Below are 98,134 nucleotides of genomic sequence, written 5' to 3' on the forward strand. Positions count from 1 at the left end.
ATAGAAACTTATGATTTATGTAAAACATATAAAGATACTGAAGCAGTATCTCATGTAAATATGACAATTTATAAGGGAGATATCTATGGTTTTATTGGGCGAAATGGATCAGGAAAATCAACTACTTTAAAGATGATTACTGGTATAATCTTTCCAAGTAAAGGTGATATCAAATTGTTTGGAGAGTCGAGAAATAAGTTTTCATCTAGACGTATTGGATCGCTTATTGAAAATGCAGGGCTCTATCCAAATCTTTCAGCATATGACAATATGGAAATTAAAGCAATTGCAATGGGTATTAAAGATAAAAAGATGATTGAAGAATTATTAACTCTTGTACATCTTAATTCAAAAAGTAAAAAAGCTGTTAATAAGTTCTCTCTTGGCATGAAACAAAGACTTGGCATTGCAATGGCATTACTTGGTAACCCAGATTTGTTGATTTTAGATGAGCCAATCAATGGACTGGATCCTGAAGGTATTCGTGAGATTAGAGAAGTTATCCAATATCTAAATAAAACAAAGAAAATGACAATTATCATCAGTAGTCATATTTTGGGAGAATTAAGCAAAGTAGCAACAAGATATGGAATTATTCGTGATGGACAGATGATTGAAGAAATATCGGCAAAAGAATTAGATGAAAAGTGTCGAGCTTATCTATCTCTGAAAGTAGATGATGTAACTCGAGCAATTCCAATACTTGAAAATGAGTTATTTATCACAGATTACGCCGTTCATGAAAATAATGAAATTTGGGTATATGATGAAATTGAAAGTGCAAAGGTCAATGAAACATTGTCAAATCATAATATTTCAATTTCACAAATGTTCTATCAAAAAAAGGACTTAGAATCCTATTTCCTAGAAAAGATTGGAGGGAGTGACAATGTTTAACATTATTAAAGCAGATAATACAAGATTATTAAAAAGTAAAAGTTTTTGGATTACATTAGGTTTTTTCGCTATTTTATTCGTTGGTATTATGTATATGCAAAATACAGCAAATAAAGAGTTTATCAACACAACAAACAGTGGGAAGGAAGCAGGTTTTTATATAACTGTTGACTTTGTAATTAAATCTCTTAATTTATTTGTTACAATGTTTGGTTATCCATTTGGTACTCTGTTTTTAGGAATTTACCTTTCTATCTTTGTATGCAATGAATATAGTAGCGGGTACATTAAAAATATTGCAACGCTTGATGAAGGAAGAGTTGGGTTAGTTTTAGCAAAAGCAGCAGTTGCATGTGTAATCACTATTTTGATTTTGGTTATCACTTATGGATTAGGATTTTCATTAGGAAATATAATTATTGATGGTTTTAAAATTGATTCAATTAATGAAATTTTAAAATCTATTGGAATTATGTTCCTATTGTCAATGGCTATGTTTAGTCTAATTATTTTTACCTCTACTCTATTTAAAAGTAAAGTGGCAGGAATTATAGTTGCATTTTTAGTTATTTCAGGAATGTCATCACCATTCATCAACAGTTTCTTTGATTTAATTCGTTTATCTTTCTTGTCAGAATATACATTGTCTCATTTCTCAAATGTATATGTATCAGCACAAGGAGATGTGCTTATTAAAATGATTGTTATGTGTATTATTTATATCTTGGTGTATAATATACTTAGCATAGCTGTATTAAGTAAGCGTGATTTATAAGAACTTGGGGAGGTGTTACAGAATGATTGCAATTTGTATTGGTTTAAGTATTATTACAATTATTTGTGTAGCGCTTCTTTTAACTTTGCACGAGGATATTAGAAAGTTGAATGAACAAATTGACTACAAAAATGAAAGTGGTAGTCATTTTGAAGTCTTTACTCAAAGTGATATTCCTTCTATAAAAGAATTGCAGAAAAAGATTAATAATTTATATCAAGATAACAGTAAAATTGAAGAAAAAGCATTTCGTAAAGAAAAAGAAATGCAAACATTGATGTCGGGAATATCTCATGATATTCGCACTCCTTTAACCAGCATGCAAGGCTATTTAAAGTTGATTAGAGAGACAAATGACGAAATTGAAAAGCACAGGTATTTAGAAATAATTGATTTTCGTTTAGAATCTTTAAAATCAATTTTGGAGGATTTATTCATTCATTCAAAACTAAGTGACGAAGAATATCATGTGGAGATGAAAAATTTTGAAATTTATCCTTTAATTTGCAAGATACTGGCTTCATTTTATTACGACTTTGAAGAGAAAAAAATCGTGCCTGTTATCACTTTTTCAAATGAACATCTAATCATTCATTCGAACAAAGAATTATTGACACGTATGATTCAAAACCTTATTAACAATGCATTGAAACATGGGGATTCTTATTTTGAAATCAAAGAAGAAAATGGGTCGATATATTTTATCAATGGAGTAATGAATGCCAGCAAGATTGAAGTAGATAGATTATTTGATCGATTTTATAAAGCTGATGACTCAAGGCATAGCAGTTCAACTGGCCTTGGATTATCAATTGTAAAAAAGATTGTTGAGATTCATAATTGGAATATTGGAGCAATGATAAAAGAGAATCAATTAGAAATAAAAATATCTATTTATTCATAAAATATTTTAAATGTGTTATATGTATTGGGAGAATCTTTCTCCCTTTTATTTTGGGTTGAGAAAGATAATACTTTGAATTTTTTAATTGTAAAAGCGTATATTCTTATATATACCAGTTTTTTTGTGCTCTTTTAAAAGTAGTTTGTTTTTTCTGTTACTGTGGTTATTGATAAATCAATCTCATGCAGATTGATTTTATAGAAATTTGAAGAAATAATGGACAGATAAAGAATTATAAAATCGTTAGAGAATGTTTAAATCGTCTATATTAAAGATAATTTAGAAATATCTATTATAAATAATCATCTATATCATATTGTCAAATTATAGAAAAGCATGATGAAAGCGCTATCTTTTTTTTAGTGGAATTATTTTTAGAATATGATATAATGTTTGTGTCTAAAATTAATAAAGGGGGAGTGACACATGCTCGATGATTTTTTAATTCACGTATTTCATAAAGGAAATACTCTTGAGGCGTACAAACTTTTTGGTGCCCATTTTGAAACTAATAACCATAAAAAAGGTGTCCGCTTCACCGTATATGCACCTAATGCACGCAGTGTACAAGTTGTAGGTGAGTTTAATGACTGGGATGGAAAAGATCATTATATGGAAAAATATAGTGATGGTGGTATTTGGACTTTATTTATTCCTGGCATTAAAGAATATACATTATATAAGTATCGAATCGAAACACAGAATTTTGCGACTGTAGATCGTGCGGATCCATATGCTTTTTATAGTGAACTTAGACCTGGAACAGCGTCAAGTGTTTACAATATCGAAAATTTTCGATGGTCTGATAAAAGATGGATGAACAAGCGCACTAAGAATTTTGATAAACCAATGAATATTTATGAAGCAAATATTGGTTCATGGAAGATGAAAAAGGATTTTACAGATGAAGAAGATGGTGAATTCTATACTTATGAAGAAATGATTGATTTATTAATACCATACTTAGTAGAAAATCATTATACTCATTTAGAGTTAATGCCATTAACTGAATTTCCTTTTGATGGATCATGGGGATATCAGGCAACAGGATATTTTAGTATTACTAGCCGTTATGGAAAGCCAAAAGGACTTATGGCTTTCATAAATGCTTGCCATAAAGCGGGTATTGGTGTTATTATGGACTTTGTTCCAGCCCACTTTGTAAAAGATGGTCATGGATTATATAAGTTTGATGGTGGTTTTGTCTATGATTATCCTGATATCAATCGTCGATATACAGAATGGGATAGCGTTTATTTTGATGTTGGACGTGAAGAAGTTCGTAGTTTTTTAATGAGTAGCGTAGGTTTTTTAGCAGAATATTTTCATATCGATGGAATTAGATTTGATGCAATTAGTAATTTGATTTATTGGAAAGGAAATAAAGAAGCTGGTATAAATGATGGCGCTCATGAGTTCATGAAGCGTATGAATAATCATATGAAAGGTTATTATCCAGGCGTAATGTTAATTGCAGAAGATTCTAGTGATTTTCCTGGCGTTACAAAATCACCTGATATAGGTGGTCTAGGTTTTGATTATAAATGGGATTTAGGCTGGATGAATGACACTTTGAAATATATGAAGCTAAATCCAGTTTATCGTAAATATGATCATAATTTATTAACTTTTTCAATGGCTTATTTTTATGGCGAAAACTTTATTTTACCATTCTCTCATGATGAAGTAGTTCATAGTAAGGGAACTATTATTGATAAAATATGGGGGAATAATGAACAAAAATTTGCGCAATTGAAAACATTATATACTTACATGATGATTCATCCTGGTAAAAAATTGAATTTCATGGGAAATGAATTAGGTGAGTATAAAGAATGGGATGAAAAGGTTTCTTTAGGATGGAATATCTTAACATATCCAATCCATGATTCATTCCATGAATTTATGATAAAATTAAATGAAGTATACAAAGACCATCTTTGTATGTATCAACAAGATTATGGAATGGATGGCTTTGAATGGCTTGTAGTTGATGATTCTAATCAGAGTGTTTTTGCAATTGAACGTAAAGATACTGATGGTAATTCATTGATTGCTGTGATGAATTTTACAGAAAATAAACATACTGGATATATGATTCCAGTTAATAAGCCAGGAAGCTATAAAGAAATTTTAAATAGTGATAGAGATATTTATACGGGCGGTAATTTTATAAATAAACGCGCTATTAGAGCTAAAAAGGGACAGGTTTTAAACAAAGAATATTACATACCAGTAAATATTGCGCCTTTTGGCAGCATGATCTTTGAATATAAACCAATTAAGAGTAAAACTGATAAATAAGGGGAAGTAAAATGTTTAAGACAAAAGAAGAGTTTAAATATGAGTTTTCAAAAAGAATTATTGAAACATATGGAAGAACAGTAGAAGAATCACATCTTACTGAAAAATTCTTAGTATTAGAATTAATGGTAAGAGACTATGCCTCAGTAAATTGGGCAACTAGTAAAGCTTTAATTCGTAATAATTATCAAAAGCAAATGCATTATTTTTCTATGGAATTTTTAATGGGTCGTCTATTAGTCAATAATATGATGAATCTTGGTATTTACGATATTGCAAAAGATGGACTTGCGGAATATGGAATCAATATCCATGATTTAGAGGAATTAGAATCTGATGCTGGACTAGGAAATGGTGGTTTAGGAAGATTAGCTGCCTGCTTTATGGATTCTCTTGCTTCACTTGCTTATCCTGGTCATGGACATACAATTCGTTATGAATTTGGATTATTTAAACAAAAAATAGAAAACGGATATCAAATTGAATTGCCAGACCAATGGATGCAAACAGGATTTAATTGGGAAGTAAGAAAACCTAAGCATCGTGTTCCGGTAAAATTCTTTGGAAAAATTGTTTATAACGAAACTACTGGAAAATATGAACACGTGGATGCGGAAGAAGTTTATGCGGTTCCTTATGATGTACCAATTATTGGTAATGGAACTACAACAACTAATACTTTGAGATTATGGGAAGCAGAAGCTAGTGATAATATTCCTGCAAATCAAAACTTTAGACAATACATCCAAAATGTACGTGATATTTGTCAAATGCTTTATCCAGATGATTCAACACCAGCTGGGAAGATGTTGCGTTTAAAACAAGAATATTTTTTCACATGTGCAGGATTAAATTCAATTGTAAAAGCTCATTTAAGAGTTTATCCAAATATGAATAATTTCCATGAAAAAAATGTTATTCAATTGAATGATACTCATCCAGTACTTGCAATTCCAGAATTGATGAGAATTCTAATTGATGAAAAAGGCTATGAATGGGATGAGGCTTGGGATATTACAACTCAAACCTTTGCTTATACAAATCATACTATTTTAGCTGAAGCTTTGGAAACATGGCCAATTGATTTAATGCAGTCATTATTACCACGTATTTACCAGATCATTGAAGAAATTCATCGTCGTTTTATTGGTTATGTAAAGATGGTAAGTAATCGTGATGAAGAATTGTTGAATCGTGTTATGATTCTAAGAGATGGTACAGTATATATGGCTCGTCTTGCTATTGTGGGAAGTTTTAGTGTCAATGGGGTAGCTAAGTTACACTCTGATATTTTAGTTCAGCGTGAATTAAAAGATTTTGCAGTTTTATATCCAAATAAATTTAATAATAAAACTAATGGTGTAACACATCGTCGCTGGCTAGCATATTGTAATCCAGAACTTGCTTCATTAATTAATGAATATATTGGTGACGACTGGATCAAAGATCCTGATAAGTTAGAAAATTTAATGGATCATGTTGACGATACAGTTTTACAAGATCGTTTCTTAGAAGTAAAACGTGAAAGAAAACAAATTTTAGCTGATTATATTTTAGAACATAACGGAATTAAAGTTGATGTTGATAGCATTTTTGATATTCAAGTAAAACGTCTTCATGCATATAAACGTCAATTATTAAATGTACTACACATTATTGATTTATATTTTAGAATGAAGGATAATCCAGATTATCGAATTGAACCAAGAACATTCATTTTTGGAGCTAAAGCGGCAAGTGGATATTATTTTGCTAAAAAAGTAATTAAATTAATTAATAGTGTTGGTGAAATTGTAAATAATGATCCAGAAACAAATAAATATTTAAAAGTAGTTTTCTTGGAAAATTATGGGGTAACTTTAGCTGAAAAGATCATGCCAGCTGCTGATGTTTCTGAACAAATCTCTACGGCTGGTAAAGAGGCAAGTGGAACAGGTAATATGAAGTTCATGATGAACGGTGCTATTACGCTTGGTACTTTAGATGGTGCAAACGTTGAAATTTCACAACGTGTTGGTGATGAAAACTGCATTATCTTTGGTATGAAGGATCATGAAGTCAAAGATCTACAAAATAGTGGTACTTATAATGCTTGGGATATTTATAATAATAATCCGCAATTAAAACGTGTTATTGATAGTTTGATGGATGGCACATTTATTGCAAACCGAGAAGAATTTAGAGTTATTTTCGAAGAATTAATGAACAAAAATGATGAATATTTCGTATTAGCTGATTATGATGCATATTGCAATGCACAAGCAAAAGTAAGAGATCTATATCAAGATCGCTCTCACTGGGCAAAAGTTTGTTTAATTAATATTGCTAAGAGTGGGTTCTTCTCTTCTGATCGTACTATTCAAGAATATGTTGATGATATTTGGCATTTAGATAAAGTAAAATTTTAAAAATATAAAAATTTGAGCTGTTGGCTAAGATTTTAGCTGACAGCTTTTTTATAGAATAGGATAAAAAGGATACAATTAAATTAATAAAATGTTATAATTATGATACATGTTAATTGAAAGAAGGGGATAAAATGGAAAGAGCATTTAATTTATCACAAGTTCAAAATGCATTTATGCCAGAACCATTAGAAACTAGGAAAGATATGAATGAATTTTATGTTGATACTTCTTTGGTAAGGTATGGAGTTGCGTATTCAAATGTTGTTGATGAAATATTGATTGAATTAACTGACTGTACTAGCGCTTATATTCATAAATTGTTTATCGGTCATACAGGATCTGGAAAATCTACAGAATTGAGGCGCTTAGAAGAAAGGTTAGAAACGGAAGACTTTTTAGTAACATTTATTGAAGGTGAGAAAGAGATAGATATAAAAGATGCAGTATATACAGATATTTTATTTTTGATTCTTGAAAAAATTTTAAATAAAGTTTCTAAAAATGTTGAAATATCAGATAATATTTATAAAAGAATAAGCAGCTATTGGAATGCGATTTATGAAATTGAAGAGACGGTTACAGAATCTTCACAATTGAGTGTTGAAGCTGAAGCTGGTATTGAAGTTAAGGCAATCGTGTTAAGTTTGTTAAGTAAAATCAAAGGAATTTTAAAAACTTCTGAGGAAACAAAACAAATAATTAGGCAAAAAATAGAACCACGAAGCAGTGAATTGGTTAATCAGATTATTGATGTTGTAAATTGTATTTCTAAACAGCTTACAAATGAAAAAAATATTCCTGTAGTTATATTAGATGGAACTGACAAAATGTCACTTGAAGCAGCTAAAAAAGTTTTTTATGAAAATGGAATGAAGTTTTCAGATTTACCAATACATTTTATTGTAAGTTTTCCAATTGCTTTAAGCTATTCCCCTGAATATAACGATATTCAAGCCTGGTTTCCTTCACCAAGTAAATTACCAATGATCAAACAAAAAAAGTGGACTGGGAAAAAATATGAACCTTTTCCTGAAGGACCTCAAGCGATGAAAGATATCGTTGATAAAAGAATGGATTTAAATTTATTTGAAGCGAATGTACTTGAGAAGTTGATTGAAAAAACAGGTGGTAATATAAGAGACTTATTTAGATGTATTCGTAAAGCAACACTAAGAGCAAGAGTAAAAAAAGCTGATAAAATTTCGATGGATGACGGTCAATATGCTTTAAATGAATTAAAATCAGATATAAATGGTCGTTATACTTCTGAAGATATTCCAGAATTACAAACTATTTATAAAGGTAATAAATCTCGACTCGGTGAACCATCAATAAAGAAATTATTACAAACAGGTGCAGTAATGGAATATAATGCAACAAGATGGTGTGATCTGCATCCTTTGGTTGAAGAATGGTTAATAGAAACAGGAAGAATAGATGAATAATAATATTGAAGAATTAGAAATGCTTTGTCTTGCTTTAAAGGATACAAAGCACGGTTTATTTCTTTTTCGTGCTGAAGCAAAAGAACAGGATAAAATCGTAGATGAAATAAAACAATATTTTGGTTCAAATATTGTTTCATCAAAAAACGCTAGTTTAATTAATTGGGATAATGAAGTTTTTAAAATTAGTTTTTTTAAGAACTGGAAAGAGCAGGCTCCTGATGATAAAATATTTATTTTATATAATTTACAGACTGTTGCTAAAACAGGCCATGAAATTGAGTTTTGCCAGGAACTAAATCATTTAAGAGATGAATTAGTAGATTTGGATTGTATTTTTATATTTGGAATGTCATCGTATTTTGCGGTTTATTTATCACAAAATGCTCCGGATTTATATTCTTTTTTCGGCTATCAAGCAAATTTTAAGTTCGAAAATGACGATAAGCAGGACAATAATTCTAATATATATACAGGAGATATTGTTGTAGCTAGGGAAAGATTATTGGAGATTTATCATGAAATAAAAGCTTTTGGGATAGATAATTATAAATCATCAGTCATTTCATTAAAATATTTAGTAGATTTTTTAGATAGCTGGAATGAAATATATCCGTATTTATCAAATGTGTATCATTTAGATATTATGAAAATTATAAAAAAAGTTCTTAATATCATTGATGAACTAAAAGATTCTTTAAAAGATTTGATTTTTTTAAGTGATGTTTATAATACGCTTGGTGATGTTTATGATGATTTAGGACAATATGATAAATCATTAGAAAACTATCAAAAAGCATTAAAAATAGCTACAAAAATTCTCGGACAGGAGCATCTTACAATTGCCAAAATTTATAATAATTTAGGATGTACATATTCAAAACAAGGAAAATATCAAGAAGCATTAGAAAATTGCCAAAAAGCATTAAAAATGGGTGAAAAGATTCTTGGTCAAGAACATTCTACTATTGCAACAGGCTATAATAATTTAGGATATATATATTCAAAACAGGGAAAATATCAAGAAGCCCTAGTAAATTATCAAAAAGCACTGAAAATAGACGAAAAAATTCCAGGGCAAGAAGATTCAACAATTGCTAGAGATTACAATAATTTAGGATGTGTATATTCAAAACAGGGCAAATATCAAGAAGCTTTGAAAAATTATTTAAAAGCATTAAAAGTAGCTCAAAAGATTCTCGGTCAAGAACATTCTATAACTGCAATGTGTTATAATAATTTAGGATATATATATTCAAAACAGGGAAAAAATCAAGAAGCTTTGGAAAATTATCAAAAAGCATTAAAAATAGCTCAAAAGATTCTCGGTCAAGAACACCCTGATACAATAGCAATAAATAATAATATTAAATTATTGATCAATAATTTAAAAAATAATGCTAATCTCAAAAACTAACTGTTAGTTATTTTGGCTAACAGTTTTTTTATTGTTAAAGATAAAAATGTATAATCTAATTTGAGTAATGGAATAATATTAAAAAAATAAAAAATAACTGACTTTTATTGCATTGCCTTAGTTAAAAAGATAAGCTATAATGAGATAGAAAATGGGGTGAAATTATGGAAAAAAGTGCTGTTAGAATGATTGCACAAATGGTAGCTTTGAAAAAAATTGAAGTTTTACTTTTAAAAAAATACTATGATGGAAATAGCCCACGATTTTATTTACGTGATTTAACTAATAATGATTTAACGGAAATAAAGATTTCCGGTAAGTATGTAGAAAGTCAGTTTACTCATTACTATTTCGATGATGTTGAAATAGATTTTTGTCATGTTTATCAAGTTGTTGATGCATATGGATTAACAGAAACTTTACAGTATACTAAACTTATTAGTGATCACGATTTTTTGAAACAAAATTATTATGATGGTGATGATTTAGGAAGTCATTATCGTTCTGGATATACGACGTTTAAAGTATGGGCGCCAACGGCTTTGCAAATGAAGGTTTCAATTACTAAGTATGATAATACTTATACTTATGAAATGCAAAGAGTAGATAACGGTATTTTTTATGCAAAGGTTACAGGTGATTTTGATAACTGTCAGTATGTGTATTTAGTTAGACATCATGAAAGTTTTTGTCAGGCTTTAGATCCGTATGCATATAGTTCATCTGCCAATGGACGAAGTAGTATAATAATTGATTTAAATAAGATCAATATAGATATAAAGCGTGATTGTTTAACACCGTTAGTTAAAAAGACGGATGCTATTATTTATGAAGCAAGTGTTCGTGATTATACGATGTATGAAAATAGTTTAAGTCTTCATAAGGGGAAATTTAAGGGGATTTGTGAAGAGGGTTTAAAGACAAAATATGGTAATAGTGCGGGATTAGATTATTTAGTTGAATTAGGGATCACGCATTTACAATTAATGCCAATATATGACTTTGCAACGGTTGATGAAAATAATCCTGAATTATTATATAATTGGGGTTATGATCCAGCTCAGTATAATGTTCCTGAAGGAAGTTATTGTAGCGATCCAGATGATGGGTATAGCCGTGTTGTAGAATGTAAAGAAATGATTTCCAAATTACATTCTAGAGGTATAAGAGTCGTCATGGATGTTGTTTATAATCATATGTATGATGTAAATGCTAGTGCTTTTGAAAGATTGGTACCAGGATATTATTTTAGAAAAAATTCTGATGGAACGTTATCTAATGGTTCCTGGTGTGGCAATGATTTAAATAGTCGAGAACATATGGTTAGAAAATATATTCTTGATATGTCAAAGCGTTGGCAGCAGTTTTATGGTGTCGATGGTTTTCGTTTTGATTTGATGGGGATAATCGATATTACTACCATTAATAAAGTGTATGAAACATGTTCAAATTATGATAAATCATTTATTATATATGGTGAAGGCTGGAATATGCCGACAAATTTACCTGATGAAAAGAAAGCAATGCAGGATAATCATGCTAAACTGTTAAATATTAGTTTTTTTAATGATGAATTTAGGGAAACTATCAAAGGTGGTAGTGGTGATTTTGTCTTGGTAAATAAAGGATTTGTTACTGGTAATCTTTATGAAACAGAACATGCTAAAAACGTAATTTCAGGATTAAATCGATATTCAAGACCAGATCAATCAATTAATTATGTAGAGTGTCATGATAATGCGACAGTTTTTGACAAGTTATATATTTCTAATGTTGAAGAAGGGTTAAAGGGTATTTTAAATCGACAAAAAAATTTAACGATTATGACATTATTATCTCAGGGAATTCCATTTATCCATGCTGGTCAGGAGTTTTATCGTACTAAAGATAGGATTTATAACTCGTATAATTCGCCAGATATGATCAATTCTTTAAACTGGGATTTTAGAGATATTTATAAAGATGATATCGATGATATTAAAAAAATTATTAAATTGCGAAAAGATAATGAGTGTTTTCGCTATGATACTAGAGAGAAAATAGAAAAAAATGTTTTAGTTGAAAATATTGATTATAAGATGTTAAAATATACTCTCAAACAAGATAGTGGTGAATATAAAGAATTTAAGATTTATATTAATCCATCTAATTTTACTTTTGATTATCAGGAAAAGGATTATCAATGTCTCTATGGTAACCTTGTAGATGATCAAATTGGGCCTAAAACTATTGTTATTTTAGCAAAGTAAAGGAGAAATAAATGAAGTTGATTGTAGGATTAGGGAACCCTGGTAAAGAGTACGAGGGAACTCGACATAATTGTGGATTTATGGTTATTGATAAATTGGCAGAAAAATTGAATGTAAATATTGATTTGAGTAAATTTAAAGGTTTATACACTAAATTTAAATATCGTGGGGAAGATGTGATCTTATTAAAACCGCAAACATACATGAATCTTTCTGGTGAATCTGTCAATGCGCTAATGCAGTTTTTTAAGATTGAAAAAGATGATTTATTAGTTATATATGATGATTTAGATATGCCGGTGGGAAAATTAAGATTACGAAAAACAGGTAGTGCTGGTGGCCATAATGGGATAAAGAATATTATTGCTCATTTAAATAGTCAGGATTTTAAACGGATTCGTGTTGGAATTGACCGTCATAAATATATGAAAGTAGTTGATTATGTTTTATCACGTTTTACTAAAGAAGAAAATGAAGCAATATCACAGGGAATTGAAAATGCTGCAAATGCTATTATCGACTATCTTGATCATGATTTTGATTATGTGATGAATCGTTATAATTAGAGGAAGTTATGAAACAGTTAGATGATATTTTAAGACAAAATGCAGCTTTTAAGGCTTTATTGAATGGTAAAGGAAACATCGTTGTTAACGATATTAACGATGAGGCACTACTTATATCCAGTGCCTTTTTAACATTAAAAAAAGATATTGTAGTTATAAAGCCAAATCAATATGAAGCTAATATGTTATACCAGCGCATCATGTCAATTAATGATAATGATGTTTTGCTGTTTCCCGTTGATGAATCATATCGAATCGAAGCTTTAGCAGCTTCACCGGAATTATTAGGACAAAGACTTGATACGCTATATCGTTTGACCACAGATAAACCTAAATTAGTAATAACACATGTACAGGCAATAGTTCGCTATTTACCTGATCAACAAATATTCAAAGAAAATTGCTTGGATCTAAAAGTTGGAATGCAAATAGATATTTATGATTTACAGAAATATTTATTAAAAGCTGGTTATCAAAGTGCAATTAGGGTCGATCAGCCTTTCTATTTTTCAAAACGCGGTGGAGTAATCGATGTATTTTCAATTCAATATGAGACACCAGTAAGAATTGAATTTTTTGATGATGAAATTGATAACATTCGTTTTTATAATCAAAATAGTCAAAGAACGATTGAAAATGTTAATGAAATAACAATTATTCCCGCCAGTGATGTTTTGTATGATGACCAGGAAGTACCAGCAGTTATTAGTAAAATTAATGATTTAAGAGATAAACAGGTTGAAACATTAGATGAAGTATATTTAGATGACTATTTAAATAAGATTTCTATTGATCAAGAGAATCTTCGAAATCATGATACTAGTTTTTCAATGTATAATTATTTTAGCTTATTTAAACAAACCGCTAGTATTAAAGACTATTTACAAGATCCATTGATCATTCTTGCTAACAGTCAGGATATTAATTTTGCTTATAAGAATTATCTTGAAGAAAATCATTATTATTATCAAGAGTTAGCAGCTATTGGTAAAAGCGTACAGGGATTAAACTTATCTCGAGATCTTTATGAAGTGATTGATGATGTCACAGTTGATTTTAAATCTTTTGCAACTCATGAAAAAGATATATTATTTAATGCTAGACCAATCATGATCGATAATCAGGATGAAAAATTAATTATTAATCAAATTAGAAGTTATTTAAAGTTATCAAAAGTAGTAATCGCTTTAGATGATGAACATCAATTAAGATTAATGAGTGATTTGTTTGATCGTTATGAATTATTGTATACATTAGTAGGATCTAAAGATGAATTATATCCAGGATTAAATATCACGATAAATAAGATTGGTTTTGGAATTGAGTTGATTGATGAAAATATTGTCATTATTAGTGCTAATGAACTATTTAAGACAAGAAATATCAAAAAGCCAAAATATTTTAAATACAAAAATGCTAAGGTTTTAAAAGATTATCAAGAATTAAATGTCGGTGATTATGTTGTTCATGATAATTATGGGATCGGACAATATCTTGGTATCAAGACTTTAGAAGTACAAGGCTTTCATAAAGATTATTTATATGTAGCTTATGCTGGCGAGGACACATTATATATTCCCGTTGAACAGTTTAAATTAATTCGTAAATATTCTAGTGGTGAAGGAAAAGTACCTAAAATCAATAAATTAGGCAGCTCACAGTGGCAAAAAACCAAAGCTAAAGCTAGAAATAAAGTTGATGATATTGCAGATAAATTAATTGAAATTTATGCTGCAAGAATTAATCAGCCGGGCTATGCTTTTCCAGCCGATAATGAATTGCAAATAGAATTTGAAAAAGCTTTTGGCTATGAACTAACGGCAGATCAAGTACGTTCGGTTGAGGAGATCAAAGCCGATATGGAAAAACCGCAACCAATGGATCGATTGTTATGTGGTGATGTTGGTTTTGGAAAAACGGAAGTAGCTTTACGTGCAGCATTTAAAGCTATTTTAGGTAATAAGCAGGTGGCTTTTTTGTGTCCGACAACAATTTTATCAATGCAGCATTATAAGACAATGATAGCTAGATTTGAAAATTTCCCGGTTAGAATTGCTTTATTAAATCGTTTTACTTCAACAAAACAAAAAAATCAAATTCTTAAAGACCTTAAATTAGGAAATATTGATTTATTAGTTGGGACTCATCGTATTTTATCTAAAGATGTTATTTTTAAAGATATTGGTCTTTTGTGTATTGATGAAGAACAGCGTTTTGGGGTTAAACAAAAAGAAAAAATCAAAGAATACCGAAAGACGATCGATGTCTTAACGCTCACGGCAACTCCGATTCCTAGAACATTACAAATGTCGTTGATGGGAATTAGAGGGTTATCTCAAATTGAAACTCCACCCAAAAATCGTCAGCCAGTACAAACATATGTAATCGAAAAAAATAATGTTTTAATAAAACAGATCATTGAACGTGAATTAGCCCGTGATGGCCAGGTTTTTTATTTGTATAATCGAACCAATCAAATTGCTAATGTGGCTTATAATATTAGCTTGATGGTGCCTGGTGCTAATGTGGCGATTGGTCATGGGCAGATGGATAAAAATGAATTGGAAGATGTAATGCTGCGTTTTGTTAATAAAGAATTTAATGTTCTTGTTTGTACAACGATAATTGAAACGGGAATTGATATTCCTAATGCTAATACAATAATTGTTGAGGATGCTGATAAATTTGGATTAAGTCAGCTATATCAAATAAAAGGTCGTGTCGGACGTAGTAATCGCGGGGCTTATGCATATTTATTATATAATCCTTCACGTATTTTGAATGAAGAAGCAAGTAAACGCTTGAAAGCAATTAAAGAATTTACAGAATTAGGCAGCGGTTATAAAATAGCGATGCGCGATCTTGCGATTCGTGGCTCTGGAGATATTTTAGGGGGAACACAGTCAGGTTTTATTGATTCTATTGGTTTTGAAATGTATATGAAAATTTTACAAGATGCTATTAATGAAAAAATGGGCAAAGAAGAATCATTGGAATCTGAGGTTAAAAGTGTTAATGTTAATGTTGAAGGTTATATTCCTCATGATTATGTTTCTAGTGATATTGAAAAATTAGAATTATATCAGCGTCTAGATAACACTAAAACAATAAATGGGATCGATCATTTAAAAAGTGAGTTTGTTGATTATTATGGAAAATTGCCAAATGAAGTAGCTACTTTGATTGAAAAAAGAAAATTAGATATTTTAGCGGCTACTAAGATTATTGATAATTTAGAAGAAAAGAAAGGTAAAATGGAGATAACGTTTAGTAAGGACTATAGCAAAAATGTAAAAGGAGACCAGTTGTTTGAAATAGTAAATCGATTGTTTACAAGACCGATGTTTAAGCAGCTGGATAATAAAATCATCATTATTTTACCTAAAGGTGATCAATGGTTAGAAAGAATGAATCAGTTGATTACAACGTTAAATCACTAAGAGGCTGAGGCCTCTTTTTTGTTAATCAAACTAACAAAAAATGAACATTGTTCATTGAATCTTTGGTTTTGTTGAGCTATAATAAAAATGAAAAGAGATGATGTAATGGAAAATAAAGCTGATAAACGAAAAAAAGAAATTATTGTTGCAGCAATGCAGTTATTTAGTGAAAAAGGTTATGAGCAAACATCAATGCGTGATATTGCCAAAAGTTTGAAAGTATCATTAGGCTTATGTTATCGTTACTTTGATTCTAAACAAGTTCTATTTAATGAAGCAGTAGATTATTATATCGAGGATTGTTGTAATAATTATTTAAAAATATTACATGATCCTAATATTGAAATCATTGAAAAAATGGATCTTTTATTTACAATGATTGGTAGCGATCATCCTAAAATGCAATACCACGATTTTTTTCATCGTATCGAAAACGCTGATCTTCATGAGCGGTTATCGATTAGGTTGTGTAAATATATGTATCCACATTTATTAAAAGAAATTGAAAAGGCTATCGATGAAGGAAATCTAGCTATAAAAAATCCTGATATTTTAGTAAGTTTCATTACTTATGGGCAAATTGGTTTGCTTTCTAAACATGATACTGATCATCATCAAATCGCTAAGATTTTAAGAGAATATGTTAATAAATTAATGGATCTATAATCCCTGTTGATCAGGGATTATAAAATAGTATGAAAATGAACATTGTTCATTATTGGAGGGAATATGAATAAAAAAGAACAAAGTCGCCAAGCTTTTGATTTACAAGCTGAAAAATATGATACAACATCTTTTAGTAAACATGCCAAAAAATTATATCCGTATATCTTGAATGAAATCACCCATTGTCATGGTAAAACTATTCTGGATCTAGGGTGTGGAACGGGCTTATTAATGGAACAGGTTATTAATTTAGATGAGTCATGTTGTGTTACTGGTTTAGATATTTCTAGTAAAATGATCGAGGTAGCAAAAAAGCGAATTAAAAATAAGGGTATCCTGGTTATTGGAGATAGTGAAGAATTGCCTTTTGCCAACCAAAGTTTTGATATTGTTTATTGTAATGATTCATTTCATCATTATCCTGATCCTAAAAAGGTGCTTGAAGAAGTATGGCGAGTATTAAAGTATGGAGGGGTATTTATTCTTGGTGATATTTATCAGCCGGTCATTGTTCAACAAATCATGAATTTTTTGATTAGATATAGTCATGAAGGTGATGTGAGAATTTATTCAAAGAAAGAAATAGTATCTTTGATGAGTGAATTATTTCATAAAATTGAGTGGACTAAGTTATCAAATAGTGCTTATTTAGTTAAAGGAGTAAAGTAAATGAGTTTAGTTACAGAGAAAAAATATTTAAGAACAATTTATCAATTGTCTTTACAAAAAAAGAAAATAAGACAGATTGATTTGGCTCTAAGTCTTGGTTATGCTCGTTCAAGTATTTCAATTATGGTAAAACATTTAATCAAGGAAGATTTGATTGTTATAGAAGATAGTTTTATTTTTTTAACTGTTAAAGGAATGAAAATAGCTAAGGAAAGTTTACAAGTACATCAAAAAGTTTATGGATGGCTTATGAATCAGGGCTTTTTAGCATTTGAAGCAAGCGAATATGCGACAAAAATTGCTGATAATTTTGATGAAAAATTTATTAAAATGTTAATTGAAAAAAATAATACGATACTATCATATTGATAGTATCGTATTATTAGTTATTGCTGTAATTTTGTAAAATCGTATCAAAATCTAAACCAATTTTAAATCCTAATGTAAAATAATCATCAATGCAATTTTGAAATGCTTCAAAAGTGTATGTATCGATTACTTTTAAAGCGCTTTGATAAACTTTGATCAATTGATCAGTAATATCTTTTGAATCACTGATTTCTTGATAATTTTTTAGATTATCAACATGTAATTCAAAACCAATCGACATTAACATGTGTAAACCATCAATATAACAATCCATAAGTTCCTTACTATCTGTAGAAGAGCTATCCCAAAAACTAAATACTTTAGCTTCTTCTCCCACTTTTCCTAGTTCACAAAGAAAAGCTAATGTTTTGGTTTTAACTTTATCTTTATTTAAAATAGCATGGTTAGGATCAGTGACTAATTTTAGTTCATTAGATACATGTTTTTGATAAATTTTGTTGATTTCGTTCATCTTAATAATCACCTCTTAATAATTATTATACTCATATTTATGACATTTTCATGAATTAAGATAATTCTATATAATCATTTCTAAGATATTCTTTTTTATAAGTATTATTAGTTAAATCCTGAATAATTGAAAAAAATGCTTCATCTTCAAGATAACAGCTATAGCTAACACGTTCAAGATATTCTACATTAATACATTTGATTTTATGAACTTTAAGCAGGTGTTCAAATTTCTTAGTAAAAGAATAATCAATCGTTATTTTGTATAAAGGTACACTAAATTTTTCAACAATGTCAGCCTCTTTTAAAGCATCGGCAACACTTTGACGATAGGCTCTGGTCAATCCGCCAGCTCCTAATTTAATTCCGCCAAAATATCTTGTCACAATAGCAATAATGTTTGTTAGATCATTTTTTTCTAGAACATCAAGCATCGGTAATCCAGCTGTTCCACTAGGTTCATTATCATCATTGGCTCTTTTTTGATTATTAACAATATAAGCAATACAATTATGGGTAGCATCATGGTACTTTTCTCGATATTTACGAATTATTTTTTCTATTTCTTCTTCATCATTGCATGGAATTAGAGTACAAATAAATTCTGATTTTTTAATTGTCCAGCGATAAGTTGTAATTTCACGTACTGATTTCATCAAATCCCTCATTTCTTTATTATCATAACATATATTACTAGAAATATGGTCATAAATTTGATATATTAGTTACATAACTATAGGAGGAAAGAATAACCATGAATAAGATAGCAGTTTTAGCCGACAGTGGATGTCAATTGCCAATTGGAACATTAGAAGATCAGGGTATTTATATTGTTCCCTTAACAATAACTATGAATAATAAAACATATTTAGATTTTGAAGAAATAACTGCTTTAGAAGTTTTTGAAAGAATGAATGAAACAGGTGAAATAGTAAAGACATCACAACCATCGACAGGATCGATTCAGGCAGCGGTTCACAAAATTAAAGCAGCTGGATATGAACATATTATCGCTCTTTCAATTGCAACAGGATTATCTTCAACCTTAAATGGAATGAAATTAGCTTGTGATATGGTAGGAATGCCGGTTACTTTAATTGATACTAAAGGTACTGCTAGTAATCATCGTTATTTAATTAGAGTAGCTAAAACATTGATTGATGAGGGCAAAGATATTAGTGAAATTGAAAGCATTTTAACAAGCATGGTAGAAGAGTCAGGAACTTTGATCATGGCTCCAAATTTAGATCACTTGAAAAAAGGTGGTCGAATTACGCCAGCAGTAGCAATGCTTGGTAATTTATTAAAAATTGTACCTGTTATGAAATTAAATTATGATTTAGGTGGTAAAATCGATACTTTAGATAAAGTTAGAACGGTCAAAAAAGCAAATTTAAAAATCATTGATTATATGGTTGATGTATGTGGAATAAATAATCAGGATTATATTATCGCTATTGAACATGTTTTAGTTGATGAATTAGCACAGTCGATGAAGCAGATTTTAATTGAGCGAATTGGTAAATGTCAAGTTATAGTTAGAGAACTGCCAGCAGTAGTTGGTGCACATATGGGTGTTGGTGGTGTTGGATATCAATTTATAAAGAAATATGGAGGCTTATCGTGGAACGAATAACAAGTTTTAGTGTTGATCATACAAAGTTGACAAAAGGAATATATATTTCAAGAATTGATGATAATTTAATAACTTTTGATATTAGGATGACAACTCCTAATCTTGAACCCGCTCTCGATCCTAAAGCTGCACACACGATTGAACATATTGGAGCAACATTGCTTCGTAATGGTAAGTTTAAAGATAAAATTATTTATTTTGGACCAATGGGATGTCTAACCGGATTTTATTTAATAGTTAAAGAGCTTGATTTGAATCAAGTTATTGAGCTTGTTAAAGAAGTATTTAGTAAAATTGCTTTATGGGATCAGGAAATACCTGGTGCTAAGATAGAAGAATGTGGTAATTATAGTTTTATGGATTTAAATAAAGCTAAAGAAGCAGCTCAATATTTTATCAATAGTCCATGGCAGCATCAATATCATTATTTAAAATAAGTATAATTGAAATTAGAAAATTTTATGTAATAATTTATAAAATTAGATAAAAATGGGATTTGAAACCAGTATCTGGTATATCAAATCCCCTTTTTTAATATTAATTACTTATTTTTTCACTTGTAAGCGATGAAACGATATCATAAACATAACTTTCATCAATTTTATCACACATAATAATAATATTGTCACTAGCTTTTAAATATGTATCACCATGGGGGATAAATTCTTGTCCATCACGACGTAATGAAACAATCAAGCAGTGATTAGGCCAATCAATATCCTTAATTAAATGATTATCTAACTGTGAATCAACATTGATCATAAAATCTAATAGTACTTTTTCTCCAACACCTTTAGGAATAGGCAGGTTACGTTTTTTTAGTAAATTTTCTAATAAACTTTCATAAATTGGTTTTGATTTCATTAAATCAGCAACAATATATGAAACAATAGTTACTGTTGTAATTGAAAGTAGGTGATTTAATGAGCCAGTCATTTCAAAAATTAAGATAATTCCTGTTACCGGCGCTCTAACTATAGCTGTAAAATATCCTGCCATAGCTAATAAGATAAAATTATTGATATAAACTGCATCTAAATTTAAATATTTCACTGCCCCATGTCCAAATAATCCACCAATCAAACAACCGATGACAAGTAGGGGAAAGAATATTCCACCTGGTGCTCCAGAACCAAAACAGGTTATGGCAAATATAAACTTGCCAGCAAGAAGACAAAGAATCATTAAAGCTGTCAATTTACCTTCGGTAAGGAGATCAACTAGAACATCACCGCTTCCTAAGATTTGTGGTACTATAAATCCTAAAATTCCAGAAATTATAAAAGGTATCAATAATTTTTTGAATGTATTTAAATTTTCAAATCGATTATAAAGGCTTTGAACATACAATAAAGCTTTATTATAAAAAGCCCCAGCTAAACCTAAAATCACTCCTAAAACTAAAACCATCCAATAATAATTAGTTGGAAGCGCTTTAGCTACTTTAAAAGAAAAAACAGGATCCATTCCTAATATATTGCTCATTGTATAATCGGCAGCAATTGAAGAAGCCATAACAGAGATTAATAAAGGAGCTGAAAAATGTTTATGAACTTCTTCTAAAGCAAACATTACTCCAGCTAGTGGAGCATGAAAAGCAGCAGCTAACCCCGCACTTGCACCACATGTAAGTAAATAGCGTTCTTCGGTTTTGCCGCGTTTTAGTATTTTTCCAATTCCTTTTCCAACCATGGCACCAAGCTGTATCGAAGGACCTTCGCGTCCTAATGCCAAACCACAAAAGTTAGTTAAAAAGCCCCCTAAAAATTTATTTATTAAGACCCGCCACCATTTAGCATCGATCTTACCAGCCAATTCACCCTCTAATTGTGGTATACCGCTACCAGAAATCAAAGGTTCCGTATTTAGCAGTTTTGAAACAATATAGGCAATAATTATTAAAATAACAAACCAAAGGATGATCGTAAAAACAGATTGTTTGCAGTATATCAAGATCTGCTCTAACCAATTTGCTCCATTACTAAGACAAATTCGATATCCTACAATTACTAATCCCCCTAATATTCCTACTAACACCCCTTCTAATAGTAGAATTAATTTAAATTGTTTTACATTTAAAATATTAATAATATTTTTTCTCATATCCGCCCCTCACTTCGATTGATATTATAAACTATGGATAAAAAAAATCATAGTTGTTTTCAGATAAAAATAAATTTTGTTTTATTTATCAACAAAATATTGTACAATTAAGGAGGTGATGACAATGGATAAACGATCGGATGCAATAGAAACAGTTGTAGATGTTTTTAATGAAGCTATGGCAATTCAAGAATTATATCTTAGAAAGAGTAAGTTTAAAGAATTATCAATGAGTGAGACACACGTGATTGATGCAGTTGATAAAGCTGAATTTCCTTCGATGACTAATGTTGCAAAAATATTAAATGTTACAATGGGAACTCTAACGACAGCAGTAAAAAAGATCATTGAAAAAGGATTTTTGATCAAAGAACGGTCTAAAAAAGATCAACGTGTTTTTTATTTGAAATTAACGGAAAAAGGGCATGAGGCTCTTAAAATTCATGAACAGTTTCATCGTGAATTAGCAGATTTGTATAAAGCTGCTATTCCTGATGATCGTGTTGATTGGGTTTTTGATACATTGAAAAAAATCAAAGTGGATTTAGATAACTACAAAAAAGCATTAGAACAAAAAGAATAACAATCCAGGGCGTCTATAACGCCCTGGATTAGTTTTTAGCTAATGAATCAACAAATTAGAGGTTTATGTGTGAAGTATTTATTTAAATAATTCATTTAGCTGGTTACTTGCCATAACTAGTAATGTTATTGATTTAGGCTGGTAAGATTCAATAATTTTTGCACAAGTCATGATAGTATTACCAGAGGTAATTACGTCATCAAAAATTACGACATCTTGATTGCATAATCTTTCACCATTTTCGATTTTAATAATCTTATTTACAAGAGAACGATCAGTTTGCTGGGTTTGTTTGTAAGCGGTAGTTTTAAACAAACCTGTAAAAATATTATTACTAAAATTTTTTACGAGCATTTCATTTGGACTAAAGCCTCTTTTTAAATTATCCTGTTTACTGCTAGGGACAACTACGATCATATGCTTACGGTATTTATACTTTAACTCTGGAAAAGAGTTAAAAAAGGCATCTTTTAAAGCATGATCCCCTTGTCCCTTATACTGAAATAAAGTTTTTTTAAAGAAGTCATTATAGTAGTATAAAATAGTTATTGGATAATTTTGATAAAAATGGTGTTGATTATAAATAACAAACTTGTTAAGACACTTTAAACATAATGTTGGTTGATAAAAAAGATGAAATAGACTAGGCTGTTTATTTAAATCTTCAAAACAGATCAAGCATTGTCTTTTTTGAGGGTTTTGATGCATTGTTTAATAGCTTTAGTCTTATAGGGGGTAAAAATGCTAATTGAACCTGTAGGGTAATTAACATTTCGTCCTACTCGTCCACAAATTTGAATCAGGGTTGAAGATCCGTATATAGGGTTATTGCCATACAGTATAATTACCTGGGCATTGCTGATTGTTATGCCTCTTTCTAAAATTGTTGTCGTAATAAGGGCATCAAGTTCACCTGTTTTTAGTTTTTTTAAAAAATAATGAATATTTTTACTTTTAGAACTAATGGGATGATTCTTAATACCAAATAAATTAAAATATTTATGGACAGCAGTAGTCAGCTTTATCGTAGGAACAAAAATTAGGACTGGTTTCTTTTCTTTTTTGTATAATAAAGCTTTTTTGATAGCGATAAAATACATTAGTAAAGGACCTGTTATATAGCATTTTGGAATATCTAAAGGATGACCATGATAGCGTTTAGTCATTAATAAGTTGGGATCGTTTGTTAAAGTAGCGGACATATAAATGTAATTTCCTCTAATGCTGTTTTTAAGGATGTTATGTAAAACCTCATTATTAGCGTATGGAAAAGCATCTAATTCATCTAAGATCAACAAGTCAAAATAATGAGGGTATCGATAAAGCTGATGGGTCGTACAAATGATAAAAGAACCATTAGTTACTGCTGTATTGCCACCATAAACAGAAGTTATTGAGATATTTAAAAATTGACTTTGAAATCGTTTTGTCAATTCAATAACCAATTCTTTTCTAGGCGTTGTAAAACAGACATTATGCCCCAGATTTAATGCATATTTGATTACTTCATAAGTTATTTCCGTTTTACCAGCCCCACATACAGCTTTAAGATTAGTATTTAAATGGTTTTGATAACGGAGTAATAATTTATTTGATAATTCTTGTTGGAGAGATGTTAATTGGTAATTTAATTGAAAATCGACTGGTAAACTAGGCTTTGTTTTAATATCTTGAACAGTATCATTAGTTAAGCCGATCTTAATACATTTACGACAATAAGTTATGTTATTAAAAGTATAAAAATATCGTGGATCTTGATTCTTGCATCGTGGACAGATCATCTTTTATCACCCATCTATATTGTAACTCATATTAGCTCTATTTTTGTCTCAAATTGGTGATATATTTTTCTTATTAAAATCTCAACTTTGTTTATTTAAAAAACGCTAAAAAAAGTCTTGATAATCAAGGGATTTACAAATTATTACAAAAGCTTTGATAAATTTTGACATGAATTTTAAGAAGGCAAAATTTGTCGAGTGAAAAAAATTTATATTTAAAAAAAGATATAATATACTAGCATTGACCATTGTTAAAGGGGTGAATTAAATGCAAGGAAAAGTAAAATGGTTTAACGCAGAAAAAGGTTTTGGATTCATTGATCGTGGTGAAGGCAAAGATGTTTTTGTTCATTATAGTCAAATTGAACAAGATGGATATAAGACTTTAAATGAAGGTGAATTAGTTGAATTTGATCTTTATCAAAGTGAACGTGGAATGCAGGCTAAACATGTTGTTAAAATCTAGAAACAGAGAAATTCCTCTGTTTTTTTAGTTATGATCGATTATTTATTTAAAAGCTGATTTTGAATGAAAATATGATTGATTGAATTAGTAACTACAAGCATAAAAAGGTCATATTTAAGCAATATTTTTAGAATGATTAAAAAAAGTGAAAATGAAAGTGAAACTCAAATAATTTATGCTTTTAAATATAGCTATAAAATGTTATAATACTGTAGACTAAAGCTATAAAAGAGGAGCGTATTTCATGGCAAGTAGAAAAGAAGAAATTAGAAAAGAAATAAAAAAGAAAAATGAAAAGGAAGGTCTTAATCCTGAAGCAGTAAATAATATTGTTGATTTACAAGACCAGACTGGTGAAGATATTATAGTTGAAGATTTTAAAGGTATTTATAATGGTGATGTTATTCCATTTAGTACTACACCACATTCAACTAAAAAGAGCTTGGTTGGACGTATTAAAGGAATCTTTGATGATGAAAATAAACAACTAAAAAAATTAAGTAAGATAGCTGATGAAATCATAGCATTAGAATCAAAATATCAAGCTATGTCAGATGAAGAACTAGCAAATAAAACAAATGAATTTAAAGAAGCTTTAGCTAATGGAAAAACTTTGGATGATATTATTGTTGATGCTTTTGCTACAGTAAGAGAAGCTGCATATCGTAAATTAGGATTAAAAGCATTTAAGGTTCAGTTGATGGGTGGAATTACTTTACATGAAGGTGATATCGCCGAAATGAAAACTGGTGAAGGTAAAACCTTAACATCAATTTTCCCTGTTTATTTAAATGCTTTAACAGGTAATGGGGTGCATGTTGTTACTGTAAATGATTATCTAGCTGGTCGTGATGCTGAAAATAATGGGCAAGTTTTTAACTTTTTAGGACTTACAGTTGGTTTAAATAAGCGTGAGCTTACACCTGCCCAAAAACAAGAAGCCCATGGCTGTGATGTTACTTATACAACTAATGCTGAATTAGGATTTGATTATCTAAGAGATAATATGGTGACTAAATTAGAAGATAAAGTATTAGTTAAAGGATTAAATTATGCTTTGATCGATGAGGTCGATTCTATTTTAATTGACGAATCAAGAACACCGTTGATTATTTCTGGAGGACGTAAAAATACAGCGGCTTTATATATGCAGGCAGACCGTTTTGTTAAATCTTTAAAAGCTGATGTTGATTATGAAGTCGATATTGAAAGTAAAACAGTTGCTTTAACGGCTGACGGTATTGCTAAAGCTGAAAGAGGATTTAAGATTGCAAATTTATATGATCCACAGCATACATCATTAGTTCATCATATCAATCAGGCTTTAAAAGCCAATTATACGATGACTCGTGATGTTGAATATATGATTGCAACAGAAGATGGTAGTCGTGATATTAGAAATGCAAAAATTATGATCATCGATCAATTTACTGGTCGTGTTATGCCTGGACGTGCTTATTCTGATGGTTTACATCAAGCAATTGAAGCTAAAGAAGGGGTACCAATCAAAGAAGAAACAGAAACTCGAGCTACTATTACTTATCAAAATTTCTTTAGATTATTTAATAAGTTATCAGGAATGACAGGTACTGCTAAAACTGAAGAAGAAGAATTTAGATTGATTTATAATATGCGAGTAATTGAGATTCCAACAAATAGACCTGTAATTCGTGATGACCGTAATGATAAGATCTATTCGACAAGAGTTAATAAATTTAAAGCTTTATGTGATGAAGTTGTTGCTCGTAATTCTTATGGTCAGCCGATCTTAATTGGTACGGTATCTGTAGAAACATCAGAAGTATTATCTAAAATGTTAGATCGCCGTAAAATTAGACATAATGTTTTGAATGCTAAAAATCATGCTAAAGAAGCTGAAATCATTGAAAGAGCTGGGCAACGTGGGGCAGTTACGATCGCAACCAACATGGCTGGACGTGGTACTGACATTAAGTTAGGCGAAGGTGTTGCTGAGATTGGTGGTTTAGCAGTTATTGGTTCTGAACGTCATGAATCTAGACGTATTGATAATCAGTTAAGAGGTCGTTCTGGGCGTCAAGGAGATCCTGGATATTCTGTTTTCTATGTTTCTTTTGAAGATGATTTAATGGAACGTTTTGCTGGTGAAAGATTGAAATCATTTACAGAATATTTAGAAGATGATCAAGCCATTGAAAATAAAGTTGTTACTAAAGCAATTGAAGGAGCTCAAAAGCGGGTTGAAGGACAAAACTTTGATTCTCGTAAACATATTTTGGAATATGATGATGTAATGCGTCAACAACGTGAAATCATGTATAAAGAACGTGATGATATTATGTCAGAAGAAAAACTGGATGATATTATTAAAGGAATGTTTAACCAGGCCATTGAAATGACAGTAAAACAGTTTACTAAAAACGATGGTAAACATGATGTGATCGATGTTGAAGGTGTTGTAGAATTTGTTGCTAAAAACTATATGTTATTAGTAGAAGTGCAGGCAAATAATTGTGAAGCATTGGTGCATGAACCACAAAAATTAATTGATACTCTTACTGATTTAGTATTTAATCAATATAATAGTCGTTACAATAAAGAATTAGAACCTGAAAAAAGATTACGTTATGAAAGAAGTATCCTTTTAGGTGTAATTGATTATACTTGGATCAATCATATTGATGCAATGACAAAATTACGTAATGGTATTTATCTACGTGCTTATGCTCAAAAAGATCCATTAGCTGAATATACAGAAGAAGCATTCTATATGTTTGAACAAATGACTGCTAGCATTGCTGACACTATTTCTCGTAATATTGTTCATATGGGTGTTCGTCCTGGTAGCGAAGTAGAACAAGCTATTCCACATTTAAAAATGGAACTTACTTTTAAATAATGGAATTATATGAAATTAAAAATGGGCTTTCTAAAGCCCATTTATTAATAGATGAATTTTATCATTCAATTAATATTGAAAGCTACCGTAGAGAAATAGAAGGACTTACAGTTATTACCGAACAAGAGGGATTCTGGGATGATGCTAATAAAGCTAAGATTACGTATGATAAGTTAAATCAAATGAAAAAAATTGTTGATCAATATGACACATTAAATGCAATGTTAAAAAATCTTGATGAAACTTATGAATTAGTAAAGAGTACTGAAGATTTAGAATTTAAAGAAATTCTTGAAAGTGATTATTTGTTATTTGAAAAAGATTTAGACGAATTTGAAAAAATGCTGTTATTATCTGGAGAACATGATAATTTAAATGCAATTGTCGAAATTCACCCTGGTGCTGGAGGAACAGAGAGTCAAGATTGGGCAGAAATGTTGTTTAGAATGTATCAGCGTTATGCTCAAACAAAAGATTGGAAGGTCGAAGTGCTTGACTATCTTGATGGTGACGTAGCCGGAATTAAATCGGTTACAATGTTAATAAAAGGGAATAATGTTTATGGACACTTAAAGGCTGAAAAGGGTGTGCATCGTTTAGTACGTTTATCTCCTTTTGACTCTGCCAAACGTCGCCATACATCATTTGCATCAGTTGATGTTATTCCTGAATTTAATAATGAGATTGAAATTAATATAAGAAATGAAGATTTAAAAATAGATACTTACCGTGCAAGCGGTGCTGGAGGACAGCATATAAATAAGACGGATTCAGCAGTTAGAATTACTCATCTTCCTACAAATACGATCGTTACTTGTCAAAGTCAGCGCAGTCAGCTGCAAAATCGTGAACAGGCTATGATCATGCTTAAAAGCAAACTTTATCAATTGATGTTAGAAAAACAAGCTAGTGAATTACAAGAGATAAAAGGAGAACAAAAGGAGATAGCCTGGGGCTCACAAATACGTTCTTATATTTTACATCCTTATTCTTTAGTGAAAGATAATCGCAGTAATTATGAATCAAATAATCCTAAGGTAGTTTTAGATGGTGATCTTGATGGATTTATTTATGCCTATTTAAAGAGTACTATAGGAGGATAAGATGAAAAAAAGTATTTATGAGACAATAATAATTATTATTGGTAATTTTATTTTAGCGTTAGGAATTTGTGCCTTTATCACTCCGGCTGGTTTGATTACCGGTGGTGCTTCAGGAATAGGAATTGCGATAAAATCATTGACCGGTATTAATATTTCCTATACTGTTTATGTAATAAATATCATAATGTTTATTATTGGTTATATATATTTAGGTAAAAAATTTGCATTAGGAACTTTATTAAGTACTATTTTATACCCAACTTTTTTAGCGATATTAGAAAAAGTTTCTGAATTAGCTAGTATTACTAATGATGCTTTACTTTCAACTTTATATGCTGGTCTTTGTATTGGTCTTGGCTTAGGATTAGTTTTAAGAGTTGGTGCCAGCACTGGTGGAATGGATATTCCGCCACTGATCGTTAATAAAAAAACGGGAGTTTCGATAGCCTGGTTGATAAATATTTTTGATTGTGTTATTTTGTTACTTCAAGTTATTTTTTGTCCTATCTCAATTGAGCAGGTTTTATATGGAATTACAGTTGTTATTATTACAACGATCGTAATGGATAAAGTAATCATGCTTGGTGAAACAAAGGTTCAAGTAACAGTGATTTCTCCAAAATGGCAAGAGATTCGTAAAGTTGTATTTGATGATATAAATCGGGGCTGTACATTATTAAAGATCACGACAGGATATTATCAAAAAAATCAATATGCAGTCATGTCTGTCGTTTCTAAACGAGAATTGCATCTTTTAAATAAGATGGTTTTAGATATTGATCCAACTGCTTTTATTATTAGTAATGAAACACATAGTGTTAAAGGACGTGGTTTTACTTTACCACCAGTTGAATTGTAATTTTTATTTGGTATGAAAATAAAGGATATTGTTTTAAGTCACTTTTTAGTGACTTTTTTATAAAAATTTTATCAATTAAATAGTCTTTCGTGTATATGATAATAAAAAATTGGGATCAGAGTAGATCCCATTTTATCTGATAATCATTATGATTTTATGTTATCTTAGATTATCATTTTTACATAAAAATTTTTAGTCATAATATTTATTTGCAAACTTCTATACTTCTGCTAGTTAAAAATTATTTATTTAAATCAATATAAAATTCCACATGTCCACAATTAGAGCAGTAACGACATTTAAGCTCATAATTTTTTTTCTTTAAATTATCATTTTTTATAATTAATTCTAAATAGCTTAAAGCTGCGGTACCATTATCTTTTACATAGCAGTTTGTATTTAATTCAGTTTGACAAATAGGACACTTTTTTTTCATACTGTCACCTCTTTAATTTCTATTGTACCATAAAATTATCGAGATAATAATACTAATTGTCCCCTTATTCGTCAAAATGTGCTATAATGAGTCTCGAAGTATAAGATACTTCAAAACAGATCATAGAAAGAAAGGAGACAGTCGAAAAAAACGGCAAAATATATGATAAAACTTACTAATGTAACAAAAATATATAAGACTGGTGTAAGAGCATTAAATAATATGAATCTTACGATTGAACCAGGTGAATTTGTGTATGTTATCGGAACTACTGGTGCTGGAAAATCAACTTTTATTAAATTGTTGTATCGTGAAGAAAAAGCAACATCTGGTAAAGTAGAAGTTGTAGGGCGTGATGTTTCAAAGATAAAGAATCGCAAGGTACCGTATTTTCGTCGTAATATTGGAGTTGTATTCCAAAATTTTAGATTATTGCCTAAAAAGACAGTTTTTGAAAACGTTGCTTTCGCTTTAGAGGTGATTGATACACCTCGAGTTGAAATTCGTCGTCGTGTTAGAGCTACTTTAGAGTTAGTTGGACTTGAAGATAAGGTCAATGCTTTTCCTCATGAATTATCAGGAGGACAGCAGCAACGGGTAGCAATTGCTAGAGCGATCGTTAATAAACCGAAAGTATTGATTGCAGATGAACCGACTGGTAATCTTGATCCGGAAACTTCAAAAGAGATTATTAATTTATTAGAAAGAATCAATGAACAGCAGCACACTACGGTTTTAGTAGTTACTCATGATAGTAAAATCGTTCAGGAACACAAAAAAAGAACTATTTTAATTGAAGATGGGTGTGTCAATGCTGATACTAGTTTAGGAGGTTATGAAATCTAATGAATGAATTAATTAGTTGTATTAGAAACCTCCCTAAGCATTTTAAAACAGCTTTGCAAAATATTTGGCGAAATGGTGTAATGTCATTTTCATCAATATTTGCAGTTACAATTACTTTAGTATTAATTGGGGTAATTGGAGTACTGGCTTTAAATATTCAAGATATGAGTTTGAATATTGAAGAGGGAGTAAGAATTTATGTTAAATTAGACCGTGATATTGATAGTACTGCTGAACAGGCGGTAGGTGAGGAAATAAAGGCTATTAAAGATGTTAAATCAGTCACTTTTTTTACTAAAGATCAAGAATTAGATAAATTGATTGAAAAACAAGGTGAAGATGGAGCACAGTTATTTGAATCATTTAGAGAAGATAACCCGCTTGGTTCAGCTTATGAAGTTGAAGCTAAAGATGCTTCAAAATTAGCTAGTATTTCTAAAAAAATTAGAGATATTTCTGGAGTCAGCACAGTTAATTATGGTGGTGAATCGACACAGGATATGGTAAAAACATTACAAACGATTCAAACAGGGGGAACGATTTTTATTGTTGCCTTAGCAATAGTAGCATTATTTATGATTGCTAATACGATCAAAATTACGATTACAGCTCGTCAAACAGAAATCAGTATCATGCGAATGGTTGGGGCTAGTAACTGGTATATTCGAATTCCATTTATGTTAGAAGGAATGTTGATTGGTTTGTTTGGATCGATTATTCCGATCATCGTTTTAGTGTATGGTTATGGAATGATTTATGATTATACTGGTGGAATGTTTATGTCAGCGATGTTAGCGTTGAAAGCGCCAATGCCGTTTATCCGTGATTTCTCATTAGTTTTAGCACTTTTAGGCGCTGGAGTTGGATTGGTTGGAAGTTTTGTTTCAATCAGACGATTCTTAAAATTTTAGCAGGTATTGACCTGCTTTTTTGAAAAGAAAGTTAAATGAAAAGAGAAATTCTAAAATTTTTAAATCAAGATTATCTTAATAATCTTGATTTAATTTATGCTATTGATCACGGTGCTAAGATCATTTATTTTGGTAATGAAGGGATAATGTTAAAATTTGGTGATATGTATATGCTATCACTTAAGGATTCTGATTTAGGATGTCAATTATTGAATGACCTTGATAATTGTAATATGCTGGCTGTTCATAATGATCATTACCACGATCTTATCAAAGAAAAATTTGATCTTGATCAAAAAATTGTGGCATATCAGTATGGGTATTTAAAAAATGATGTTGAAATTGTTAAAGTTCCACAAATAGAAATAAGAAAAATTGGGATGGAGTATTATGATTTTATTAGGCAAAATTATTCAACTTTAGTCGATGAAAAATATTTACAAAGCCGCATTCAGACAAATGTTTTTATCGGTGCTTTTGATCAGGATAAAATTGTTGGATTTGCTGGAATTCATGACGAAGGATCGATTGGTTTTGTTGAAGTGATAGCGAAATATCGCCGTAAGGGAATTGCAAGAATGTTAGAAACATATATGATTAATGAAGCGTTAAAGAAAAATGAACTAATCTATTTGCAAGTTGAGCTTGAAAATACAGTTTCGATGAGATTTCATGAAAAGTTAGGATTTAAACGAGCTGATGATATAATTACCTGGTATATGTAAAGGAGAAAACTATGGAAAAGTATGAATTTAATGATTTAAAATATTTACAGATCCCTTTGCCAGAAGAGTTATTAAAATTAAAGTGGCATGGCAGTTTTAAACAGATGAATAAAGTTATTGAAGCAAAACTTGCTAAAGATATTCCTTTAGCATTGAAAAAAAGACTGCTTCATGAAAAAGAAATAATTAAAAGAATGCCTAAGGAATATCCTTTGGCTTATCAAGATGCTTTAAAAATATGTCATGATAATTTTATTGATTTTAAAGATGCCGAGTTAGAACAGCTACAGGATGAAAATGCGGTAGAGTGGATCTTTGTTGAAGGGAAGGCACAGTTTAGAGATGATTTTTTTGATAATATAATTAAAACGCGTAATGATTATGTAAAAAGATTAAAAGATCCTAGTAAGATAAAAAGTCGTGAAACTAATTTTGCGTTATTAAATAATGCAATAAAGGAAATAAAAGAAAAAGGTAAATTAGCTTATCATTTTCATTTGAAGACGGGAATGAAGATCAAGACTAGGGATACTGATAAAATGATTAGAGTTCATCTACCTGTACCATTAGAAAATTGTCAAATAAGTAATTTTAAATTATTAAAAACAACACCCCAATATCGTTCTTTAAATGAAAAAGATCATCCTCAAAGAACGGTTTATTTTGAAGAAAACATTGATGATATTAAAGAATTTTATGTTGAATATGAATATGATAATATGATTGAATATCAGGAGCTTGATTATCAAAAAGTTTTAAATGATCAACCAAAATTTTATTTACATGAGCAAGCTCCACATATTGTTTTTACACCATATTTAAAATCATTAGCAAAAGAGATCATTAAAAATGAAACCAATAATTTAATTAAAGCTAAATTGATTTATGAATATATTACTACCCATATTACATATTCATTTGTTCGCAACTATTATACAATTCCTAATATTCCCGAATATGCTGCTTTAGGCGGTAAAGGTGATTGTGGCGTTCAGGCTCTATTATTTATCACTTTATGCCGCTATGTTGGTGTTCCGGCGATGTGGCAGGCAGGTCTTTATGTAACTCCATACGATATTGGTAATCATGATTGGGCTCGATTCTATGTAGCTCCATATGGCTGGCTGTATGCTGATTGTTCGTTTGGTGGAGCGGCTTATCGTAACGGTGATAAAGAAAGATGGCAGTATTATTTTGGTCATTTAGATCCATTTAGAATGGTTGCCAATAGTGAATATCAATATGATTTATATCCTGCCAAAAATTTTATTCGTCAGGATCCTTATGATAATCAAACCGGTGAAGCTGAATATGAAGATCGAGGGTTATATTTAAATGATTATGATTTGCATTTAGAAGTGATGGATATTAAAAAATTATAATTAATAAGGGAAGCCGCAGGCTTCCCTTTGAAATATTTAATTTTGACTTTTCTCTTGTTTTTCTAATAATTCTAACCAGCGTTCATTTTTGGCTTCTAATTGTTCTGTTAAATGATCACGTTGATTAGATAGCTCAGTTAGTTTTTTAAAATCATTTTGATACTCATTCATTTGTTCGTTAAATATTTCAATTTGTTCTTCTAAGTCTAAAATAATACTTTCCATTGATTCTAGTTCCTGTTTTTCTTTAGAAGATAAACGTACTTGATTTTGTTTTTGTAATCTTTTTTGCTCTTTATACTTAAGGGCACCATCCCCCTTAGCTTTAGATGATTTATCATCAATATTAACATAACTGCTATAACCGCCATTACAATAAGTTATTTGTTTGTTTTTAAAAATAAATAAAGCATCACAAATACGATCCAAAAAATAACGATCATGAGAAACCGTGATCACAATACCATTAAAACTATCTAAATAATCTTCTAAGATTGCTAACGTTGTAATATCTAAATCATTAGTTGGTTCATCAAATAATAAAACATTAGGTGCCTGCATTAATATATTTAATAAATACAAACGTCTTTTTTCACCACCAGATAATCTAGAAATATACGTATGTTGTAAACTTGAGTCAAATAAAAAACGTTCACACATTTGTTTAGCGCTGAAAGTTCCTTCTAAAGTTTTTAAATCATTACTCGTTTGTTTAATATAATCAATAACTCGCATATTTTCATCAAGGTCATCGCTCATTTGTTTAAAATAACCGATTTTGATCGTATCACCATAAATAACTTCACCATTACTTGGATTTAATTCTTTTGCGATAATCTTTAGTAAAGTACTTTTACCACAACCATTAACTCCTAAAATTCCAATTCTGTCAGTTCGTTTAAATAAATAAGAAAAATTATTAAATAAAGTTAAATTATCATAATGCATACTAATATTTTTAAGCTCGATCGTTTTTTTACCAAGTCTTGAAGCAGTATTGATCATTTCAACTTGATTTATCGTTTGGATATCTGCAATACTATTTAATTGCTCAAAGCGTTGTAATCTTTCTTTACTTTTAGTTGTTCTAGCCTGAACTCCAGCTCGCACCCATTCAAGTTCTTTCTTTAAAAACAATTTTCTTTTCCGTTCACTAGCTAAGGCTTCTTCTTCACGTTTTGCTTTTAAATCTAAGAATTTAGAATAGTTAGCTTCATATTCATATATCTTGCTACGATCAATTTCCATGATTTTATTTGTAACTCTTTCTAAAAAATAACGATCATGAGTAACCATAAAAATAGCTTTGTTAGACTTGATCAAATATTTTTCTAAATACTCGATCATTTCATTATCTAAATGGTTAGTTGGTTCATCAAGAATTAATAAGTCACAGGGTTTTAATAAAGTAATTGCTAGAGCAACACGTTTTTGTTGTCCACCTGATAATTCTTTAATTAATTGATCATGATTAGTGATACCTAATTTATTTAAAATTGCTTTAACTTCATATTCATTGACTTTATTTTGGTCGATCATCTCATAGACTTGTTTAATGATGGTATTATGGGAATTAAAATCAGGATTTTGTGGTAGATAAGATATTTGTAGATCTTTTTTTTGAATAATGTCACCTTGATAAGTTTCAATGCCGGCAATGATCTTTAATAAAGTACTTTTACCAGTACCATTAATACCAATCAAAGCAATTTTATCAGTTTCTTCTATTGAAAATGAGACACGATCAACAATATTTTTAATTCCATTTGTTTTAGATAAATTATTTACACTTATTAACATACGATTCTCCTTAAATTAACTATATTCTATCATGTAATCAATATTTGTAAATGAGTAATTAAAAGTGATTTTATATGTTGATAACTAAAACGGTTATTATTTTGACTAGATAGTATGGCTAGCTAACATCTTGTAAGATATAAGCAGTTATTGCTGTATAGAGTATATTAATATACAAGATATAGGTTCAAATAAAAAATTTATTATTGATTAAAATGAAAAAAGTGTAAAAAAAGATTAAAGATGAAAATCTTTAACCTTTTTTAGTTACTATTACTTTTTTGAAATAATATGATCTATTTTTATGATGATATAGATAAACAAATATTATAATCTTGATTACTGAAAAACTTTATTCTTGATATAATCTTTTTGGTGATATAAATGAAACGTTATACAATTGGTAAAATGGCAAAATTAAATAATGTAAGTGAACAAACATTAAGGTTATATGATAAGATCGGGTTATTTAAACCTGCTTATGTTGACGAAAAAAATGGTTATCGGCTTTATGATATTGGACAATCAGCAAGACTCGATATTATACAATATTTAAAAAATTTAGGAATGACTCTAAAAGAAATAAAAGAGGTTTTTGATTATAGAGATTTATCGTTATTGCAAGAGAAACTAGAAGAAAGCAAAGGACAAATTGATCTACAAATTAAACATTTAAGGGAACAAAAAGAAGCAATTCAAAGAACGATCGATTCATTTGAGCTGTTTAAAGCAGCTCCTAAAGCCGGTATGATAACTTTAGAATTTATTAATAAACGAACGATGCTTTACGTAGATAAAAAAATTAATATTTATGATTATGATTTAGATGTTTATGAAAGTTTGTTAAGAGAGTTTAAAGATGATTTAATTAAACAAAATTTACCACCAACTATTTTCTTTAATCCGGGAACGATTTTAAGAAAAGAACATGTTGAAAAAAGAGAATTTATTTCAAGTGAGATTTTTGTTTTTATTAATGATAAAAATAAAGTAGTTTTAAAAAAAGAAACAATTCCTGCAAGTATGTATTTATGTATATATTGTGATGATTTCACTAATGAAAAAGAATATGCTTGTAAATTATTTGATGAAATAGAAGCTAAAAATTATACAATAATCGGGGATTATTTATGCGAAAGCTTAAATGATATCTTGATATTTAACGATAAAAAACGAAATATGTATTTAAGACTGCAGGTTCCCGTTAAAATTTAAAAATAGAATTACAAATACTTGACTTTATGGTAACCATAAAGTTTATACTAAAAGTATCGGAGGTAATTAATATGAACAAAGAAAAAGTTAGAGTAGTTCAGTATGGATGCGGAAAAATGGCAAAATATATTATTCGTTATCTATACGAAAAAGGTGCTGAAATCGTAGGTGCGATCGATGTCAATCCTGAAGTTGTCGGTAAAGATGTTGGTGAGTTTGCCCAGCTTGGATTTAATCTTGGTGTCACTATCAGTGATGATGCTGATAAGGTTTTGGATGAGTGTGATCCAGATATTGCAGTAGTTACATTATTTAGTTTTGTTGAAGATTGTTATCCACATTTTGAAAAATGTGTAAGTCGGGGAATTAACGTTATTACTACATGTGAAGAAGCAATTTATCCATGGACGACCGCTAGTAAACTTACTAATAAATTGGATGAACTTGCTAAAGAAAATGGATGTACTATCGTTGGTTCGGGAATGCAGGATATGTATTGGATCAATATGATCGGTGCAGTAGCTGGTGGTGTTCATAAGATCAAAAAAATTGAAGGAGCTGTTTCTTATAATGTCGAAGATTATGGTTTAGCTCTTGCAAAAGCTCATGGGGCTGGTTTTACATCAGAACAGTTTGAAAAAGAATTAGCTCATCCTGAAACTTTGGAGCCTTCTTATGTATGGAATTCAAATGAAGCATTATGTAATAAAATGGGCTGGACAATAAAATCACAGACCCAAAAATGTGTGCCTTATTTTTATGATCGTGATTTGTATTCAGAAACTTTGCAGGAAACTATTCCTCAAGGCAATTGTATTGGAATGTCAGCAGTAGTAACAACAGAAACCTTCCAAGGACCAATAATAGAAACACAATGTATTGGAAAAGTGTATGGACCTGATGATGGTGATATGTGTGATTGGAAAATCATTGGCGAACCAGATGTCACTTTTTATGTTGAAAAACCAGCTACTGTAGAACATACATGTGCAACGATCGTTAATCGTATTCCTTCAGTTTTATTAGCTCCAGCAGGATATATAACAGTTGAAAAATTAGATGAATTAGAATATTTGTCATATCCAATGCATTTGTATTGTGATGAATAATAGTTTTTAAAAATTTAGACTCAAAAAACTAACAGATAATATATTTACTGTTAGTTTTTTAGTAAAATGCTTTTAAGAGAATGTAAAGCGATTACCGCAAAGAATTTTGAATAATTAAAAAACGGCTATCAAGCCGTTTGTTTATATCCTGGCAGAGGTAGTAGGAGTCGAACCCACATCAACGGTTTTGGAGACCGGTATTCTACCATTGAACTATACCTCTATTTCAACTGCTCTATTATAATAACATATCTTTATAAACTTGTAAATAAAAAAATTAAATGTTTTAAAAAATAGGTATTTGTCTAATTGAAGAATATTATAAAAATCTTAAGAAAATCATAAGATTTTTATTATTGAATGAGTATAAAACATGGTTTATAATAAGCAACGTATGTTTTATAACTAAGGGAGTGTAATCATGGATGAAAAACTATCTATAGTGATAAATAAATTGGGACATTGTTTAGGAACTATTTTGTTGATGAGTGTAATTATGACAATTACGATCTATTTTGAAATCGGTGGTGTCTATTTTAGTTCTTATAATTTGGATAATAAATATAATATGCTTATTGTTCCCATAGTGATTATCTTAGTTTTTGTTTTAATGTATTTTTTGTATAAAAAGATAAAACAGATCGATTTAGAGAATAAAAAGAGATATTATTTGATTTTATCTATTATTGCGATTGTAATTGTAGGACTACAATTATATAGTATTTATGCTATTAAGGTTGAACCGAGCTGGGATTTTGGTGTAGTTCACCGTGAAGCTATTCGTTTAGCGACGAGTAAAAGTCAAATTACTAATATATCTTATTTTAGTACTTATACAAATAATAATTTAATGTTATTAATGTTGACAGGGATATATAAGATTTTAGGCTGCTTTCATATTAGTGATTATGTAACGGCGAGCTGTTTTGTTAATATGTTGATGATCGATATCCCACTAGTAATTAATTATTTTAGTGTAAAAAGATTATTCAGTCGTAATATGGTTGTTATGTATATGATTTTAACGATGTTTTGTTTACCAATCTATACTTACGTGCTGATCTTTTATACTGACACATATCCAATGATTTGGGGCTCATTAATTGTTTTATTATATATAAAAATGAATCAAACGATGAATCTCAAAGAAAAATATTTGGAAGCGGTTTTGATTGGGATTTGTGCATTGATTGGTTTTGAATTAAAAGCAACGATCTTGATCTTGCTGGCTGCTGTTATTCTGCACTATCTATTTACAAATAAAGGAATAAAAAAGCTTGTTATTATTGCATTAGTAGTAGTTTCATTTATTACTTCGATGACAGCATATAATAAGATGATCGATAGTACTAATCTTTTTAATGATTTAGATTATGAAGCAGAGGCTTTGCCGTATGTTCATTGGATAATGATGGCATTAAATAAAACCGGAGGATTTAATCGTAAAGACTATAATTATTCTAAGTCGATCATTGGAAAAGAGGCTAAGCAGGAAGCGGCAATCAAAATGATTGGTGAAAGATTAAATAATTATGGATTTAGTGGTTTAATTGGGCATTTAGGAACTAAAATAAATTACACTTATAATGATGGAACATATTACTCAGTTTCTTTACTGGCTCGTAAACCGCTAAATACAGATTCATTAGGCTATAATTTATTAGCAAAAGATGGAAAATACATAAATAAAACGATATATTTAGCGAATAGTTATAACATTTTTATTTTAGTAATGCTTGTGTTATCAATGGTTAGTGGTTTTAGAAAAGAAAAATTAGATTTATTAAGTTTTCTTAGAATTTTATTATTTGGCTTAATGTTATTTTTACTGATTTGGGAATCTAAACCAAAGTATTTGGTAAATTTTTTACCAGTGTTTAATATTTTGGTTTTAGATGGAATGATATTTTATGAAAAAATAATAAAGAGGGGGAAATTATTATGGATACATTAGCAATCGTGGTACCTTGTTATAATGAACAAGAAGTTCTTGCAACAACGATCAAACAATTAGAACAGTTAATTATATCATTGATTGAAAAAGGAAAAATAGCTAAAGAAAGTTATGTTATTTATGTAAATGATGGTAGTAAAGATAATACCTGGCAGATTATTGAAGATAATTTTAAGCTTTTTAAACATTTACAAGGTTTAAATTTGGCAGGTAATGTTGGGCATCAAAATGCGTTACTTGCAGGATTGCATCACGTAAGTGATAAATGTGATATGGCAATATCAATAGATGCTGATCTTCAAGATGATATTAATGTGATTGAACAAATGATCGATAAATATTATCAAGGCTGTAATATAGTTTATGGTGTTAGAGATGATCGTAGTAGTGATACTGCATTTAAACGAGTTACAGCGCAGTCTTTCTATCGAGTAATGCACTTTTTAGGAGTGAAGTCTGTTTATAATCATGCTGATTTTCGTTTACTAGATAAACGAGCTTTACAGTTTTTGAAAGAATATCCAGAAAGAAATTTATTTTTAAGAGGAATAGTTACATTACTTGGTTTAAATACTGACTGTGTATATTATTCGCGTAAAGAAAGAATGGCAGGAGAATCTAAGTATCCGTTAAAAAAGATGCTTTCATTTGCTTTTGATGGAATTACTTCTTTTAGTATAAAACCAATTACAATGATTTTATTATTAGGACTTATAATTATGTTTTGTTCCATTTTAGCAATCATCTATACATTATTTTCATACATAAATGGTCATAGTGTAGCAGGCTGGGCCTCATTGATGATTTCGATTTGGTTTTTAAGCGGCGTACAGTTGTTTGGAATTGGCTTGATTGGTGAATATGTTGGTAAAGTATATATCGAAGTTAAAAGACGGCCACGTTATCATGTTGCAAACTGGTTAGGTGAAACGAATGATCAATAAATATTATCGAAAATATCGGGAAATGATCTTATATTTAGTTTTTGGTGCTGGAACGACATTTGTCAATATAATCGTATATTATATATGCGGACATGGATTTAAGCTGGCTGTTTCTATAAGTACGATAATTGCTTGGGCTTTATCAGTACTTTTTGCATATGTCACTAATAAGATATGGGTATTTAATTCTAATAGAAATAAACTAAAAGAGATTTTGATTGAATTTACTCGTTTTGTAGGCTGTCGTTTAACGACAGGATTAATTGATTTAATAATTATGGTAGTATTTTGTACCTGGTTAGGTTTCAATGATTTGATAATTAAAATTGCTTCTAATGTTTTAGTGATCATCATGAATTATATTTTTAGTAAGTTAATTATTTTTAAGGGATGATAATAACCCAGGCTAAATCTGATTTTATTCATATGGTAGAGTAGAAGGAGGAATAAAATGAATAAATTGGAATTAGCGATTTCATCGATCAAATATCAAAAGTTTAGAAAAATATATCCGATTATGAAAGCTTTTCATACGGGAACGATCTTTGAAGAATTGGACTTACCATGGGGTGAGCTTCAATAATGAATAACGATGATTTATTAATGCAAATCATGATGCTGGATTTTGCTGTTCAAGAAGCTTCATTATTTTTAGATACTCATCCTTGTGATGAAGAAGCAATGAGATATTTTAATGAAGCTGCAACACGTTTGAAAAATGCTAAAAAAGAATATCGTAAACAGGGAAATGTTTTAACTAATCGTGAACTAGATGCTTACCAAAACGGTTATTTAAAGGCTCCTTGGCCATGGGAAGGTGACAGAAAATGTGGTTGTATGAAAAACGCTTGCAATATCCAGTAAATATTACAAAGCCTGATGCTAAAGCAGCTGCAGTGATCATCGATCAATTGGGTGGTCCTGATGGTGAATTAGCTGCAGCACTTAGATATATCTCACAGCGTTATACGATGCCTTATCCAGAAATACAAGCATTGTTGACGGATATTGGGACTGAAGAACTAGCTCATGTTGAGATCATCAGTGCTATTTTATATCAATTAACTACAGATTTAACAATTGATGAAATCAAGGCTCAAGGATTTGATAAATATTTTGTTGATCATACGTTAGGAATTTATCCTCAAGGTGCCAGCAGTGTACCATTTACAGCTGCATACTTCCAGTCTAAAGGTGATCCGATTACAGATTTAACTGAAGACATGGCAGCTGAACAAAAGGCAAGAACAACTTATGATAACATTTTGGCGCTTGTTGATAATGAAGAAGTTAGAAAACCAATTCGTTTTTTAAGAGAACGGGAAATCGTTCACTATCAAAGATTTGCTGAAGCTTTAGAATTAGTGAAAAAACGTTTAGATTCACAAAATTATTATAAATATAATCCAGCATTTACAAATGGTAAAAAAAGATGTAACTAGATATAAAGTTAGATGTTATATTTTAAAAATATGACATCTTTTACATATATTAAATTTTATTGATCAGGTTTAGTGCACTTATTTGCTTAAAATTAAGTGAAATAATAAATTATATTGATTTAATCATGACTTTATGACATAATAATATGACTTTAATAAAAAGGAGTTATGATAATGATATCTACACAAAATGTATCTTTAAGATATGGCGATAGAGCTTTATTTGAAAATGTTAGTGTTAAATTTACAGAAGGAAACTGTTATGGAATCATTGGGGCTAATGGTGCTGGTAAAAGTACTTTTTTAAAAATATTAGCAGGTGAAATTGAACCCAATAAAGGTGAGGTTATTTTAGAACCACATAAACGTTTATCCGTTTTAAAACAAGATCACTTTGCATATGATGAAAAAGGTGTCGTAGAAACTGTAATTATGGGTAATAAGCATCTTTATGAAATCATGCAAGAAAAAGAAAAGTTATATGCAAAACCTGATTTTAATGATGAAGATGGAATTAGATTAGGTGAGCTTGAAGGTGAATTCGCAGAAATGGATGGTTGGAATGCGGAAGTCGATGCAGAAATTCTATTAAATGGTTTAGGAATCACAAATGAATTACATGAATTGAAAATGAAAGAATTAGATGGTAATCAAAAAGTTAAAGTATTACTTGCTCAAGCTTTGTTTGGTAATCCAGACGTTCTTTTATTAGACGAACCGACTAACCATTTAGATTTAGATAGTATTCGCTGGTTAGAAAACTTTTTGATGAATTTTAAAAATACTGTTATCGTTGTTAGCCATGACCGTTATTTTTTAAATAAAGTTTGTACTCATATCGCTGACATTGATTATTCAAGAATCCAATTATATGTTGGTAACTATGATTTTTGGTATGAATATAGCCAATTGCAATTACAGCAGGCTAAAGATCAAAATAAAAAAGCTGAAGCTAAGAAAAAAGAATTAGAAGAATTTATTGCTCGTTTCAGTGCTAATGCTTCTAAAGCTAAGCAGGCGACATCGAGAAAAAAATTATTAGATAATTTAGAAATGGTGGATATAAAACCATCACTTCGCCGTTATCCTTTCATTGCCTTTAAACCGGGACGTGAAGTTGGAAATATTGTTTTAAAAGTAGAAGGTTTATCTAAAACAGTTGATAGTGTGAAATTGTTGAACAATGTTAGTTTTTCAATTAATCCTAAAGACAAAGTGGCATTTGTTGGTGATGTAAAAGCAACAGAAGTATTTTTTAAAATCATTATGGGAGAAATTGAACCTGACGAAGGAACATTCCAATGGGGTGTAACGACTTCACAATCATATTTTCCTAAAGATAATTCAAAGTTTTTTAATGACTGTGATCTATCTTTGGTAGACTGGCTCCGGCAATTTTCAGTTAAAGATGAATATGAACAAGATTTACGGGGCTGGCTGGGAAGAATGTTATTCTCTGGTGAAGAAGCACTAAAAAAAGCTTCTGTCTTATCTGGAGGTGAAAAGGTTAGATGTATGCTAGCTAAAATGATGATGGCTGAAGCTAATGTTTTAGTTCTTGATGAACCAACAAACCATCTTGATTTGGAATCGATTCAGGCTTTAAATCAAGGATTGATCAATTTTAAAGAAAATATTTTATTTACTAGTCATGATCATCAGTTTGTACAGACGATTGCTAATCGAATCATTGAATTTAATGAAAATGGTATTTTAGACCGTTTATCAACTTATGATGAATATCTAGAATATAAAGAAAAAAACAAGTAGATCATTGTACTACTTGTTTTTTCTTGTATAATATTTACAAGGAGGAGCAGTATGAATAGTACAGTTAAAGAATTATTTGAACGAAAATCGGTTAGAGTTTATAAAGACAAAGAAATTGAACCAGAAAAAAAACAATTAATATTAGAGTCAGCTATTCAGGCACCAACAGCCGGAAATATGACTTTATATTCAATTATTGATATTCAAGATCAAGAAATTAAAGATAAACTGGCTAAATCTTGTGATAATCAGCCATTTATTGCAAAAGCACCACTAGTATTGATTTTTGTTGCCGATTATCAAAAATGGTATGATGCTTTTAAATATTATCATGATAATGAAAAAGTCAGAGAACCATCTTATGGCGATTTTTTATTGGCTTATAGTGATGCGCTGATTGCAGCACAAAATGCTGTTGTTGCTGGCGAAAGTATGGGAATTGGCAGCTGTTTTATTGGTGACATCATCGAACAGTATGAATATCATCGGGAGTTATTAAATTTACCACAATATTGTGCACCTGTTGCCATGCTGGTGATGGGATATCCTACTGATCAACAAAAAAGAAGACCAAAACCAGTACGCTTTGATTCTAAATATATTGTAAGTACTGATAAATATGAAAGATTTTCATCAGAAAAATTAGTTGCAATGTTTGATGATCGCGCAATTAAAGCTAATAAAACAAGCGGTGGCAAGGGATATGTTGACGATATTTATAACCGTAAATGGACTAATCCGTTTATTGAGGAGATGACCCGCTCATCTAAACTATGGTTTGAACAATGGGGAAAAGAGGATGAAGAATCTTAGGATTCTTTTTCTTTATTTAAGGGTTGACATTTAATTTATTATGAATATAATATATAGCATGCTATCTATTTAAGGAGGTATACAATGCCTAATAAAAAGACTGGATTTTTAATTAAACAAGTTCATATTCTTCAAGAGCAGCGTCTAAATAGAAAATTTGAACATTTTGGTTTAACGGCTGCACAAACTTTTACACTAGTTAGTTTGTTTAAAGCTCGAGAAAAAAATGAGAAATTAAATCAAAAAGATCTTGAAAGAATATTGGATATTTCAAATCCTACAGTAACTGGAATCTTAAATCGTTTAGAAGCAAAAGATTTAATTAGGCGAGTTACTTGTAAACATGATGCAAGAATTAGATATATTGAAGTTACTAAAAAAGCTATTGAATTAGATAAAGAAATTCGAAAAACTTTTAAAGAAGCGGAAGAACAGTTAGTTAGTTCTTTGACTCCAGAAGAAATAGATAGATTAAACGAATATCTAATCAGAATATTAAGAAGTGCTTCTTAATATTTATTTTAAACTAATTCATAGCACGCTATATATTTAGGAGGTATGTAAATGTTAAAAACACTTATAGCTCAGATTAAAGAGTACAAAACAGCTACTATTTTAACACCATTATTAGTTATTATAGAGGTTGTTTTAGAAGTTATAATTCCGTTTTTAATGGCAATGATCATCGATCAGGGAATATCTGTAAAAGATATGGATATGGTCGTTAAATTAGGAATTATTACGTTATTAGCATCTTTTGTTTCTTTAGCAGCAGGAGGCCTAGCAGGAAAGTATGCAGCTAAAGCTTCAACAGGATTTGCTAAAAATTTAAGAAAGGCAATGTATTACAATATTCAAAATTTCTCTTTTGCAAATATTGATAAATACTCAACGGCTGGTTTAGTTACTCGTATGATGACCGATGTAACAAACGTTCAAAATGCTTTTCAAATGATTATTAGAGCATGTATTAGAGCACCATTAATGATGATCTCTGCGATGGTCATGGCTTTTACGATCAATGTTAAAATTGCCTTTGTATTTGTGATCGCAATTATCTTTTTAGGAATTGTCTTGACATTTTTTATGACACGGGCTCATCCTTATTTTAGAAAAGTATTTAATACTTATGATGATTTAAATGCTTCAGTTCAGGAAAATGTCAATGGAATTAGAGTTGTTAAGGCTTATGTTCGTGGTGATTACGAAGATGAAAAATTTAAAAAGACATCATCTTTAATATATAAACTATTTGTAAAAGCTGAAAATTATTTAGTTTTCAATCAACCATTAATGCAATTGACAGTATATGCATGTATTATTGGAATTTCTTGGTTTGGAGCACATTTAATTGTTGGTGGCAGCTTAACTACCGGTGAGCTTACTAGTTTATTTACTTATGTGATGATGATTTTAATGAGTTTGATGATGTTTTCTATGGTTTTTGTCATGGTAGTTATGTCAGTTGCTTCAGCACAGCGTATTTGTGAAGTAATAAATGAAGAATCAACTTTGCATAATCCAGAAAATCCTGATTATGAAATCAAAGATGGATCAATTGATTTTAATAATGTAAGTTTTTCATACTATGATGATCAAGAAGAAATCAGTTTAAGTAATGTAGATGTGCATATTAAATCTGGACAGACCATTGGTATTATTGGCGGAACTGGTAGTGCTAAGTCAACTTTTGTCCAATTGATTCCAAGATTGTATGATACGACTTGTGGCGAAGTACTTGTAGGTGGTAAAAATGTTCGTGATTACGATTTAGAGACATTACGAAATGAAGTTGCCATGGTATTACAAAAGAACGTCTTATTTTCTGGAACGATCAAAGAAAATCTTCGCTGGGGTAATAAAAATGCTACTGATGAAGAAATCATGGAAGCTTGTAAGTTAGCTCAGGCTGATGAATTTATTCAACGTTTCCCAGATAAATATGACACATATATTGAACAAGGCGGGACAAATGTATCAGGAGGACAGAAACAAAGATTGTGTATTGCCAGAGCTTTGCTTAAAAAACCAAAAATCTTGATTCTTGATGATTCTACTAGTGCTGTTGATACTAAAACTGATGCTTTGATTCGTAAAGCTTTTAAAGAAGTTATTCCTGGAACTACTAAGTTGATCATCGCACAACGAATTAGTTCGGTTGAAGATGCTGATTTAATTATTGTTTTAGATGATGGAAAAATTAGTGCTATGGGTACTAATGATGAATTATTAAAAACAAGTGATATTTATCGTGAAATTTTTGAAACCCAAAAGAAGGGAGGAACTTTAAGTGAATAATAATCGTGGAAAAACAATGAAAAGATTATTTAATTTTGTTATCTCTAGACACCGTAATACTTGTATAGTGATTCTTTTATTAATTATTATTAGCAGTTTATCTAGTGTTATGGGATCGATCTTTATTAAGAGTTTAATTGATGATTATATTACTCCTTATCTTAATACAGTTAATCCGGATTTTAATCCGTTATTGAATGCCATTTTAAAAATGGTAGCTATATATGCAATTGGTGTTATTGCAACTTATACTTTTAATAAATTGTTGATCAATGTATCTCAAGGCTCATTAAAAGAAATCAGGGATACAATGTTTGAACATATGGAACAATTACCGATTCGTTATTTTGATACCCACAACCATGGTGATATTATGTCTATTTATACTAACGATACGGATACTTTAAGACAAATGATCTCTCAAAGTATTCCTCAAGTAATTGTTTCAGCAACAACGATTATCTGTGTTTTTGTTTCGATGCTGGTTATGAGTATTCCGCTTACGATCATTAGTGTTATTATGGTATGTGTAATGCTTGGAGTTTCTAAGTATGTAACAAATCGAAGTGGTAAATATTTCTTTGCTCAACAAACTAATTTGGGTAAAGTCAATGGTTTTGTTGAAGAAATGATGGAAGGACAAAAGGTTGTCAAAGTCTTTACTCATGAAGAAGAAGCAAAGATTGATTTTGATAAAGTTAATGAAGAATTATTTGAAAGTGCTTATGAAGCTAATAAATACGCTAATATTTTAATGCCTTTGATTGGAAACTTAGGGTATGTAAGTTACGTTTTAGTAGCGGTTGTTGGTGGTGTTTTAGCAATCAATGGTTATATGGATCTAACCGTAGGAACCCTTGCTTCTTTCTTACAACTAAACCGTTCGTTCAATCAGCCAATTAGTCAGATCTCGCAACAAATCAACATGGTTTTAATGGCGTTAGCTGGTGCTGAAAGAATCTTTGCTTTGATGGATGAAGAGATTGAAGTTGATGAGGGTCATGTTACTTTAGTAGATGCTAAAGAAAATGAAGATGGAACTTTATCACCAGTAAATTACCGCACCGGTATCTGGGCTTGGGAACATAAACGTCCTGATGGTTCAATTGAATATGTTCGTTTAGCCGGAGATGTTCGTTTTCATGATGTAACCTTTGGTTATAATGATAATAAGACAATTTTATATGATATGAACTTATTTGCTAAACCTGGTGAAAAGCTTGCTTTCGTTGGGGCTACAGGAGCTGGTAAGACAACGATTACTAATTTGATCAATCGTTTCTATGATATCCAAAAAGGATCGATTACTTATGATGGTATTGATATCAAATTAATTAAAAAAGCTGATTTAAGAAGATCTTTAGGAATCGTATTACAAGATACGCATTTATTTACCGGAACGATCATGGATAACATTCGTTATGGAAAACTAGATGCAACAGATGAAGAATGTATTGCCGCAGCTAAACTTGCTAATGCCCATGAATTTATCATGCATTTAGAGCATGGGTATCAAACAGTTCTTAGCGGTGATGGTTCAAGTTTATCTCAGGGTCAGTGTCAGTTACTAGCAATCGCTAGAGCAGCAGTTGCTAATCCACCAGTATTGATTTTGGATGAAGCAACATCAAGTATTGATACGCGTACTGAAAGTATCGTTCAAAGTGGAATGGATAAATTGATGGAAGGACGTACCGTATTTGTAATTGCGCACCGTTTATCAACGATCAAAAATTCTGATGCAATCATGGTTCTTGATCAAGGAAGAATCATTGAACGTGGTGATCATGATAAATTAATAAAAGAAAAAGGAACTTATTACCAGTTATACACAGGTGGTTTAGAATTAGATTAAGATATGGATAGGTATTAGCCTATCCATTATTGTTAAAGGAATAAATTAATGGTACAGTATAAGTGAATGAAAGGATATGATGTGATGGAATTAACATTTAGATATGCTAATAGTAATGATACAGCATTGATCTTATATTTTATTAAGGAATTAGCAAAATATGAACAGATGCTTGATGAAGTTATTGCTACTGAAGAATTATTGAATGAGTGGTTATTTGTAAAAAAGAAAGCCGAAGTAATTTTTGCTTTAAAAGATGGAAAAGAGATTGGCTTTGCTTTGTTCTTCCATAATTTTTCGACTTTTTTAGGACGCTCAGGGATATATTTGGAAGATTTATATATCAAACCTGAACATCGTGGCAAAGGTTATGGTAAAGCTTTGTTTAAACAGCTGGCTAAAATAGCAGTTGAGCGAAAATGTGGTCGCTTAGAATGGTGGTGCTTAGATTGGAATCAGCCAAGTATTGATTTCTATTTATCATTAGGTGCTAAAGCGATGAAAGATTGGACAGTATATCGAATTACCGGAGAAACGTTAAAAGAATTAGGAAAATAAAAAAACTACTGGATGTAGTTTTTTTATGCATGTTTGACACGATCTTTTTCTTCAGCTGCTTTAGCATCGTTGAAACGATCAAGTGTTCCAACTAAATATCCTGTGATTCTTCTAATTCTTTCAAAGTTTTGAGGCTGGAAAACATAATCTAGATCCACCTCATCACCATCAATTGAAATTGAAAGAGACTTTAATGTTTCATTAGGAAACTTATTTTCCAAATATTTTATATATGCTTGAATTTCCTCTTCATCCATATAACCATTTTTTACTTTTACTTGAACATTGTTAAAATCTTCCATAATATCACCTCAAAAATATTATAGCAGTTTAAAATTTATTTAACATCTAAAATGCATCATTACAGCCAATAACAAATAATCATAAAGATGATCATTGAAAGAATGATCGAAAGAACTTGATTTATTTTTTTAAACATATATTTCATGCTATCACCACTATATTATATGAATGTAATAATGATATTAGTCATAACATTGAACTAAGTGATCTTATTATAAAAAACGAAATCTTTTAAAATAGATTTCGTTTTTTGCCTTTATATAAAATAATAAATACCATCATAAATAAGATAACTATATAGAAGAAAGAAAATTCATTGATAATAAGATTTCCAGAAAATAAACTATTTAAAGATATATAATTTATAAACGAAATATCAATAATTCCGATTCCTAAAGGTAAAACAAAGATACTACAAAGTAATAATAAAGCAAGATAAGTGTTTTTTAGTATTTGAGAAATTATAAAAGTAAATCCTGCTGTGATATAAGCCATAGATAATCTAAGGATATAAAGTAAAATGATTTGAATGATCAGTGGCATAGAAAAGCTTATCTTGGCTAATTCTAGAATTGCATGATTAGAGGTAAATAGATAAGTTAAACCGTAACGTTGTAAGAGGATAAATAATTGTGGAAGATAGGTAATAAAAGTGCATAAGGTCGTAATGATAAAACATATTTTCCATTTTTGTTTAAATACTTCTTTTTGGCTGTTTTTTTGGACGTTGATCAGTTGTATCATGCCTGAGGAATATTCATTTGCAATAAATGGGGCAAATAGAATAATGATAGTTAGAGTTAAAAATAAACTTAAAGTAAAATCTGTTTTATAACCGACATAGCTTTTTCCGAATAATTCTAAGTATCCAGTTTCATAGATAATTGGGTAATTTGGATGTTTTGCTATATGATCAATTCGTTCTAAAACTTTTTGAAAAGCGTGTTCACTGATTAACTGACTGGAAATGTAGTTGGTAATTGCATTTTTTTCGTTTTCTGAGATTTTACCAGACTGAAAATCATTTTCAGCTTGCAGACTTTGTTGATGGAGTTCTTCAAAACGAAGTGTTTCTTTTTCGATGATTTTTTGTTTTTCTTGATCATAGGGACCTTCTAATATCTTCATATAATTTTGATAATAATATTCATCAGTTGTGACATCATAGTTTAGATTGATCGTAAACCATGAAACAGCAATACTAAATATTACTAATATTATAAGTCCTTTTTGGATGATAAATAATTTATAACATTCATGGTAAAAGATACTTACATTTGCTTTAAATCTTTTTTTTCTATTTAAATGAAATGATTTTAAAGTATCGGCAGTTTTATTTTTAGAAAATAAATAGATATTTAAAAAAATAAAAAGTAATAATAAAATGATCGTGATAAACCAAAAGATATTTATGATATTAATAGGATAACCAAGAATATTAAGATTTAAATAATTTTGATAGATGGGATTGACAAGGAGATAAGGAATGATATTGGTATGTTTTAAAAGGCTGAAGTTTGAACTGGCGGGTATTGCTAAATAGAAAGTAAGTGCTAAGCCTAATAAAAGAATAGTTAAAATATATATTTCAATCGTTCTTTTTGATATTAATGTTATGAATAAAAATATCATTGCTAATAATGAGTAAATACATATTTTTGATAAAAAGAATATAAGTAAGTATTGTCCAGATGAAATAGCTAATGTAGAAGTTGTAAAACTGGTAATTGATTGAATGCTTACTGATAAAGGGATAGAACCATATTTTAAGTAATTTATAAAGATATTGCTGCTCCAAAATAAAATAGTAGTTAAAATCGTTGTAAAGAGAATTACAGAAGTTTTAGCACGAATCAAGCCGGTTCGACCTTCTTTAGTGGATTTTAATAAAAAGAAAAGCTGGTGTTCTTTTTCATAGATGAGAAGGGTACTAATAATAAAGAAAATAAAGATCAGTGCTAAAAGATCAGTAGGAATAAAATCGATAATATTTTCAAATGCTTTAACATTAGTAAAGGTCAATTTTACATTATCTAATGACTGATAATCATTTATGGTTTTGCTGGCATCTCTTTTTTGAAAATCACTTTGATTTTTAAAAATAGCTATTTTTGATTCTTGAGCACTTTGTTTTATTGCAATACGCAGTTCAGGATAAGAAGTTAGGGTATTCCATTGATTACGATAGTTATTAAATAGTTCCATCTCTCCCATAAAGCTATTAGTATATTTATAATTATCAATATTATTAGACATCACAGCTTGATAATATTCATCAATATATTCACCTTTTTTGTTATCACTTAAACTACTTATTTTATTGTAGCTTTTTTGATAAGCATCACTACTATAATATTTATTAGGATTAGTTGCTAATAATAGACCGATATTTAATAAAAGGGCAATAATAAGTACCAGGATACATGTTTTATTTTTAAAGATTTTATAGAATTCTTGCAAAAATATTGACATTATATTAGTCCTTCATTTCATCACTGAAATAATATAAATATACATCTTCAAGATTTGCAACAGCTTCAATATATTGATATTGAAGAGGTTTTTGATTCGCTAAAATCCGTACTAATAAACCATTTGCCTGTTGTGAAATATTGCTGATAAGAAATTCACCTTGTACTTTTTTTAATTCCTCTTCCTGAATCGATAACTCAAAGACTTTTCCTTGGATAGTTTTACAAAATTCTAATGGTGAGCGATGGTCTAACAGTTTGCCATTTTTCATAAGAATGACTTCTTTAGCAATATGTTCAATATCAGATACTACATGTGTAGCAAATAAAACGATCTTTTCTCTTGCTATTTTAGAAATAATATTTCTGATTCGAATCCGTTCTTTAGGATCAAGCCCAGCTGTAGGTTCATCTAAAATGATGATTTTGGGTTGATTCATGATTGCCTGGGCAATAAGGATTCTTTGCTTCATCCCGCCTGAATATTGTCCTAAAAGACGATGAGCATCATCTTGTAAATTTACTATTTTTAAAACATTTTCGATTTCCATCTTAGCTGTTTTAGCATCCATTCCCTTTAAAGCAGCCATATAATTTAAAAATCGATAAGCATTAAATTGTTCATATAATTCCTGCTGCTGAGGCATATAACCTAATATAGCACGATAATCTTTCTTTAAATCATTAATATTTTTACCATTATATAAGATCTTGCCTTTATTTGGTTTTAAATTGCCAGTTAATAAATTAATAAGGGTTGACTTACCAGCACCATTAGATCCTAGCAGAGCATAAATTCCTGGGGTCAGAGTGAGATTGATGTCATTTAGAGCTAATAAACTGCCATATGATTTTGTCAGCTGTTGGATTTCTAATTTCATAGTCTACCTCCATATCTAACTAATTTATTTTCACTATAGCATAAAAAAAGGAAAAATTATTAATTTCCCCTTTTAATGGTTAGATATCTAATTAAACGGTATTAAAAGTTTTTTTCATAGAAAGCTTTTAATACTAAACTCTTTTTACGACGACTGATTTCAAACAAACAATTAACACCTTTTAAATAAAGCTGGTTATTAAATATTTTTAAAATCTTCTTTTTATTAATAATCACACTACGATTAATACAAATAAAATCATTTCCCAAAATCCTTAATAAACTTTTTAAAGTTTTATTTTTGATTATTGCTTGTCTATCATCAAATATTACGGCGATATTCATATCGCCTAAATACATACAATATATAATACTATCAGTTTTTATTTCAAGTATTTCACCAGTTATTTTTAAATCAATATAAATCATATTAATAAGATAATTTTTAAAAGTTATGACCGTTCGATTGGATATCGAACCGTTAAATGGGGAAATGAACAATATCTTTATTTATTATGTTATAGTAAAGGTAAGAAAAGCAGCTAAAAGAAATGATAAGAAAGTAATTAAATATGAATTTGAAGTATCAAAAAAATTTCTTTTTTTGCATTATGATCTAATTAATGAAGTTAGATAGAAAAGATGGAAATAAGTATTAGCTGTTTACTCACTAGATGTTCATTGATCATTACTAACACCCCCTATTAATGTTGTTGCAAAGTAGAGTTGTTTTAAAAATGTTAGGAACATCAGGAAAACCCAAGGCACGTTATGAGCTGACTGGTAGATTTATTCAGGATTATATTCCAGGGTGTGAGCCAAGACATTCAGGACCTTGTAATACTGGATATTGGGAATATAAAGTAGTGCCATTATAATATTATTAAAGATGAAGTTAATTAAAGGAGGTTGTGTAAATGAAAAAAAATAATATTTTAAATATATTATTGCTAGTATTCTCCTTTATTTTCATTATCCTTATACGTTATTTATATGAAAATAATGCTATCAATAATTGGCTTGCTTTTATTTTAACGATTGGAATAATTATAATTTTAAATTACTCTTTAATAAAAAGAATAGTTATTAAAATCAAAAATAAAATTAAAATTTAATTTAAAAGTACGAAAAGTATTTAGAATCTTATAAGCTGTAACGATTTGTTTACAGCTTTTTTAACTGAGATTATCTTTTATCAATTAGTGGTAAACGATTATTGCAGCTGATGAAAATAGGATTTATTTAAATTATATTTATTTTGATAAAACAAATTTTAAAGATGTTAATGAAAATTATGGGGATGATATTTAAATCTAAAAAATCACATCAGTATTAGATGATAGAAATATTGAAAAAGGACAACTTGTGAGAGATACATTATTGACAGTTGAAACAAAGTATATAAATGAAAAAAGAAGCAAATAGTGAAAAATTTTTCACAGTTATGTACCAAAAGAAACAGCTTTAACCAAGTAATAATTAATTTTTAATAATGGAAAGTGGATATATCTAGATAATAAAACGCAAGAGATCATTATATAAGTCATTTAAAAGATGAAAAAATGAATATGATCCGCTTTTATTAGTAGTCATACTATGATTAATAAAATAAAATTTTTAATTGTTTCTCATTTAGTATCAAATATTATGCTAGATATCTAATTAGTTTTTATTTTAAGCATTTTATCAGTTATTTTTAAATCAATATAAATCATATTAATAAGATAATTTTTAAAAATTACGACCGTTCGATTGGATATCAAACCATTAAATGGGGAAATGAACAATATCTTTATTTTTTATGTTATAGTAAAGGTAAGAAAAGCAGCTAAAAGAAATGATGCTTCTGTTTATTATGTAAATAAGTTATGGTAACGTTAAATAGTTTTAATTTCATCAGATAGGTAAGGAGGGAAAATAAATTAAAGAAATGATAAGAAAGTAATCAAATATGAATTTGAGGCATCAAAAAAATTTCTTTTTGTTATGTTTTTTACTTATTATTGTAAGTAATGTGTAGTTATTATATTTTGGGACAACGGGAATGAGTGATAGTAAAAAAGAAAATAATTTGAAATTAAAAAAGGGATATTGGTGGTGGTAATAATTGCTGGTTTATTCAAGCAAACAAAACGTGACAAATAGTAAATAGATATGTATTTTTTTAATGACAGATCGTTTATCATGCTTAAAAATAAATCCTTTAGTTAAGGAAGAAAAATGTTTTTATATAATATTAAAGTTAATATGACAATAATAAAATGATGATGAAGTTGACAGATTTTTATTGAATTGAGAAGAATTATCTAGTGAATTAAAAGAATTTTTTGCGAAGTGAGAGTGAAAATAAGATTTGTTATTAACCGAGGGAAACATGAATAATGAATTACTTGGTCATATCATAAATTGAAATGAATGTGTCTAATCAATGAAGATAGACAGAAAAGGAGGAAATTATGAATAGAGAAAATTTTTTAAAGTTTGATAGTTTTTTTTCAAAAATAGCATTTGTTTATATTGTATTGATCCCCTTTTTCTTCCTAGAAAGAAATAGAATAATATTTATTTGTTTCAGTTTACTGTTTTTTATAGAAAGACTAGTACATATGTGGTATATAAAAGATAATTTTTCTAAAACTAAAAAGATAGTTTATGCGTTAATAGCCATGATATATATTGCTTGTTCAATAGGTATAGTTATTGAGTTGTTTAGCTTGATTTGAAATATAAAGGGCTGATCAAAAGTCAGCTCTTTAATATTAATTAAGTTTTTAAAAATAATTTGAAAAAGGGAAATACGATTATGACAAAGAGAAATAGAATGAAGAAAATATTAATATTTTTAAGTTTTGTATTATGTTTTCAAATAATGGGATGTACAAAAAAGACAAATATTGATACTAAAACTGTTGTTTGGAGAATTGCTGCTATTGGTAATTATAAAGAGATGACAGCTGAAATGATTGAAATTTGGGAAAAGCCCCTTAATGAATTATTAAAAGAAAAAGGGGTGCAGTATCAAGTAAAAATTATTCCTTTTAGTAATAAAGGAGAGAATAATCAGATTGTGGAGTTAACAGAACTTAAAAAAAGTAGACAACAAACAGATGTTATAACAATACTTCCAGAAGTAGAAGGAGATAAATTAACAGAATGGAATAATACATATAGATGTGCGGTTGATAATGAATTACTTATGGATTTAGATGATTGGAAAGAGGAAAATGGGAAGGTTTTAGAAAAATTTTTAACTGATTATGATTTTGAATTATCAAAAATAGATAACAAATTATATGGAATCTCAAGTAATGTTCCTTCTACATTTGGCATTATGTATCAAAAAGAGATCTTAGATGAATATGGAATAAATCCCGAAAATATTGAAAGTAATTTATTTGATAATATCGATTTATTGAATAAAGTAAAAAAAGAAACTAACGAAAAACCTGTTAAAGAGATGGGCTTTAGTGTTGGAAAGACAGGATTATGGACAGTTCCTCCAACAAATAATTTAGCATGGAAAAAAGATGAAGGATTTATTTCATTAAGTAAATCAAAAGAGTATAAAGATGTATTGAATCAGTGGCTTTCTTTAAAACAGCAGGATCTAATAAATTTAGACGATGATGAAAGTGTTGTCCCATTTGTTAAGTTACCTGAAAAAAGTATCAGCAGATATGATAAATTTACATATTTATCAGAATCATCAAAAGATTATATCGTAGTGCCAGATGGATCTATACCAGATATGGAATTATATTGGGGCGATAATAAAACAGCAATTGCATCTTGGTCAGAAAATGTTGAAAATGCAAAAGATTTTCTTTTAAAATTATTTACAGATAAAGATATAGCTAATTTAATTCAATATGGAACTGAAGGACAGGATTATGAACTTGATGAAAATAATCGTATTACAGTAACTACATCAAGTCTAGGTTTACGAATATCAGGATATCAGTATACAAATCCAAAAATTACTTATTCTTCTATTTATGAAGAAGATGATAAAGTTGCCTACTCAAATTGGTTTTATTCAACATATGGCGATAATTTTCCTAAAGGTTTTAGGTTTGATGCTGATCCTGTAATTACGGAAATTGCAACAACAAATGATATACTATCAGCATACTTTAATACTTTGACAGATAGTGAATGGACAAATAAAATATATGAGTTAGATATAGATGATTTAGATACTTTTTTAAAAGGTTTAAATGAAGAGCTTGATGATGCCGGAATGCAAAAAATAGTTGATGAAGCCAATCGCCAATATCAAAAATGGTTAAAGGAAGGTAAATAAAATGCTTGATTCGGTTAAAAAAATTACGATTATAATACTTTTATTTGTTTTCTTTATAAGTGGCTGTAGTACAAATACGGAAAATTCAAATGATGATAATGTGCAAGTATATGAACAGTTTGGAACATTAGAATTTTCGACGGATGATGGCTTTTATCATACTAATAATAGTGGATATTTATATTTTTTTGATTATGAAAGTAAAAAAGATGTTCTTGTATGCAGTAAAGCTAATTGTAAAATGGAAACAGAATTAAAAGAAGATTCAGAAGCTTATATTGGCTTAGGTACTGGTTTTGTTTGTAATAATAAATTATATGTGATTATTAAAAATGATGATATAGAAAAAAGATATTCGTTGATTGAATCAAATTTAGATCGAAGTAATCAAAAAGAAATCGTTAAAATAAATAGTACTATGATCTTATCATTTGCAGTGATTAAAGAGATAGCTTATTTTGCGATTGATGAAGTTGTTTTTACCGAATCGGAAAGTGGCGCAATAGTTGAAGAACCAAAACATAATTGTTATCTTTTAGCGATTGATTTAAAAAGTGGTAAAGAGGAAAAATTAACGGAGTCTAAAAATAATTTTAATAATTCCTTAAAAATTATTGCCGCTGATGAAAATAAGATTTATTTAAATTATACTTATTTTGACAACTATTTTGATGGAACAAATTTTAAAGATGTTAATGAAAATAACGAAAACTATGTATATGATCTAAAAACAGGAGAATTAACAGCTGTTTTGAAAGATAAATATATTATTAAAGGACAACTAAATGAAGATATCTTCTTAGCACTAGAAGCTCAAAATTTAATAGCAGATGATTTTAATAGTGAAAAAATCTATACAATTTCAAAATATACTTTACCAGACTATAAAACTGAAATCATAGCAACAACAAAAGAATATCCAATTTTAAGTGAAGATGAATGGATATATCAAGAAGAAGGAACTGATCAATATTATGCACTGGATCTAAAAACAGCAGAATCTAAAAAAATAAGCATGAATAAAATCGAAAATGTAGTCATATTTGGAGATGCGAAGGATTATTATTATATAGCATATTTAGAAGATGATGAAATGAAACATGGCTTTATTTTAAAATCTGATTATATAAAAGGAAATAAAAAGATTATTGGTGCTTATTAGGATAGTTGATGAGTTGTTTATAGTTTTAATGATTTGTGGTAAATAAATGATTTTGATATGGGAATCAATAATTCCCCATATTTTATTTAACTAAAATGTTATCTAAGAATTGAAAAAAAGTCATTGTTTTGATAAAATCTTGTAAATACATGAAAAGGAGGGGAATTATGCAGTTACATTTTACAAAAATGGAAGGCCTTGGTAATGATTACATATATTTTGATGGGATAAACCAGGAAATTCCCATGGACAAAGAATTTATCACTAAGATCAGTGATCGTCATTTTGGAATTGGCAGTGATGGTATGATCGTGATCTTGCCATCAGATAAATATGATTTTAAAATGAGAATGTTTAATCTTGATGGCAGTGAAGCAATGATGTGTGGTAATGGTATCCGCTGTTTTGCGAAATTTATTTATGATCATCAATTAAGTGATAAACGTGTATTGAAAGTGGAAACTAAATCAGGACTAAGAGTGGTAGAATTGTTGTTTAAAGATGATAAATGTGTGGGTGCCAAAGTTGATATGGGTAAACCAATATTGACATGTAAAGATATTCCATGTACTTATGATAGTGAAACAATGATCAATGAGGTAGTAACGATCGGTGATCATGATTACCCTTTAACAACGATTTCCATGGGAAATCCGCATACAGTAACATTTGTAGATGATTTAGAGACGTTGGATTTAAAGAAAATTGGTCCTGTTTTTGAACATCATGAATTATTTCCTGAAAGTGTTAATACTGAATTTGTGAAAGTAGTTAATGATCACTATGTAAAAATGCGTGTTTGGGAACGTGGTTCTGGTGAAACAATGGCCTGTGGTACAGGAGCTTGTGCTGTGATGTATGCTAGTTATTTAAATAACTATACTAAAGATAAAGTTACAGTCGAATTATTAGGCGGTTGTTTAGAAATTGAATATATTAATGGTACGATCATGATGTCAGGACCAGCTGTTAATGTATTTGAAGGAACAATTGAAATATAGAAAAGGAGAGAAAATATGTTGAATAGTGCAGAAGAAATTATTAAATTTATTGGCGATGCTAAAAAGCAAACACCAGTAAAAGTGTATTTGAAAGGTAAAAATTTACCGGAAGCAACAGAGTTTAAAATGTTTGGTGGTAATGAAAGTAAAGTTTGTATTGGTGATTTAGATGCTATTAAAGCTTATATGGAAGCAAATAAAGAAATGATCACAGATTCATATTTAGAACAAGATCGTCGTAATAGTGCAATTCCACTATTAGATATGACAAATATCAATGCGCGTATTGAACCAGGAGCTTTTATTAGAGAACATGTAACGATTGGTGACAATGCCGTTATTATGATGGGAGCAGTAATTAATATTGGTGTTAAAATTGGTGAAGGAACAATGATCGATATGGGTGCCGTTCTTGGTGGCCGAGTTGAAGTTGGAAAGCATTGTCACGTTGGGGCAGGAGCAGTTTTAGCAGGAGTTATTGAACCACCTAGTGCTACTCCAGTAATTTTAGAAGATGATGTTTTAATTGGTGCTAATGCCGTAGTTATTGAAGGGGTTCATATTGGTAAAGGTGCTGTTGTTGGAGCGGGATCGATCGTAACTGAAGATGTTCCTGCTGGTGCTGTTGTGGTAGGAAATCCGGCTAGAATCATTAAAGAGAAAAAAGATGAAAAAACTGAGGGTAAAACTCAATTAATGGATGATTTAAGAAAACTTTAGGAGATAGATATGGACGCTTTAGAACAAATAAAGAAATGGCGTCAGGAATTACATCAGATCCCTGAGCTGGGTTTACAAGAGTATAAAACTTCTAATTATCTTAAAACGGAACTGCTCAAAATGGGTTATCAGCCAATCTCAATATTAGAAACAGGTGTTTTAGTATATATTGATAACGGTTATGATCAGACTTTAGCTTTCCGTAGTGATATTGATGCTTTAAAAATAAAAGAACAAACAAATTGTTGTTTTGCTTCTAAACATGAGGGTTATATGCATGCCTGTGGTCATGATGGACATATGGCGGCCCTTTTAGGACTGGCTAAAAAGTTAAAAGATCAGCCTAGTTCTTTTAACCATAATATCTTATTAATTTTTCAGCCAGCTGAAGAAGCTCCTGGAGGGGCTAAGCTGCTGGTTGAAGAAGGGATATTAGATAAATATCAGGTAAAAGCTATTTTTGGACTTCATTTAATGCCGACGATCGATGAAGGTAAAATTGCTTGTCGTCCAGGACCTTTAATGGCTCAAAATGGTGAACTTGATGTTACAGTTGTTGGTAAAAGTGCTCATGCGGGATTATATCATTTAGGGGTAGATGCAATTGTGATCGCTAGTTCAATTATTTGTCAGTATCAAAATATTATTTCTCGAGTTATTTCACCAGTTGAAAGCTGTGTTATCAATATTGGTGAAATTAATGGCGGGACAGTAAGAAATATTGTCGCTGATAAAACAACATTTAAAGGAACTGTTAGAACCTATAGCGAAGCGGTCTTTAAAAAGATCGTAGATACGATGCAAGCTATCAATCATGGAATGGAAGAAAGTTATGGCTGTAAAATTGAATTTAGCTGTCCACCGATGTATCCACCAGTTTTAAATGATTATGATTTGTATCGACAGTTTGTTGCTCTGGCTGGTAAGAATTATGAAGAATTAAAAGAACCATTGATGCTAGCTGAGGATTTTGCTTTCTACCAAAGGGAAGTTCCGGGAATTTTCTTTTATGTAGGAACTAAAACAGCCAAATATTCAAGTGGTTTGCATACAGAGACATTTAATTTTAATGAAGAAGTCTTGATGCAGGCAGTGGAATTATATTACTGTCTAGCGTCAAAGATTAAATTGGGGGATTAAAAATGAATTATTATGATAGAGCTAATAATGCTTTAATGAAAGCTTATGGCAGATTCGATGTTACTTTTGATCATGGTAAAGGTGTTTATCTTTATGATGTTAATGGGAAAAAATATTTAGATTTTTATTCTGGAATAGGGGTTAATTCATTTGGTTATGATTATCAGCCTTATACTGATGCTTTAGCTAAGCAGGTACATCGTTTGATGCATATTTCTAATTATTTTAATAGTGTAGAAGCAATTGAAGCAGCCGAAGCGGTAATTAAAGCAACTAAATTAGATCAAGTATTTTTTACTAATAGTGGAACAGAAGCGACAGAGGGAGCTTTGAAATTAGCACGTAAATATTATTATGAAAAACATGGCAAAGCCGATAGTGAAATCATCAGTTTGAAACATTCTTTTCACGGTCGTTCTACAGGTTCTGTTACTTTAACAGGAACCCCAGCCTATCAAACAGCTTTTGGACCTTTGATCGAAGGTGTTAAATATGGTGAAATCAATGATTTAGAATCAGTTAAAAAATTAATTACACCACGGACCGCAGCAATCATCTTAGAACCAGTTCAAGGTGAAGGGGGAATTCATGTTTGTTCTCAAGAATTCATGCAGGGAATTAGAAATCTTTGTGATGAGCATGACATTGTCATGATTCTTGATGAAGTTCAATGTGGTATGGGGAGAACAGGAACGATCATGACTTATTTCCAATACGGAATCATGCCGGATGTTGTTTGTTTAGCTAAAGGAATCGGAGCTGGTTTTCCAATGGGAGCCTTTGTTGCCAATGAAAAAGTTGGTTCGGCTTTAAAACCTGGTGATCATGGTTCTACTTATGGTGGTAATCCGATGGCCGGATGTGCTTGTAAAACTGTTTTTAAAATTATTGAAGAGAAAAAAATGTTGGAACATGTCCAGGACATTAGTGAGTATTTGATTGCTAAATTGGATGAACTAGTAGAAAAGTATGATTGTATCAAAGAACGTCGTGGGTTAGGTTTGATGATTGGATTGGAATTTGTTCATCCTATCAAGCCATATATTCAAAAAGCTTTGGATAAAGGTTTGATTTTAATTACGGCAGGTAGTAATGTGATCAGAATGCTGCCACCATTTATTATCGAAGAAAAAGATGTTGATGCAATGATAAAAATCTTTACGGAAGTAATTGAAGAAGTGAATAGTTAAATGAGATTCTTATTTGATAAGAATCTTTTTTTGATATCAAAATTTAAATGATATCTTAAAATAAAAATTGTTGATTTTAAAATTTCAAAAATTATACTGTATGCAATAATCATTTACACAGCCTGTTATATTACTGCCTTTGAATGGTTAAAATATAAAATAAGAAGGGAGTAGTATTTGTGGAGATAGATTATAAAGCAATTGGACGAAGGGTGAAAAGTGCAAGAATCAAAATGGGGATGACTCAGGAATTTCTTTCATATCTAATTGATGTGACCCCTGCGCATATGAGTAATATTGAAACAGGAAAAACAAAAGTTAGCTTGCCAACATTGATTGCAATTGCAAATGCGCTTTCTATTTCTGTAGATACACTTTTATGTGATAATGTATTGAATACAAAAATAATATTTGAAGGCGAAGCAAAAGAAATATTTAGAGATTGTGATGAATATGAGATTAGATTGTTAGTGGAGATATTAAAGGCCGCCAAGGAAGCTATGCGTCGTGAAAAAATAATAAGAAATAGATTTAAGATGTAGAATATTATATCTTTTATTAACATTTTCAAGCTAAAAAGAAGTAATTTATCTTTTTTAGTAGTAAATGATAATAGGAGGTTTTAATATGCGTAGATATCCAATATATAGACAAGATAATAATTATAGCTGTGGAGCATATTGTATTAAAATGATTTTAAAATATTATCATTATGATATAAAGACAAAGGAAATAAAAGAGCGCTGTCGTTTAACGAGTGAAGGAATTAGTGTATATGGACTAATATGTTGTTTGAAGTCGTATCATTTTGATGCTAAAGCGTATGAATGTGATTTGAAAACATTATTAAGTGAAGCTAAGTTGCCTTGTATAATACATATTATTAATGAAAATATGACACATTTTGTAGTTTTGTATCAAATAACTAAAAAATATCTTTTAATTGGAGACCCGGCTCAAGGATTAGTTAAATTAACTGAAAAAGAAGTTGAAAAAGTATTTACTGGAGTTTGCATTTGTATTGAACATGTAGGAAGATATATTATTAAGAAAAATCAAAAAGAAGTAGGATTTAAAGAATTTATAATCAAGCATTTAAAGGATAGTTATTATAATATTATTAAGTTATTAATGAAAGCAGTAGTGATATCACTTTGTAGTATAATTGGTTCATTTTATTTTCAAGGATTGATCAATATGCTTGATGAAGTGGATTTTTATTTTATTATGGGCTTTAGTGCAGTTTTTATATTTGTAGCTGGAATTAGGATCATCATGTGTTATCAGCGTAAAAATTTGGAGATTGAGATCCAAAAGAAACTGAATTATGAGTATGTAAATAAAACGGTTATTAATATGCTGGAACTGCCTTTTAAGTATTTTAATTGTAATCAAGAGGGAGTATTGTTAACTAAAGTTCAAAACTTGTATTCTTTAAGTGATTTTTTTATTCATCTTTATCTTACGATATTTATGGATCTGGTTTTAATGAGTGGGGTTATTATTGCAATACTACTTTTTTCTTTACAGATTGGATCAGTGGTAATAATTGTTTTAATTATGATTGCAATCGTTATAACAAAAGGAATGAAAAGATTAAATAGATTAAATAAGAAAATTGTTACTAGTCAAGAGCAGATGAATCAAGGATATTTAGAATATTTAAAAAATTTTTATAACAGTCATCAGTTTTTTTTAAAACAATTTACTAAAGAAAAGATAAATTACTTATTTGATGAGTATAATTATAATGTTTATTGGCGAGATAAAAGTTTAAATGATCTAAATATCATTAGTGAGTTATTGATTCAAGGATTAGCTTTTTTAGTTGTTATGATAGCTGCTTACTATTATAAAAACGGGTATATTAATATTGGTGATATTGTCTTTTTCTATATGTTGACAACATATTTGATCGAGCCATTATTCAATGTAATTGCATTCATTATTGAAAAAGATGAAATTATGATCTTATATGAGCGTTATAAAGAAATTGTACCAGATAAAAAGGAACGAAAGTTGAAAATAAAAGGTAAGATAAAGGAAATTAAGTTTGATCATATTACATATAGCTATGGCTATAGTAAACCGATCATTGATCATTTGGATCTAGTTATAAAAGATTCGATATGGTTAAAAGGCAACACTGGTGCTGGTAAGTCGACATTATTAAGACTGTTGATGAAACATGATGATTTAATTAAAGGCCGGATATTGATCAACGGGATACCACTGGTTAATATTGATCCTAATTCGCTGTATCAAAAAATTATTTATTTAGATAAGGAACCAATTTTTTATCAAGAATCTTTACGTTTTAATCTCCTTTTAAAAAGTAAAAAAAATTATTTATTAGAAGAATTATTAAGAGAGTTTGCAGTTGATCAATTTATTGATCAATTAGAAATGACAATTGATGTAGAGGGTAGACCGTTATCATCAGGACAACAACAAATCATGATGATCATTAGAGCTTTAATATTAAATCCAGATGTTTTGGTGTTAGATGAAGCTTTGAGTAATGTAGATGATTATCGGGTTGAAAAGATTTTAAATTATCTTCGTAATTGTAGAAAGGAAATAATTGTGATCATCGTTGCCCATCAAACAAAATTAGTGAATCAATTTTATGACTGTGTTATAATAAAAGACGGAAAAATTTCTTAATATTTAATGAAATTTTTGAAGTAATTCTCCTTTTTAGATTGTAAAAGATAATGAGGAGGAAAAAATATGATTCATGAAAAAACTATTATCGATAATAACAATGTTCGCTTTAGTAATGACCTGTTTTTTAAATATCTGCTTTCCAGAGATACTTTAGAATCTATAAAACTGAGAAAGTTCATCGTTAAATCTGTCACTCATCTTGACTGCCAACAGATGATCGTTAAAAATCCCGAAATCAATCAAAATACGGTCCTCGCTAAAAATATCATCCTTGATATCTGTGCTGTTGATGAAAAGGGCCGAATCATTGATATCGAGATGCAGATGGCTGGCAACAGTAATAGCGAAAGCACCCGCTTTCAGTTCTATGGTGCCAGACTGTTAGTAGAACAGATCGATACCGGTGAAAAATATCATCAGCTAAGACCGGTATATCAAATCATCTTTATCAATGAAGATGATGATCGTTTGATCAAAGATTATGCGTTTCGAGATGATCAGGGAGAGCTGGAAAAAGAAAATCTCAACTACCGCTATTTTATCAAGATGAGACATATCGATAAGATCATCAAGGAAAAAGGAATCGCAGGATTAAATGATCTAGAAAGATTATGTTATTTGTTTATAAAAAATGAATACACTGCTATAATGAAGGAAAGAGAAGAAGATATAGTGGAGATGGTGATAAAGATGTATGACAAGTTTAGAAGTAATGAGCCGATATGGTCATTAGCGAACCAGTTAGCGTTAGCGAAGCTTAGAACTGAATCCTTAGAGATGGAACGCGAAGAAAAGACAGCCAAAAGAATCGAAGAAGGAATCAAAAAAGGCATCGAGCAGGGTATTGAACAAGGAATCGGAATTGGCCGTAAACAGGAAATTAAAAGAAACAAGAATAATTGTATTGAATTACTTAAGGGAAGATATCAAAAAGATTGTAGTAAATGGGTAGAGGGTTTGAATGAAGAGCAAATAGAATTAATATATAAATATATATTTGAAGAAGATGATTTTGCAATGTTTAAGAAAAAAATAGAAGAGGAATATTTTTTGAAGTGAGGTAAAGTAATGGAAATAGATTTTGCATTGGTAAATGAAGTAGAAGGATTTGATGAAGATTATCAACAAATTTATTTAGAAATTATTAAAGAAACAGTTAATCAGTTAGAAATTGATGAGGATTTAGAATTATCGTGTATTTTAGTTGATGATCAAAAGATTCATGAAATTAATAAAGAATATCGTAATATTGATCGTTCCACAGATGTAATTAGTTTTGCATTGGAAGACAACGAGCAGTATTATGTGTCAGGGATGCCAAGAAGTCTTGGTGATATTTTTATTTCAATTGATCATGCAAAAATGCAGGCTGAAGAATATGGTCATAGTTTAAAAAGGGAAATGTGTTTTTTATTTACCCATGGTTTACTACATTTATTAGGATTTGATCATATGGAAGCTGAAGATGAAAAGGAAATGATTGCCATGCAAAAAGCTATTTTAGAAGCTTTGGCGATAGGAAGATAAATATGGATCATCAAACAATTATTGAAAAAGCTTTTGTGGCAAGTGAAAATTCGTATTCTCCATATTCAAAATTTAAAGTAGGAGCCTGTGTTGAAATGAATGATGGAAAGTATTTCATGGGGGCTAATATTGAAAATGCTGCCTATGGTTCAACGATGTGCGCGGAACGAAATGCTGTGTATGGAGCATATTGCAATGGATATACTAAAAAAGATATTAAGTTATTAGCAATCGCAGCTGATAGTGCGACGATCGTTTCACCGTGTGGAGCATGTCGTCAAGTATTAAAAGAACTAATTCCTGATGAGTGTCAAATTATCTTGGCTAATCGTCAGGGATATAAAATAATGACAATTAAAGAGCTATTACCAATGGCCTTTACAGAGGAGAATTTATAATGTTTAAATCAGGATTTGTAAGTATAGTTGGTCGTCCTAATGTTGGAAAATCAACATTATTAAATTGTATATTAGAAACTAAGCTGGCAATTATGTCAGATGTTGCTCAAACAACAAGAAATACGATTCAAGGAATTCATACTGATGATGATGCACAAATTATTTTTATGGACACCCCAGGAATTCATAAACCCCAGGATCGTTTAGGAACTTTTATGAATTCAACTGCTTTAAATAGTATTTTTGGAGTTGACATAGTATTGTTTTTGGCTCCGGCCAATGAAAAGATCGGTCGTGGCGATAAGTTTATTGTTGAAAGATTAAAAGAAGCAGATGGTCCGGTATTTTTGGTTTTAAGTAAGATCGATACCGTTAGTAAAGAGGAATTAGTCTTAAAACTTCAAGAATGGCAGACATTATTTGATTTTAAAGAGATTGTTCCGGTTAGTGCAAAAGATAATGATAATATTGATTTATTATTGAATACGATAAAAAAATATTTACCTGAGGGTAATATGTATTATCCTAAAGATCATTTGACAGATCATCCGGAGCGTTTTGTAATGGCCGAATTTATTAGAGAGAAAATTTTATATTTTACTAGAGAAGAAGTACCTCATAGTGTTGCTATTGTAGTTGAGAGAATGCTTGAAGATGAAGATGGAGTTGAAATAATTGCAACGATCGTTTGTGATCGTAAAAGTCAAAAGGGAATTATTGTTGGTAAACAAGGTTCGATGATCAAAAAGATTCGCTTAAATGCTCAACGTGAGATGAAGCGTTTTTTACAAGTACCGGTGCATTTAGAATTATTTGTAAAAGTTGAAAATAATTGGCGTAATAAACAAAAATATTTAAAAGAATTTGGTTATAACGAAGATGACTACTAATGGAGAAGAAAGTGTTATTGGATTTGTATTAAAAAATAAATCTTATAAAGAAAATGATATGCTGGTATGGATATATACTAAAGATTATGGAAAAATGGCTTTAATTGCGCGAGGGGTTAAGAAATTAAAGAGTAAAAATGCCCCAGCTTGTCAAACGATAACATTATCTGATTTTATCTTTATACCTAGAACGGGTTTATCGACATTAATAAAGGCTTCACCGATAGAATATTTTCGTCATATTAAAGAAGACATTGAATTAGAAACATATGCAAGTTATTGTGTGGAGTTTGTTTATAAATATACTAAGGATAATGATCCTGATTATGAATGTTATCATAATCTATCGTTAGCTTTGAAATATTTGGAAAATGGCTATGATCCAAAATTAGTATATTTATTATTTAATGCTTTTATTTTAGAAATAACAGGATCAGGATTAGAAGTTGAACAATGCGTACACTGTAATAGACAAGATCATATTGCTGGTATTTCTATACATGGCGGTGGATTTGTTTGTCAAAATTGTATTGGTTTATATGATCGAAAGTTATCAGTAGATGTTTTAAAAGGTTTTCGTTATATTAATATTTGTAAATTAGAAAATATTGATAAATTGCACTTAGAAGAAGATGTGATTTATCAATTGATAGAGATCATGGATACATATATAGATGAATTTACAGGATTGACTTTTCAAAGTCGTAAATTTATTCGTCAAATCAATAATTTGTAAATGAGAGCTACACATTATAAACTAAAAATATTAACTAAATATGAAAAATAGACAAAAGTTGGTATAACTTTTGTCTATTTTGTTTATTTTTTGTGATTTTACGTATATAATTAATAAATATAGAAAGAGGGATAATCGTGAGTGAATTTTTACCAGTAAATCGTCAAGAAATGGAAGCAAGAGGCTGGAAACAGCCTGATTTTGTATATATATGTGGAGATGGTTATGTTGATCACCCATCATTTGGGGCAGCTATTATTTGTCGAACTTTAGAAAGTCATGGGTTTAAGGTTTGTTTTTTGGCTCAGCCTGATTGGCACAACGTTGAAGAGTTTCGTCAGTTTGGTAAACCGCGACTAGGATTTTTGATATCATCAGGAAATATTGATTCAATGGTTAATCACTATACTGTTGCTAAAAAACGTCGTCATAAAGATTTATATACACCGGGCAGTGAAGGGTTTAAGCGCCCTGATCGAGCAGTGATCGTTTATAGTCAGATGGCACGTCAAGCTTATAAAGATGCTAATATTATAATCGGTGGTATTGAAGCTAGCTTAAGACGCTTGGGACATTATGATTACTGGGATGATAAGGTTCGTAAATCAATTATTATCGATGCTAATGCTGATCTACTATTATATGGGATGGGTGAAAATAGTATTATTGAAGTGGCTGAAGCTTTGGATAGTGGTTTAGAAATCAAATATTTAACTTATTTAGATGGAACAGTATTTAAAACTAAAAATCTTGAAGATGCTCATGAACCAATCATGTTGCCAAGTTTTGAAGAAATCTGTAAAGATAAAACTGCTTATGCAAAATCATTTCAGATTCAGTATTTAAATACTGATCATTATAGTGCTAAAACATTAGTAGAGCCATATCAAGGCTGGTATGTGGTGCAAAATAGACCTAATCGACCATTAACGCAACGGGAATTTGATCGCGCTTATTCATTGGATTATAACCGAATGGGACACCCTGATTATAAACATATTCCAGCTATTGATGAGGTTAAATTTTCATTGATAAGTAATCGCGGCTGTTTTGGCTCTTGTAATTTTTGTGCTCTAGCTTTTCATCAGGGACGAATCGTGCAAACTCGTTCACATGAGTCAATACTTGCTGAAGCAAGTAAAATGGTTTGGGATCCAGAGTTTAAGGGATATATTCATGATGTAGGCGGACCAACTGCTAATTTTAGACAGCCGGCATGTAAGAAACAAAATAAGTTTGGAGCCTGTCCGACAAAACAGTGTTTATGGCCCAAACCTTGTAATAACTTAGAAGTAAGTCATCAGGATTATAAAGAATTATTAAATAAGTTGAAGATGCTGCCTAATGTAAAAAAAGTTTTTGTTCGTTCTGGGATTCGTTATGATTATTTAATGTATGATAAAGATGATAGTTTTTTTCGAGAATTAGTTCAAAATCATATTAGTGGTCAGCTAAAAGTAGCTCCTGAACATATTAGTGATCAGGTCTTAGATAAAATGGGTAAACCGCGTCGTGGTTTATATGAAAAATTTGTTGATAAATATTATCGTTTAAATGAAGAGTATCATAAAAAACAATTTTTAGTACCGTATTTAATGTCATCACATCCAGGCTGTACTTTGGAAGATGCTATTGAATTAGCAGAATATTTACGAGATATTCATCATCAACCAGAACAAGTTCAGGATTTTTATCCAACTCCAGGAACTCTTTCAACAACAATGTATTATACTGGTTTAGATCCTCGTGATATGTCAAAAGTATATGTACCTAAATCAGCTAAAGAAAAAGCAATGCAAAGAGCATTGATTCAATATCGGAATCCTAAAAATTATGATCTAGTATACGAAGCCTTGATCAAAGCAAATCGTCGAGATTTAATTGGTTTTGGTAAAAAATGTCTAATCAGACCCAGAAAAAATAGTCATCAACAAAATTATCCAATAAAAAATAACAGCTATCAAAAACGGAGGAGATAATCATGAAATACAGTGAAACTTTTACATCGACAACTAAGACGCATGTGAATTTTGATATTTATCTTCCTACTGTAATGATTCGTTATAAAGCAATAATTCAAATTCATCATGCGATGGGGGAACATTTGGGACGTTATCAGCGTTTTGCTGAGTACTTGGCACATGATGGTTTTGTTGTAGTGGTTAGTGATTTTCCAGGTCATGGGATGTCATTATATAATTATGAACAGGGGTATTTTGGTTTTGGGGATGCGACTAAAAATTTGGTTGAGGATATGCAGCGTCTTAGAAATATCATGGCTGCTAGATATCCTGATCTACCATATTTTATGATTGGAAATGAATTAGGTTCTATTGTTTTGCGTAAATATGTGTCGATTTATGGTGATTATGTACAAGGCTGTATATTTATGGGGACTTGCGGAAAATTCAGTAACATAAATCTTAGCAAAATATTATTGAAAGGTGATATATTATTGAAGGGAAATATGCATCGTTCAAAAATCGTTAAGAAAAAAATTATTAAAATAGAATCGTACATAAGTGCTGATACAAATGAATTAGAGCAGTATTTGCAGGATCCTTTTACTGATTTTATTTATACTAATCAGGCCTATAATGATATTTTAAAGTTAATTAAAGAAGTAACTGCATATGAGACAATAAAAAAAATACCTAATTATTTGTCTGTTTTGATTGTTTCGGGATCAAAAGATGTTTTTGGTAAATTAGGAAAAGGACCTAAGTGGTTTTATGATACGCTTTTAAATAATGGTGTAAGAGATCTTTCAATCAAATTATATGAGGATAGTTATCATGATATTTTACATGATCAGCAGCGTCGAGAAGTGTACAAGGATATTTTAGAGTGGTTTAATGATCGAACGTATGTTTAGAACCCTTATAGTTGGTTGACAAAAAACCACTATAAGGGTATTTTATATATGCATAAAAATAAAATATAGATATATAATAATAAAATAGGCTTGACTATGTTCAAGTCTTTCGTTGTTTATATATTTAAAATTCGGTGGATGAAGGAGTAAATTATGACAAATAAAGATATGGATAAATTAGTGAATCATGCTAAAACTTCGGGATTTGTTTATCAAGGATCTGAAATTTATGATGGTTTAGCAAATACTTGGGATTATGGACCTTTAGGGGTAGAGATGAAAAACAATATTAAACAATTATGGTGGAAAAGATTCATTCAAGAATCGCCATATAATGTTGGTTTAGATTCTGCAATATTCATGAATCCTAAAGTTTGGGAAGCAAGTGGACATGTTGGAGGATTTTCTGATCCATTGATCGATTGTAAAGAGTGTAAAACAAGACATCGAGCTGATAAATTAATTGAATCATTCGATCCAACAGTTCACAGTGAAGGCTGGTCAAGTGAAGAAACAGTGAAATATATTAAAGATCATAAAATTGTTTGTCCTAACTGTGGAAAAAGTAATTTTACTGATGTTAGACAATTTAAATTGATGTTTGAAACAAGAATGGGGGTTGTAGAAGATGCTAAATCAACAGTGTATCTACGTCCTGAAACAGCTCAAGGTATTTTTGTGAACTTTAAAAATATTCAAAGAACGACTCGTAAAAAAGTTCCTTTTGGAATTGGACAAATTGGTAAAGCTTTTAGAAATGAAATTACACCAGGTAACTTTATTTTTAGAATGCGTGAATTTGAACAAATGGAATTAGAATTTTTCTGCAAACCAGATACTGATCTAGAATGGTTTGAATATTGGAAAAGTTATTGTAAACAATTCTTAAAGGATCTAGGTTTAAAAGAAGAAAACTTACGTTTTAGAGATCATGATAAAGAAGAGTTATCTTTCTATTCTAAAGGTACTTGTGATGTTGAATATAATTTCCCATTTGGCTGGGGAGAATTATGGGGCATTGCTGATCGTACTAATTATGATTTAACACAGCATCAAAATCATTCTAAAAAATCTTTAGAATATTTAGATCCAACTACTAACGAAAAATATATTCCTTATGTAATTGAACCTTCAGTTGGAGCGGATCGTTTATTCTTATCAGTGTTATGTGATAGTTATGAAGAAGAAACGTTAGAAGACGGTGAAACAAGAATCGTAATGAAGTTACATCCAGCTGTAGCTCCATATAAGGTAGCAGTTTTACCATTAACTAAAAAACAAAGTGATAAAGCTGTTGAAGTGTATAGTATGTTGGGTAAACATTTCAGTTGTGAATATGATGTTGCTGGACAAATTGGTAAACGTTATCGTCGTCAAGATGCGATCGGTACACCATATTGTGTAACTGTTGATTTTGATACGATGGAAGATAATAGTGTTACGGTACGTGATCGTGATACGATGGAACAAATTCGTTTATCAATTGATGAATTAGTGGATCATATTAGTAAAAAAGTTATATTCTAATAAGGAGGAGCATAGATGCCAAGATTATCAGCAGAAAAAATTAATGAGATCAGACAAAGTGTCGATATCGTTGATGTCATTGGTAACTATCTCTCTTTACAAAAAAAAGGACGTAATTATGTAGCTTTATGCCCGTTTCACGATGATAGTCATCCTTCGATGTCAATTTCACCAGAAAAACAAATTTATATGTGTTTTGTCTGTCATAATGGCGGGAATGTTTTTACTTTTTTAAAAAATTATTTGAAGATTTCTTACATCGAAGCTGTAAAAATGGTTGCTTCGATGGGGAATGTCGATATTAGTGAATATCATCTTGAAAAAAGAGTTCAGCCTGTTGATCAACGATTAGAGCCGTTGTATAAAATGCATGATGAAGCTAATAAGATCTATAACCATTATTTAAATACTAAATTAGCTTTGGAAGCTAAAGAATATTTGACTAATCGCGGCATAACAGATGAAATTATTAATACTTTTGAAATTGGATATGCACCTAGTAATGATGTTTTATTAAAGGCATTTGAAAAAATGAATTTTGATAAAGTAGTGATGTTTGAATCTGGTTTGATCATTGAATCTGGTAAAGGATATGACCGTTTCACTAATCGAATCATGTTTCCATTATATGATCCTGGTGGCCGAGTAGTAGGATTTAGCGGTCGTATTTATCAGACGAGTCAAAATGAATCTAAATATATGAATTCACCCGAGTCAGATATTTTTATCAAAGGTGAAACACTATATAATTATCACCGAGTGATTGAAGAAACGAGACAAGCTGGTTTTGTAATTGTTACAGAAGGTTTTATGGATGTAATTGCTTTGTATAAAGCGGGAATAAAAAATGCAGTAGCAATCATGGGAACAGCTTTGACAAAAGGACATATAAAATTATTGAAACGTCTTAGTAAAACCGTCTATCTTTGTTTAGATGGTGATCAAGCGGGAAAAAACGCAACTATTAAAAGTATTGATATTTTATTGCAAGAGGACTTTACTATAAAGGTTATTGATTTACCGGATAATCTAGATCCTGATGAATTTTTGGATAAAAAAGGCAGCGATGAATTGAATGCTTTAATTAAAAAGCCGATATCGTCATTGGATTTTAAAATGAATTATTACTATGAAATGACGAATATGGATAACTATGAAGATCGTAAAAAATATTTGGAAACGATTGTTAAAGAGATAAGTAATCTTGATGATATGATTGATCAAGATTATTATATCCAACAATTAGAAAAAAAATCTGGTTTTTCAAAAGAAACGATCTTAAAACTTGTAAATAGTAAAACGAGTACCAAGATCAAACAAACAAATGATTATATTCCCTATCAAAAAAGTGTTCGCTTAATTGATAAATATGCAAGAGCGGAACGAGATTTATTATATTATATGATGAATGATAAAAATGTCGCAATTATGTATGAAGCAAAAGCGGGATTCATGTTTAATGATACTTATCGAATCATTGCTTCTTATATAGTTGATTATTATCGTCAGGAAGTCGTTTTAGAAGTTGCTGATTTAATTAGTAGTATTGAAGATGAGAATCTTGTTAAAAATATAGTGGAAATATCGCAATTAGAATTGCCTAAATTAGAGGATACAAAGGCAATTGATGATTATATTGAGATAATTAAAGAAAATACTGTAAAAGTTAAAATAGAAGAATTGAAAAAAGCTTTAAAAGATACTTTTGATCCTAAGCAAAAAGCTCAGATCTTAAAGGAAATCATAGCATTAAAAGATAAGGAGTAGTGTATGAAGAAAAAAAATGTAGCAGCTGTATCATTTGATGATTTAAAGAAAATTGTTTTGGATGATGCAAAAAGTGGAGATGGGATTTTAACACAAGATCAAATTGATAATTATTTATCTACTTATGATTTAAATGATGATCTTGCAGAAGAATTATTAGAATTTATTGGCGAAAATGATATTATTATTTCTGATGATGGATTAGACGATATAGATGTTGAAGATGATTTATTATTGGCTGGTGTACCAGGAAATTTAGATGTAGATCTTGATATAGATGATGATCTAGGTTTAGATGATGATACTCCTGATTTAGATTTTGCTGGTGATTTCGATATGATGACAGGAGATACACTTCATATGTATCAAGTTGCTGATGCTGATGCTGAAATGGATCAAAATCAATTAGGAAGTAATGTTAAGATCAATGATCCGGTAAAGATGTATTTAAAGGAAATTGGTCGCGTTGAATTGTTATCACATGATGAAGAAATCGATTTGGCGAAAAAGATTTTAGAGGGTGATGAAACTGCCAAAAAAGAATTAGCTGCAGCTAATTTACGTTTAGTTGTTTCTATTGCTAAAAGATATGTTGGTCGAGGAATGTTATTTTTAGACTTGATTCAAGAAGGTAACATGGGGTTGATTAAGGCTGTTGAAAAATTTGATTATACAAAAGGATTCAAATTCTCGACATATGCAACCTGGTGGATCCGTCAGGCAATTACAAGAGCGATTGCAGATCAGGCAAGAACGATTCGTATACCAGTTCATATGGTTGAAACAATCAATAAATTAACGCGAATTCAGCGTCAATTGATTCAAGAATTGGGGCGTGAACCAAGTGCTGAAGAAATTGCTGAAAAGATGGACGGAATGACACCTGAAAAAGTTCGCGAAATTCAAAAGATTTCATTAGAACCAGTTTCTTTAGAAACACCTATAGGTGAAGAAGATGATTCTCATTTAGGTGATTTTATCGAAGATGAGGGAGCTATGTCACCAGATGATTATGCAGCAAATGAATTACTTAAAGATGAGTTAAATGAAGTTTTACTAGAACTTACAGATCGTGAAGAAAAAGTATTACGTTTGAGATTTGGTCTAGATGATGGACGAACGAGAACATTGGAAGAAGTAGGTAAAGAATTTAGTGTAACTAGGGAAAGAATTCGTCAAATTGAAGCTAAGGCATTACGTAAGTTAAAACACCCTTCGCGTTCTAAAAGATTAAAGGATTTTCTAGACCGTTAAGATGAAGTTATCAAAAAGATTACAATTAATTGCCGATGTAATCATCAAATATAAACAAGGAAGTGTTTTAGCTGATATTGGAACGGATCATGGGTATTTGCCTTGTTATTTAGTAGAAAATAAAATTATTGCAAGTGCTTATGCTTGTGATGTGGCTAAAGGACCGCTTGAGTCCTCTAAAGAAACAATCAAGCAGTATGCGTTAGAAGATCGCGTTTTTCCAATGCTTGGAAGTGGTTTGAATCCGATTTTAAATCGTAAAGTTGATATGATCAGTATTGCCGGAATGGGTGCCTATTTAATTTGTGAGATACTAGATGAACATCGTGAATATTTAAGAGATGTAAAAGTATTATTTTTACAATCCAATGCTAATAACGATCATCTAAGAAAATATTTATTTGCAAATGACTGGATCATCATTGATGAACAGATGGTAAAAGATGCTGGACATATTTACGAAGTTATGGTAGTAACAGCAAGAAAGAATAAAGCAATTACTTATAATCAAAAAGATGAAGAGTTTGGACCTATCCTGATCAATAACCAAACACCATTATTTAAAGAAAAATGGCAAAAACAGTATCAGGTATATAAAAGAATTCAAAATACATTGTCTCAAGATCATCCCCGTTATCATGAGATAGATAATAAGATGAAAATGATAAGAGAGGTATTACATGATTGCTTATGAAATAATTAATTACTTAGAAAATTATTTTCCATTAAATTTACAGCAGCCATGGGATAAATGTGGAGTACAAATAGGTGATATCCATCAAGATATTAATAAAGTTATGATTTCGTTAAATGCGGATCTACAAAGTTTGCAATTAGCTATTGATAATGATTGTCAAATGTTGATTACTCATCATCCGTTTTTCTTAGAAAAAATTGATAATTTAAGTTTTGATAATCATCATGGTAAATTTGTACAATTAGCGATAATTAATAATATTATTGTTTATAGCCTGCACACTTGTTTAGATCAAGGAAAAGATGGTATTTCCATGAATGACTGGTTGATCAATGAATTAGATGTTCATGATGTAAAATGTTATGATGATATTAAAGTTGGTAAACAGGCAATTTTAAATGTCCCTTGTTCAACAAGCCAATTAGTATCTAAAATTAAAGATAAATTTAATTTACCAGTAAAATATGCTGGTAAAGAAAAAATGATTTCTAGTATTGCAATATGTGGTGGCAGTGGTGCGGAAGACATTGAGCAGCTGGCAGGTAAAGTTGATGCCTATATTACGGGGGATACTAAACATCGTCATGCTAAATATGCGATAGATCATGATATTGTTTTGATTGATGTTCCTCATCATATTGAAGTAATAATGGAAAAAAAGCTTAAAGAATTATTGAAAAATAAAAATATTGAAGTATTAACAGCAAATATTAATGATTACTATATATACTAGACGATCGTCATGATCGTCTTTTTAGTTAAAAATTTTACTACTCTGTGTATGATTTTACTACTTTATAGATGTTATAATATTATTATATAAGAATTTTCTTATATAATAATTAAAGAAAGGGGAAAATGAATGAAAAAATTTGTAAAATTATGCTTAGCTGGAATCTTATGTTTAAGTACTGCAGTATCTTCTAATTGTAGAATCTGGGCCCAAGAAGATAGTAAGATCACAAACATTACAGCTGAGGGGAAAAGTAGTAGTGGTCATGAACCTGCGTTAGCAATCGATGGAAATATAAATACTTATTATATGACACCATCTTCTAATTCGATGGATGACCATTATCGAAATATTGATTTAACACTAGATGGGTTATATGAACTTTCTAAAATTAAAATCTATAATAATGAAGGTTCTTATAATCATTATCAAATTTATGCATCTACAGATGGTGTTAATTATGATAAAATTGCTTATAAAAATGATGATGCGATGGCAAATGCCAATGGTGATGAGTATATAGTAGATGTTGAGGCAAGCCATATTAGAATCAATTTAAGTTATAATTCTAACCAAATGGAAGGAAACTTAGCTGAAGTTGAATTATTTGGCGATAGAATTGGTGAAGCAGTTGATATAGAAGATAAAATCAATGAAGTTGCCAATTTTGAAGATACTGAGTGGGCCGATGAGTATCAAAAAGTTGCTAATGATCAAGAATATGCTAATAATAAAACAATTAAAGAAATGTCAGCATTAGTTGGTCGGGTTATTGGTGATGAGTGGCAAGATTCTTTTATTTTTGAAATGAGAGATTCTAATGATGACAAAGATATTTTTGAGATAGAAAATGGCGCTAATGGAAAGATCATTATTCGCGGAAATAACGGTATTGCCATGGCTTCAGGATTTAATCATTATTTAAGATATTATTGTAATGTTGATTACAATCCAGTTTTTGTTTCACAATTAAAGATGCCAGAGACATTACCACAATTAGATAGTAAAATTGTAAAAGAAACGCAGTATGATTATCGATATGCCTTAAATTTCTGTACTTATTCATATACAATGGCCTTTTGGGATTGGGATGATTATGAAGTCTTTTTAGATTGGGCAGCAATGTCAGGAATCAATACAATGTTAGATATTGTTGGTCAAGAAGAGGTGATTCGTCGTACTTTAAGTGCTTATGGATATAGTGATGATGAAATAAAAGAATATATTTGCGGACCTGGATATTTTGCCTGGTTTTATATGCAAAACATGACTAGTTATGGTGGGAAGTTACCAAATAACTGGTTTGAAAATCGTGTTGAGTTGGGACGTAAAATGCATGATAGAATGCAAACATATGGCATTACCCCAGTATTAAGTGGCTTTTCAGGACAAGTACCAACTAATTTCAAAAATAAATATTCTGATGTCCAATATGTAGCTCAAGGAAACTGGTGTGGTTATGAAAGACCAGACATGCTTAGAACTTATGTAGATAACGGCGGAAAAGATTATTTTTCAGAAATGGCTGACATTTTCTATCAAGCACAACGCGATACTTTTGGGGATATAACTGATATTTATGCAGTTGATCCTTTCCATGAAGGTGGCAAAATTGGGGATATGAATTATACTAAAGTATATGAAACTGTCCAAAAGAAAATGATGGAAAATGATGAAAATGCAATTTGGCTAATTCAAGAGTGGTCAGGAAGTATTGCCGGAAATACTAGTAAATTAACAAATTTAGATAAAAATCATGTTATTGTTTTAGATTTATTTTCTGAAGTTAGTCCTAGAAATTCAGCATTAGAAGGGGCAAGTACACCTTGGATCTGGAATATGCTTCATAATTTTGGAGGACGGATGGGGTTAGATGCTAATCCTGAAAAAGTATCTCAAAATATTCCTAATACATATCAAAATAGTAATTATATGGTGGGAATTGGAATGACACCTGAAGCAATTGAGAATTCACCAATGGCTTATGAATTGCTTTGGGATATGACTTGGAGCAAAGATCCAATTGATTTTAGACAATGGAGTCAGGATTATGCAAAAAGAATCTATGGTGGAACTAATGAAGATATCGAAGAGGTTTGGAATATTCTATTAGAAACAGGTTATAATCGTAAGGATAGCTACTATCAAGGAGCACCAGAATCAGTAATCAATGCGCGACCAACAACTAATTTTACTTCTGCATCTTCATGGGGACATAGTACTATTAACTATGATAAAGAAAAATTAGAACGCGCAGTATATTTATTAGCAAAAAATTATGATGAATTTAAAGATAGTCCAGCATTTATTTATGATCTATCAGATATTACTAGACAATTAATTTCAAATTCAGCTCAAGAATATCACGCAGCAATGGTCAGTGCTTATCAAAATGGTAATTTAGCAGAATTTGAAATACTATCAGATAAGTTCTTAGAAATGATTTTATTACAAGACCAGATCTTATCAACGAATTCAGACTTTTTAGTTGGAAACTGGATTGAAAAAGCAAGAACGATGTTAGATGATAGTGATGACTGGACAAAAGATTTATTTGAATTTAATGCTCGTGATCTAATCACTACTTGGGGTGGTTTGAAAAATGCCAATGGTGGTGGTCTTCGTGATTATTCAAATCGTCAATGGGCTGGAATCACAAAAGATTATTATTATCCAAGATGGCAAAAATGGATCGAGGATGTAAAAACAGCTATGGAAACAGGTAGTGCTGTTGCTACCACAAATTGGTTTTTAATGGAATGGCAGTGGGCTAATGAAAAATCTGATGAAGGCAATGATTATAGCACAACTCCAGCTAATTTAGATTTAAGTCAATTAGCAATGAAAGCCTATAATGATTATTCAATTTCAAGCCTAAAACAATTAGTTGGTAATGTAGAGGAAAAAGAAAATATTGCATTAGGAAAGAATGTCAGTGCTTCAATTAATAACCTTGTTTCTAATCCAACTACTAATTTGACAGATGGTAACAAAGAAACAGCCTGGGTTGGTGAAAGCAATGTAGCACAATTTGATTTAACTGTTGATTTAGAAGAAGAATCAAGTATTGATGGCATGGAAATTGCTTTAAAACAGGTTGCCGGAGGTTTCCCTTATAGTTATAAAGTAGAAGTATTTGAAAAAGGTGAATGGAAAGTTGTAGCCGAAAATAATGATGGACAAATAACAAGTCAAACTTTAATTGATTATAAAGGAATAGCAAGTAAAGTTAAATTTACTTTTACAACAACTGATACAACTATTATCCCTGAAGTAACAGAATTACTTATTTATGGTAAAGTAGCCCAAAAGGTTAATTATAAAAATCTTGCTGCAGGTATTCCAGTAACAACACCTGAAGGAGTTACTGATAAAATTACTGATGAGAATACAAGTTCACTATGGGTAAGAAATGGTGATAAATACCCTGCTTTATTAACACTTGATCTAGGTGAAGAAGCATACGTAGATGTTTTAGAATTATATTTTGAAAAACCAGGTTTAAGATATCAATATGATGTTGTGATTGAAGATGCTAGTGGTAATCAAACAGTTATTCAAGATAAATCTGATAACACAGAAGATTTAGCAGGTATGTATAAATTACCAGTTAATCAAATGGTTCAAAAAGTTTATGTTAACTTAAAAGCTAGAGCTCAAGGTGGTGAATTTTATTTAGCCTGGCCAGCATTAGCGGAAATCAAGTTATTACAAGAAACGGAACTTGAATTTGAATACCAAAATATTGCTTATGGTAAACCAGGACATGTAATTAATAAGAATTCTTATGATACTAGCAAATTGACGGATGGTTCAATTAGCGGTTTAGAAAATGTTGGACATGATGATTTTCCAACTACTTTCCAAGTTGATCTAGGCAGTGATCAGTTTATTGAAGAAGTAAAAATTTATTTTGAAAAGCCAGGAATCAGATTTAAATATAAGGTCGAGGTTGAAGATACGTCTGGTAATAAGACGGTAATTATGGATATGACAGATAATCTTGATGATATGCAGTCAGAATATACGATTCCTGCTAAGGTAAGTGGTTCTAAAGTTAATGTAGTTATTGAAGGAAGAGCGCCAGGTGGTAGTTTCTATTTGGCTTCACCAGCAATGACAGAGATTGAAGTATTCGCTAAACCAAGTAATGTTATTAGTGATAGTGAAATTAGTGCCAATATTTCTTTAAGCGATGAACAAAAAAAGGCATTAGTTGACAATGATAACACTACAAGTGTCGAATTTGATAGTAATGATGAAAAAGAAATTGTTTTTGCTTTTGAAAAACCAGTTGATATTTATGCTTATGAATTATATAAATTAAGTAATGAAGCTCTACAATATAAAATCGAATATTTATCAGTAGATGACAGTGAATGGTCTGTTTTAATTGATGAAAGCAATAATTTAAAAGACAGTAAGAAATATGTTGAAGAATTTAATGCTGTATTAGCTAGCAAAATACGTTTAACAATTTATAATGATAGTGCTGAAATTTCCGGATTTAATGTTTATCGTCATGATGCAACGATCGAATTGGCTTCTTATATCACTACGTTAAAGAATAATTTAGCTAAGTTCACGATTGGAGAATATGCGGGAGATTATGCAGCAGCTGCTAAACAAGTATTAGAAAATATTATTGGTGATGCTGAAAGTAAACTTGATAGTAATATTAATTCTTTAGAAGTGTTAGAGGAACAAGAAAAGTTAGAAAAAGCATATAATGAATTTTTAAGATCTTATATAAGCATTGATAGAACACCTTTATTAGTAGAATTAGATGAAGTAAACAAGTTATTAAAATTAGAAAGTCTAAAAGATAATGAAAATTTAAATGATGCTTATGATAGTGCTAAAGCCATTTACAATACATACAAAGTAACTCAAAATGAATTAGATGCATGTAAAGAAACTTTACAAGCAGCTAAAGAAGAGGCGTTATCGTTATTATCTAATCAAGAAATATATCAAGAAAAATTAGCTGTAGCTAATAAATTGATTGAAGATACTGAAATTGGTGAATATAATGGTAATGTTTCTAAAGAAACGATGGATAGTTTAATAAATGCTGTTAATAAAGCTGAAAATGATTATGTTAATGTAAATACTGCAGGTGATTTAAATATAATTATTAGTGATTTGATCAATGCTATTGAATTATTTGAAAACAATAAGATCATTGTAGATAAAACAGCTTTACAAGAAGCAATCGACAAAACAAATAAACTTAATGAAGATGATTACACAAAAGAATCATGGCAAAAAGTTGATGAAGCATTACAAATGGCTAATAAAGTTAATGAAGAAAACAGTTCATTATCAGAAGTAGAAAATGCTAAAAATGCTTTATTAGAAGCTATTGATAATTTAATAGATGCTGATTTAGAAGTAGAGACAAATAAAATTGCATTACAAATGGCTGTAGATACAGCTAATACATTGAAAGCTCAAGGAGCTTTAGACAATGTCGTACCAGCTGTCGTTAATGAATTTGAAGCTGCTTTAAAAGAAGCAGCAGAGGTTTTAGCTGATAAAAGTGTTAGTCAAACAACAGTTGATACTTCATTCTATCGTTTAGCTAATGCGATTCATATGTTGGAATTTGTAAAAGGTGATAAGACTGCTTTAGAAGCCTTGATCAATGAAGCAAATAATTATGTAGAAGAAAACTACACCCCAGATTCATGGACAGCATTCAAAGAAGCCTTAGATGCAGCAATTGAAGTCATGAATGATGAAAATGCTTTAGAAGCTGATGTAGTAGAAGCGTTAAATAACTTAAAAGATGCCATGACAAGCTTAGTGATCAGAGTTGATAAGACAAGATTACAAGAAGCATATGACAAAGTAAATGGCTTAGATAAGAGTCTATATACAGAAGGAAGTGTTGCCAACTTAGCTAAACCAATGGCAAATGCTAAAGCCGTATTAGAAGATTCAAATGCAACACAAACAGATGTAGATAATGCATATGAAGCATTGATAAGAGCATACTTAGACTTAAGATTGATTCCAAATAAGGATTTATTACAAGGATTGATCAATAAAGCAAATAGCTTAAATGCTGCAAATTACAGTGCTAAGACATGGTCAGTGATGACAAAAGCATTAGATGAAGCTAAAGCAGTATTAAATGATCCAGAAGCAACACAGGAACAGGTAGATAACGCAAAAGAAGTATTAACGAAAGCAATGGCCGGATTAGAAGCAAGTAATCCAGTAAAAGCCGGTGATACAACAGCAAGTGTAGCTACTGGAGATAATGGTTTGATTGGTATTTATGCAAGTTTATCAGTTTTAGCAGTTGCGGGATTAAGTTTATTAAGAAAAAAGAATTATTAGAAAATTGTATAGATTTTAACTCGATGAGAGATGATTAAAAAAAGAGATTTCATTGTTTAGTAAGAAATCTCTTTTTTACACTTATTTTAATAATTTAAGTAATTTTTATGGGAATGTCAAGAAATTTGTGTAAGTAATTTTATTAAATTGTCAAAGAACTATAGAAATGACTTATATCGAGTATATATAGGTCATTTTATTTTTCTAAATATTTTTGATTTTGTTGAAAATCTATCATCCATCATTAATTGATTCATAACCATTGCCCAATTTTCGACCATTTTTTCTGATAATCAAGAACTCTAAATATAACACTTTTAATACCGCTGTCTCATTTGGAAATGCTCCTCTTTTTTTATGACCTTCTAAAACTTGAATTGACATTTTCAATTGCATTGGTTGTATACATAACTTTTCTGATGGCTGATCCATAATCAAACAGCTGTTCTACATGAATGTTCCTTTCCATACATCAACGCTTGATTTGTTTACTCATTTCTGAATGTTAAATGTTTTTGCCGCCTTTAAACTAGGAGCTTCCATAAACTTTTTTCACGATTGTAAATCGCTTATAATCTTGCTTGGGACATATTTAATAGAATTCTTATAAGGTGGACAATACATCTTTGTACCACAACATTGGGTTGCTTTCGCACCATCTTCAAGTCCACTAACACCATCCATAGATATAAAGAAAATCTTCCAATTTCTGCTTTGATTTCATCAAAAATCTGCATCCATTTATGCTTGCTTTTGTCTGCCATAACCCCAGTTTTTCCTTGTTTTATGTCATGCCTAAAATACATACAGCATATTTTTACTCATAATCATTTTCTACTGTCACATATAAACAGTCAACAAATAAGAATGCATAACATTGAATAGTGGTCGGTTTGCCAGTTTTCCAGTTCAGAATGATAGCATCAGTTATATCGGAAATCATTTCATGAGAAACCGAAAATCCATAGATATCTTCAATGTGTTGATATTCCTTTGAGACATTCCTTTGCATACATTGAGATGACTTTATTTTCAATGTCTCGAAACATTTCTCGTTTCTTAGGAATAATTTGAAAATCCTCCCTGTTCTAGGTATAATATCTAATTCTCTCTTGATGTTTTTATTTTTTAGGAGAATAACTCATTTCTTTCTGTTTAATGTCTTTTTCTTTCTTTACTGTTAGATTTGCATAACCAAGATGGTTGTTCATTCTCCTGAAGCATTGATTCAAAGCCAATGGTCCAAAATATCTTTTAAAGCTTCATCCATATCCTGTGCTGATTGTGGATTATAAGTATCAATAATTTGTTATTATTGTTACTTGATCTTCTTTTATTCTTGCCATATTTCATTAATTCCATATTTTTAATTTTGATAATAAGAAAGTGTGTAGCAGTATATAACACATATTACTTACTTACACACTTTATTTTACACTCCCTATTTTATAAACTATTTAATCTTTTGTTTAAAAATCAAATAATTGAATAAATTTTGCCATAAAGATTTAGATTTAGTTTGCTTTTCTTTAACTTTTATTTCTTTTTTTTCAATAGCTGCAATTTTGATAACAAATTGAACATTATTGACATTTTTTTTCAAAACAGCGTGTTTTTTGTTTTTTCTCCTCGTATAGAAGAAAGTATCTCATTAATTTTATTTTCATTTCGATGTACATTTTTGAAGTCTTAGAGTTTAGTTCATGAACCCATTATTTAATTCTTATTCCCTCAATAAGCTGTATGCAATATTTGATAACCAGAAACAAGATTATTTGAACTATTTTAATTTCTACTACCAGAAGCTAAAGAAGAAATGCTCTTTATCATTTGATTATATCCAAAAATAGTTACTCCATTAGTATAATTATTTATTCCTTTATCAAATTCTTTATAATTGACAACAAATTTCGATGCTAATTCTGACATTTTGTGTTATTATATACTAAGAGTATTTATGAATTCAGATATTGCAGAAATAAATTTATTATATTCATTTTCTAGTGAAGTTATAATGCATATTAGCATTAGCACATTATATAAAATAAAAACAATACCATCCAGTCAATTAAAATTAATAAATGCAACAAAACAGTTAGAATAATTTGATAAAATTATATGCAAGTTATTCTAACTGTTTTATTATTATATAAGGAGTTAGACATACGAAAAAAGAAAGGGTCATCTTTTCCCTTTCTTTTTCAAAAAAAAAACGTATGTTTGTACAAGATTAGATAACATTTCAAACCTTCAATTTCAACAATTATTTCAAGATTCATATGACCTTGATATTTCATCTCTTGCTCTTACAAATCAAATGTACATGCGGTTCTACTGGTCATTTTCACAGACATGCGTCTATCCCGTTATTTAACTTTGATTCTGACATACTATTTTAATTTCTATCGTTAGAATAAATGCGAAAGCTGTAACTGTACTCATGTTTTTTTATTAGTATTATCATTTCTACCGGATTTTGTCCAACCCTGTATAATAAAAAATAATCCAGTCCTATCGCAATGTCATGATTCTTTCTGTTATTTCTAAAATAACTGGTTTTTCTAGAGAAATCAAAAAAAAATTGCCTTTTATATTAAATTTCACAGAACGTCCACTTCTTTTTGGCTTTTTGGTAGGTGTGACTTTGAATGTTTTGATTTCATAATAAATTATTTTTCAGAATATCATGTTATGTTTATGCAGCATATTTCTCAACTAAAAATATGATCATTTTTACATGATTTTTTCCATACTTTCCTTTGAATAAAAATTTCACTTGTTATATGGTTAGTCATGAGGTGCATTCTATATGAATAACAGTAAAAAGAAGATTTAAAACATTCAAATTGCACTTTTGTATGAACTGATCGTCTCTGTTCTTAATGAAACATATCCTGACCGTTCTGCGCTGCAGTACTTCACAAAAAGAATTACGTCTACTGTTTCGGTATCCTGACGGCACTTCAAAAAGAATTCTCCGACTGGTATTACTGGTATGACTTGCGGGAGTGATTTTTAAAACATGCCAACAGAGACAATTCATTCCACGCAAACTGACCAAAGACAAAAATAAAATCATTGATATGAAAGCAAACAATCCAGATGCAGTCAAGCACTTCCATTTATCTAAAACTGATAGAAGATGGCGATATATTGAAAAAGATGTATCACTTTCAACAGAATCAAGATTTATTGTTCAAAACCCGAACTTAACTGAATATCTGTTGAAGATATAATTCTTTGAAATGGAACATTCCAATGACATGTGGCAGATGGATACTACTTACTGTCTATATTAACGATGACAGCGGGCATAAGCTTCAGAACATATCTGATCATGATATTGATGATCATTCAAGGATGATTGTTGGTTATGGATTTTTCTCGAAGACAATGAGTAAATGTTCAAACCGTATTAAAGAGAGTTGTAACTAAATATGGCATACAAAAGAATTTTTACTGACAACGGCACACCGTACAAGAATGAACAGTTGCCACTTATCTGTGCTCAGCTGCAGATTCAGATAAGTCGTGCAAAATCTTTCATGGCAACCAGAGGAAAGGTGAGCGGGCCTTAAATCAGTAAAGGAACAGTGGATGTAATACTGATTTCAGCCGTTTAAAGTATCGAGGATATAGATGCTGCTTTTGGTATATATGTCAATCAAAAACAATTCTCCACATGCATCATTAAACGGTTTTGTATTTATGGATGATTCAAACTTAATCAGGAGAATCGATTCAAATTTACTTGAAAAGATATTTTTCATACGGCAAACAATGATGCCAATCAGATCAATACCAGAATTTATGAAACAAAACAGAATATATCGGCACAAGAATAACAGTTAAATACAAACCGGATAAGCAACGTTTATATATATGAAAATGACAGTTATATAGAAATCTTTGAAGTCAGAAAGTGACAATTCCAGAATAAAAGAAATAAACCATTATTTGCAAGGATATCATGATGAAGGATAAGATTTATTACGGACTTGAATTCAATCCGTTTGAGGACAGCCTGATATAGAAATATCTACAAATGATTTTAAAGAAGCACTTGGTCGGCTTAATCATCTGAAAGATGTCGAAATTGACTTTCAGAAGTGGAACTGGCAAGACATTTATCATGAAAAAATGTGCACAAAGAATAACTATATGCCAATGTCTACATTGACAACGATTGAATTTTATCGTGAGCACAGTCAGCTTACGGAACCACAGCATAAAAATAGATATGAAATATCAGACATATAAAAAGTACTGTCGATGAAAAAGGATCGAATCATCTTGAAGCTCAGCTTTAAAACTGATATTCTTAATGATCTATAATGAAAGCAATTTTTGATTCAAATAATATGTAATTTGATCCTGTCAGGAACACCAGTATTAAACACACTGGTCAACAGAGCTGTGCATGAAGCATTGAAGATGAATTGTAATTCAGTATGAAACTTCTGGAATGAATGAGAAAGATATCGAAAGGTATGTCAAAAAAGCTAAAAACAGGGCTGATTAGATGCGCTCAAGGCATTATTAAGCCAGGATCATCAAGAGTAATTTATTGACCCACTGTAATAATAGACGCTGAAAAATGGTAATCGATAATGAAACAAATGGAGCAAATGAAATCGGATAAAACAATAAGATATAACTGCAGATAAAAAAGCAGGTGGAAATGGAAATAAGAAATAAAATCAATGAAATACAATTCAGTATAGATGGAGCAGGTATGACATATATTTAATTCAGTTATTGATTGGTATACCAGAGATTGTATCAAGTCCATTAAGTACGTTAATTTATTTTTTGGAACAGTGAAAGGATTTATCATGCACAGCATAATTATTGGTGTAATGATTGCAGAAGGATTAAAATTTAATGAAAATGCAGTGTAAGCCGCATTTTCACGTTAAAGTATAAAATAAAGTGTGATATTGTCTAAAATAGATAACATTTAATCATGATTTTACATTTAATACTGTCTAATTTAATCGAAAAAAGTTAGTTAAATTAATTCGAAACACTACATTGCCAACATATGATTATTTTCAAGAACGATCAGGATATTGAAGTTTTGAAAAAGATATGAAGAGTCATCCGAAAATATCACTGAATTTCGTAGTCATAGATCAAATGAATGAAGAGTGCATATGATATTTATTTTTAAAAGCGAATATCCTAAATAATATGAATATTTTTTTATCGCGGTAGTTGAAACGATATCTGAAATATATTGACGATTTTTTTCAATGGTCAATGCATCTTCAAAGAGAGGAGAAGTGAAGAAATATGGACATGATGAATGAGGCATGATAAAAGAAGCAGGCAAAAATAAAAAAATGAGTCATTACGGTATGTTCAGGATTCAAGTATCGACATCAATTTGCCATTATGAAAAGAGATATAATGTCTCTGATAGACTGAAATATTTGAAGGAAGATTACAGACGATGCATGAGTATGTAAAGATGACAGCTCCAAATGATGAGACAGTAGAATTCGAAATCATAGTGAAAAAGAGGTTCATTATAGAATTTATTTTGAGAATCAAAGCTGACTTGATATTGAGTATAAAATCGTATATATAATTTGTATCATCAGTATCAACTGACGATTTAAAAGGGACAGTGTTGAGGGTGAGAAGCTTTAACGGGCTTTTTCTTTCTTTTTCCTTTCATAATATTGATCGATAGATATCATACACTATTCTGCAAATAAAAAACAGATTAGGTTGATGGTGCGCAGTTTGAAACGGCATCTTTCTTAATCCGTTTGTTTTTTTTATTTGCATTTTGCATTATTTTTTTTGTAGAGAATTTGCGGCGAACAGTTAAGAAAACTGTAAACAGATTCTGGTGACATCTACACGCTTATTATCTTCATGACGATGATAGAACCAAATGAATCATTTTCTTATCATCATCATAGTTTACTATCCTTGCTTTCATTATATTGGAATGTTGGTATAACGGGTTAAATTCGAACACATTTTTCAATGCTGTCCTTAGTCTGTTCATCTTTGATTTTTTGGAGCAGACATAGAACCCTTCCTCGATTTTCGGTAGAACCAGCTTTTAAGGCTTTGAAATTCTTTGTCGTTGCCAATGTACCAATACATATTTATAATTGATAACGCCAGCGTCTGGCGAAGTTTTTTATATTCATATAACTGAAGTTTTTGATTTGTCATCTTTAGAACGACATCTTCGCATACCAGATACATGGATAGCGGATTCACTAAGAGGTCTGCCAAAAGTGTGCAATGAGGCAATGGCACCAAAGATCAATTACTGCTTGTATCTTGTAAAAGAGCAGCTTTGAGATATATTGCTTTTTTTTTATGATAGAAGATACCTTTTTTCAAGACGCTTTTGTCGCGATATTTTTCTCTGTCGTTGAAAAGGGAAGCCAGATTGGCAACGATAAAAAGCCATCAAGCAGTGATCGGTTTTTGATAAAGTAGAGCGAAGCTGAGCATGGTAAAGACGATATGAGATTTGGATTTAAAACCATAGTGACATAAGAGGCGTCTTTGACTGGATTTAGAACCAATTTGGTACAGTATCTGGAACTGCAGGTATGACAACAATAGTTTCATTGCCGCAGTTAGGACTGACAAAGAGATATAACCAAGATGGAAGAACAAAGGATAGTTTTTTGAACATTATCAAAAGAAACATCCCTGAGTTTGCCTTTATCATGTATTAATGATAATCGTAATTGTCAAAGAAGATATATTTAAAAGTATTTTTACCGCTTTTTTTTAACAAACTGCTTAAAATTAAAAGACCTAATGTATCAGCGAACAGATAAATCATCATAAAGTCATCTCCTAAAATCATTATAATACCAAAAAAGGATGCATAGGCATTTAAAATGTAACAACACCAGGTGGACAAAATTTATTTTGTCCCTTTTTACTGTCCCATCAGCGTTACTCATAATATATACTATTTCTTCTTTGGCAGAATTTTTCAGCAGCAAATATCAATTGTAGTATTTGTTGTCATTAAAATTGCAAGAACTATAACAATAACTTTTTTTATATTTTCATTTTGTAATAATTTTATGTTTTTTTATAACTAATCCATCAAAAATATATAGTAAAGCTGGCAGAACAAAGCACAATGATAAGAAACAAACTGTTCTTCCAAAGAAGAATCCTTAATTGTGAAAGTAGTCCATGAGTGAAATGTTTCAATAAAATCCCACGATTGTCAAAACAGAAGTTAAAATGGATATGGTTACTTATGGATATGAAAAAAGTAAATCTATTAGCTATTGGAGCTGTATTTTGTACTTTTATTGACAACAAAATCTATTATTTTACCAATTATTTTAGTGTTAGCTATTGAAACAGCAATTTGGATAAATTTATCTATTCCTTATTTTACAAATAGTACGATTTTCTATATTGCTTACTTAATCATCAATTCTATTCAACTAGGTGCAACAGTAGATTATGCAATACTATTTTCAGATAGGTATAAAGAAAACGAATCACAACAATAAAAAGCAAGCAATAATAGTACAATTTCTTCTGTTACCGTTTCCATTTTAACTGGCGGAGTTTTGACAATCGTGGGATTTTTATTGGAAACATTTCACTCATGGACTACTTTCACAATTAGATTCTCTTGAAAAGGAACAGTTTGTTCTCTTATCATTGTGCTTTTTGTTCTGCCAGCTTTATATATATTTGATGGATTAGTTATAAAAAAACATAAGGAGGTATTACAAAATAAAATATATAAAAAAGTTATTGTTATAGTTCTTGCATTTAATGACAACAAATACTACAATGATATTTGCTGCTGAAAATGATTCTGCTAAAGAAGAAATAGTAATATTAAGTAACGCTTACGGACAGAAAAAAGGACAAATAACTTGTCCAATAGTGCATTTTAAATGCCTTTCATCCTTTTTGGTATTATAATGATTTTAGGAGATGACTTATGATCGATTTATCTGTTCCTTCTGAATACATTAGTCTTTTTAATTTTAAGCAGTTTGTTAAAAAAGACGGTAAAAATACCTTTAAATATATCTTCTTGACAATTACGACTATATCATTAATCAAGGATAAAGGCAAACTCAGGATGTTTCTTTTGATAATGTTCAAAAAACTATCCTTGTTCTTTCATCCATCTGGTTATGATCTCTTTGTCTGTCCTAACTGCGGCAATGAAACTATTGTTGCTCATACCTGCAGTTCCAGATACTGTACCAAATGTGGTTCTAAATCCAGTCAAAGACGCGCTGCTTATGTCAGCTCTATGGCTTTTAAATCCAAACATCGTCATATCGTCTTTAATCCTGCTCAGCTTCGCGGTACTTTATCAAAAACCGATCACTGCTTGATGGTCTTTTTGTCGTTGCCAGAAATACTGGCTTCCCTTTTCAACGACAGAAAATATCGCAGACAAAAGCGTCTTGAAAAAGAAAGGTATCTTCATCATAAAAAAAAAAAGTACACCTAATATCTTTACAAAGATACAACTGATAATGTGATTTTGCGCCATTGCCTCATTGCACACTTTTGGCAGACCTCTTGGAAAGCATATCCATGTTCTGGTATGCGAAGATGCTTATGATTCTAAAGATGACAAAATCAAAAACTAGTTATATGGACTATAAAAACTTCACAGACATGGCGTTATCAATTACTCAGCTATCTTGACAGACACATTGGCAACGACAAAGAATTTCAAAGCCTTAAAGTGGTTCTACCGAAAATACGAGGAAGGGTTCTATGTCTATGCTCCAAAAATCAAAGATGAACAGACTAAGGACGACATTGAAAATGTGTTCAATATATAACCCGTTATACCAGCAGACCAATAATGGCAAAGCAGGATAGTAAACTATGATTGATAAGAAAATGATTCATTGGTTCTACATCGTCATGAAGATAATAAGCGTGTAATGTCACAGAATCTGTTTACAGTTTTCAACCGTTAAACCGCAAATTCCTACAAAAAATAATACAAAACTGCAAATAAAAAACAAACGGATTAAGAAAGATGGTCTTCAAACTGCACTGCATCAACCTTAATCTGTTTTTTATTTGCAGAATAGTGTATGATATCTATCGATCAATATTATGAAAGGAAAGAAAAGAAACAGCCCGTTAAAGCTTCACCCTCTAACACTGTCCCTTTTCAATCGTCGTTGATACTGATGATACAAATTATATGATACAGGATTTTATACTCAATATCAAGTCAGCTTTTGATTCTCAAAATATTAAATTCTATAATGAACCTTCTTTTCACAACCGCGATTTCGAATTCTACTGTCTCAATCATTTGAGCTGTCATCTTTACATACCATAACGGCATCGTCTGTAAATCTTCAATATCAATATTATCAGTCCTATCAGAGACATTATATCTCTTTTCATAATGGCCAAATTGATGATCAGATGCTTGAAGTCCCTGTGATGTACTGCCGTAATGACGGTCATTTTCATTCTATTTTGCCTGCTTCTTTTATCATACCTCATTCATCATATTCCATATTTTTGTACTTCATGTCCTCTCTTGAAGATGTTTCTTCTTCATTGACCATTGAAAAAATCGTCAATATATTTCAGATATCTGTTTCAACACTTTACCGCTGGATAAAAAAATATTCATATTATTTAAGGATATTCAGCTTTTTAAAAATAAATATCATATGCATTTCTTCATTCATTTGATCTATGACTACGAAAGTCTCATCAGTGATATTTTCGGTATGACTCTTCATACTCTTTTTCAAAACAGTCGCAAGCTGTTTCAATCAATATCCTGATCGTTCTTGAAAGATAATCAAATAAATATGTTGGCAATGTCATTTTGTTGTTTAGCGAATTAATTTAACTAACTTTTTCAAATTAAATTAGACAGTATTAAATGTAAAATCATCACGATTAATTAAATTTGTTATACTATTTTAGACAATATCCGCACTTTATTTTATACTTTAACAGTAACAAAAATGCAGCTTTACACTGCATTTTCATATTAATTTTAATCCTTCTGCAATCATTACACCATCAATTATGCTGTGCATGATATTTCCAATCCTTTCACTGTTCCAAAAATATCATCTAACGTACTTAATGGACTTGATACATTTATCTCTGGTATACCAATCCAACGCTCTTGTCCCAGCTGAATTAAATATATGTCATACCTGCTCTTTCTTCCGCTTATACTGAATGATGTTATTTCATTGATTTTTTTATATTTCTTATTTCACATTTCCATACCTGCTTTTATATCTGCAGTTATATCTTATTGTTTTATCCGATTTCATTTGCTGCCTCATTACTGTTTCATTATCGATTACCATTTTCTCTCTGGCTGCTCCTATTATTAAACAGTGGGTCAATAAATTATTCAGCTTTCTTGATGATCCTTGGCTTGCATTTGATAATGCCTTGAGCGCATCTGGCATTATCAGCGGCTGTGTTCTTCCTGCTTTTTTTAGCTTTTCAACCACATACCTTTCGATATCTTTCTCATTCATTCCAGAAGTTTCATACTGAATTACAATTCGCTGTTTCAATGCTTCATGCACAGCTCTGTTGACAGTGTGATTTAATACTGGTGTTCCTGACAGGATCAAATTACATAATTATTTGAATCAAAATTAAAATTTAAAAGCATTATAAGATCATTAAGAATATCAGTTTTTAAAAACTGAGCTTCATCCAGTATGATCACTGGTACGATCCTTTTTTCATCGACAGTACTTTTTATATAGCTCTGTATATTTCTGAAATTATCTATTTTTTTATGCTGTGGTTCCAGCCCAAGCTGACTGCTCAGCTCACGATAAAATTCAATCGTTGTCAATGTAGACATTGGCATATAGATAACCTTATACAGTCCTGGGTTTAGTGTCTCACTGAATTTTTTCATGATAAATGTCTTGCCAGTTCCACTGCGTCCTGTGAAAAGTCCAATTTCGAACATCTTTCAGATAGTTAAGCCGACCAAGTGCTTCTTTAAAAATCATTTGTAGATATTTCTATATCAGGCTGTCCTTTTTCAAACGATTGAATTCAAGTCCGTAATGAATCTTAAAATCCTTCATCATGAATCCTCCTGTGCAAATAATGGTTTATTTCTTTTTATTCTGGAATTGTCAACCTTTCTGACTTCAAAGATTTCTATATAACTGTCATTTTCATATATATAAACGTTGCTTAAATCCGGTTTGTATTTAACTGTTATTCTTGTGCCGATATATCTGTTTTGTTTCATAAATTCTGGTATTGAGTCTGATTGTTGCATCATTGGCTACCTTCTGGTAACCGTATGATAAAATATCTTTTCAAGTAAATTTGAATCGATTCTCCTGATTAAGTTTGAATCATCCATAAATACATTCAATGGTGTTTGACCGTTTAATGATGCATGTGGAGAATTGTTTTTTTGATTGACATATATACCAAAAGCAGCATCTATATCCTCGATATTTTTAAACTGGCTGAAATCAGTATTGTACATCCACTGTTCCTTTACTGATTTAAAGGCCCGCTCCAATCTTTCCTTCTGGTTGCCATGAAAGATTTTTGCACGACTTATCTGAATCTGCAGCTGAGCACAGATAAGTGGCAGCTGTTCATTCTTGTACGGTGTGCCGTTGTCAGTAAAAATTCTTTTTGGTATGCCGTATTTAGTTACAGCTCTCTTTAATACGGTTTGAACATTTACTGCATTGTCTCGAGAAAAATCCATAACCAACAATCATCCTTGAATGATCATCAATAATCATGATCAGATATGTTCTGAGCTTATGCCCGCTGTCATCGTTAATATAGGAACAGTAAGTAGTATCCATCTGCCACATGTCATTGGAATGTTCCATTTCAAAGGCCCGCATATCTTCAACAGGTATTCGGTTAAGTTCGGTTTTGAGGCAATAAATCTTGATACTGTTGAAAGTGATACATCTTTTTTCAATATATCGCCATCTTCTATCAGTTTTAGATAAATGGAAGTGGCGGTCATCCTGGAGTTGTTTGCTTACATCAATGATTTTATTTTTTACATCTTTGGTCAGTTTGCGTGAATGCCCCTTGTCTTCACGTGTTTTTGGCATCAGCCCATTAAATCCCTCCCCTGCGGTACAGGTCATACCAGTACTGTACAGTCTGAAAAGAGAATTCTTTAGAAGTGCCGTCAGGATACCGAAACGGAGTAGACGTAATTCTTTTGTAGTACTGCAGCGCAGAACGGTCAGGATATGTTTCATTAAGAACGGGAACGATCAGTTCATACCTGAAAAGTGCAATTTGAATGTTTAAATCTTTTTTACTGTTATTCATATAGAATACACCTCCTGACCTAACCATATAACAGAGTGGAGGCATATTCAAAGGAAGGGGTATGGGAAAAAGAAATCATGTAAAAATGATCATATTTTTAGTTGAAATATGCTGCATAAACATAACATGATATTCTGAAAAATAATTTATTATGAAATCAAAACATTCAAAGTCACACCTACCAAAAAAGCCAAAAAAGAAGTGAGACGTTCTTTGTGAAATTTAATATAAAAGGCAATAATTTTTTTGACCAGTTCTCTAGAAAACCAGTTATTTTAGAAATAACAGAAGCAGAATCACTGACATTGCGATAGGACTGGATTATTTTTATTATACAGGGATTGGACAAAATCCGGTAAGAGAATGATAATACTGGGCAAAAGAGCATGAGTACAGTTACAGCTTTCGCATTTGATTCTAACGATAGAAATTAAAATAGTATTGTCAGAATCAAGAGTTAAATAACGGGGATAGACAGCATGTCTGTGAAAATGACCAGTAGAACCGCATGTACATTTGATTTTAGTAAGAGCAAGAGATGAAATATCAAGGTCATATGAATCTTGAGAATAATTGTTGAAATTGAAGGTTTGAAATGTTATCATAATCTTGTACAAAACATACGTTTTGTTTTTGGGAAAAGAAAGGCAGGAAGGCGAACCGATGACCCTTTCTTTTTTCGTATGTTTAACTCCTTTATATAATAATAAAACAGTTAGAATAACTTGCATATAATTTTATCAAATTATTCTAACTGTTTTGTTGCATTTATTAATTTTAATTGACTGGATGGTATTGTTTTTATTTTATATAATGTGCTAATCAACAATATGCCGGTGTAACTTCACTAGAAAATGAATATAATAAATTTGATACTGCAATATCTGAATTCATAAATACTCTTAGTAATATGCTTACAAAAATGTCAGAATTAGCATCAGGAATTAATCAGCTTGTTGTCAATTATAAAGAATTTGATAAAGGAATAAATAATTATACTAATGGAGTAGCTACTATTGTTTTTGGATATAATCAAATGATAAAAGGCGTTTCTTCTTTAGCTTCTGGTAGTAAAGAATTACTAAATGGTTCAAATAGTCTTGTTTCTGGTTCATCCAAATTATATGCAGGTATTACAGCTTATTGTGAGGGAATAAAAGAATTAAAT

The 98,134-nt window shown here is 30.3% G+C and carries 84 protein-coding genes, 1 tRNA gene and 2 pseudogenes (1 of these 87 running past the window's edge); 65 read left to right on the forward strand and 22 right to left on the reverse strand.

The window, feature by feature from the left end:
* The 13 genes from OC535_RS12625 to OC535_RS12685 all read left to right on the forward strand — a co-directional run.
* Positions 1-897: the 3' portion of an ATP-binding cassette domain-containing protein gene (locus tag OC535_RS12625; RefSeq protein WP_498823983.1), read on the forward strand. It extends 15 nt beyond the left edge of the window; the window shows 897 of its 912 coding nt (coding positions 16-912); the start codon falls outside the window, past its left edge; it ends in the stop codon at positions 895-897.
* On the forward strand, positions 890-1,672 hold the full coding sequence (locus tag OC535_RS12630; protein WP_498823985.1) for an ABC transporter permease: 783 nt from the start codon (positions 890-892) through the stop codon (positions 1,670-1,672). The genes OC535_RS12625 and OC535_RS12630 overlap by 8 nt, the downstream gene beginning before the upstream one ends.
* 22 nt (positions 1,673-1,694) lie before the next feature.
* Positions 1,695-2,576, forward strand: a complete 882-nt coding sequence (locus tag OC535_RS12635; RefSeq protein ID WP_227052278.1) for a sensor histidine kinase — start codon at positions 1,695-1,697, stop codon at positions 2,574-2,576.
* Between the two features lie 426 nt (positions 2,577-3,002).
* Positions 3,003-4,880, forward strand: a complete 1,878-nt coding sequence (gene glgB, locus OC535_RS12640) for a 1,4-alpha-glucan branching protein GlgB (protein WP_498823986.1) — start codon at positions 3,003-3,005, stop codon at positions 4,878-4,880.
* Between the two features lie 11 nt (positions 4,881-4,891).
* Positions 4,892-7,288 (forward strand): glycogen/starch/alpha-glucan phosphorylase, encoded by a 2,397-nt coding sequence (locus OC535_RS12645; protein ID WP_498823987.1) that lies wholly within the window; start codon positions 4,892-4,894, stop codon positions 7,286-7,288.
* 131 nt (positions 7,289-7,419) lie between these two features.
* A complete protein-coding gene (locus OC535_RS12650; protein WP_498823988.1) occupies positions 7,420-8,733 on the forward strand; it encodes a hypothetical protein in 1,314 nt (437 codons plus the stop codon).
* Positions 8,726-10,150, forward strand: coding sequence for a tetratricopeptide repeat protein (locus OC535_RS12655; RefSeq protein WP_498823989.1), 1,425 nt, complete (start codon positions 8,726-8,728; stop codon positions 10,148-10,150). Before OC535_RS12650 ends, OC535_RS12655 begins: the two co-directional genes overlap by 8 nt.
* Positions 10,151-10,314: 164 nt before the next feature.
* Entirely contained in the window at positions 10,315-12,399 is a 2,085-nt protein-coding gene (gene pulA, locus OC535_RS12660; protein WP_227052285.1) for a type I pullulanase, read from the forward strand.
* 11 nt (positions 12,400-12,410) lie between these two features.
* Positions 12,411-12,965: an aminoacyl-tRNA hydrolase gene (gene pth, locus OC535_RS12665; RefSeq protein ID WP_227052286.1), complete on the forward strand. Its 555-nt coding sequence runs from the start codon at positions 12,411-12,413 to the stop codon at positions 12,963-12,965.
* Between the two features lie 8 nt (positions 12,966-12,973).
* A complete protein-coding gene (mfd, locus tag OC535_RS12670; protein ID WP_498823990.1) occupies positions 12,974-16,405 on the forward strand; it encodes a transcription-repair coupling factor in 3,432 nt (1,143 codons plus the stop codon).
* A gap of 105 nt (positions 16,406-16,510) precedes the next feature.
* On the forward strand, positions 16,511-17,071 hold the full coding sequence (locus OC535_RS12675; RefSeq protein WP_227052288.1) for a TetR/AcrR family transcriptional regulator: 561 nt from the start codon (positions 16,511-16,513) through the stop codon (positions 17,069-17,071).
* A 63-nt stretch (positions 17,072-17,134) separates the two neighbouring features.
* Positions 17,135-17,740 (forward strand): class I SAM-dependent methyltransferase, encoded by a 606-nt coding sequence (locus OC535_RS12680; RefSeq protein ID WP_498823991.1) that lies wholly within the window; start codon positions 17,135-17,137, stop codon positions 17,738-17,740.
* On the forward strand, positions 17,741-18,109 hold the full coding sequence (locus tag OC535_RS12685; RefSeq protein ID WP_227052290.1) for a metal-dependent transcriptional regulator: 369 nt from the start codon (positions 17,741-17,743) through the stop codon (positions 18,107-18,109). It begins immediately after the preceding gene.
* A gap of 13 nt (positions 18,110-18,122) precedes the next feature.
* Here the strand turns inward: OC535_RS12685 and OC535_RS12690 are convergent, their stop codons facing one another.
* Both OC535_RS12690 and OC535_RS12695 read right to left on the reverse strand, forming a co-directional pair.
* Positions 18,123-18,581, reverse strand: a complete 459-nt coding sequence (locus tag OC535_RS12690; RefSeq protein WP_227052292.1) for a dUTP diphosphatase — start codon at positions 18,579-18,581, stop codon at positions 18,123-18,125.
* 55 nt (positions 18,582-18,636) lie between these two features.
* A complete protein-coding gene (locus tag OC535_RS12695) occupies positions 18,637-19,236 on the reverse strand; it encodes a YigZ family protein (protein ID WP_227052294.1) in 600 nt (199 codons plus the stop codon).
* 98 nt (positions 19,237-19,334) lie between these two features.
* Here OC535_RS12695 and OC535_RS12700 point away from each other — a divergent pair, with 98 nt between their 5' ends.
* Complete coding sequence (locus OC535_RS12700) at positions 19,335-20,216, forward strand: DegV family protein (RefSeq protein WP_227052297.1); 882 nt, start codon at positions 19,335-19,337, stop codon at positions 20,214-20,216.
* The gene (locus tag OC535_RS12705; RefSeq protein ID WP_227052298.1) at positions 20,204-20,653 is read left to right on the forward strand and encodes an S-ribosylhomocysteine lyase; all 450 of its coding nucleotides are present in this window, start codon (positions 20,204-20,206) and stop codon (positions 20,651-20,653) included. The genes OC535_RS12700 and OC535_RS12705 overlap by 13 nt, the downstream gene beginning before the upstream one ends.
* Positions 20,654-20,753: 100 nt before the next feature.
* On the opposite strand, the gene OC535_RS12710 is transcribed toward OC535_RS12705, so the two are convergent.
* Complete coding sequence (locus OC535_RS12710; protein WP_227052300.1) at positions 20,754-22,319, reverse strand: ClC family H(+)/Cl(-) exchange transporter; 1,566 nt, start codon at positions 22,317-22,319, stop codon at positions 20,754-20,756.
* Between the two features lie 124 nt (positions 22,320-22,443).
* On the opposite strand from OC535_RS12710, the gene OC535_RS12715 reads away from it, so the two are divergent.
* Positions 22,444-22,902, forward strand: coding sequence for a MarR family winged helix-turn-helix transcriptional regulator (locus tag OC535_RS12715; RefSeq protein WP_024722529.1), 459 nt, complete (start codon positions 22,444-22,446; stop codon positions 22,900-22,902).
* Positions 22,903-22,980: 78 nt separating this feature from the next.
* Here the strand turns inward: OC535_RS12715 and OC535_RS12720 are convergent, their stop codons facing one another.
* Positions 22,981-23,580 carry a ComF family protein gene (locus OC535_RS12720; protein ID WP_227052302.1) on the reverse strand — a complete coding sequence of 200 codons (600 nt, stop codon included), beginning with the start codon at positions 23,578-23,580 and terminating at the stop codon, positions 22,981-22,983.
* Positions 23,577-24,683: a helicase-related protein gene (locus tag OC535_RS12725; protein ID WP_227052304.1), complete on the reverse strand. Its 1,107-nt coding sequence runs from the start codon at positions 24,681-24,683 to the stop codon at positions 23,577-23,579. Before OC535_RS12725 ends, OC535_RS12720 begins: the two co-directional genes overlap by 4 nt.
* A 268-nt stretch (positions 24,684-24,951) precedes the next feature.
* On the opposite strand from OC535_RS12725, the gene OC535_RS12730 reads away from it, so the two are divergent.
* From OC535_RS12730 to OC535_RS12745, 4 genes are all read left to right on the forward strand, one after another.
* Complete coding sequence (locus OC535_RS12730) at positions 24,952-25,149, forward strand: cold-shock protein (protein ID WP_004608921.1); 198 nt, start codon at positions 24,952-24,954, stop codon at positions 25,147-25,149.
* A gap of 244 nt (positions 25,150-25,393) precedes the next feature.
* Positions 25,394-28,027, forward strand: coding sequence for a preprotein translocase subunit SecA (gene secA, locus OC535_RS12735; RefSeq protein ID WP_227052306.1), 2,634 nt, complete (start codon positions 25,394-25,396; stop codon positions 28,025-28,027).
* Positions 28,027-29,130: a peptide chain release factor 2 gene (prfB, locus tag OC535_RS12740; RefSeq protein WP_024722526.1), complete on the forward strand. Its 1,104-nt coding sequence runs from the start codon at positions 28,027-28,029 to the stop codon at positions 29,128-29,130. Before secA ends, prfB begins: the two co-directional genes overlap by 1 nt.
* A 1-nt stretch (position 29,131) precedes the next feature.
* Positions 29,132-29,989 carry a YitT family protein gene (locus OC535_RS12745; RefSeq protein WP_227052310.1) on the forward strand — a complete coding sequence of 286 codons (858 nt, stop codon included), beginning with the start codon at positions 29,132-29,134 and terminating at the stop codon, positions 29,987-29,989.
* Between the two features lie 241 nt (positions 29,990-30,230).
* On the opposite strand, the gene OC535_RS12750 is transcribed toward OC535_RS12745, so the two are convergent.
* Complete coding sequence (locus OC535_RS12750) at positions 30,231-30,425, reverse strand: hypothetical protein (protein ID WP_024722525.1); 195 nt, start codon at positions 30,423-30,425, stop codon at positions 30,231-30,233.
* A gap of 162 nt (positions 30,426-30,587) precedes the next feature.
* Here OC535_RS12750 and ftsE point away from each other — a divergent pair, with 162 nt between their 5' ends.
* From ftsE to OC535_RS12770, 4 genes are read left to right on the forward strand one after another with little or no spacing between them, the layout of a single operon-like run.
* Entirely contained in the window at positions 30,588-31,271 is a 684-nt protein-coding gene (gene ftsE / locus OC535_RS12755) for a cell division ATP-binding protein FtsE (protein ID WP_024722524.1), read from the forward strand.
* Positions 31,271-32,182, forward strand: coding sequence for a permease-like cell division protein FtsX (gene ftsX / locus OC535_RS12760; RefSeq protein WP_024722523.1), 912 nt, complete (start codon positions 31,271-31,273; stop codon positions 32,180-32,182). Before ftsE ends, ftsX begins: the two co-directional genes overlap by 1 nt.
* 35 nt (positions 32,183-32,217) lie before the next feature.
* Positions 32,218-32,907, forward strand: coding sequence for a GNAT family N-acetyltransferase (locus tag OC535_RS12765; protein WP_498823992.1), 690 nt, complete (start codon positions 32,218-32,220; stop codon positions 32,905-32,907).
* Between the two features lie 11 nt (positions 32,908-32,918).
* Positions 32,919-34,289 (forward strand): transglutaminase-like domain-containing protein, encoded by a 1,371-nt coding sequence (locus OC535_RS12770; RefSeq protein ID WP_498823993.1) that lies wholly within the window; start codon positions 32,919-32,921, stop codon positions 34,287-34,289.
* A 36-nt stretch (positions 34,290-34,325) separates the two neighbouring features.
* Here the strand turns inward: OC535_RS12770 and OC535_RS12775 are convergent, their stop codons facing one another.
* Positions 34,326-36,089, reverse strand: a complete 1,764-nt coding sequence (locus tag OC535_RS12775; protein ID WP_227052314.1) for an ABC-F family ATP-binding cassette domain-containing protein — start codon at positions 36,087-36,089, stop codon at positions 34,326-34,328.
* Between the two features lie 384 nt (positions 36,090-36,473).
* Here OC535_RS12775 and OC535_RS12780 point away from each other — a divergent pair, with 384 nt between their 5' ends.
* Positions 36,474-37,304 carry a MerR family transcriptional regulator gene (locus OC535_RS12780; protein ID WP_227052315.1) on the forward strand — a complete coding sequence of 277 codons (831 nt, stop codon included), beginning with the start codon at positions 36,474-36,476 and terminating at the stop codon, positions 37,302-37,304.
* 71 nt (positions 37,305-37,375) lie between these two features.
* Positions 37,376-38,413 carry an NAD(P)H-dependent amine dehydrogenase family protein gene (locus OC535_RS12785; protein WP_498823994.1) on the forward strand — a complete coding sequence of 346 codons (1,038 nt, stop codon included), beginning with the start codon at positions 37,376-37,378 and terminating at the stop codon, positions 38,411-38,413.
* Positions 38,414-38,562: 149 nt separating this feature from the next.
* On the opposite strand, the gene OC535_RS12790 is transcribed toward OC535_RS12785, so the two are convergent.
* Positions 38,563-38,636 (reverse strand) — tRNA-Trp (locus tag OC535_RS12790).
* A 198-nt stretch (positions 38,637-38,834) separates the two neighbouring features.
* Between OC535_RS12790 and OC535_RS12795 the strand changes: the two genes are divergently transcribed.
* From OC535_RS12795 to OC535_RS12850, 12 genes are all read left to right on the forward strand, one after another.
* Positions 38,835-40,367: a glycosyltransferase-like membrane protein gene (locus tag OC535_RS12795; RefSeq protein ID WP_498823995.1), complete on the forward strand. Its 1,533-nt coding sequence runs from the start codon at positions 38,835-38,837 to the stop codon at positions 40,365-40,367.
* Positions 40,355-41,311, forward strand: a complete 957-nt coding sequence (locus tag OC535_RS12800; protein ID WP_227052320.1) for a glycosyltransferase family 2 protein — start codon at positions 40,355-40,357, stop codon at positions 41,309-41,311. The genes OC535_RS12795 and OC535_RS12800 overlap by 13 nt, the downstream gene beginning before the upstream one ends.
* Positions 41,301-41,705, forward strand: coding sequence for a GtrA family protein (locus OC535_RS12805; protein WP_227052321.1), 405 nt, complete (start codon positions 41,301-41,303; stop codon positions 41,703-41,705). Before OC535_RS12800 ends, OC535_RS12805 begins: the two co-directional genes overlap by 11 nt.
* Positions 41,706-41,762: 57 nt before the next feature.
* On the forward strand, positions 41,763-41,894 hold the full coding sequence (locus OC535_RS12810) for a spore coat associated protein CotJA (RefSeq protein WP_081721185.1): 132 nt from the start codon (positions 41,763-41,765) through the stop codon (positions 41,892-41,894).
* Complete coding sequence (locus tag OC535_RS12815) at positions 41,894-42,175, forward strand: spore coat protein CotJB (protein ID WP_024722516.1); 282 nt, start codon at positions 41,894-41,896, stop codon at positions 42,173-42,175. Before OC535_RS12810 ends, OC535_RS12815 begins: the two co-directional genes overlap by 1 nt.
* Positions 42,139-42,753 carry a manganese catalase family protein gene (locus tag OC535_RS12820; RefSeq protein WP_024722515.1) on the forward strand — a complete coding sequence of 205 codons (615 nt, stop codon included), beginning with the start codon at positions 42,139-42,141 and terminating at the stop codon, positions 42,751-42,753. The genes OC535_RS12815 and OC535_RS12820 overlap by 37 nt, the downstream gene beginning before the upstream one ends.
* A gap of 174 nt (positions 42,754-42,927) precedes the next feature.
* Positions 42,928-44,523, forward strand: a complete 1,596-nt coding sequence (locus OC535_RS12825; protein WP_227052322.1) for an ABC-F family ATP-binding cassette domain-containing protein — start codon at positions 42,928-42,930, stop codon at positions 44,521-44,523.
* Between the two features lie 51 nt (positions 44,524-44,574).
* The gene (locus OC535_RS12830; protein WP_024722513.1) at positions 44,575-45,336 is read left to right on the forward strand and encodes a nitroreductase family protein; all 762 of its coding nucleotides are present in this window, start codon (positions 44,575-44,577) and stop codon (positions 45,334-45,336) included.
* An 84-nt stretch (positions 45,337-45,420) separates the two neighbouring features.
* Positions 45,421-45,849: a MarR family winged helix-turn-helix transcriptional regulator gene (locus tag OC535_RS12835; protein ID WP_227052323.1), complete on the forward strand. Its 429-nt coding sequence runs from the start codon at positions 45,421-45,423 to the stop codon at positions 45,847-45,849.
* A 51-nt stretch (positions 45,850-45,900) separates the two neighbouring features.
* On the forward strand, positions 45,901-47,634 hold the full coding sequence (locus OC535_RS12840) for an ABC transporter ATP-binding protein (RefSeq protein ID WP_227052329.1): 1,734 nt from the start codon (positions 45,901-45,903) through the stop codon (positions 47,632-47,634).
* A gap of 16 nt (positions 47,635-47,650) precedes the next feature.
* Complete coding sequence (locus tag OC535_RS12845) at positions 47,651-49,489, forward strand: ABC transporter ATP-binding protein (protein ID WP_498824015.1); 1,839 nt, start codon at positions 47,651-47,653, stop codon at positions 49,487-49,489.
* An 84-nt stretch (positions 49,490-49,573) separates the two neighbouring features.
* Positions 49,574-50,047 carry a GNAT family N-acetyltransferase gene (locus tag OC535_RS12850; protein WP_024722509.1) on the forward strand — a complete coding sequence of 158 codons (474 nt, stop codon included), beginning with the start codon at positions 49,574-49,576 and terminating at the stop codon, positions 50,045-50,047.
* Positions 50,048-50,070: 23 nt separating this feature from the next.
* Here the strand turns inward: OC535_RS12850 and nrdD are convergent, their stop codons facing one another.
* From nrdD to OC535_RS12870, 4 genes are all read right to left on the reverse strand, one after another.
* A complete protein-coding gene (nrdD, locus tag OC535_RS12855; protein ID WP_024722508.1) occupies positions 50,071-50,349 on the reverse strand; it encodes an anaerobic ribonucleoside-triphosphate reductase in 279 nt (92 codons plus the stop codon).
* Between the two features lie 232 nt (positions 50,350-50,581).
* Positions 50,582-52,822 (reverse strand): hypothetical protein, encoded by a 2,241-nt coding sequence (locus OC535_RS12860; protein ID WP_498823996.1) that lies wholly within the window; start codon positions 52,820-52,822, stop codon positions 50,582-50,584.
* Positions 52,823-52,826: 4 nt separating this feature from the next.
* Positions 52,827-53,702 (reverse strand): ATP-binding cassette domain-containing protein, encoded by an 876-nt coding sequence (locus OC535_RS12865; RefSeq protein ID WP_227053547.1) that lies wholly within the window; start codon positions 53,700-53,702, stop codon positions 52,827-52,829.
* A gap of 101 nt (positions 53,703-53,803) precedes the next feature.
* The gene (locus tag OC535_RS12870; protein WP_227053546.1) at positions 53,804-54,130 is read right to left on the reverse strand and encodes a LytTR family transcriptional regulator DNA-binding domain-containing protein; all 327 of its coding nucleotides are present in this window, start codon (positions 54,128-54,130) and stop codon (positions 53,804-53,806) included.
* A 308-nt stretch (positions 54,131-54,438) separates the two neighbouring features.
* Between OC535_RS12870 and OC535_RS12875 the strand changes: the two genes are divergently transcribed.
* From OC535_RS12875 to OC535_RS12990, 24 genes are all read left to right on the forward strand, one after another.
* On the forward strand, positions 54,439-54,579 hold the full coding sequence (locus OC535_RS12875; RefSeq protein ID WP_498823997.1) for a hypothetical protein: 141 nt from the start codon (positions 54,439-54,441) through the stop codon (positions 54,577-54,579).
* A gap of 39 nt (positions 54,580-54,618) precedes the next feature.
* Positions 54,619-54,816 (forward strand): hypothetical protein, encoded by a 198-nt coding sequence (locus OC535_RS12880; RefSeq protein WP_024722310.1) that lies wholly within the window; start codon positions 54,619-54,621, stop codon positions 54,814-54,816.
* Between the two features lie 1,341 nt (positions 54,817-56,157).
* Entirely contained in the window at positions 56,158-56,424 is a 267-nt protein-coding gene (locus tag OC535_RS12885) for a hypothetical protein (protein ID WP_024722309.1), read from the forward strand.
* Positions 56,425-56,522: 98 nt separating this feature from the next.
* Entirely contained in the window at positions 56,523-58,004 is a 1,482-nt protein-coding gene (locus OC535_RS12890) for a DUF3502 domain-containing protein (RefSeq protein ID WP_498823998.1), read from the forward strand.
* 1 nt (position 58,005) lies between these two features.
* Positions 58,006-59,166, forward strand: a complete 1,161-nt coding sequence (locus tag OC535_RS12895) for a hypothetical protein (RefSeq protein ID WP_498823999.1) — start codon at positions 58,006-58,008, stop codon at positions 59,164-59,166.
* A gap of 167 nt (positions 59,167-59,333) precedes the next feature.
* Entirely contained in the window at positions 59,334-60,167 is an 834-nt protein-coding gene (gene dapF / locus OC535_RS12900; protein ID WP_227053541.1) for a diaminopimelate epimerase, read from the forward strand.
* A 15-nt stretch (positions 60,168-60,182) separates the two neighbouring features.
* On the forward strand, positions 60,183-60,887 hold the full coding sequence (gene dapD, locus OC535_RS12905) for a 2,3,4,5-tetrahydropyridine-2,6-dicarboxylate N-acetyltransferase (RefSeq protein WP_024722304.1): 705 nt from the start codon (positions 60,183-60,185) through the stop codon (positions 60,885-60,887).
* Positions 60,888-60,896: 9 nt separating this feature from the next.
* On the forward strand, positions 60,897-62,027 hold the full coding sequence (locus tag OC535_RS12910) for a M20 metallopeptidase family protein (RefSeq protein ID WP_024722303.1): 1,131 nt from the start codon (positions 60,897-60,899) through the stop codon (positions 62,025-62,027).
* A 2-nt stretch (positions 62,028-62,029) separates the two neighbouring features.
* Positions 62,030-63,217, forward strand: a complete 1,188-nt coding sequence (locus OC535_RS12915) for an aspartate aminotransferase family protein (RefSeq protein ID WP_227053540.1) — start codon at positions 62,030-62,032, stop codon at positions 63,215-63,217.
* A gap of 179 nt (positions 63,218-63,396) precedes the next feature.
* On the forward strand, positions 63,397-63,759 hold the full coding sequence (locus OC535_RS12920; RefSeq protein ID WP_024722302.1) for a helix-turn-helix domain-containing protein: 363 nt from the start codon (positions 63,397-63,399) through the stop codon (positions 63,757-63,759).
* 85 nt (positions 63,760-63,844) lie between these two features.
* Positions 63,845-65,884, forward strand: a complete 2,040-nt coding sequence (locus OC535_RS12925) for a cysteine peptidase family C39 domain-containing protein (protein WP_498824000.1) — start codon at positions 63,845-63,847, stop codon at positions 65,882-65,884.
* Positions 65,885-65,950: 66 nt separating this feature from the next.
* The gene (locus tag OC535_RS12930; protein ID WP_498824001.1) at positions 65,951-66,946 is read left to right on the forward strand and encodes a PD-(D/E)XK nuclease family transposase; all 996 of its coding nucleotides are present in this window, start codon (positions 65,951-65,953) and stop codon (positions 66,944-66,946) included.
* Between the two features lie 9 nt (positions 66,947-66,955).
* The gene (gene ybeY / locus OC535_RS12935) at positions 66,956-67,414 is read left to right on the forward strand and encodes an rRNA maturation RNase YbeY (RefSeq protein ID WP_024722299.1); all 459 of its coding nucleotides are present in this window, start codon (positions 66,956-66,958) and stop codon (positions 67,412-67,414) included.
* Positions 67,415-67,416: 2 nt separating this feature from the next.
* The gene (gene cdd, locus OC535_RS12940; protein WP_024722298.1) at positions 67,417-67,812 is read left to right on the forward strand and encodes a cytidine deaminase; all 396 of its coding nucleotides are present in this window, start codon (positions 67,417-67,419) and stop codon (positions 67,810-67,812) included.
* Positions 67,812-68,702 carry a GTPase Era gene (gene era, locus OC535_RS12945; protein WP_024722297.1) on the forward strand — a complete coding sequence of 297 codons (891 nt, stop codon included), beginning with the start codon at positions 67,812-67,814 and terminating at the stop codon, positions 68,700-68,702. Before cdd ends, era begins: the two co-directional genes overlap by 1 nt.
* Positions 68,692-69,438: a DNA repair protein RecO gene (recO, locus tag OC535_RS12950; protein WP_227053509.1), complete on the forward strand. Its 747-nt coding sequence runs from the start codon at positions 68,692-68,694 to the stop codon at positions 69,436-69,438. The genes era and recO overlap by 11 nt, the downstream gene beginning before the upstream one ends.
* A 134-nt stretch (positions 69,439-69,572) precedes the next feature.
* Positions 69,573-71,417: a YgiQ family radical SAM protein gene (locus tag OC535_RS12955; protein ID WP_498824016.1), complete on the forward strand. Its 1,845-nt coding sequence runs from the start codon at positions 69,573-69,575 to the stop codon at positions 71,415-71,417.
* A 2-nt stretch (positions 71,418-71,419) separates the two neighbouring features.
* Entirely contained in the window at positions 71,420-72,313 is an 894-nt protein-coding gene (locus tag OC535_RS12960; protein WP_024722295.1) for an alpha/beta fold hydrolase, read from the forward strand.
* Between the two features lie 150 nt (positions 72,314-72,463).
* Positions 72,464-73,840 (forward strand): glycine--tRNA ligase, encoded by a 1,377-nt coding sequence (locus OC535_RS12965; RefSeq protein ID WP_498824017.1) that lies wholly within the window; start codon positions 72,464-72,466, stop codon positions 73,838-73,840.
* A 15-nt stretch (positions 73,841-73,855) separates the two neighbouring features.
* A complete protein-coding gene (gene dnaG / locus OC535_RS12970) occupies positions 73,856-75,607 on the forward strand; it encodes a DNA primase (RefSeq protein WP_498824002.1) in 1,752 nt (583 codons plus the stop codon).
* Between the two features lie 3 nt (positions 75,608-75,610).
* On the forward strand, positions 75,611-76,861 hold the full coding sequence (gene rpoD / locus OC535_RS12975) for an RNA polymerase sigma factor RpoD (RefSeq protein WP_024722293.1): 1,251 nt from the start codon (positions 75,611-75,613) through the stop codon (positions 76,859-76,861).
* A 1-nt stretch (position 76,862) separates the two neighbouring features.
* Entirely contained in the window at positions 76,863-77,555 is a 693-nt protein-coding gene (locus OC535_RS12980; RefSeq protein ID WP_227053506.1) for a tRNA (adenine(22)-N(1))-methyltransferase, read from the forward strand.
* The gene (locus OC535_RS12985; RefSeq protein ID WP_498824003.1) at positions 77,542-78,291 is read left to right on the forward strand and encodes a Nif3-like dinuclear metal center hexameric protein; all 750 of its coding nucleotides are present in this window, start codon (positions 77,542-77,544) and stop codon (positions 78,289-78,291) included. Before OC535_RS12980 ends, OC535_RS12985 begins: the two co-directional genes overlap by 14 nt.
* 129 nt (positions 78,292-78,420) lie before the next feature.
* Positions 78,421-84,639 carry an alpha-N-acetylglucosaminidase TIM-barrel domain-containing protein gene (locus OC535_RS12990; RefSeq protein WP_498824004.1) on the forward strand — a complete coding sequence of 2,073 codons (6,219 nt, stop codon included), beginning with the start codon at positions 78,421-78,423 and terminating at the stop codon, positions 84,637-84,639.
* 191 nt (positions 84,640-84,830) lie between these two features.
* On the opposite strand, the pseudogene OC535_RS12995 reads toward OC535_RS12990, so the two are convergent.
* Together OC535_RS12995 and OC535_RS13000 are read right to left on the reverse strand one after the other, a co-directional pair.
* Positions 84,831-85,945: pseudogene (locus tag OC535_RS12995) on the reverse strand (IS256 family transposase).
* Positions 85,946-86,424: 479 nt separating this feature from the next.
* A complete protein-coding gene (locus OC535_RS13000) occupies positions 86,425-86,568 on the reverse strand; it encodes a hypothetical protein (protein ID WP_498824005.1) in 144 nt (47 codons plus the stop codon).
* A 5,381-nt stretch (positions 86,569-91,949) separates the two neighbouring features.
* On the opposite strand from OC535_RS13000, the gene OC535_RS13005 reads away from it, so the two are divergent.
* Together OC535_RS13005 and OC535_RS13010 are read left to right on the forward strand one after the other, a co-directional pair.
* Positions 91,950-92,156, forward strand: coding sequence for a hypothetical protein (locus OC535_RS13005; protein WP_498824006.1), 207 nt, complete (start codon positions 91,950-91,952; stop codon positions 92,154-92,156).
* A gap of 443 nt (positions 92,157-92,599) precedes the next feature.
* Positions 92,600-93,124, forward strand: coding sequence for a transposase zinc-binding domain-containing protein (locus OC535_RS13010; protein WP_498824007.1), 525 nt, complete (start codon positions 92,600-92,602; stop codon positions 93,122-93,124).
* Between the two features lie 1,563 nt (positions 93,125-94,687).
* Here the strand turns inward: OC535_RS13010 and OC535_RS13015 are convergent.
* The 8 genes from OC535_RS13015 to OC535_RS13050 form a co-directional block, all read right to left on the reverse strand.
* Complete coding sequence (locus OC535_RS13015; RefSeq protein WP_498824018.1) at positions 94,688-94,867, reverse strand: DUF6618 family protein; 180 nt, start codon at positions 94,865-94,867, stop codon at positions 94,688-94,690.
* A 13-nt stretch (positions 94,868-94,880) separates the two neighbouring features.
* Positions 94,881-95,198: a hypothetical protein gene (locus OC535_RS13020; protein WP_498824008.1), complete on the reverse strand. Its 318-nt coding sequence runs from the start codon at positions 95,196-95,198 to the stop codon at positions 94,881-94,883.
* Positions 95,199-95,254: 56 nt separating this feature from the next.
* Positions 95,255-95,608, reverse strand: coding sequence for an AAA family ATPase (locus OC535_RS13025; protein ID WP_498824009.1), 354 nt, complete (start codon positions 95,606-95,608; stop codon positions 95,255-95,257).
* A gap of 120 nt (positions 95,609-95,728) precedes the next feature.
* Positions 95,729-95,932, reverse strand: coding sequence for a hypothetical protein (locus OC535_RS13030; protein ID WP_498824010.1), 204 nt, complete (start codon positions 95,930-95,932; stop codon positions 95,729-95,731).
* A gap of 3 nt (positions 95,933-95,935) precedes the next feature.
* Positions 95,936-96,376 carry a transposase family protein gene (locus OC535_RS13035; RefSeq protein WP_498824011.1) on the reverse strand — a complete coding sequence of 147 codons (441 nt, stop codon included), beginning with the start codon at positions 96,374-96,376 and terminating at the stop codon, positions 95,936-95,938.
* A complete protein-coding gene (locus OC535_RS13040) occupies positions 96,315-96,740 on the reverse strand; it encodes a DDE-type integrase/transposase/recombinase (RefSeq protein ID WP_498824012.1) in 426 nt (141 codons plus the stop codon). The genes OC535_RS13035 and OC535_RS13040 overlap by 62 nt, the downstream gene beginning before the upstream one ends.
* Positions 96,741-96,747: 7 nt before the next feature.
* Positions 96,748-96,966: a hypothetical protein gene (locus OC535_RS13045; protein WP_498824013.1), complete on the reverse strand. Its 219-nt coding sequence runs from the start codon at positions 96,964-96,966 to the stop codon at positions 96,748-96,750.
* A gap of 296 nt (positions 96,967-97,262) precedes the next feature.
* Entirely contained in the window at positions 97,263-97,697 is a 435-nt protein-coding gene (locus tag OC535_RS13050) for a DUF6431 domain-containing protein (RefSeq protein WP_498824014.1), read from the reverse strand.
* Between the two features lie 191 nt (positions 97,698-97,888).
* Here OC535_RS13050 and OC535_RS13055 point away from each other — a divergent pair.
* A pseudogene (locus tag OC535_RS13055) lies at positions 97,889-98,134 on the forward strand (hypothetical protein); the annotation flags it as partial.

Origin of the sequence: Clostridium sp. Marseille-Q5894, assembly GCF_946902305.1 — a bacterium.
In the GTDB taxonomy this organism is placed as follows: Bacteria; Bacillota_I; Bacilli_A; order Erysipelotrichales; family Coprobacillaceae; genus Thomasclavelia.

Coding starts and splice junctions, on each gene's coding strand:
- OC535_RS12810 (WP_081721185.1), top strand. CDS start 41,763: ATGAATAAATTGGAATTAGCGATTTCATCGATCAAATATCAAAAGTTT.
- OC535_RS12990 (WP_498824004.1), top strand. CDS start 78,421: ATGAAAAAATTTGTAAAATTATGCTTAGCTGGAATCTTATGTTTAAGT.
- OC535_RS12930 (WP_498824001.1), top strand. CDS start 65,951: ATGATTCATGAAAAAACTATTATCGATAATAACAATGTTCGCTTTAGT.
- ftsX (WP_024722523.1), top strand. CDS start 31,271: ATGAATGAATTAATTAGTTGTATTAGAAACCTCCCTAAGCATTTTAAA.
- OC535_RS12730 (WP_004608921.1), top strand. CDS start 24,952: ATGCAAGGAAAAGTAAAATGGTTTAACGCAGAAAAAGGTTTTGGATTC.
- OC535_RS13025 (WP_498824009.1), bottom strand. CDS start 95,608: ATGTTCGAAATTGGACTTTTCACAGGACGCAGTGGAACTGGCAAGACA.
- recO (WP_227053509.1), top strand. CDS start 68,692: ATGACTACTAATGGAGAAGAAAGTGTTATTGGATTTGTATTAAAAAAT.
- OC535_RS13035 (WP_498824011.1), bottom strand. CDS start 96,376: ATGGATTTTTCTCGAGACAATGCAGTAAATGTTCAAACCGTATTAAAG.
- OC535_RS12860 (WP_498823996.1), bottom strand. CDS start 52,822: ATGTCAATATTTTTGCAAGAATTCTATAAAATCTTTAAAAATAAAACA.
- OC535_RS12870 (WP_227053546.1), bottom strand. CDS start 54,130: ATGATTTATATTGATTTAAAAATAACTGGTGAAATACTTGAAATAAAA.
- OC535_RS13000 (WP_498824005.1), bottom strand. CDS start 86,568: ATGTCAGAATTAGCATCGAAATTTGTTGTCAATTATAAAGAATTTGAT.
- rpoD (WP_024722293.1), top strand. CDS start 75,611: ATGAAGAAAAAAAATGTAGCAGCTGTATCATTTGATGATTTAAAGAAA.
- OC535_RS12715 (WP_024722529.1), top strand. CDS start 22,444: ATGGATAAACGATCGGATGCAATAGAAACAGTTGTAGATGTTTTTAAT.
- OC535_RS12820 (WP_024722515.1), top strand. CDS start 42,139: ATGTGGTTGTATGAAAAACGCTTGCAATATCCAGTAAATATTACAAAG.
- dapF (WP_227053541.1), top strand. CDS start 59,334: ATGCAGTTACATTTTACAAAAATGGAAGGCCTTGGTAATGATTACATA.
- OC535_RS12635 (WP_227052278.1), top strand. CDS start 1,695: ATGATTGCAATTTGTATTGGTTTAAGTATTATTACAATTATTTGTGTA.
- OC535_RS12825 (WP_227052322.1), top strand. CDS start 42,928: ATGATATCTACACAAAATGTATCTTTAAGATATGGCGATAGAGCTTTA.
- OC535_RS12690 (WP_227052292.1), bottom strand. CDS start 18,581: ATGAACGAAATCAACAAAATTTATCAAAAACATGTATCTAATGAACTA.
- OC535_RS13040 (WP_498824012.1), bottom strand. CDS start 96,740: ATGCCAAAAACACGTGAAGACAAGGGGCATTCACGCAAACTGACCAAA.
- OC535_RS12890 (WP_498823998.1), top strand. CDS start 56,523: ATGAAGAAAATATTAATATTTTTAAGTTTTGTATTATGTTTTCAAATA.
- OC535_RS12795 (WP_498823995.1), top strand. CDS start 38,835: ATGGATGAAAAACTATCTATAGTGATAAATAAATTGGGACATTGTTTA.
- OC535_RS12835 (WP_227052323.1), top strand. CDS start 45,421: ATGCCTAATAAAAAGACTGGATTTTTAATTAAACAAGTTCATATTCTT.
- ftsE (WP_024722524.1), top strand. CDS start 30,588: ATGATAAAACTTACTAATGTAACAAAAATATATAAGACTGGTGTAAGA.
- era (WP_024722297.1), top strand. CDS start 67,812: ATGTTTAAATCAGGATTTGTAAGTATAGTTGGTCGTCCTAATGTTGGA.
- OC535_RS12880 (WP_024722310.1), top strand. CDS start 54,619: ATGAAAAAAAATAATATTTTAAATATATTATTGCTAGTATTCTCCTTT.
- OC535_RS13010 (WP_498824007.1), top strand. CDS start 92,600: ATGATCGATTTATCTGTTCCTTCTGAATACATTAGTCTTTTTAATTTT.
- OC535_RS12780 (WP_227052315.1), top strand. CDS start 36,474: ATGAAACGTTATACAATTGGTAAAATGGCAAAATTAAATAATGTAAGT.
- OC535_RS12745 (WP_227052310.1), top strand. CDS start 29,132: ATGAAAAAAAGTATTTATGAGACAATAATAATTATTATTGGTAATTTT.
- dnaG (WP_498824002.1), top strand. CDS start 73,856: ATGCCAAGATTATCAGCAGAAAAAATTAATGAGATCAGACAAAGTGTC.
- OC535_RS12775 (WP_227052314.1), bottom strand. CDS start 36,089: ATGTTAATAAGTGTAAATAATTTATCTAAAACAAATGGAATTAAAAAT.
- OC535_RS12655 (WP_498823989.1), top strand. CDS start 8,726: ATGAATAATAATATTGAAGAATTAGAAATGCTTTGTCTTGCTTTAAAG.
- OC535_RS12710 (WP_227052300.1), bottom strand. CDS start 22,319: ATGAGAAAAAATATTATTAATATTTTAAATGTAAAACAATTTAAATTA.
- OC535_RS12895 (WP_498823999.1), top strand. CDS start 58,006: ATGCTTGATTCGGTTAAAAAAATTACGATTATAATACTTTTATTTGTT.
- OC535_RS12980 (WP_227053506.1), top strand. CDS start 76,863: ATGAAGTTATCAAAAAGATTACAATTAATTGCCGATGTAATCATCAAA.
- OC535_RS13045 (WP_498824013.1), bottom strand. CDS start 96,966: ATGAATAACAGTAAAAAAGATTTAAACATTCAAATTGCACTTTTCAGG.
- ybeY (WP_024722299.1), top strand. CDS start 66,956: ATGGAAATAGATTTTGCATTGGTAAATGAAGTAGAAGGATTTGATGAA.
- OC535_RS12875 (WP_498823997.1), top strand. CDS start 54,439: ATGTTAGGAACATCAGGAAAACCCAAGGCACGTTATGAGCTGACTGGT.
- OC535_RS12650 (WP_498823988.1), top strand. CDS start 7,420: ATGGAAAGAGCATTTAATTTATCACAAGTTCAAAATGCATTTATGCCA.
- OC535_RS12750 (WP_024722525.1), bottom strand. CDS start 30,425: ATGAAAAAAAAGTGTCCTATTTGTCAAACTGAATTAAATACAAACTGC.
- OC535_RS12645 (WP_498823987.1), top strand. CDS start 4,892: ATGTTTAAGACAAAAGAAGAGTTTAAATATGAGTTTTCAAAAAGAATT.
- OC535_RS12885 (WP_024722309.1), top strand. CDS start 56,158: ATGAATAGAGAAAATTTTTTAAAGTTTGATAGTTTTTTTTCAAAAATA.
- OC535_RS12805 (WP_227052321.1), top strand. CDS start 41,301: ATGATCAATAAATATTATCGAAAATATCGGGAAATGATCTTATATTTA.
- dapD (WP_024722304.1), top strand. CDS start 60,183: ATGTTGAATAGTGCAGAAGAAATTATTAAATTTATTGGCGATGCTAAA.
- glgB (WP_498823986.1), top strand. CDS start 3,003: ATGCTCGATGATTTTTTAATTCACGTATTTCATAAAGGAAATACTCTT.
- OC535_RS13030 (WP_498824010.1), bottom strand. CDS start 95,932: ATGATGCAACAATCAGACTCAATACCAGAATTTATGAAACAAAACAGA.
- nrdD (WP_024722508.1), bottom strand. CDS start 50,349: ATGGAAGATTTTAACAATGTTCAAGTAAAAGTAAAAAATGGTTATATG.
- OC535_RS12910 (WP_024722303.1), top strand. CDS start 60,897: ATGGACGCTTTAGAACAAATAAAGAAATGGCGTCAGGAATTACATCAG.
- OC535_RS12785 (WP_498823994.1), top strand. CDS start 37,376: ATGAACAAAGAAAAAGTTAGAGTAGTTCAGTATGGATGCGGAAAAATG.
- OC535_RS12840 (WP_227052329.1), top strand. CDS start 45,901: ATGTTAAAAACACTTATAGCTCAGATTAAAGAGTACAAAACAGCTACT.
- OC535_RS12985 (WP_498824003.1), top strand. CDS start 77,542: ATGATTGCTTATGAAATAATTAATTACTTAGAAAATTATTTTCCATTA.
- OC535_RS12700 (WP_227052297.1), top strand. CDS start 19,335: ATGAATAAGATAGCAGTTTTAGCCGACAGTGGATGTCAATTGCCAATT.
- pth (WP_227052286.1), top strand. CDS start 12,411: ATGAAGTTGATTGTAGGATTAGGGAACCCTGGTAAAGAGTACGAGGGA.
- OC535_RS12770 (WP_498823993.1), top strand. CDS start 32,919: ATGGAAAAGTATGAATTTAATGATTTAAAATATTTACAGATCCCTTTG.
- OC535_RS12630 (WP_498823985.1), top strand. CDS start 890: ATGTTTAACATTATTAAAGCAGATAATACAAGATTATTAAAAAGTAAA.
- pulA (WP_227052285.1), top strand. CDS start 10,315: ATGGAAAAAAGTGCTGTTAGAATGATTGCACAAATGGTAGCTTTGAAA.
- cdd (WP_024722298.1), top strand. CDS start 67,417: ATGGATCATCAAACAATTATTGAAAAAGCTTTTGTGGCAAGTGAAAAT.
- OC535_RS12695 (WP_227052294.1), bottom strand. CDS start 19,236: ATGAAATCAGTACGTGAAATTACAACTTATCGCTGGACAATTAAAAAA.
- OC535_RS12680 (WP_498823991.1), top strand. CDS start 17,135: ATGAATAAAAAAGAACAAAGTCGCCAAGCTTTTGATTTACAAGCTGAA.
- OC535_RS12850 (WP_024722509.1), top strand. CDS start 49,574: ATGGAATTAACATTTAGATATGCTAATAGTAATGATACAGCATTGATC.
- OC535_RS12685 (WP_227052290.1), top strand. CDS start 17,741: ATGAGTTTAGTTACAGAGAAAAAATATTTAAGAACAATTTATCAATTG.
- OC535_RS13050 (WP_498824014.1), bottom strand. CDS start 97,697: ATGCAAGTTATTCTAACTGTTTTATTATTATATAAAGGAGTTAAACAT.
- mfd (WP_498823990.1), top strand. CDS start 12,974: ATGAAACAGTTAGATGATATTTTAAGACAAAATGCAGCTTTTAAGGCT.
- OC535_RS12765 (WP_498823992.1), top strand. CDS start 32,218: ATGAAAAGAGAAATTCTAAAATTTTTAAATCAAGATTATCTTAATAAT.
- OC535_RS12830 (WP_024722513.1), top strand. CDS start 44,575: ATGAATAGTACAGTTAAAGAATTATTTGAACGAAAATCGGTTAGAGTT.
- OC535_RS12675 (WP_227052288.1), top strand. CDS start 16,511: ATGGAAAATAAAGCTGATAAACGAAAAAAAGAAATTATTGTTGCAGCA.
- OC535_RS12915 (WP_227053540.1), top strand. CDS start 62,030: ATGAATTATTATGATAGAGCTAATAATGCTTTAATGAAAGCTTATGGC.
- OC535_RS12725 (WP_227052304.1), bottom strand. CDS start 24,683: ATGATCTGTCCACGATGCAAGAATCAAGATCCACGATATTTTTATACT.
- OC535_RS12960 (WP_024722295.1), top strand. CDS start 71,420: ATGAAATACAGTGAAACTTTTACATCGACAACTAAGACGCATGTGAAT.
- OC535_RS12800 (WP_227052320.1), top strand. CDS start 40,355: ATGGATACATTAGCAATCGTGGTACCTTGTTATAATGAACAAGAAGTT.
- OC535_RS12925 (WP_498824000.1), top strand. CDS start 63,845: ATGCGTAGATATCCAATATATAGACAAGATAATAATTATAGCTGTGGA.
- OC535_RS12845 (WP_498824015.1), top strand. CDS start 47,651: ATGAAAAGATTATTTAATTTTGTTATCTCTAGACACCGTAATACTTGT.
- prfB (WP_024722526.1), top strand. CDS start 28,027: ATGGAATTATATGAAATTAAAAATGGGCTTTCTAAAGCCCATTTATTA.
- OC535_RS12815 (WP_024722516.1), top strand. CDS start 41,894: ATGAATAACGATGATTTATTAATGCAAATCATGATGCTGGATTTTGCT.
- secA (WP_227052306.1), top strand. CDS start 25,394: ATGGCAAGTAGAAAAGAAGAAATTAGAAAAGAAATAAAAAAGAAAAAT.
- OC535_RS12865 (WP_227053547.1), bottom strand. CDS start 53,702: ATGAAATTAGAAATCCAACAGCTGACAAAATCATATGGCAGTTTATTA.